This window comes from Aeromonas sp. Prich7-2, assembly GCF_017939255.1.
In the GTDB taxonomy this organism is placed as follows: Bacteria; Pseudomonadota; Gammaproteobacteria; order Enterobacterales; family Aeromonadaceae; genus Aeromonas; species Aeromonas caviae.
Genome location: NZ_JAGKRI010000004.1, coordinates 1 through 103,189 on the forward strand (window position 1 = coordinate 1; position 103,189 = coordinate 103,189).

A 103,189-nucleotide genomic window follows, 5' to 3' on the forward strand; every position below is an offset into this window, starting at 1 on the left:
CCAGGAGTTGCTCCAGATAGTGATTAGCATTAATAATGGTCATAGGCTTCGCGCGTGTTGATTTTGTTTGGCGATAAAATTAGATCACAAACGAAGCCTTTTTTATATCTATTTCAATTGGTTGGCGCTAAAGATCCTGTACATGAGGGTGCAATAAGCGAAGCGAATTGCACCCTACGACCACTCCCTGAGGTTATGGCGGGCACGGTTTTGGTTCCCCCTCTTATTCGCTGAGGCGAGCACGCTTGTCCAGGCCGCGAGACAGGATGTCGAGCGAGCGGCGCCGGGCCATGGATGGCCCGTCGCCGCGTGCCGTCGGACAAGCGGGTGAGCCGAAGGAACCCGACGAAGTCGGGCGAATAAGCGGGGGAGAAGACCTTTGGTGACTTTGGGTCTTTCCAAAGTCACTCGCCCCGGCCCGAAGGGCGGGCGAAACACCTTCGAGGCCAGCGGCCTCGCGTCCTGCACGGCGAAGCCGAGCCGTCTACCATCCCCAAAAAATGCAAAGCGGACGATTACGCCTATCGGCTAATCGACCCTACGATTGCACGGCGCAGCCGTGCCTGCTCGCCACAGGCTAGGAGTCTGGCTGGACGCTGGGATGCCACCGGCAAAGGGGGGCGTGGCCGCCCCTATCGGCCCAAGAAGGGTTCCCAGTCCTTGAACACCGGCTGCAACCCTGCCTGCCGCACGGCGGCGGCCACTTCCCCCACCGGGCGGTCGTCGTGGATGGCGAACTGCTCCAGCTCCTCTTTATCCCCCTCGGCATAGCCACCCGGCTGGGTGCGCGACTCGGCCGACATCTGGGTGATGCCAAGGCGCACCGCGCCGTTGCGAAAGGTGGCCGACTCGCGGGTGGAGAGCGACAAATCCAGCGTGGGCGAGAAGAGGCGCCAGGCGCAGATAAGCTGGGCCAGCTGGCGATCCGACATGACCACTTCAGGTTCCAGCCCACCGGTGCAGGGGCGCAGGCGCGGGAAGGAGAGGGAGTAGCGGCTCTGCCAGTGGTGGCGCTCAAGCCAGGCGAGGTGCTCGGCGACAAAGTAGCTGTCGGCACGCCAGTCCGAGGAGAGACCGATGAGCGCCCCCAGCCCTATCTTGTCGATACCGGCGCGGCCGAGCCGATCCGGCGTGGCGAGGCGCCATGCGATGTCCCGCTTGTTGCCGCGCAGGTGATGGCGGGCGTAGGTGGGGGCGTGGTAGGTCTCCTGATAGACCATGACCGAATCGAGGCCGAGGGTCTTCAGCTCGGCATATTCATCCTGCGAGAGGGGCTGCACCTCCATCCCCACCGTGCTGAAGTGACGGCGGATGATGGGCAACACCTGCCGAAAATAGGCGAGCCCCACCTTGTGCTCGTGCTCGCCGGTCACCAGCAGCACGCTGTCAAAACCGCGCGCCTTGATGGCCAGACACTCGCGCTCAATCTCCTCGCTATTCAAGGTCTTGCGCTTCAAGCGGTTGCTCATGGAGAAGCCGCAGTAGGTGCAGTCGTTGGCACAGAGGTTCGACAGATAGAGCGGCACATAGAAGCCGATGGTGTTGCCAAAGCGCTGGCGGGTCAGCCGCTCGGCCTCGGCCGCCATCTGCGGCAGATACGCCTCGGCGGCCGGGGAGATCAGCGCCATAAAGTCCGCCAGGGTGCGGCGGGAGGTAGTCAGCGCCCGCTCTACATCTGCCGCTGTTTTGGCGCGGATCTGCATGCCGATATCGTCCCACCCCAGCTCGAGCCATCTATCGAGAAAACTCTCCGACTTTCTCTCAACCCCCTCCCGGCCTCCCCCTTCACAAGGGGGAGGTGTTAATCCGCCCCCCCGATCTCCTACTTCACAAGAGGGCGGAGTCGACACTCCCTCCCCTGGCAAGGGGAGGGTCGGGGTGGGGTCATTGGCATGCTGACTCATAACGCCCCCAGAAAATCGGTAAGCGGGCTGGAGGCTTGGGCCTGCAGGGCGCGGGCGCCGAGACCGGCTTCATAGGCACTGCGCCCGGCAGTGCAGGCCAGTGAAAAGGCGCGGCCCATGGCGACCGGGTCGCCACTGACGGCAATGGCGGTGTTGACCAGCACGGCATCGGCCCCCAGCTCAAAGGCGGCGGCGGCATGGCTCGGCGCACCGATCCCCGCATCCACCACCACGGGCACATTGGCCTGCTCGACGATGATGGAGAGAAACTCCCGGGTCACCAGCCCTTGATTGGAACCGATGGGGGCGCCCAGCGGCATCACGGCGGCGCAACCCACCTCTTCGAGCCGCTTGCACAGCACGGGGTCGGCGCCGCAGTAGGGCAGCACCACAAAGCCCTCTTTCACCAGCTGCTCGGCGGCTTTGAGCGTCTCGATGGGATCGGGCAAGAGGTAGCGCGGATCGGGGTGGATCTCGAGCTTGAGCCAGTTCGTCCCCAGCGCCTCGCGGGCGAGGTGGGCGGCAAATACCGCCTCGGCGGCGGTCTTGGCCCCCGAGGTGTTGGGCAGCAGCTTGACCCCGAGTTGCCGAAGGGGCGTGAGGATATCGTCGTGGGCCTTGCCCGGTTCGAGCCGCTTGATGGCCATGGTGACCAGCTGGGAGCCACTCGCCTCGATGGCGGCGGCCATCAGTTCCGGGCGGGCAAACTTGCCGGTGCCGGTAAAGAGGCGCGAAGAGAAGGTGTGATCGGCAATCTTGAGCATGTCAGCCTCCCGCCACTGCGATAAGAAGAGATGAGGCCCCGCCGCAAGGCAGGGCGCGCGAAGATGGGACTGCGAGCATCATGGGTCAGCCTCCGGCAATGGCGGTGAAGAGGTGGAGTTCGTCCCCGTCATTGAGACGGGTCTCGGCCCAGCGGCCACGGGGCAGCACGGCGCCGTTGAGGGCCACCGCTACCCCCTGAGGGGGAATCTCCTGCACCGCCAGCAGCTCAGTCAGGCGCTGGCCGGTGGGCAGCGTCAGCTCGATATCGTTCAATCGGATCTTCATGGTTAATTCTCCAGGGCCGGGTGGGTGCTGCCGCAGACCGGGCAATCGGGATCGGGAGCCAGCGTGAGGGTCTGCCACTGATGGGTCAGGGCATCAAACCGGCGCAATGTGCCCGCCACCGGGCTCGGCATCCCGAGCAGCAGTTTCAGTGCCTCCAGCGCCTGCAAAGAGCCCATCACCCCCACCAGCGGGCCGGTGACGCCGCTGGTCTCGCAGCTTTCCCTGATCTCGGTATCCAGCGGATAGAGGCAGGCGTAGCAGGCGTGCTCACTGCTGGTGCGCGCCATCAGCTGCCCCTGCCAGCCCACTGCGGCGGCACAGACCCAGGGCTTGCCCTGGGCCACGCAGGCGGCGTTGATGGCCTGGCGGGTGGCGAGGTTGTCGCAGCAGTCGACAACCAGATCCACCTCGGTCACAAACTCCGGCAGGCTGGCGGCATCGAGTCGCTGATTGATGGCAATCAGCTCCACCAGCGGGTTGTGGGCGGACAAGCGCTCGCGGGCCAGCTCCGCCTTGGAGTGGTTGACCGCCTCGCTATCGAACAGGATCTGGCGCGGCAGATTGCTGGAGTCCACCGTATCGCCATCGGCCAGCCACAAAGTGCCCACCCCGGCCCCCGCCAGATAGAGGGCGAGCGGCGAGCCGAGCCCGCCGAGGCCCACGATCAGCACAGACTTATCTTTCAGCCGCGCCTGACCGGCTTCCCCCACTTCCGCCAGCATCAGCTGGCGGCCGTATCTCAGATACTCTTTGTCACTAAGAGAAGCGGCATCAGAGCGCATGTTCTGCCTCCCGTATCACGCAGGCCGAGCGCGGTTCATCCCCCGCCCCCACGGCAGCGAGCAGCCGCTCGGTCGCGCCCTGCCAGTCATCGCTCGCCGTGATGGCCGAGACCAGCGCAATGCTGCCGACCCCGCTTGCCTTGACCGCCGCCACCCGCTCCTCGCTGATGCCACCGATGGCCACCGTCGGCCAGTCGCACATCAGGGCGCGGTAGTGGTGCAGCCGCGCCAGCCCCTGGGGGCGCGAAGGCATCGCTTTGGTGTTGGTCGGGAAGATATGGCCCAGCGCGATATAGGAGGGGGCCAGCTCGCGGGCCCGCATCAGCTCGAAGTAGCCGTGGGTGGAGATGCCAAGACGCAGCCCCGCCGCCTGAATGGCGGCGAGATCGGCGGTCTCCATATCCTCCTGCCCCAGATGCACGCCCCAGGCGCCCGCCTCGATGGCTTGCTGCCAGTAGTCGTTGATAAAGAGCCGCGCCCCATGGCGGCGACCGAGCGCTACCGCATCACGAATGGCCGGCGCCACCTCTGTGGCGGGCAGATTCTTGATCCGCAGCTGGATGGTCTTGACCCCGGCCCCCAGCAGGCGTTTGAGCCACTTGACCGAGTCCACCACCGGATAGAGGCCGAGGTTGTGTTCGGTCGGCGCAAAGGGGCCCTGCGGCAGACGGGCGCTGCTCGCTTCATACAATCCAAAGCGGCGATCGAGCGGTGAGCCCGCCAGCACGGCACGGGGGAAGTGGGCAAGATCGGCAGGCCAGCCGAGATGGGCGATGGGCCCCGGGCCTGCCCCCACCCCTTGCGCCGCCGCCAAGCCCTGTTGCAGGTAGGCGCGCGCCAGGGTGATGGCGTCCTCCACCGGATAGTCCTGCGCCACCACGGCGGCGATGGCGCTGGCGTAAGCGCAACCGGTGCCGTGACCGTGGCGGGTATCGAGGCGCGGCGCGGCGAGCCAGAATTCGCGGGTCTCATCCTGGTAGTAGTCGAGGCAGAGATCCCCGCCCCATTCAAGGTGGCCCCCCTTGACCAGCACGGCGCGAGCGCCGAGTTCGCGCAGCCGCCGGGCGGCGAGGCGCACCAGCTCGGGACTGGTGGCGGGCAGGCCGGTCAGGGCTTCCAGCTCGGGACCATTGGGGGTGATCAAGGAGAGGCGCGGCAGCAGGTGCTCGCGCACCGCCACCAGCATGCCGGGCTCCGCCATGGGGGTGCCGGTGCTGGCGATGGCCACCGGGTCGTAGACCACGAAGGGAGCCTCGACGGTCGACAACCTGCGTGCCAGCACCTCCACATGCAGCCGGGTCGGCAGCAGGCCGATCTTGATGGCGGCGGGTGGCAGATCCAGCCCCAGGGCATCGATCTGGGCGGCGAAGGTCTGCATCAGCACGGGGTCGACCATCTTCACCGCCACCGAGTTCTGGGCCGTGATGGCGGAGATGACGGAGCAGCCGTGCACGCCGAGGTCATGCATCGTGTGCAAGTCGGCCTGAATGCCGGCCCCGCCGCCGGAGTCGGACCCGGCGATGGTCCAGACCACGGGGCGGGCCTGCGTCACAGGCGACAGGTCGGCGGGGCTGACAGCCCCGCGCTCGCTGCTCACGCCTCCTCCCCTGCGGCCTGCTTCAGGGTCGCCGCCTGATGGTAGATCTCGCCGCCGGTCTCCTTGAAGGTTTCCGCCATGCGGGCCATGCCGCTCTCCACCTCGGCCACCACCCGCTCCTGCTGGCCGTCCATGCCGACCAGCTTGATCTCCACGGCTTCCAGTTTCGCCGCATAATCGCGCACGTCCTGGGTGATCTTCATGGAGCAGAACTTGGGCCCGCACATGGAGCAGAAGTGGGCCACTTTGCCGGACTCCTGAGGCAGGGTCTCGTCGTGGTAGGCGCGGGCGGTGTCGGGATCCAGGGCCAGGTTGAATTGATCCTCCCAGCGGAACTCGAAGCGCGCCTTGGACATGGCGTTGTCGCGGATCTGGGCGCCCGGGTGGCCCTTGGCAAGGTCAGCCGCGTGGGCGGCGATCTTGTAGGTAATGAGCCCCTGCTTCACGTCCTCCTTGTTGGGCAGGCCCAGGTGTTCCTTGGGAGTCACGTAGCAGAGCATGGCGCAGCCGTACCAGCCGATGAGCGCGGCGCCGATGCCGGAGGTGAAGTGATCGTACCCCGGGGCAATGTCGGTGGTGAGCGGGCCCAGGGTATAGAAGGGCGCCTCGTGGCAGTGCTCCAGCTGCTCGGTCATGTTGCGCTCGATCATGTGCATGGGTACGTGGCCGGGCCCCTCGATCATCACCTGCACGTCGTATTCCCAGGCAATTTTGGTGAGCTCGCCCAGGGTGCGCAGCTCGGCGAACTGGGCCTCGTCGTTGGCGTCATAGACGGAGCCCGGACGCAGACCGTCACCCAGCGACAAGCTCACGTCGTAGGCGGCGCAGATCTCGCAGATCTCGCGGAAGTGCTCGTAGAGGAAGTTCTCCTTGTGGTGCGACAGGCACCACTTGGCCATGATGCTGCCACCGCGCGAAACGATGCCGGTGAGGCGCTTGGCAGTCATGGGCACGAAGCGCAGCAAGACGCCGGCGTGGATGGTGAAGTAGTCCACCCCCTGCTCGGCCTGCTCCAGCAGGGTATCGCGGAACAGCTCCCAGGTGAGGTCTTCGGCGATGCCGTTGGTCTTCTCCAGCGCCTGATAGATGGGCACGGTACCGATGGGCACCGGGCTGTTGCGCAGGATCCACTCGCGGGTCTCGTGGATGTAACGGCCGGTGGAGAGATCCATCACGGTGTCGGCGCCCCAGCGGGTGGACCAGACCAGCTTCTCCACCTCCTCTTCGATGCTGGAGGTGACCGCCGAGTTGCCGATGTTGGCGTTGATCTTCACCAGGAAGTTGCGGCCGATGATCATGGGCTCCGCTTCCGGGTGGTTGATGTTGCTGGGGATGATGGCGCGACCGGCGGCCACTTCATCGCGCACGAACTCGGGGGTGATGTTCTGGGGCAGTCTGGCGCCAAAGCCCTGACCCGGATGCTGGGTGCGCAGGAGCTCGGAGCGCACTCGCTCGCGGCCCATGTTCTCGCGGATGGCGATAAATTCCATCTCGGGGGTGACGATGCCTTGGCGGGCATAGTGCAGCTGGGTGACCCGGCGGCCCGGCTTGGCGCGGCGGGCGCTCGGCAAATGTTCGAAACGCAGGTGATCCAGCCCCTCGTCCGCCAGCCGCTCCTGAGTGAAGGTGGAGCTCAGCCCGTCCAGCGCGTCGGTGTCAGCACGCTCCAGCACCCAGGCTTCGCGCAGGCGCGGCAGACCGCGGCGCACGTCGATGGGGGCGGCCTCTTCCCCATAGGGGCCCGAGGTATCGTAAACCGGCACCGGCTCGTTGGGCTCGAACTGGGGAGCCTCCTTGGTGCCGCCGACGAAGGTGTCGGCCAACTGGATCTCCCGCAGAGGCACACGGATGTCGGGGCGAGAACCCTGGATAAAGATACGGCGGGAATTGGGGTGAGCCATCCCCTTCAGGTTGTCGATAAAGGTCTGGGCGCTGGAGCGCTGCTCGCGGCGGCTGGATTTGGTGGTATCAGAAACATTGGTAGACATAGCAAAACTCACATTAACTGGTTGAAGTTATGGGTGTTTGCTTGTCTGGAGTTCGAGGAGAAGATGAACTTGCGGCGGGGTGTGCTGGGGGGAGTGAGCCGGGCATGGATCTTCCCTGCTCTGCCGTCCCGGTGTTTCCCTAGTCTGGAAACCCGGCGCCCTAAGGACAACCGGACGGGACAACCTCCCCCTGTGCGCCTGTGCCAGCCAGAGGCGGTCTGCCTCTGGCTGGCGGGAAGGTGTGCCTTCCCCGGCGCGGTAACCCGCAAGTTACCCTTGTTTCCCTTCGCAGGTCTTAACCTGATCAGGTTCCACGGATCCCGAATTAACGGTCTCAGCTTAGCGTCGTTCGACGGTCAGCACTCCGACAAGATGTGCGCCAGTATAAGTGGGGAAATTTAAAGTACAAGCCATTAACAAGGGGAAAGGGAGAGAGGTCTCACTCTTCGGCGTCGAGGGGATCCTCGGGGTCAGGAATGAGGATATCGGTGAGGCGGCCCTCTTCATCCCGGCTCAGCACCAGGCGGCGACCCGGTTGCAGATCGGCGGCGCTGCCGTTGATCCAGCGAGTGTCAGCATCAAACACCAGCACACCGAGATCCTGTAGCAGCAATGCCTGCTGATTATGGGTGAGCAGTCGATCCTCCGCCCGCCGCCAGCTGGCCCCGAGCGCCGGATCCGGCGCCCCGTCGAGCACCCGGATCGTCTCGGCGACGCCGTAGCGGCTCTGGATCGCGAGGTGCATACCGGGCACGAGCCCGTCCGGCTGCGCCACGCCGTGCAGTTCGGCACTGCCGAGCTCCAGCTCAGCCCCCTGGAATTGCAGGCGCACCCCGTCGTTGTGCTCCAGCTCCACCAGCCAGAGCTCGGCGTCGTCGGCAAGGGTGCAGAAGGGCAACAGCAGCAGGCAGAGTGCGGTTCGGGTCATGGCAGGCGGTCCGGGGTCACGGGGTGAGGTTTAACTATGGCCCCGGACGGGCAATTTTTCCCGGTCCGCCCTGACCGGTCAGTCATCCTCCCGGCACTGGCTCAGGCGCATGCCGTCAAACTTGCACTCCAGCTCCAGCCAGCGTCCCTCGAACGGGGAGAGGCTCCCATCCGAGGTGACATAGCCCCAGATCCGTCCCCCTTCCACCGGCCCTTCCAGTTCCATCTCGTCCTCCTCTTCCAGCGCCTCCACCTCGCGAACGAGCCGCCGCGCCCCTGCCGCCGTCTCCTGCACGACCCCTTCCAGATCGACCCAGGTCCCGCCGAGATCGTCCTCATCCAGGCCATCCTTGAAGCGGGTGCGCTCATCGATCACGAAGGGAATGCCATTGACCATCAACTGGCCAAGCTGCCAGGTGGTGCGGCCCGTGAGCTTGAACTCGGCCGCCTGCACCAGACCAAAAGGCAATAGAATCAATAACCAGAAGGCGCAGAGAGACTTCTTCATCGGGGATCCTCGGGGTTACACTGGCACACAGGATGACCCATCCGGTGTGAAATGGCCGTGAAATATCGGCACAGACCAGGAGATCAGAGCATGAAAATACTGGTGGTGGAAGACAGTCCCCAGGTGGCGGAGACCATCATGGACTATCTGGCGCTGGCCGGGCACAGGGTGGATTGCGCCTATCATGGCCAGGCCGCGCTGCAACTGCTGGCCCAGGAGCGCTTCGACGTCATCATCATGGACGTCATGATGCCGCGCCTCGACGGCCTGCGTACCGTGGAGCGGCTGCGTGCGGACGGCATCGCGACCCCGGTGCTCTTTCTCACCGCCCGTGACAGCCTGGAGGACAAGCTGGCAGGCTTCAGGGCGGGGGGCGACGACTATCTGGTCAAGCCGTTCGCCATGGAGGAGCTGGAGGTGCGCCTGGAGGCCCTCAGCCTGCGTGGCCCCAGAGGGGACATGGGCGTGCTCTGCTTTGGCGATCTGACGGTGGATCCCGCCAGCGGCCGCGCCACCCGCGCCGGGGTGGAGCTCAAACTCGGCAAGATCCCGTTCCAGATCCTCACCCTGCTGGTGAAGCGCGCGCCCCAGCTGGTGACGCGCCAGGAGGTGCTCGACACCGTCTGGGGCGACGAGGAGCCCGACTCCGACGCCCTGCGCAGCCACATCTATGCCCTGCGCAATGTACTCGACAAGCCCTTCCCCACCCCCATGCTGGAGACCCTGCACGGCCAGGGCTACCGGCTGGTGACCCCATGACGAACCCGACGCCGCCCCTTGCCTCCGGTCTGCCGAGCCTGCGCCGGCGCCTGGTGCTGGCGCTGGGAGGGGCCGGTCTGCTGCTGCTGGTGATCCTGAGCCTGCTGATGGTGGTGGCCGAGAACAAGATGGAGGAGCTGAGCCTGCGCCACTGGCTGGAGGCGGAGGCAACCCGCTATGACGACGACTGGTTGCGCCTCGGCATGGCGGCCCCCGCCCCCAGCCCGCGCCAGTTCTCCAGCTACTGGACAGAGGCGGGCCGCCTGCCCGCCTGGCTCAAGGCCTACCAGAGCCCCGGCTTCTTCGAGCATCAGCTGGGCCGGGAGGACAAGCACTTCCTGGTACGCGCCCACCCCTCGGGTCAGGGGCTGCTCTATCTGGTGTTCAACGACGATGCGGACGACTACCTGGACCCTTACGAAGCCAAGCTGCATCTGGTGACCCGCCTCATCGGCCTGGCTCTGCTGCTGGGGAGCCTCGCCTTCGGCATCTGGCTGGTGCGTCACATCACCAGGCCGCTGGAGCGGCTGCGCCAGCGGGTCGCCCACCTGACCCCGGATCAGGGGGACTTCGTGCCCGATGCCCCCTGGCAGGAGCTGCGAGAGATAGAGCAGGCGCTGCTGGCGGGCAAGCACGAGGTAGCCGCCGTGTTTGCCCGTGAACAGGAGTTCAGCCGCTTTGCCAGCCACGAGCTGCGCACCCCCAACATGGTGATCCAGGGATCCGCGGCCCTGCTCGGCAAGGTGAATGACCTGCCCGCCCCGGCAGCCCGCGCCGTCAGCCGCATCCGCGCCGCCGCCGACGAGATGGCCCTGCTCACCGAAACCTTCCTGCTGCTGGGACGCAAGGAGGCCGTGGAGCGCCCGCCCCAGCAGGTGGCGCTGCTCATTCGCCGGGAGCTGACCCGCCTCGCCCCCCTGCTGCAACGGGAGACGCTGGACATTCGCCTGCAACTGGACGAGGAGAGCGAGGTGCAGGCCCCCCTCTCCCTGCTCGCCATCGCCCTCGGCAACCTCTTGAAAAACGCCCTGAGCTACGCCGAGGGGCACATCGAGATCACCCTGCACGAGCAGGTGCTCACCATCAGCAACCCCACCGCCGCCGCGCCGGATCAGATCCTCGGCTACGGCTGCGGCCTCACCATCATCCAGCGCATCTGCGAGAAGCTGGGCTGGCAGATTGAGACCCACCTGGTGGATGGGGTCTTCAGCGCCCGGCTGGTGATGATTTCCGGCGCTCCCGGGGCGGCATAGCCCCCTCATCCCCGGCCCTTCTCCCCGGCTGTTCAACAGAGTGGGAGAAGGGAGACAGTTCCCGGCAAGCCCGCTGCCTTCCAGCCCACCCGCCAGATAGCAACAAGGCGCCCGAGGGCGCCCTGTGTTTACCTGTCTGACACTCGTTTGGGGCTCATTCCGCCGGCTTGTGCTTGCGGCTCGCCTTGAGCTCGAGGAACTCGATGATCTTGCCCGCCACGTCCTTGCCGGAGGCAGCTTCCACCCCCTGCAGGCCGGGGGAGGAGTTCACCTCCAGCACCAGCGGGCCGCGGGCGCTACGCAGAATATCCACCCCGGCCACGTCCAGCCCCATGATCTTGGCGGCCTGCACGGCGGTGGCACGCTCTTCCGGCGTGATCTTGATGGCTTCGGCGGTGCCGCCCCGGTGCAGGTTGGAGCGAAACTCCCCCGGCTGGGCCTGGCGGCGCATGGCGGCCACCACCTTGCCGTTGACCACCAGGCAGCGGATATCGGCACCGTTGGCCTCGCGGATGTACTCCTGCACCAGGATGTTGTTGTTGGTCTGGATAAAGGCCTCGATGACGCTCTCGGCGGCCTTCTGGGTTTCGCACAGCACCACGCCAATCCCCTGGGTGCCCTCCAGCAGTTTCACCACCAGGGGGGCGCCCCCCACCATGGTGATGAGATCCGGTACGTCGTGGGTGCTGTGGGCATAGCCGGTCACCGGCAGGCCGATGCCGTGACGGGAGAGCAGCTGCATGGCGCGCAGCTTGTCCCGGGAGCGGGAGATGGCCACCGAGCTGTTGAGGGCCATGGTGCTCATCATCTCGAACTGGCGCAGCACGGCGGTGCCATAGAAGGTGATGCTGGCACCGATGCGCGGGATCACGGCGTCATAGCTCTCCAGCTCCCGTCCTTCGTAATGGATGGAGGGGCTGTGGGAGGCGATGTTCATGTAGCAGCGCAGGGTGTCGAGCACCTCGACCTGATGCCCACGGGCCCGGGCCACCTCGACCAGACGGCGGGTGGAGTAGTTGTTGGGCTCACGGGATAAAATGGCAATATTCATGGAAATGGCAGACCTGATAATCGGACTGGAGAGTATAAGGTGCCATGAACGACTGGCAACGCCAATCCTTTCCCCTCACCATGCGCGGTTCTGCAAGAACAGGCAAAAACCGAGAGTGCCGCACTCAAGAACGGACCGTTCTGCAAGACGGCGCCAGCCACCAGCTCTCATGCCGGATGGCGCACAGCGACGTCAATGGGGGCCGCGCAGCCCTTGTTGCAACTCAAGCAGCAGGGCGACCTCCTGCAAACGGCGCGCCGTGGTGCCGGCCCAGCCTCCCAAAGGCACGGGGACCAGCAGGGTCTGGGCGATGCAGTGGCGATAGAGGGGCCCCTCATGTTGCCAGCCCCGCATCCCGTCGACGTCGTGATGGTGCAGCCACTCCAGGTTGCCGCGGCGAAGCAGCTCGATGCGCCGCCCGTCCTTGAGGTGCAGGCAAAGCCCCTTCTTCTCCACCCCGGGACCGGCATACTTGTCGAGCCAGAGGGTCAGGGGCACCCCTGCCGCCTCGCCGCGCAGGCAGGCCCGCCCCTCGGCGGTCTCCAGATCCCCGCGCCGGATGGGCTGCCCCAGCCGGTCGCAGACGCCCTCCGCGATCAGGTGCAGGCGGTCGTCCCCACCCAGGGCCACCAGCAGTTCCCGGATCATCGCCAGCAGATGGGTGCCGATGTCGAGGATCACCCCGTCTGGATGGCGCAGGACCCGCCGATCCGGCTCCCCGGTGGCGAAGTTGAGGGCATAGGGATGCCCCGCCTCGTCCAGGCCACAGGGTTCCAGCAAAAAGCCCTCCACCGCGCTGATATCGGCGAGGGTGGCCAGCCCGACCCCGGCGCCGCCTGGTTCCCGAGGCTGCCAGCCTTCATCCAGTTTTCCGCTCAGCAGCAACTGCTGGACGGCATTGCGGGCCATCCAGTGATCCAGCGCCAGCACCCTGGCTGCCACCTCGGGGGCCGCCAGCAGGGCGTGCAGGCGATCGTGCTGGGCCAGGGTGGCCACCACGGGTTTCTCCACCAGGATGAGGGGAATGGCGCTGGCCAGTGCCTGCTCCAGCACGGACAGATGCAGCAGGGAAGGGGTGGCGATCACCAGCCGATCCAGGGGTTCGGCCAGCAGGGCTTCCAGGGTCGGGGCAGACATGACGCCGGGCAGGGTGATGGCGGGATCAAAACCCCATATCTCGGTATTTTCCGCCAGGGCGGCGAGTGCAGGCAGATAGGCTGTCTGCACCACGGCCCCCAGACCGACAAATCCAATCTTCATGGCAACCTCGATATGGCGTGCGTACCCGGCGCCTGCCCCGCACCGCGTGAGGCGGGGCAGACGGGGCTCAATGCAGGTTGGGCCCCAGCCAGCGTTCGGCCTCTGCCAGGGTCATCCCCTTGCGCTGGGCGTAGTCTTCCACCTGATCCTGCTGGATCTGGGCCACGGCGAAGTATTTGCTCTCGGGGTGGGAGAAGTACCAGCCGGATACCGCCGCCCCCGGCCACATGGCGTAGGACTCGGTGAGCTGCATGCCGATGGCCTGTTCGACGTCCAGCAGCTCCCAGATGCTCCCCTTCTCGGTGTGCTCCGGGCAGGCCGGGTAGCCCGGCGCCGGACGTATCCCCTGGTAATTTTCGCGAATCAGTTCCTCGTTGCTGAGCGCCTCGTCCGGGGCATAGCCCCAGTGCACTTTGCGCACCTGCTCGTGGAGGTATTCGGCAAAGGCCTCAGCGAGGCGATCGCACACCGCCTGAATGAGAATGGCGTTGTAGTCGTCGTGGTCCGCCTTGTAGGCCTTGGCGATGGCCTCCTCGCCGATGCCGCCGGTCACCGCGAAGGCGCCGATCCAGTCGGGCTTGCCGCTCTCTTTCGGCGCCACATAGTCCGCCAGACAGTAGTTGGGAAAGCCCTGCTTCTCGCTCTGCTGGCGCAGGTGGTGCAGCACCTTGCGCACCTGGGTGCGGGTCTCGTCGGTGTAGACCTCGATGCTGTCCCCCACGGCGTTGGCGGGGAACAGGCCGACGATGCCGGCACAGCGCACGCTCTGATCCTTCTCCAACTGGTCCAGCATGGCGTTGGCGTCGGCGTAGAGGCGCGTCGCTTCCTCCCCCACCACCTCATCTTCCAGGATGCGGGGGAACTTGCCCGCCAGCTCCCAGCTCAGGAAAAACGGCGTCCAGTCGATGTAGGGGCGCAGCACAGAGATGGGCACGTTTTCGAAGGTCTGCACGCCGGGCTCCCGGGGCGCCGGGGGCTCATAGCCCACCCAGTCCAGCTGATGGCGGTTGGCACGGGCATGGGCCAGGGAGACCGGCTTGGAGCGCGGCTGCTTGCGGGCATGCTGATCCCGGGCAATCTCGTACTCCTTGTCGATGCGGGCGACGAAGGCGGGCTTGAGCTCCGGGCTCAGCAGGCTCTGGGCCACCCCCACGGCGCGGGAGGCGTTGGAGACATAGACCACGGGCTCGGAGTAGTTCTGCTCTATCTTCACCGCGGTGTGGGCCTTGGAGGTGGTGGCACCGCCGATGAGCAGCGGCAGCTTGAACCCCTGACGCTCCATCTCCTTTGCTACGTGCACCATCTCGTCCAGGGACGGAGTGATGAGGCCCGACAGGCCGATGATGTCGGCGTTTACTTCCCGGGCCGTTTTGAGGATGGTCTCGCAGGAGACCATGACCCCGAGATCCACGATCTCGAAGTTGTTGCACTGGAGCACCACCCCGACGATGTTCTTGCCGATGTCGTGCACGTCGCCCTTGACGGTGGCCAGCACGATTTTGCCGTTGCTGGAACCGCCGGACTTCTCCGCCTCGATGTAGGGTTGCAGGTAGGCCACCGCCCGCTTCATCACCCGGGCCGACTTCACCACCTGGGGCAGGAACATCTTGCCGGCGCCGAACAGATCGCCCACCACATTCATGCCATCCATCAGCGGCCCCTCGATGACGTGCAGCGGCTTCTCGGCCTGGGCGCGCGCCTCCTCGGTATCCTCCTCGATGAAATCAGTGATCCCCTTGACCAGGGCGTGTTCGAGCCGCTTGCCCACCGGCCAGCTGCGCCACTCCTGATCCCGCGGATCCTCCGCCTGGGCACCCGCGCCGCGATACTTCTCTGCGATGGCCAGCAGCGCCTCGGTGGCGTTGTCGTTGAGGTTCAGCACCACCGCCTCGACCTTCTCTTTGAGCTCGGCCGGGATGTCTTCGTAGATGGCAAGCTGGCCCGCGTTGACGATCCCCATGTCCATGCCGTTCCTGATGGCGTGGTAGAGGAAGACAGCGTGGATGGCTTCGCGCACCGGCTCGTTGCCACGGAAGGAGAAGGAGACGTTGGAGACGCCGCCGGAGATCATGGCGTGGGGCAGGTGCGTTTTGATGTCCTTCACCGCCTCGATGAAGTCCACCGCGTAGTTGTTGTGCTCGTCGATGCCGGTCGCCACCGCGAAGATGTTGGGGTCGAAGATGATGTCTTCCGGCGGGAAGCCGACGCGGTCCACCAGAATGCGGTAGGCGCGCTGGCAGATCTCGAACTTGCGGGCCCGGGTATCGGCCTGGCCCACCTCGTCGAACGCCATGACGATGACGGCGGCGCCGTAGCGGCGCAGCAGTTTCGCCTGCTCGATGAATTTGTCCTCCCCCTCCTTCATGGAGATGGAGTTGACCACCGGCTTGCCCTGCACGCACTTGAGGCCCGCCTCCAGCACCTCCCACTTGGAGGAGTCGATCATCACCGGCACCCGGGCGATGTCCGGTTCCCCGGCGATGAGGTTCAGGAAGCGCACCATGGCCGCCTCGGCGTCCAGCATCCCCTCATCCATGTTGATGTCGATGATCTGGGCGCCGTTTTCCACCTGCTGCTTGGCCACGTCCAGGGCCTCGTCGTAGAGCCCTTCTTTTATCAAGCGCTTGAACTTGGCCGAGCCGGTGACGTTGGTCCGCTCACCCACGTTCACGAACATGGAGTCCGCCGTGATGATGAGAGGCTCCAGGCCCGACAACCGGCAGGCCACCGGCAGATCCGGCAGGGCGCGGGGCTTGATGCCCGCCACGGCGTCCGCCATGGCGCGGATGTGGGTCGGGGTGGTGCCGCAGCAGCCGCCCACCAGGTTGAGAAAGCCGCTCGAAGCCCACTCGCGGATATGCTCCGCCATCTCGACCGCGTCCAGATCGTACTCGCCAAACGCATTGGGCAGACCGGCGTTGGGGTGAGCGCTGACATAGGTCTCGCTGATGCGGGACAGCTCCTCCACGTACTGGCGCAGCTCGTCCGGCCCCAGCGCACAGTTGAGGCCGAAGGAGACCGGTTTGACGTGGCGAAGGGAGTGGTAGAAGGCCTCGGTGGTCTGGCCCGAGAGGGTACGACCGGAGGCGTCCGTGATGGTGCCGGAGATCATCACCGGCAGGCTGTAACCCAGCTCCTCGAACACCAGGTCTACCGCGAAGGCGGCCGCCTTGGCGTTGAGGGTGTCGAAGATGGTCTCGATCAGGATGATGTCGGCACCGCCCTCGATCAGGGCGTGGGTCGATTCGGTGTAGGCGGCCACCAGCTCGTCATAGGTGACGTTGCGCTTGCCCGGGTCGTTCACGTCCGGCGAGATGGAGGCGGTACGGTTGGTGGGGCCCAGAACCCCTGCCACAAAGCGCGGTTTCGCCGGGTCCTTGGCGGTCCACTCGTCCGCCACGGCGCGGGCCAGGCGGGCCGCCTCCCGGTTTATCTCGGCCGAGAGCGCTTCCATCTCGTAGTCCGCCATGGCGATGCGGGTGGCGTTGAAGGTGTTGGTCTCGAGGATGTCGGCCCCGGCGGCACAATACTGGTCGTGGATCTCGCGAATGACGGCGGGACGGCTCAACACCAGCAGGTCGTTGTTGCCCTTGATGTCGGTATGCCAGTCGGCAAACCGCTCCCCCCGATAGTCCGCCTCACCGAGTTTGTAACCCTGAATCATGGTGCCCATGGCCCCGTCGATGATCAGGATCCGCTCCTTGAGACAGACTTCCAGCCTGGTTGTGACATCCGCTTTCTTGTTCGACTCTCTGCTCGACACCGCTCGTACCCCTTACATCCATGCAACTGCGTGATGCCCATCCTAGCAGCAATCAAATTAAATGGAAATCTAGCCGTCTATCTGTCCATGACAGCGATTAAATATAACCATAAATAGGTAATGAGCATGATCTAACCCGGGAGTACCCTATGCCCGTCCTCAAGAGGGATACGTGCTTGCTGTTTACCAAAGAGAAAAATAACTATGAGCGTCTACTACACACTCTGCTTCCTGGCAGCGTTGGCGATCTTCATCGCCTTTGCCAACCAGTATGTTGTGAAGATCCAGACCACCATCGCCATCACTGCGGGCTCCATGCTGATCTCCGCGCTGCTGGTGCTGTTTGGCAAACTGGGTTGGTTCAATCTGGAGCCTCTCGCCATCAAGACCATGGAGAGCATCGACTTCCAGAACTTCCTGTTGAAGGGGATCCTGGGCTTCCTGCTGTTCGCCGGCGGCCTTGGCATCAACCTCAAGGCGTTGCGTAGCCAGAAGTGGGAAATCACCATTCTGGCCATAGCCGCCACCCTGCTCTCCACCTTCCTCATCGGCTACGGCTTCTGGTTCATCGCCAAGCTGCTGGGCTGGGATGTGCCGCTGGTCTACTGCATGTTGTTCGGTGCCCTGATCTCCCCCACCGACCCCATCGCCGTACTGGCCATCGTCAAGAAGATGAAGGCGCCACCCCAGATCGCCATCCAGATCGAGGGGGAATCCCTGTTCAACGACGGTGTCGGTCTGGTCATCTTCGCCACCGTGTTTGCCGTGGCCTTTGGCGGCGTGGAGCCCACCTTCGGCAGCGTGGCCGGTCTGTTCCTGCATGAGGCTCTCGGCGGCATCCTGTTCGGGGCCGTGCTGGGTCTCATCGCCCACGTGATGATCAGCGCCACCGACGACGGCTCCCTGGAGCTGCTGCTGACCCTCTGCATCCCGACCGCGGGCTTCGCCTTCGCCAACATGATCGGCGTCTCCGGCGCCCTGGCCATGGTGGTGACCGGCATCATGATCGGCAACTGGACCCGTCATTCCGGCTTCTCCGAGCAGAGCCAGCACCACCTGGATCACTTCTGGGAGTTGATGGATCAGTTCCTCAACGCCCTGCTGTTCCTGCTGATCGGTCTGGCACTGGTGCTGCTGGACCTCGACTGGCGCGACTGGATCCTGCTGGTCATCGCGGTGCCGCTCTGCCTGGCTGCCCGCTTCATCAGCGTCTCCCTGCCCTATGTGACGTTCCGCAAGTTCCGCAGCTACAACACCTTCTCGGTGCGCATCCTCACCTGGGGCGGCCTGCGTGGCGGTCTGGCCATGGCCATGGCCCTGGCACTGCCATCCGGTGTCATGATGATCCCGGAGCACAACGTCGATCTGCGCCAGGTGATCCTGGTGATGACCTACTCGGTGGTGATGTTCTCCATCGTGGTACAGGGCATGACCATTACCCCCATGATCACCGCCGCCAAGAAGGCCTGCGGCGACGCCTGAGCCCGTCCCTGACCGGCAATGAAAAGGGCTCCCTCGGGAGCCCTTTTGCCGTCCCCGTGGCCGTGAAAAACAGGGAATGACTGGGTGAACGCACAAATAGTGTTTGCTTTTTACACATTTCGAGGAGAGAATGCGCGCCGGCTAGTTAATCAGCCCTGATTATGTTCGCAATGCTTCACCTCACGATGAATCCTGCCAGTACCCGCATAACCTTCTTCTGATTTACTCGCCTTGAGAACCGTTCAGGCTGTCTGCCTGCGTTGCCCGGCTCTCACGGTGCAGACCCGATCTGCCCACTCCCAAGTAGCATCATGCATCCGCATGGTCCTTGGCGCCTTCCTTGAAAGTGCAGACGCCCCTGAACCGGGCTGGGTATTCCTGCGCGCTCGTCCGCCATCGTGCTGACCGCGCCCATTGACCTGACATTTGCCAATACAAGGAGCAAACACTTAATTTATATAGAGAAATACCATGATGAAACACGTACAGATCCGCAAACCCCTGCGTCGCAGCAAACCCATCAACCTGCCCGTGCAAGAACACGACGACGATGCGTTCCTGATCCAGTTCAGCACCCGCTTCAGCGGCGGCTTCGCCATCTCCTGTGATGGCATCGCCGGCGAGTTCTCCATCGAAGAGCTCAACTGATCCTGCCTGCCCACCGGCAGCGCCCGATGCAGACAGGCCGCAACTCACGGCGGCCTCCTTGCCTGACGTCATAGTCTGCATGGCCCCACCACCCGAGCGATGACTAGACCCCGCAAGTCTCCTTGTCCGGCGCCTCCAGCAGCAGGCACTCCTCCTCGCCGGCTCCCAGCCTGACCCGTTTGCCCTGACTCAGCCCCAGCTTGGCGAGTAACCGGACCGAGCGCTCATTGCCCGGAGTGACGATGGCGACCACCCGCTCGATGCCGAGCCGTTCGCGGCCATCTGCCATGGCCGCCCGCGCGGCTTCGATGGCATAGCCCTGACCACGCCAGGCGGGCAGGAAGGCATAGCCGATGTCTTCACAGGGCAGGGTATCGCGCTTGATCAGACCGCAGATGCCGAGCCTGGCCCCGTCTTCCCGCCGCACCACCAGATAGAGTCCGTGACCGTGGCGGGCATAACTGACCGCAGGCCCCTGCTGGATGTAGTTTTCGGCATCCGCCAGGGTACGCACCCCGCGATCGCCGATGTAGCGGTGAAAATCGCCATCGTTGAGCAGTTCGAGAATGAATGGGGCATCGACAACGGTCAGTTCGCGCAGTTCCAGGCGCTCGGAGAGGATCATGACATGGGCTCGTTCGGCAGAGAGAGTGTCCAAGACTGCTCCCGCCCCGCCCCCTTGGCAAGTCCCGGACGATATTTTCGCCCCCGGGAGCCGCGTCCCCGCTATACTGCCCACCCCATGGAACAGGCAGGAGAACGGCCATGACCGATACCCCCGAATTTTTTGATGAAGAGACACTTCTGGAGATGGTGGAGAACCAGCTCGCCGACGGCCACCCCCTCCAGGTGAAAGCCACCCTGATGCGCCTGGTGATGAAGGGCACCCCGCGGGAAGAGGCGCTGCAATACATCGCCTGCGCCCTGGGCGCCGAACTCATGGCCATGGAAGCCGAACAGGGCCCCTTCAACCTCGTCCGTTACGGCGAGTTTCTCGACAGCCTGCCCGAGATGCCCTGGGCCGAATGACCCGGGCCGATTAGGCAAGCCCCGGCGCCAGCCATTATCATTACTGCCACCACCAATGACGGGAGTATGGGGATATGCGCTGGCAAGATCGCCGTGAGAGCAACAATGTGGAAGACCGGCGCCAGCAAGGCGGCGGCAACGGGGGTCGCGGCCTGCCCATCGGCGGCAAGGGGCGCCTGATCCTGCTGGTGGTGGTCATGGTGGCGGGGTACTACGGCGTGGACCTCGGCCCCCTGCTGCAGGATCCGGCCCCGCAGAGCCAGCCCCAGCGTCAGAACTCGTCCCAGGCTGCCAACGATCCCCTCGCCCGCTTCACCTCGGTGATGCTCGCCTCCACGGAGGACGCCTGGGGCGAGATGTTCCAGCAAAGCGGTAACCGCTATCAGGCCCCCAGACTGGTGCTCTATCGCGGTGCGACCCGCACCGGCTGCGGCCAGGGGCAGTCGGTGATGGGGCCCTTCTACTGTCCGGCCGACAGCACCGTCTACATCGATCTCTCCTTCTATCAGGACATGCGCGACAAGCTGGGGGCCGACGGCGACTTCGCCCAGGGCTATGTGATCGCCCATGAGGTGGGCCACCACGTGCAGAACCTGCTCGGTATCTCCACCAAGGTGCGCCAGCAGCAACAGGGGCTGAGCCAGGTCGCCCAGAACCGGTTGTCGGTCAAGCTCGAACTGCAGGCGGACTGCTTCGCCGGGGTCTGGGGCCACTACATGGAAAAAGAGCAGGTGCTGGAGCGCGGCGATCTGGAAGAGGCGCTCAACGCCGCCCAGGCCATCGGCGACGACAGGTTGCAGCAGCAGGGTCAGGGCCGGGTCGTTCCCGACAGCTTCACCCACGGCACCTCGGCCCAGCGCCTCACCTGGTTCAAACGCGGTTTTGACAGCGGCAAGCCCGCCAGTTGCGACACCTTCGCCGCCCGCTGAAGGGGGCAAACGCAAAGGGGCCGATTCCTCACGGAGCCGGCCCCTTTCCTTTCTCACCCGAGGGGGTCTTCCCTCATTCGGGATCCTCCGCCAGCAGATCGGTGAAGACGAAGCCGTCCCGCAGCACCGTCTCCCCCACCCGGATGGGCAAGGGATGCAGGAACATGGGGCCGTCCCAGGCCAGGGTGTGAAATTCCCCGTTCTCGCCGCAGGGATCCACCCCGGCGGGCAGGGCAGCCAGCAAGGCCGGACCGAATTCATGACCACCTAACCCGGCGTCCAGCTTGCCCGGATCCAGGGTGCAGACCCTGGCCTTGAGCCCGGCGTCGATCATCGCCTGCGCCAGCTCGGTCGTGTCGCTGCCCCAGAGCGGGAAGAGCGGCGTGATGCCGGTCCCCGCCAGTTGCCGCTCCCGATAGGCGCGCACATCCTCAAGAAAGAGATCCCCGAACGCCATGTGGTGAATGCCCTTGGCCTGCACATCGGCGATGAAGCCCGTCATGATGCGCCCATACTCCTCATTGCTGCAGGGCCAGGGCAGGTCGATGGTGGTCAGCGGCAAGCCCACGCACTCAGCCTGTGCCAGCAGCAACTGCTTGCGCACCCCGTGCATGGCCACCCGCTCGAACGCCTGGTTGAGGGTGGTGAACAGCCCCACCACCTCGATGGCCGGATCCTGGCGCAGGCGATGCAAGGCCCAGGCGCTGTCTTTTCCGCTGCTCCAGGAGAGCAGTACCTTTTTCTTCGTCATGATCTCTCCAGCTACTTGCCGCACCGTGCTGCAAGACAGTGTTGCGAATTGTGCGATTTACATTGCGGGACACAAAAGCATACCCTCGTGGGTGAGCGTATCCCCGCAGCACACCGGGGAGAATAACTAAAAAAACGATGGGAAACATAAGGATATGAGTAAAGTCAGCACATCGCACGACCACGGTCGCCCCCTCAATCGACAGGATTACAAAACCCTGAGCCTGGCGGCGCTGGGCGGCGCCCTCGAATTCTACGACTTCATCATCTTCGTCTTCTTCGCCGTGGTCATCGGCGAGCTCTTCTTCCCGGCCGACATTCCCGAGTGGCTGCGCCAGTTCCAGACCTTCGGCATCTTCGCCGCCGGCTACCTGGCTCGTCCCCTGGGGGGCATCATCATGGCCCACTTTGGCGATCTCATCGGCCGCAAGCGGATGTTCACCCTCAGCATCATCCTGATGGCCTTGCCGACCCTGCTGATCGGCCTGCTGCCCACCTACGCCGTGCTCGGCATCGCCGCCCCCCTGCTGTTGCTGCTGCTGCGGATCCTGCAAGGGGCCGCCATCGGCGGGGAGGTCCCCGGTGCCTGGGTCTTCGTGGCCGAACACGTGCCCGCCCGCCGGGTCGGTGTCGCCTGCGGCACCCTCACCGCGGGGCTGACCGCCGGCATCCTGCTCGGCTCCCTGGTGGCGACCGCCATCAACCGTGGCATGAGCCCGGGGGATGTGAGCGACTGGGGCTGGCGTCTGGCCTTCGTGCTCGGCGGCGTGTTCGGCATCGTCGCCATGTACCTGCGCCGCTGGCTGCACGAGACCCCGGTCTTCGCCGAGATGCAGGCCAACAAGTCCCTGGCCGAGGAGCTGCCCCTCAAGACGGTGCTGCGTGAACACAAGGGCAGCGTCGTCGTTTCCATGCTGCTGACCTGGCTGCTCTCCGCCGGCATAGTAGTGGTGATCCTGATGACCCCGACCTATCTGCAGAAGGTGCACGGCATCAGCCCGGCCGATGCCCTGACCGCCAACTCCCTGGCCATCGTCGCCCTCACCCTGGGCTGCATCGTCTATGGTCGCCTGATCGATGCCATCGGCAGCGGTCCTACCTTCATCCTGGGCTCCCTGCTGCTGGCCGGCGCCACTTATACCTTCTACCACAGCCTGGCGGCCGGCACGGATCAGCTGGTGCCCCTCTACATGCTGGCGGGCTTTGCGGTGGGGATCGTCGGCGCCGTGCCCTACGTCATGGTCAATGCCTTCCCGCCGGTGGTGCGCTTCTCCGGGCTGTCGTTCTCCTACAACGTGGCCTACGCCATCTTCGGCGGCCTCACCCCCATGCTGGTCACCCTCTGGATGAAGGAGGACGTGCTGGCCCCCTCCCACTATGTGGTCAGCCTGGCCGCCCTCGGTTTCGTGCTCGGCATCTGGCTCTGGCTGCGCCAGCGCGGCCAACGCCAGGCCACCCCGCAGGCCGCCTGATCCTTCCCAAGCAAGCCCCGCACTGTCGGGGCTTGTTCTTTGCGGATATCATCGACCGGGTGGCGGTCCGCTGCGGACCTGCCAGCTCACCCCAATCCGTCCACCTGCCCGAGGTTCACTATGTTCTTCCAGGTCATCTTTCTCGCCTTGCTGGCCCTGCTGCCCATGGTCAACCCGCCCACCACGGCCACCCTGCTGCTGGGATTGAGCAAGGGCATGTCCCGCGAGCACATTCGCCGCCAGATCAACATGGCCGCCCTCTATCTATTCGCCACCCTGTGCGTCAGCTTCTTCATCGGATCCTCCATCCTGGATCTGTTCGGGATCTCCATTCCCGGCCTGCGCCTGGCCGGTGGCCTCATCATCGCCTTCATCGGCTTTCGCATGCTGTTCCCCTCGCCAAACCAGTCTGCCGGGGTCGAGGCCAACCAGAATATCGCCTTCGTGCCCCTGACCATGCCCAGCATGTGCGGACCCGGCACCATGGCGCTGGTGATCAGCGGCGCGGCCCAGATCGCCGAGCTGCCGGCCGAGGCCGATCGCGTCGTCATCTATGCCGCCATGGTCACCGCCTTCGCCCTGATGAGCCTGATCAGCTGGGGTGTGCTCAAGCTGGCAGATCCCCTGTGCAAGATCCTGGGAGCCACCGGCATCGACGCCATGACCCGCATCATGGGTTTCCTGCTGGTGTGCATGGGTATGCAGTTCTGCATCAACGGCGTCAAGGAGGTGGCGCAGGATCCCGTCTTCCATGGCCAGGTGATGGAACAACCCGCTGCCGCCTTGCCGACCCATGCCGGATCTACCACCCTCGATCATCTCGCCGTGCCGCGCCAGCCCTGATTGAAAACGGTGTCATTTTTCGTGCGAATCCCTCCTGATCTTGCGCCTGATCATATTGCCTTCATCTTGATGGGGTAGTCTGGTTTTTGTACAGGCAGGGTTCAGAAGGTTGCCGCTAGCGTGGCATGTGCTGACCCCATCACTTGAGGAGATATGCAAATGGAAAAGATGCTGACCGAGATTGGAAGCTACAGCCTGTTTCATGAGTATCTGAACGTGGTCGGTGCCGCCAGCCCCGCGCTGACCCGGATCAAGACAGGATGGGAGTTCAAGCGAAAGGATCGCCTGCTCGCCCAGATAAGGGTGGATGACCACGGCCACGCCCGCTTCTTCATCGACGCCCGCGCCATTTCGGTCAACTGACCCGGCCCCTTTCCCAGCCCCGGCGCCTGCCGGGGCTTTTTATTGCTTGCGCCTTCCAATAAAAACCCCGGCGCCGGGCCGGGGTTTACAAAGGTGTGTGACCTTACTGGGTACCGCCCACGGTGAGCTGATCCAGCTTGAGGGTGGGCTGGCCGACGCCGACCGGCACGCTCTGCCCCTCCTTGCCACAGACCCCGACCCCGCGATCCAGCGCGAGATCACGGCCCACCATGGAAACCTGGCTCATCGCCTCGGGGCCGTTGCCGATCAGGGTCGCCCCCTTGATGGGCGCGGTGATCTTGCCATCCTCGATGAGGTAGGCCTCGGAGGCAGAGAAGACGAACTTGCCGGAGGTGATGTCCACCTGGCCGCCACCGAAGTTGGGGGCGTAAATGCCCTTCTTCACCGAGGCGATGATCTCCGCCGGATCGTACTGACCCGCCAGCATGTAGGTGTTGGTCATGCGCGGCATCGGCAGGGCAGCGTAGGATTCGCGGCGGCCGTTGCCGGTGAGCGGTACCCCCATCAGGCGGGCATTCTGCTTGTCCTGCAGGTAACCCTTGAGGATGCCGTTCTCGATCAGCACGTTGTAGCCCCCCGGCGTCCCCTCGTCGTCGATGGAGACGGAACCGCGCCGACCCGGCAGGGTGCCGTCATCGACGATGGTGCAGTGTTTGGAAGCCACCTGCTCGCCGATGCGCCCGGCAAAGGCGGAGGAGCCCTTGCGGTTGAAGTCCCCTTCCAGACCGTGACCCACCGCCTCGTGCAGCAGCACACCGGGCCAGCCGGCACCGAGCACCACCGGCATGGTGCCGGCCGGGGCGTCGATGGCCTCCAGGTTGACCAGGGCCTGGCGCACCGCTTCGCGCACATAGCCAAACGCCCGGCTCTCGAGCCCGTCCAGCTCGAGGAAATGGTCGTAACCGAAGCGGCCACCGCCCCCCGCGCTGCCGCGCTCACGGCGATCCCCCTTCTCGGCGATGACGGTCACAGACAGCCGCACCAGCGGACGCACGTCGGCGGCCAGGGTGCCATCGGTGGCGGCCACCAGGATCTCTTCATAGACCCCGCTGATGGAGGCCATCACCTGATTGATGGCGGGATCCAGACTTCTGGCGAACTTGTCCATCTGCTCCAGCAGGGCAATTTTCTGCTGCTTGTCGAGGGTCTGCAGGGGATCCAGCGCCGGGTAGAGCAGGTTTGCTTCGGTGCGAGCCCATGCTTTTACCTTGCCGTGAGCACCGGCGGCCGCGATGCCGCGAGCGGCAGTCACCGACTGTTGCAGCGCCAGCAGGCTCAGCTCGTCCGAGTAGGCGAAACCGGTCTTCTCGCCGCTGACGGCGCGCACCCCCACCCCCTGATCGATGTTGTAGCTGCCATCCTTGACGATGCCGTCCTCCAGCATCCAGGACTCGTGCCAGCTGCGCTGGAAATAGAGGTCGCCGAACTCCACCTGATGGCTCATCAGGCTGCCGAGCAGCTGTTGCAGCCGCCCTTCGTCGAGATCGTTCGGGGCCAACAGGGAGGCACTAACCTGGCTCAATAGACTCAAATCTTTCTCTCCACTCTCATGCGAGATGTCGTAACGGTTAAATCCACGGCCGCGGGCTCACAACAGGCGGGCGTGTTGCAGCACCGGCATGGTGCGTTTCAATTCATCGACCAGGGCCCCATCCAGCGGCGCCAGCACAGTGCCCTGCCCCGACGCCCGACAGGCCAGCACCCGGCCCCAGGGGTCGATCACCATGCTGTGGCCCCAGGTCTGGCGCCCCGTCTCGTGGGTGCCCCCCTGGTTGGCGGCCACCACGTAGCACTGGTTCTCGATGGCACGGGCCCGCAGCAGAGGCTCCCAGTGCGCCTCGCCGGTGACGGCGGTAAAGGCGGCAGGCACCAGCAGCACCCGGGCACCGGCCCGGGCCAACTGGCGGTACAGCTCGGGAAAGCGCAGATCATAACAGATAGAGAGGCCGAGGGGACCAAAGGGGGAGTCCACCAGCACAGGCTGATCACCCGGGCTGAAGGTCTCCGACTCCCGGTAGCGGCCGTGATTGTCCGCCACGTCCACGTCAAACAGGTGGATCTTGTGGTAATGCCCCTTGAGCTCGCCGTCGGGATCGAACACCAGGGTACTGGTGTGAATGTGGTCGGCACCGGCGATGGCGGTGGGCATGGCCCCGGCCACCAGCCAGATGCCGTGGGATTTGGCCCAATCAGAGAGTTGCTGCTGGATTGGGCCATTTCCCAATGGCTCTGCCCCGTCCAGATACCCCTGCCGCTCGCCAAAGAGGGCGAAGTTTTCCGGCAGCAGCACCAGCAAGGGGCGCTCCCCGGGCAGACTCGCCAGCTCGGCGGCGATCCGCTCCCGGTTATCCTGCCAGGTACGACCCGAAATCAACTGCATGGCGGCTAGCCACATGACGCGCTCCTTCTGTTGGGCGAGCCGGTGACCGGTGACAGAAGGCCTTCTCGGCTCGCGGGGCAATATCTGCACTATGAGGGGTTTGGCGGCCGGGGGAAAGTCCCCCAGCCCGGCGCTGGCCCTCAGCGCTGACCCGAGCCCTGATGCTTGGGATTGAGCAGGAAGGGGGTAACCTCCTTGTCGGGCAGGCCGGGCGCCACCGCATCCACCGCATCCTTCTGGTGCTGGTTGAGCTTGATGCGGGCGCGATCCCGCCCCGCCTCCACCAGCCTGGGGGCGTCCAGCGGGCCGGAGACCCGAAAATCGATGCGGGTCACCACGTCCACCACGGGCTCCAGCAGCTTGGAGAGGGCCAGCACATAGAGCCCGGTGATGGGGGTCAGGGAGAAGGCCGCCACCACAGGCAGGGTGCCCCCCAGGTTCGGGGAGAAGCTCAGATCAAAGTCGAGCCGCCAGCGCACCAGATCCGCGATGCCCTTGCCTCGCAGGTTGCCCGCCGCCCCTTTCATGTAGAAGTCGTTGTTCTCCACCACCCCCTGATTGACCTTGGCGGAGGCGGACATGGACTCGAAATAGAAGCCCTTGTCGAAGACGTCGCGAAAATCGAGGCGCAGCTTGCGCATCAGGGAGTCGAGGCTCAGCAGGGAGAGCAGTCGGGCCCCCTTGTCGTTGACCTCCCGCAGGGTGCCTCCCTCCAGCTGGTAGTCGGCACTGCCCGCCAGAGTCGGCAGGCTCAGGCGGTAGGGCACGTCACGCCAGTTCAGATCCAGCGCCAGCTTGCCCGGGGCATCCCCGATGGGCGAGGTGTAGCCGAGCCGCTTGAGCAGCAGCTCGCTGTTGCGGGTCTCGAGGTTCACCCTGGCACGGGTCTGCATCTGGCTGCCACGGGCCAGCCACTCGGCGCTGCCGCGCAGGGTGCTGCCCGCCAGGCGCATCTCCAGTCCCTTGAGATCCAGCCGGTTGGCCCCGGGCAGCAGCTCCCCCTTCACCTCCCCCAGGGGCAGCTCGCCGAAGCGGCAATCCACGCAACTGAAGGTGAGCCAGGGAATGGCGTCCATGATGGCCCTGTCCTGGTGCTCATCGGGATCCGGGCTGAGATCGATCCCCTTGCCGGACCAGTAGATGCGGGCAAACTTGGCATCGATGGGACGTCCGTCGGCCACCGGCACCCGCACCACCCCCATCACGTCGGGGCTGTCGATCATCACCTCGGTGGCCTGGTTCACCGGCCCCAGGGTGAAGTGCACCGCCTTGAGGCTGGCACTGCCGATGTCGGCACGGGCCAGCTGGCCATCCACCCACCACTCCTGGGGCAAGAAAGCGGGACCCACCACCGCATTGCCCTGCGTCGCCTGCGCCTTGGCCGGCAGCCACTGCTTGAGACGGGCCAGCCAGCCGGCTACGTCCGCCTGCTGCTGGTTGATGGCGAGCAGCATGGGCTTGTCCTGCATCACCCGCGCCCCGGGCTGGCCGATGTTGACCCGCACCCGGCTGAGGTAGGGCACGCCGTCGCCGTACACCAGGCGGCTCTGCATGTCGATGTCCGCCCCCAGCACGGCGCGGATGTCGGCGCTGCCATCCCGCCCACGGGCCGTCACCTTGAGGGGCAGCCGGGTACCCGCCGCCTTGGTCAGGGGCACGGGCAGATCCAGCCCCATGCCCTGCAGGTTGGAGTCCAGCGCCAGCTGGAAGCTGAACGCCTTGTTCTCGGGCAGGGTCAGCCCCAGGGTACCGGACCAGTTGCTGCGCCCTTGGAGCATCTCGAGGGCCGGTATGTCCCGGCGCTGGCGGCGGCTGTCCCACTGCCCCTGGAACTTGAGGTCGGCCTGATAGCCGTGGGGCAGTTGCCGCCCCTGATAATCCAGGGTCAGCGGCTGGTTCCACAGGCTGGCCTTGAGGTTGTGAATGCGCGTCTGCTCGTTGTCATACTCGAGCGTCCCTGCGACCCCGTCGAGGGGCAGGTCCAGGGAGGCGATCCTCACCTTGTTGTCCTTGAAGCTGGCTTCCCCGCTGGCCTTGACCTCCCCCTCGCCATCCAGCGGTATGTCAAGCTTCACCGTGCCCTTCATGGGGCCGCGGATCTCCACCTCCCGCAGCGCCTGACCGACGGATCCCCCCAGCGGCGAGTCCTGCAAATAGTCGCTGATGGCCTTGCCCTCGCCCTCAACCCTGGCATCCACGTAGAGGTGAGCACCCGGATAGAGGTCCGGGATCCAAGCGTGCACCGAGTCGGAGCTGGCCTTGCCGAGCTGGGTGGCGCGGCTGTTCATGTCGAGGCTGGCGTTCTGGAACAGCAGATCGATCTGCAGGTCGGTCAGCGGCTGCCAGCCCGGGAAAAACTCGTAGGTGGCCTGTTGCAGCGGCACCGCCACCTGGAAGACACCCTTGCCGTTGTCGTAGGGGAAGTCACGGAATTCGCCGTACCAGAGCAAGTCTGCACCCTTGGCCTTGCCCCCCTTGATGGCGCCGCTCAGGTAGCTCACCAGCCCCTCATCCATCACCGCCAGGGGGTAGTAGCGATCCGCATGGGCCGCGTTCTTGACGTCGATGCGCCCGGTCAGGGCGAGGAAGGGGTGCTCGAACAGCTCGAGGCGAAACCGGCTGGCGAGGCGCAGATCCGGGTTGTCCAGGGCAATGTCCTGGCCATAGAGCACCCAGCCTTGGGGCGCCCGCCACCAGTCGAGGGCCGCACTCAGGCTGTCCACCGGGATGGGTTCCTTGAAGTGGCGGGCCGGATCCACCTTGCCCTTGCCCAGGGTCAGGCGGGCACGCCCCCCGTTCGGGGTCAGCCAGAAGTCACCGTCCAGCTTTTGCAGGCCGGGCACATCATGCCAGGCCCGGGTCCCGAAGCCGCGCAGTTGCCCCTGCAAAGAGAGCCCCTGCCAGTCCCCGTCGGCTTGCAGGACCAGCTCCTGCAACTGGCCCCTTGGCCGGGTGCGCTTGAGGGTCTCGGTCAGCTCGGGATAGAGGCCGGAGACCAGCTGGCTCAGGTTGGCAATCTGGTCGAGATCGATGGCGGGCACATAGCCCTGGATGCGTGAGCCGATGCGCTCGAGCTGCAGGCGGCTGTGCAGCCAGGTGGCGCCATCGAGCTTGAAGGTGACGTCGTGGCTGGCGAGCTGCCACGCCTCGCCGTCCCGGCGCAGCTGGATCTTGCCCCCCTGCAGGTCGAGGCGGTGCGGCTCCCCCTTGATCTCGTCTTTCCAGATCAGGTGGTTGTTGCCAAAGGCCAGCAGGGAGTTGCCGAGTCTGCCCTTCTCGAACTCGCTCCAGAGCTGGAAGTCGAGCTGGCCGCTCACCGGCGGCGCGCCGGCGTGGATCCTGGCCAGCATGGGGCTGATGTCGAGCTCGCTGGCCCCCAGATAGAGCTGGCCCTTGAGGCGGTCGAGCCGCACCTCGGGGGCATCCACATCGATGATGAGGTCCAGGGTGCTCTCCCCCACCCCGTTGATGAGATAGGCCTTGCCGACCCCCTGATGCCGCTTGCCGCGGTTCTGCCAGCGCAACTGGGCGATGTCGAGGGCGCGCACCTCCCCCAGTGCCGTGGTGAGGCTCAGGCGAGTGTCGTGAATGTCGAAGGTGGAGAGCTGGGTCAGCAGGAAGCGCAGCAGGGCCTCCTGCTGGTTCGCGCTCTTCCCGCTGACAGGGGTGGCGGGCTGGGTCATGTCCAGCGCGATGTTGCCGTCGCTCAGGATCAACTGGCCAAACACCGGTCTGAGTTCGTTGAGGGAGCGCCAGAAGTCGAGGTGGGCCCACACCTTGCCAAGGCGCAGGGAGAAACGCCCCGAATCGGGGGCGATGGCCAGTCCTTCCAGCCCGATGGCCGGGCCGCGGGGAGTCCACTCCAGCCCGACGTGATCCACGCTCACCTCGAGCTGACTCTCCCCGAGCAGGGTCCCTATCACGGCCGCCCGGTGCTGGTTGAGCAAAGGGCCGCCCAGTCGTACCACGCTGACCAGAACGGCCAGCAGCACGAAGAAGACTCCGAGGGCCAACCAGCCCCGACTCAGCCAGCGATAGACCAATTACATCATCACCACATCGAACTGTTCCTGCCCACAGAGCGGCTCGGAGACCACCCTGACCTGCTTGCCGATGAAGACTTCCAGCTCCGCCAGACTGTGGGACTCTTCCCCCCGCAGGTAATCGGCCACCGAGGGGGCCGCATAGACGGTGAACTGATCCGCGTCGTAGGCGCGGTTGACCCGGATGATCTCCCGCAGGATCTCGAAGCAGACCGACTCCACCGTCTTGACCCGGCCGCGCCCCTTGCACTCGGGGCACTCGGCGCAGAGCACGTGCTCAAGGCTCTCCCGGGTGCGCTTGCGGGTCATCTCCACCAGCCCGAGCTGGGAGAAACCGTTGACGTTGGTCTTGGCCCTGTCCTTGGCCAGCGCCAGCTCCAGGCTGTGCAGCACCCGGCGACGGTGATCCTCGGACTGCATGTCGATGAAGTCGATGATGATGATGCCGCCGAGGTTGCGCAGGCGCAGGTGACGGGCGATAGCGGCGGTGGCCTCGACGTTGGTGTTGAAGATGGTCTCTTCCAGATTGCGATGGCCGACGAAGGCCCCGGTGTTGATGTCCACCGTGGTCATGGCTTCGGTCTGGTCGATGATGAGGTAGCCGCCGGATTTGAGCTCCACCTTGCGCTCCAGGGCCCGCTGGATCTCGTTCTCCACGTCGTAGAGATCGAAGATCGGCGACTCGCCGGTGTAGTACTCCAGCTTGTTGGCAAGCTCGGGCACGTACTCCTCGGTGAAGCGCTTGAGCTGATCGAAGCTCTGGCGCGAGTCGACCCGGATCTTGTCGAGCTCGGCACCGACGAAGTCACGCACCACCCTAAACGCCAGGCTGGGATCCTCATAGAGGATCTTGCAGGGGGGGTACTTCTGCTTGCGCTCGAGGATCTTGCGCCACAGGCGCTTCAAGAAGGCGGCGTCCTGTTCCAGCTCCTGCTCCCCCACCCCTTCGGCGGCGGTGCGGATGATGTAGCCGCCCAGTTCGTCCACATAACCGGCCACGGTGCGCTTGAGGCGCTCGCGCTCCGCCTCGGATTCGATGCGCTGGGAGACCCCCACGTGGGCACTGCCCGGCATGAAGACCAGATAACGGGATGGCAGGGTGATGTCGGTGGTGAGGCGGGCTCCCTTGGTACCGAGCGGGTCTTTGACCACCTGTACCATGATGTCCTGCCCCTGGCGCACCAGTTCGGCGATGTTGCCGGCCTGGAACTGCTCCTTCTCCTTGATCGCCACGCACTCGGTATGGGGGACGATGTCGGAGGCGTGCAGAAAGGCGGCCTTGTCCATCCCGATGTCGACGAAGGCGGCCTGCATGCCGGGCAGCACGCGGCTGATCTTGCCCTTGTAGATGTTGCCCACGATGCCGCGCTTGGCCTGACGCTCCACATGCACTTCCTGCAGCAGACCGTTCTCGACCAGGGCGACCCGGGTTTCGGAGGGGGTGACGTTTACCAGCAGTTCTACCGACATAAGTTACCTTGCCTTTCTAGTTTTGAATTCTGGCACGACGAACAACGGGTAACTCAGCAGCGCACTGCTGACGAGAGGATTACCGGGTCTGCTCGAGGTGCTGCTTGATCAACAGGTCCGTCTCCAGCAGGGGCAGGCCGACCACGGCACTGTAGCTCCCCTCGAGGCGACTGACGAATTTGCCGGCAATGCCCTGGATAGCATAGGCGCCCGCCTTGTCGCACGGCTCGCCGGTGCGCCAGTAGGCTTCGATCTCGGCCTCGTCCAGTTTGCGAAACGCCACGTTGGTGGTGACCAGCCGCACATCGCACCGCTCCGGGGTGGCCAGGGCCACCGCCGTCATCACCTGGTGTACCCGCCCGGAGAGGGCTTCCAGCATGTCCTTGGCGTCCAGCAGGTCGGAGGGTTTCTCCAGCACCCGCTCCCCCAGCACCACTATGGTGTCGGCCCCCAGCACAGGCAGCGCCGTGGGCGCCGCGGCCACACCGGCCATGGCCTTGTCGCGGGCCAGCCGGCAGACGTAATCCTGGGGCTTCTCACCGTCGTTGCGCAGCTCCGGCACATCCAGCTTGAGGACCTCGAAACGGTAGCCCAGGCGGGTCAGAAGCTCATGCCGGCGGGGGGAGCCCGAGGCGAGATAGAGTTGCAGTTCGTTGTGCTTGTTCATACTTCACTCAATGAGACGATGCGCAGTTACAATGCGTTGTTTTTATTCACATTCACTTGATATTGAAGCGACGCCGCACCTTGCGCAAGACCATAAAAATCCAGGGCCATATTAACATCGTCGTCAACGTCGACCAAAAGTAGGCGAAGTTGAGGCTGGCCCGGCTGAACAGATGCTCCGCCCAGAACACGGTGATCTTCCCCACCAGGGAGAGCAGACCGATGATCAGCGCCTGCTGCCAGAGGGAGAAGTTGCGGATCTTCTGGAACTGGAAGGCCGCCAGGTAGGTGGTGATGGCCATGGCCATGGCCCGCACGCCGAGGGTGCTGCCGAGCAGCACGTCCAGCAGCAGGCCCGCCACCCAGGCGGTGCCGACGTTGGTCCGGTGCGGCAGCGCCAGCGCCCAGTAGATGAGCACCATGGCAAGCCAGTCCGGACGGAAGGGTTCGAATTGAAAGGGAAGCGGCAGGATGGAGAGGCACAGGGCCAGCAGGATCGAACACCAGATCCAGATCCTGCCGCTGGCGGGTTGCAGCATCAGCGCGTCGCCCCCGCCGCCGAGGTTGCCGTGGCCGCCGAGGCGCTCGCCGCAGGCTCAAGGGCATCCTTGTCGTGTACTTCCGGTTTCTTGTCGGTCCACAGCAGCAGCAGGTAGCGCAGACGGTCCAGCGCCACCAGGGGCTTGGCCTCGATCTGGGCGAAGGGCTTGCCCTCCACGTAGTCGGAGCGGGTCACGGTCGCCACCGGATAACCTTCCGGGAAGCGGCCGCCCAGGCCCGAGGTGACCAGCAGATCGCCGACCTGGACGTCGGTGTTGCGGGGCAGGTTGCGCAGCTCCAGCTTGTCCAGCTCGCCGCTGCCGGAGGCGATGGCGCGCAAGTCGTTGCGCAGCACCCGCACCGGGATGCCGTGGCTGGAGTCGGTGATGAGCAGGACGCGACTGGTGGTGGAGCCCACGTGGAGCACCTGACCGACCACCCCCTGATCGTTGATCACCGGCTGGCCGTTGTAGACGCCATCCAGCGCCCCCTTGTTGATCAGCACCTGATGGCTGAAGGGGTCGGAATCCACCGACAGCAGCTCGGCCACCATCTTGCGGGACTCCTTGTGTACAGGTGACCCCAGCAGCTCGCGCAGACGCTGGTTCTCGTGCTCCAGCTGATCCATCTTGAGCAGGCGAGAGCGCAGGGTGAACAGTTGCTGCTCCTGCTGCTTGGTCTGCTCGATGAGATCGGCGCGGGTCTGCACCTGGGTCGACATGGTGTCGAGCAGGGTGCCGGGGGCGTTGGCGATGTATTGCAGCGGGCTCACCAGGGAGCTCAGATAAACGCGGACATGGCTGAACACACCGAAGCGGGAATCCGCGACGATGGCAGCGACGGAGATGATGACGGCGAGAAACAACCGTAACTGAAGCGAAGGGCCTCTACCGAAGATGGGTTTCATGAGTCGTCAAAAAAGAGCCGGCGCTCGGCCGGCTTTGGGTCTTATTCGTAGTGGAACAGATCGCCACCGTGCATATCGATCAGCTCCAGCGCCTTGCCACCGCCACGGGCGACACAGGTGAGGGGATCTTCAGCCACGACGACCGGGATGCCGGTCTCTTCCATCAGCAGACGGTCGATGTCCTTGAGCAGGGCACCACCACCGGTCAGCACCATGCCGCGCTCGGAGATGTCGGACGCCAGCTCGGGCGGAGATTGCTCCAGGGCCACCATGACGGCGGAGACGATGCCGGAGAGCGGCTCTTGCAGCGCTTCCAGGATCTCGTTGGAGTTCAGGGTGAAGCTGCGGGGCACACCCTCGGCCAGGTTGCGACCGCGCACTTCGATCTCGCGCACCTCTTCGCCCGGATAGGCGGAGCCGATCTCGTGCTTGATGCGCTCGGCGGTGGCTTCCCCGATCAGGCTGCCGTAGTTGCGACGGACGTAGCTGATGATGGCTTCGTCGAACTTGTCGCCACCGATGCGCACGGACTGGGAGTAGACCACGCCGTTCAGGGAGATGATGGCCACTTCGGTGGTACCGCCACCGATGTCCACCACCATGGAACCGGTCGCTTCGGAGACCGGCAGGCCGGCACCGATGGCGGCAGCCATGGGTTCATCGATCAGGTAAACCTCGCGGGCGCCGGCGCCCAGAGCGGATTCCTTGATGGCGCGACGTTCCACCTGGGTGGAGCCGCAGGGCACGCACACCAGCACGCGCGGGCTGGGGCGGAAATAGTTGTTGTCGTGAACCTGTTTGATGAAGTGCTGCAGCATCTTCTCGGTCACGTAGAAATCGGCGATCACGCCGTCTTTCATCGGGCGAATGGCGGAGATGTTACCCGGGGTACGACCCAGCATCTGCTTGGCGGCATGACCGACAGCAGCGACCGATTTGGCGTTCCCGCGCTCTTGGCGAATGGCGACAACTGAGGGTTCGTTAAGGACGATCCCTTGATCTTTTACATAGATCAGGGTGTTGGCAGTTCCCAAGTCGATCGACAGATCGTTGGAAAAGACGCCTCTGAGCTTTTTGAACATGGCTACGGGAAATCCTAAGAATTTGGAGGTGCAGAAAACCGGCTAACTTTACCAATGCCCACCCCAATGGGCAAGCGCTCAAACTGTCGCCAATCAATCAGGCGCGACAAAAATGCGAGTCATCACTCACCCGCTCAGGCCGACAAACACTACGAAACAAGGAGATAAGACGCCACTGTACAGCAATGCGTCTATCTCCCCGTGTCAGCCCGGGTGTCAGGGCATCACTTCGCGGCGATAAATAATTCTGTCATTACCCCGATCCCGGCCGAAAATGGCCATGCCCTCCAGACTGTCAGGGTCAGACAACCAGAGCGGACGCCGTCCAGGTTGCTGCTCTGACTCCGGTTGCTTGCTCAGATCGATCTTGAACGGAATGCGCACCGCCCTGTCCGGGGCTGCGAACTGTATGGAGATGACACCATCCTTCGCGCTCACCACCATGGCGCCAGGGGCGACCGGGCCAAGACCGAGCCGGATCCGGGTGTTGTCATCCAATATCAGATCGCCACTTCCCTGATCGAAACGCTGGCTGCCATCGGTGAACTCGATGCCCCCATCTTGCAGGGAAAGGCGGGTACATTGATCAGCTCCCATGGCATGCCAGGCGCCCGCCTCGTGATATTGCAGTTGCAGCGGCACCGCCAGCCCGGCCGTTGCCACCCCTTGGCGGGTACCTGCCTGCACCCGGCCGAAGTACGCCTCCATGGGCACGTCATCGATCAGCCTGGCATTGCAGCCAGCGCCACTGCATGACCCCGGCTGCCCGTCGTTGAAGTCGGGATTGGCGATCAGGGTCTGCTCACCATCGTTGTCCTTCATATAAAGGCCAAACGACAGGGCCCGGTAGGGGCCATCTGGCTTGCCATCGGAGCGACGAGCAAACTCGGTCGGCCCGTTGAAGTCGGCCTCCCCTGCCACCCAGGGCAGCGGCCCCAGGCTGCGTAACCGGGCGGAGAGCGACACCCCGTCCTTGTTGTTGGCCGCGCTCAGGTAGGCATCCCCCTTGGCAAACGCCTCCCTGTAGTTCAGGGTGGTCTCGCCAAACTGATTGCGGGCCTGGATCTGCAACTCCGCCAGGAAGGGTTGCCCCATATAGGAAAACGCCTCGCAGGCGGGGACTATGTTGCCACTCACCAGATTGAAATCCACCGGGATGAAACGCCCCACAGGCACGCTGCTGGCGGCGGGTATGGTGTAGCCAAAGTAACCCAAGGTCGGTGGCGTCGCCGTCATCCGGAACACCCCGACCTCGTTGACCGACTGGCCGACGGAGTTGAGGTTGCTGTCCTTCTGGTTGGAGTGGTCGTAGCTGGACGTGCCGACCACCGCCCCTTCCCCTGGTTTGGGCGCCACCAGCTCGCTGCCGAGCGCAATATTGGCCAGCGCGAAGTTGGGGGTCGCCAGGTTGCCGCTGCACAGGTCCTTGTCATCATCCGCTTGCCAAGCCACCCCTTTGATATTCAGCTGGAACGCCTCACCGGTCTTCTTGAACACCGGACAACTGGCATCCCCTGCCGCGCAGGTCCCCTCGGTAGGCGTGATGCAGAGCCCGACCGGGCGGCTGACGAAGAGATCCGACCCTGTCATCACCAGTCCCGCGGTATCACCGCTGCCATCGTGGCGGGCATTAAGCCGCATCTGGCCTGCATCCGGATAGCGAACACTCTTCAACGTCGCCTTGCCTTGACCATCGAAGGTCAAATTGAGGGTTGTCGCCGCTGGCGAGACTACATTGGCGGCATAAGTCGAAATCGTCTTGCCATCTATCGCCATCTGACTCCCGGCAGAATTGTCATTCGGGGTGACATACGTTCCCCAGAAGCCGACCGAACGCTCACCGGTAAAACCGGGGACACACTGCTGGGTCGCATTGTCCTTTTTGACGGCACTGATCACTACATCTTGGGGCCTGTTGGCCAGGGTATCCGGCACATTGAACAGGAAGCCGCTGTCGGCAAAGCTCAAGGTACAGGCGGCGGCGCTCAGGGCACCACTGCCGGCGCGGCACAGGGTGGTGCTCAGGGGTTTGGTGGACGGCGTCGAGCCGCTCACTCCCACTGTGATGGCCGTCGCCAGATTGTTGCGTAGCTGCAAGGTGGTCGTGCCGCCGCTGAAATTGACGGTGGCGGTGTTGCCGTTGTAGCTCACCTGGCTGCCGGCTATCCAGCCGTTGCTGCCATTCTTGAGGGGGGTCAGGATGGCGCTCACCGGGTCCGTGAACAGTTGGCTGCAACTGGCGTTGGCGCAGGCCCGAATGGTCAGAGTCTCGGGGTTGCAGGTCAGGGCCTGACCGGAATGGGAGAGTTCGAAGTGATCGAGCTGGCTTCCCCCCGAGCCGCCGCCGCAGGTGATATCGCCAAAATCGACTTTGTCGACCGCATCTTGTACAAACTGGAAGTTGTTGCTGCCGCCCAGATCGACGCTGCCGCCGGCGGCAACTGCCCCCCTCAGCTCCGAATTATCGGTCATCTTGACGTCGCCCGCTACATAGAGGATGCCATTGATACGGACCTGGCCCACCACGTTGAGCAAACCCTTGACATAGATCAGCAGGTTTTCCGGTGCACCACCCACGTTGAGCTGGGCATTGTTCAAGGTGAGTTCGTTGAAATAGAGCCGTGCCGTCACGCCGGTGGTAACCAGCGCAGCGTCATTTCCGAAGCTGCCTCGATTGAAGTCGTGATCGCCAGGCGCAAAGACGTTGCTGTTATTCGGTGCCCCCGTGCAGGTGGTCACCCCCTTCTTCTCCTCGCAGCTGAGATCGCCGAGCGGCGGCTCCAGTATGCCGGGTGGAGGGGTCATGATGACCCCCCCAGAGGGGGGATCGGTAAAGATGTTTTTGCAGGTGGACGATGGGAGCACTGCATCTCCCTTGTTGATCACGCTATTATCCCTGACTTCCAATGCTCTAGACGTGATCCGGCCAGTCAGGGTCGCTTGGTTGCTCAGGGTCACTTTGCCACCCGCATAGAGGTAACCAACAAAAGAGCCGCTCTGCATGGCGAAGTCGCCGTAGCTGACCCAGATCAGGTTCTGCTTGCCCCCCGCATTGAGCGAGAAATTGTTTTGCAAGGTAGGGGTATTCTTGACGAAGATCCGGGTCAACGCCTGATCCACACTCTGCAACTTGATGGTGGTGCTATCGAGGGAAAGCGTCTCGAAAAAGTGATCTCCCGGTCCCAGGGTCAGGGTGCCACCATTGCTCATGGTAAGGCTCTTGACCTGGTAACCGGGCTGGGCGGTCATCGTCAGCTGACAACCACTGCTGGTGACAGTGCGGTAGTCCTTCTGGCTCAACGCCGCGCTGCCGTTGTTGGTACAGGCGAGATCCGTCGTGGAGCCATTGGTGGGGAAAGCATTGTTCCCTGTCAGGCTGAGCCCAGCAATATCCCGCCCCGTGACGGCGCAGACCTTGTAACCCCCTTGGCCATCGTCACAGTTCTTGGTGTTGTTTTGGTTAGCGCTGATGGAGCAAAACGCCAGCTTGTTGCCGCCGGTACCATTGATTTTTGGCTGATTAACTTCGCTCAACTGAGGATTGGGCACGTTAGTACAGGCCGCTGCCTCCACCCCATGATGCCCCTGCACCACGGCCGGGAAATAGGTGCTGGTATTGATGGCATCAAAGGCGCCACTCATACCGCTAAACAACCCCAACAGGCCGCAGAGGATAGCGCGGACCCAAGCCCGGGCCGTCGCAGACTCCCGAAGACTCAAGGGTGAACCGTCACCAGCACGCTTCTGTCTCAAGGTATGTCTCCATCAAAGGCTTCCGCTTCCACTGTTCGGCTAACAGCAAAATCCGGGTTCGGGCTGTTCAGATCCTGATCGCCGCAACGCCCTTCGCTGCGAAGCCGGTAGCCGGTCTGGGTGGTTCCGGCCGCACTTACGACCACAGTTGTGCAAAACAACCGTGCCTGGCAGTTAATCAGACCTGGATCCGGGGGGAAGGTAATTGGGGTAGGAGGGGGGTTAGTGGCAACACAGCGCAGCTCGCTTCCGCCACTCGCACTGGCATTCCAACTGCCATTGGGATAGAGCCGATAGAGCGCTATCTCCAGTCCGCTCTGGGCCGCCATCAGGGCCCGCACGCCACGCACCTCGACCGTATTCTTCTCGCCGCTGTCCACCAAAAAGCGGCCCATGGCCGCCGCCAGCAAGGCCATGATGACGATGACGAAGAGCGCTATCATGATGGCGCTGCCGCGCTGGGCCCGCCTACTGGTGGGGAGCGGCTTAAGGAACATTGAGCACCTCCAGCTTGTGGTTGAAGCTGACGCTCTCGCCGCGCTGCTCAAACACTAGCCGCAGCCCCACCTCGCTCGGGCTGAAGGCCGCGGGATCCCGATAGAAATAGGATTCGGTGGGCCGAATATGTTCTGCCATCAGGACGGGTGCGGATCCACTGTACCGCATCAAGGCACCTTGGGCGTCAATGCAATAACGCACCTGCTGGTTGGCAAAATAGATGCGTTTGGCGGGAGATTCCCCATCAAATACCCTATCCACCACTACAGTCCCTATCCCGTTCACTGCGTTCGGTGGCGGCACCTTCACAGCCGCCACACAGTCGCCATAGACGCATCCCGTTTCTAAGCCTCCATCTCCTGTGATGGGATACACAACGGCCCAATCTTTATAAGTAGGAAGTTCACTGGCGGATGAAGCCACCAGCGTTAGCTCGAGGCCTTCTGCAACGGGTTTATTGAGGCTCAGATAACGGCTGACGGTGGCAATGGGCCAGAAGCGCAGGCAGGCGCCTTGTCCCCCACTATTAGAAGCCTCCACTTGCACCGAGCCGGGCACCGCATCGCGCAACTCCCGATTTAGCCGCTCCATGGCGAAGCGAGCATCGCTCATCAGTTGCTCGCGGCGGCTGGCATCCCCGTAGATCTGGGTGCCGATGCCGATAAACTGGCTGGAGAAGGTCGCCATCACCCCGAGCAGCAGGATCACCATCACCAGTTCCACCAGGGTGAAGCCCCGCCCCCGCCCAGGTTGGGCGCAGGCTCGATGAGCGAAGCCTGATCGGACGCGGTAACGGGGTGTGGTCACAGCTGCGTCATCGAACGCGGCATCACGGGAGTGCGGCTGGTCCATCAGTAGTTCCCCCGATAGAGGGCAAACGCCAGCTCGCTCTCATCCGGCAGACGCACTGTCAGGGCGACGCGCTTGCCGATAGACTCGGCCCCTGGCCCGGTGCTGCCAAACAGGGTATCCGGGGTGACGGCGATCCTGATCTGATAGTGGCGATACTCCTGGTCGCTGACGCCCTCGGCATCCGTCTGGGTAAACAGGTTGGCGTCCACCCAGTGACCCCCGGTGTCGAAATCGTCCACGTCGTTGAAGGCATAGGGGCGGGTCTCGCCCCCCTCCGGGCCGTAGTCGGCGCTGGCGGTGCAGGGGGGATAGGTCACCGCAGGGGTGCCGACGGTCTCGCCGCAGCGAAAACGGCCGCCGTTGTGATCCGAGTGCTCATCGAAGGATTTTTGCAGCACCTCGCTTAAGATCCGCTGGGCCAGCTGGGCGGCCCGTACCTGCTGCACCGGATCCACCGCCTGGGGTGCCTGATTGATGAGAAGCCCCAGGACGCCGGTCAGGGCGATGGCCAGCAGCACAATGCCGACCACGAACTCGATCAGGGTGAAGCCGCGCCGGGCCTTAAGGGAGGGCATGGATATAACCTTCCGGCTCGATGCGCAGCCGGGCGCTCTCCTGCCCGCTGCTCACCACCAGGTTGCAGCCATTGATGCAGGTTGAGGGTGAGAGCGGACGACCGCTGCGCTTGTCGAAAGAAAAGCTGCCTTGAGGCAGGGAGAGGCCGCCGGAGGCGGTGATGACTCGCCCCCGGCTCTGCTCGTCCGCACTCCAGCCGGAGATGGGCTTGGGGGTACAGCTGCCAAGCAGGGTCAGATGACCGAAGCCGCTCGGCTCCAGTACCAGCTGGGTGCAACGCGCCTCTCCTTCCTGCATGTTCATGGTCTGCACCAGCCGCAACCGGGCCACCAGCTCATCGCGCAGGGTATGGGTTTCAAAGCCGCCTTTGCCCAGCCACTTGGGCACGGCAAAGGCGGCCAGAATCCCGAGCAACAGGATCACTATCACCAGTTCAATCAGCGTAAATCCCTTCTGCATGCATCCTCTTCCATATAAAAAATATGGCGAGGCTAATGCCCCGCCTTACACTCTATTTCTTACCGGTCAGGGCAGGAGGTCACGACATCGAACACCTTACCCTTATCACTTGCTTCGGTGTAGGTAACGGTGCAGCTGTTGGCCTGGGAGGTGTTGGTGAAGACACCAGCGCTGGCACCCATCTCCCAACCACCGTCCAGAGAGACCGCGTTGTTAATGCCACCAGAAGCGGCTGTGGGGTAACCAAATTTGATGGCAACGGTACCGTCAGCCATCGAGACAGTATTACCAGCCGCTGCATCAAGCGTCTCTTTACCGTCGATCACCGCACGGCTATAGACCAGCTGGGCCCCGCTCTTCACGGCCGCCGCTACGCCTTCTGCCGCAGCCTTGTTGGCATCATCCTGCAGATTCAGGAACTTGGGCGCGGCGGTGACCGCCAGAATGCCCAGGATGATGATCACGATGACCAGTTCGATCAGGGTAAAACCCGCTTGCTTTTTCATTACGTTTTCCTCTGTGTATCAATTGATATTGGTGGTGACCTGGCCGGAGGCCGGGCGATAACTGAAACTCATGAACTCATCCGTGCTTCCTTGCGGATCCTGATAGCGTCCATCGCTGCCCTTGTTCAGGCTGTTGACCAGATAGTAACGGCAGACCGAATCCAGTCCGTTGTTGCTCACCGTGGCATAAAACTTCAGGTCATTGCCGCTACCGCGCACCTCGTCGAAGTTCGCAGTCGCCTTGGGCGGGTTCTGCAGCAGCCCCTCCCAGATATTGAGACAGCGCGGGGCCGTCAGGTTGGCCGGGTCCACATCGGGAGCGCCGCTCGCCGCCGTGTCCATGGGATACCCGGGAGAGAGCTCGCCATTGCTGACCTGGCTGTCGGTCGGCGTGGTCAGATAGAAACGCGAGCCGTCATAGAGCACGGTGTTGAGCCCATCCTGCCTGGCGCGCCCCTCGGCTTCCCACTGGGCCCGCACCAGAGAGACCCCGGTGGCGAAGCCGCCCGATACCCCTTCCACGCTGGCCTTCTTCGCCTCGTCGGTCACGTCGAGAAAACGGGGCAAGGCGGTGACGGCCAGGATCCCCAGGATCACGATGACGATCACCAGCTCAATCAGGGAAAAACCGGCCATCTGACCGGGCCCCTGGCCGGGTATCACTCTCTTTGTTGCCATGCAGCCTCCGTAATGTTCCGCATTATTTCATGTGAACAGAAAAAAATCATGCCGCCGAGACGCTAGAACGATACTGTTCAAGATTTGTTCAGCAAACTACCATCGGCGAAACGATAGATCAACCAGTTAGCCTCCCAACCAAATTCGCATCCCTCCCCATCCGGGCTGGCCAGCACCTGCAGGGTGGGCATCGACAGCGCCTCCTGGCCGAGCAAGGCCGACCAGAGCCCGCGGCAGTTCTCGGACGGTGACTGTAGCGGCAACACCGCCAGCGGCCAGCCTCGCCCATCGAACTGCCAGGCCCGCCCCTCTGCATGGAGCACGGCGGGGCGCCGCTCATCGAGCCAGCGCCCGTGCAGCCGCTGGACCCGCTCGGCAAACTGCTCCCCCAGCAGGGTCAGGCTGACCGCCAGCGCCGCTTCCCTGTGGCTGCGATAGCTCAGGGCCAGGGTGGCAAGGATGACCAGCAGCAGGATGCAGGCGATCAACCGCCTGTAGCCTCCCAGCCAACGCTCATCCTGCTCGGACTGTCTGCTCATACCTCTCCCGCATCCTGTTTGGCAGTGAAAATAGCCCAGCTCATCACTGCCCCCGCACCGCTCTCATCATGTCCCCCACCAGGAGGAGTGAAGATACCGTCTATTGACCACGCACGGCCCGCATCATGTCCCACATGGGCGTAAAGATGCCGAGCGCCAGCACCAGCACCATGACGGCCACTATGCCGATCAGGATGGGTTCGATGCGGGCGGTGAGGCTCTTGAGGTCGTAATCCACCTCCCGCTCGTAGTATTCGGCCGCCTCGTGCAGCAGCTCGTCCACCTGGCCGGTCTCTTCCCCCACCGCGATCATCTGCATCACCAATGGGGTGAACAGGCCGCTGGCGCCGGCGGTGCGCAGCAGGCTCTCGCCGCGCTCGATGCCGCCCCGCATGTCGCGGATCTGTCCCGCCATCCAGGCATTGTCCACCGCATCGGCCACCAGGGTCAGCGCCGTGTTGAGCGGCACCCCGGCCTTGAGCATCATGGAGAAGCTGCGGGCGAAGCGGGCCAGCAGGGAGCGCTCTATGATGGTGCCGACGATGGGCAGCCTGAGTTGCCATCTGTGCCAGGTCAGCCTGCCCTTGGCCGTGGCGACCCAGCGCCGCCAGCCGACCACGGACCCTACCAGGAGGGCCAGCAGCAACCACCAGTAGTTGACGAAGAAATGGGAGGTGGCCAGCAGGATCCGGGTCGCGAGCGGCAGCTCCACCCCGAACTTGGCAAACATCCCGGCAAAGACGGGGATCACCATGATGTTGAGGATCACCATGGCGACGGCGATGGCCATCAGCACGAAGGTGGGGTAGCGCATGGCGGTCTTGATCCGCTTGCGGGTCTCCAGCTCCAGATCGAAATAGTTGGCGAGCTGCAGGAAGGCCTCCTCCAGCTGACCCGTGTTCTCCCCCACGTGGATGATGGCCACGAAGAGGCTGCTGAACACCTTCGGGTGCGACTGCATCGCGCTCGACAGCGGCCGGCCGTTGGCCAGATCCTCCCCCAGAGCGTGAAGCGCCCGCTTGAGGGGCTTGCTGTGGGCGCTCTCCTCCAGCCCCGCGATGGCGCGCAGGATAGGGATGCCTGCACGGGTCAGGGCATACATCTGGCGGCTGAAGACCACCAGCTCCTCAAGCTTGACGCTCCCTTCCAGCAGCAGCGACCAGTCGATGCTGGCAGACCTGGCCTTGCCGGCCTTCAGCTCGGTGGGCATCACCCCGCGGCGCATCAGCTGCTCGGCGGCGGCCAGCTCGCTGGCGGCCTCCACCACGCCGCTCACGGCCTGGCCCTGACTGTCGCGTCCCTTGTACGCAAAGGATCCCATGAGTTAGCCCAGATCCTCGGCCAACCTGAGCACCTCGTCCACCGAGGTGATCCCCTCCCGGGCATAGTCGAGCGCCGTCAGTGCCAGGGGCCGGTAGTGTTCGTGTTCGCGCGCCGCCCGGGCGAAGCCCTCGGCGTCGTTGCGGCGCAGGGCATCCATCATGGCCTGATCCAGCTCCAGCAGCTCGTACACCCCGATCCGGCCCGCGTAGCCGGTGAAGTTGCAGCTCTGGCAACCCCGCCCCTTGCGATAGCGATGCTGCCCCGGCGCTTCACCGGAAAGCACGGATAGCCAGGTGGCCTGCCCCTCGTCCGGCGCCGTCTCGCAGGCGCAGTGTTCACACACCCGCCGCACCAGGCGCTGGGCCACCACGGCCCGCAGGGCGCTCGCCACCAGATAGCCGGGCGCCCCCATGTCGATGAGACGCAGGGCGCTGGTCACGGCGTCGTTGGTGTGCAAGGTGGTCAGCACCAGGTGGCCCGTGATGGCGCCGCGCAGGCCGATCTCCACCGTCTCGTTGTCCCGCATCTCCCCCACCAGCAGGATGTCCGGATCCTGGCGCAGGGTGGAGCGCAGCACCTGGGAGAAGGTGAGCCCTATCTTGGGATTGACCTGCACCTGGCTGATGCGGGGCAGGCGGTACTCCACCGGGTCTTCCACCGTGATGATCTTGTGGCTGGCCTGGTTGAGCTCGGAGAGGGCACCGTAGAGCGTCGTGGTCTTGCCGCTACCGGTCGGCCCCGTCACCAGGATCATGCCGTGAGGGCGTTTGAGCTGACGACGGAAGCGGGTCAGGATGGCGGGGGGCATCCCGGTCTCGGCGAGCGACAAGATGCCGGAGGATTGATCCAGCAGCCGCATCACCACGGACTCGCCATACTGCACCGGCATGGTGGACATCCGCACATCCACGTCGCGGCCGCGCACCTTCATGTTGAAACGGCCATCCTGGGGCAGACGCTTCTCGGAGATGTCGAGCCCGGCCACCAGCTTGAGGCGCAGCACCAGCGCCTGGGCGATGCGCACCTCGTTGAGGATGTTCTCGTGCAGCACGCCGTCGATACGCTGGCGAATGCGCAGCACCTTCTCGTCCGGTTCGATATGGATGTCGGAGGCCCCCACCTGTACCGCGTCCTCGAACAGGGAGCGCAGCAGCTTGGCCACCGTCGCCTCCCCCTCGTCGGTTGCGGCATTGAGGCTGCCGGCCCCCAGCTCGAAGCCGGTCTCCTGGTGCTCTTCGTGCAGTTGCACCGCGAAGTTCTCTATCTCCCGGGTGCGGCGATAGAGGCGGTCGAAATACTCCAGCAGCTGGCCTTCACGGGCCACGGCCAGCACCAGCTCCCGCGGGCTGAGCAGGGCAGCGATGGCGTCGAGGGCGCTCAGATCCGCCGGATCCGACATCACCACGGTGACCTTGTCGTCGCTCAGGTTGACGGCCAGCGCCCGGTAGCGGCGCGCCTGCACCTCGGGCAACAGCGCCACGGCCGAGACGTCGATGGTGAGGTTGTTGAGATCGAAGAAGGGCACATCCAGCTGACGGGCGAGGAAGGTCAGCAGTTGCACCTCGCTGATGAAGCCGAGATCGATGAGGGTGGTCCCCAGCTTGCGGCCGGTCTGGCGCTGCTGCTGCAGGGCGAGCTGCAGCTGATCATCCGAGATGATCTGTTCCTGTACCAGCAGGTCGCCTAGGCGCATTTTCAGTCTGGGTTGTGCCATTATTGCTCCGATCTCTGTTGCTTCACGCCCGCTACCTTTTCCGATGGCATGGATTCATCGAACTGCCGTTCTATCAATGGGTCAGTTGGCCAATTCGTTGTTCGAGCCATTGGGTGGAGGCCTCCCCCAGATTGCCGTGCAACTGGGCATTGCGATAGGCATCCAGTGCCCGCTGACGGTGTCCCTGACCATCCTCCGCCACCCCCAGTCCCAGCCACCAGCGCCCCTGATCTGGCTGCTGGCGCAACAGCCTGACGTACATCTCGGACGCCTGGACAGGCTGCCCCAGCTCCTGGGCAAGGCCGGCCCAGGTGGCGTAATAATCCAGATTGCTGGCAATATCGGGCTGATAGCCGGTGAGCCAATCCAGCGCCTTTTGCCGATCCCCGCCGCTGATGGCCACACGGGCCAGCAGCAGACGCAGGTCCGCCTGCGCGGGATCCAGCCTCAGCCCCTCTTCCAGCACCTGGGCGGCCTCGGTCAGCCGTCCGGCGCCATAGAGCAGGCCCGCCAGCTGTTCCCGCGCCCCCTGGTTGTGGGGATCGTGGGCCAGCACTTCGTAGTAGCCATCCTGCGCCTCCTGCATCCGTCCCTTGGCCATGGCCGTGGTCGCCTTGCGCTCGGCCAGGGTGGCCAGCTCGGCGTCGGAGAGTTCCACCGTCTCGATCTTCAGGATCCCGGGTTTGCGCGGCGCGGCGGGTGCAGGCGCCTCTTCGGCGCTCTGCTCCGCGGCCAGCTCGGCATAGAGGTCCGGCTGCAGCTCCTCGTCGCTCGGGATCGTCTCGTCCCCCAGCGCTTCCTCCGGATTGCCCTCATCGGCGAGCACGGCCTCATCGGCCGGAGCCTGCTCGGCTGCGGAGGGGGCCACTCTCGCGGCGGTCGACTCGGCACTGGCGGCGGGCACCTTTGCCACTGGCGCGGCAGAGGAGACCGCCTGCGTGGTGGCCACCACCGCCAGGGGCGCGGATGGCGCCACCGCAGGGGCGGTGCGGGGGGCCTCGACCTGCGCCGCTGGCAGGGAGGCTCGCTGGCTCTGCTGCCAGAAGATCCAGGTGCGCCAGCCGAGGATCCCCAGGGCCAGGGTACACAGCAGGGTCAGCACCAGCATCCACCAGCCTTGCTGGCGCACCGGCGCCACATAGACGGCGGCGCCCTCGGCCTCTTGCTGACGCCTATCCAGATCTTTCAGCATCTGATTGATCACGCTCATGACCAGACTCCATACGCCAGGGCGGTGCCCAGCAACAACAACAGGGGCCACCAGAGGGTGAGACGGCCACGGCGGGCATCATCGGTATCCCGGATGGCGAGCCGTACCAGGGCGCTGTCGATCCGCCGCACACCGCGACCATAGGCCAGCATCAGGCACTTCTGCGCCAGTATGTTGATGAGGCGGGGAATGCCGCGGGATGCGCGCCACAGCCTGCGCAGGGCGAAGCCATCGAACAGGGCGGCCCCGCGATAGCCGGACACCTGCAGCCGGTACTCCAGATAGGCCCGGGTCTCGTCGAGCCGCAGCGGCCGCAGGCGGTAGGAAAAACCGATGCGCTGGCGCAACTGGCGAAGACGGGGCTGCCCGAGCCTGGCATCCAGCTCGGGCTGGCCGAACAGCACGATTTGCAGCAGCTTGCTGGATTCGGTTTCCAGGTTGCCAAACAGCCGGATCGCCTCCAGGGTCTCGTCCGGCAGGGCTTGCGCCTCGTCGATCAGCACCACCACCCGGCTCCCCTGCCGATGCAGGGAGATCAGATGGCGGTGAATGCGATCCGTGAGATCCAGCTCGCTCTCCCCCGCCAGCGTCAACCCCAGCTCCAGGGCCAGGGCCGTGCGCAGCTCCCCCGGAGTGAGATGGGGGTTGGGCAGCCAGGCCAGGCGCACCGGGCAGGCCTCGGAGCCGAGCTCGCTCAGCAGCTTGCGACAGAGCAGGGTCTTGCCGGTGCCGACCTCGCCGGTCACCTTGATGAACCCCTCCCCCTGGGAAAGCGCCCAGTTGAGCACCTGCATGGCCTCCTCGTGGGGGGGCAGGCCGTAATAGAAACCGGTGTTCGGGGTCAGGCCGAAGGGGGCCTCCCGCAGTCCGAAGTGACTCAGATACATGCACCCTCCCGGCCAGAGTCCAGGGCGCGTAGCCGCAGACAGCCCCGGATCAGCGACATGGCGCCTCCGCCGTCGGGCAGGGCAGACTGGCGACAGCCGGGAGGCGCCGCCACATGGGAGAAGGAGTGCTCAACAGGCGTGTCATCCCGGATCAGCCCTTGGGGGGATACCATTTGTCGAGCAGCTCGGAGGAGCGTTGCAGCTCTTTCTGCCAGGTGTCTTTTTCCACCACGGTGGGCTTGAGCAGGATCACCAGCTCCACCTTGCGGTTGCTCTCCCGGCGGTTGGTGAAGGCCTCGCCGACCCAGGGGATGTCACCCAGCAGGGGCACCTTGCTGACAATCTCCTGCCTGTCGGTCTTCATCAGACCACCGATGACGATGATGTCCCCATTGTTGGCCTGCACCACGGTATCGGACTCGCGGATGGAGCTCTTGGCCAGCGGCAACACCAGGGGATCGGCGGTGCCGACGCTGATGGTCTTGCTCTGCTCCTCGGTGTCGATGACGGAGGGGTGGATATGCAGCAATACCTTGCCCTGCTCGTCGATCTGGGGCGTCACGTCCAGGGCTATCCCCGAGAAGAAGGGGGTCAGCTCCACGTTCGGGGTGACGATGGGGGCCGAAGTCCCCGAGGTGGTGGTGGTGGTCGAGGCGTTGGTGACGAAGTATTCGTCCGTCCCCACCTTGATCACCGCTTTCTGGTTGTTGGTGGCCGTCACGCGCGGGCTGGAGAGGGTGTTCACGTCCCCCTGGGTCTTGAGCAGGCTGACCGCGACGTTGAAGTTGCCATCGGAGATGGTGAAACCGGCGCCGCCCCCCAGAGCCCGGAAGATCTGGTTGGGGGTCGAAGCGATGGGGCTGTCCATGAGGGAGCCGCCCCCCGTGATGCCCTTGCCGCCGTCCCAGCTTGCGGAGAGACCGCTCCAGTCCACCCCCTGCTCGTAACCCTCGTTGAGGGACACTTCCAGGATCCGCGCCTCCAGCACCACCTGGCGCTTGAGGTGTTCGCCGGACTGGTCCAGGAACTCGCGCACCGCCTTGAGCTCCTTGGGATAGGCACGCACCGTGACCAGGCCCGCCTGGGGACTGGTGATGACGGCCCGCCCTTCCCCTGTGCCGATCAGGGTCTGCAGAGCATCCCGCAGATCGGTCCAGTAGTCGTTGTTGCTGTCCGTCTCGATGCGGGTGCCGTTGCTGTTGGTGTTGTTGTCACCGCTGGCGGTGTTGCCCTGGCTGTTGTTGTTGCCGCTGTTGTTCAGGCCGTTGTCGAAGTTGTTGTTATTGCCATTGTTGTTGTCGTTGGCCGTCACCCCGCCTGTGCTCACCGAGGTACGGGAAAGACCGCGCCGGGCCATCATCAGGTAGTTGACCGGAATGGTCTCGGTACGCAGACCGGCGGGATAGACGTGGAACACGTTGCCCTTGCGCTGTACGTCGAAGCCGTACATGTCGCCGACGGTCGCCAGCGCCTCCTGCAGGGTCACATCCTTGAGCTCTACCGAAATGGCGCCCGCCACACCGGGATGGACCGCCACGCTGTAGCGGGAGCCCTTGAACAGGGAGCCGAAGAACTCCACCGCGTCCACGTCATGGGCCGCGATGCGCATCCGCTTCTCGGGAATGGTCATCGGCTGCTGGGGACGATTGAGCTGCAACAGCTCGCTCTGCACCGAGGGCGGCAGGGAAGTCAGGGGGGCGGTCGGGCTCTGCTCGCTCATCGCCTGCTTGAGTGCATCTTTGGCCTGTACCGGCTCGGGGTGACGATAGGTAGTGCAACCCGCCACCGCCAGCGCGAGGGGAAGCAGACAAAAAGGGTGTTTTTTCATGTTATTCGTGCACCTGACTCGCTATGAAACTCGACAAACCTGGCCCGCACCATCCCGTGCGACACCCACTTCACATCCGGATCTTGCTGCCAAACAGGGTCAGTGTCTGGCGTTTGCCCGCTTTTTCCAGCACCACGCTGTCGGCGCTGATCCCCACCAGCCGGAATCCGTTGACCTGCTGGCCGACCCGGTAGCTTTGACCGTCGAGCACCGCCAGGGCGGGCCCGCTCCCCAGGATGACGCTCTGCAACCTGGGCAGACCGGCCTCCTTGGCGACACTCGCCGCCGAGCCGGATCCCGCCAGGGGCATGGTGGGATCCTGCAGCACCTCGGCCTGGGCCTGCAGCGCGAGCAGGCTCCCCCACAGGGCCAGCCAGCGCCAGGATGGGAAGGCAAAAATGCGGGATCCCGTCCCGCCGACATGCCGCTTAACCACGGATGAACTCCTTGCTGGTGCTGAGGGTGTAGATCTCCATCGCTACCGCCGCCTTGGGATGCTCGACCACCCGGTAGTCAAAGCCCTTCCAGTAGAAGTGCCGAGGCAGGGCTTCGAGCGCTTTCAGGTACTGGTAGACATCGAAATAGCCGCCCTCCAGCTGAAGCCGGATGCCGTGCCTGAACAGGTTCACCTTCTGCTCCCCGGCCATCAGCGGCTCGGGCTTGAGGGAGGTGAGCGCCAGCATATGCAGGTTGGCGGAGCGGGACAACAGGGCCTCCAGCACCGCGGGCATTTCGTGGGCGGGGATCAGATCCACCGTCTGAGCCAGCAGCTCGGCATCCATCTGGCGCAGGGACGTCTCGACGCCGGCGAGCTGCTCGCGTACCTGGGCATCGGGATCCCGCCCCAGCCTGGCCTGCTTGCCCTGGTTTTCCAGGGTCAGGATCTCCAGATCCCGATGCACCGCAGCCAGGGCCTGCCGATCCTGGCCCAGCCGGGTGTCGGCGTCATCCAGCCAGCCATAGATGCCCATGGCCCCGAGCAGCACGACCCCGGTCAACAGAATGAGGATCCGCTCGCGCAGGCTGAGGGCAGCGATCTGCTGCGCCCATCCCTGCCATTGTGCCTTCATGTCCATCAGGGAGTCTCCCGCGCTATGCCACTGAGCTGGAAGGCAAGCTGGCCCTCCTTGTCCCGACTCAGGGTGAGCTCACCAAACTGCTTGCCCGCCAGGGAGGGGGTCTGCTTGAAGCGGTTCACCCAGGCGGGCACGCCCTGACTGCGTTCGGCCACGCCCGCGAGGTTGATGCGCCCGTCGCTTATCTCGATCCGTTGCAGGGAGAGGCGGGGATCCCGCAGGCGGGCAAGGTCTTCCATCACCCCCGCATAGCCCTGGGATTTTTGCAGGGAGAGGTGGCCAAGCTGCTGCATCAGCGCCTGTTTGGCCCCCAGCTCTTCCCGCTTGTCGGCCAGTTGCCGCTGCAAGTCTGCATTCGCCAGATGGCGCGCCAGCTCCGCATCGAGACGCCTGGCCTCGCCGCGCTGCACCTCGAGCTGTGCCCGCACGCCAGCCAATTCACGATCGAGGCCCTGCTGTTGCCAGCCATAGAAGAGGGTGGCCCCCAGCAGCAGCACCAGGACGCCGCCCCAGACCAACGCCATCTGGGGCAGGCTGGCCCACAGACGTCTTGGCCGGAATTCGGCGCCATAGAGGTTGATATGGTGTTTCATCAGTCGCTCCTGCCCAGGGCCGCGCCATAGGCACTGAGGTATTCGACTCCTGCCAGTACCGCCTTGTTTGCCATGGCCGACACCGGGAAACCGAATGTCTGTTCCAGGTGACGCACCAGTACCCCCATGGCGGAGGAGGCGATGGCCAGTTGCAACTGGCCGGGCTCGGGCAACTTGAGATGGCCGGCCAGATAATCGATGGATCGCTGGATCTCCAGCGCCAGCGCGTCGAGCTGGTCGGCATCTGGCTCATGGCTGCCGGTGAGGCTCGCAAATCCGCGCAACTGGCGGGAGAAACAGAGTCCGCCCCGATGGAAGACCAGCAGTTGCAGCTCCTGCCCCCGCGGTTGCCAGAGCAGCATGCGCACCATCTGGTCCGCCTCGTAGAGGGCCGTCATGGCCAGTTCGTCACTGACGATGGCCTCCAGGGTCGCCGCGCCGTTGACCGCATCCGCCACCTGCTGCACCCGGCTCTTGGGCATGCAGACAACGTTGATGCGCGGACGCCCGGCAGGGGGCGTCGGCAGATCCACATAATCCATGGCGAGCTGCAACACCGGCTCGTTGACGAAATCCTTGATGGCCCAGGGCAGGGCCCCCGCCATCTCGGCATCGGGGACGGCGGGCTTGTCGATCTGGATCTGCTGATAAAGGCTGGCCGCGAGGGCCACCCGCACCTTAGACTTGGCCAGACCGTGCCGGGAAAACAGCTCGGCCAGGGCCTTGGACCAGTCGTGGGGGCCGTTGACAGGCTGGCTGGCAAACACGGGAACGGGGTCCACGCAGGCCAGCAGAATGCGATCGCTGGCCAGCAGGATCCCGACCTGATGGCTGGAGGGAGAACGCCTGAACAGTGACTTCATCTGGATCTTCACCTGGCCGCGTAAAACGGACTAAACCTTAACATAAACAGGCTATCAGCCTCCAACTTTATGACAAACAACGCATCGACGGCCACGCTGGCACCCACGGGATACGATCCCATGGCGCCCCTTCAGCTCCCCTCCCCCCTGCACCGGATCCGGCATCCTCTGCTGGCAGCCCATGACGTCACGCTCTGGTGCAAGCGGGACGATCTGATCCACCCGACCCTCTCCGGCAACAAGTGGCGAAAGCTCAAATACCATCTGCAACAGGCACAGATGCTGGGCAAAGGCCACATCCTCTCCTTTGGCGGCGCCTACTCCAATCACATCCACGCCCTGGCCGCAGCAGGACTCAGACTGGGACTGCGCACCACGGGCATCATACGCGGTGAAGGGGATACCGTCAGCAATCCCACCCTGAAAGCGGCCAAAGGCTGGGGCATGGATCTCGTTTTTGTCGACCGCCAGGACTATCGCCGGCGCCAGGATCCCGAATGGCTTGCCCGGTTCGAGGATGACGACACCCTGCTGGTACCGGAAGGAGGCAGCAGCCCGCTGGCCATCCCCGGGGTGGCCGAGCTGGTCGACGAGGTGCCCTTCTCGCCGGATCTCTGGGTGCTGCCCTGCGCCAGCGGCGGCACCCTGGCGGGACTCATCGCGGGCAAGCGGGGGCAGGAGCAGATCCTGGCCATCGCGGTGCTCAAGGGGGCCGACTTCATCACCGGCGAGGTATGCCGGTTGCATCCGGCGGCGGCCACCACCCCGGGCTGGCGCATTGCGCTGGATCACCACGACGGCGGCTATGCCAGGTTCAGTCCGGCACTCTGGCAATGGGTGCAGGCATTCAGTGCCGAAACCGGCTTGCCGCTGGAACCCATCTACAGTGGCAAGGCGATGTGGGGGCTGTTTCGCGAACTGGCGGCAGGCCGCATTGCGCGCGGCAGCAAGATCATCTTCATCCACACCGGTGGCTTGCAGGGGCTGGCGGGCCTTGAGGAGCAGGGCCGCCTGTCACCCCGGCCGGGATGCTAGTCAGGCTGGTTGAGGGGTTCGGGGTCGGCAAACCAGGGACCTTGACCGGCATGCACGCCCAGGTGTCGCAGCATCTTCCACTCGTCGCCACTCTCCACCCCCACCGCGATGACCCGGGCCTGGGTATTGGCACAGCCTCCCACCAGACTGCGTACCGCCATCTGGTTGACCTGGCGCAGGTGGATCTCCCGCACCAGGCTGGGGTGCAGCTTGAGGAAGTGGATCTCGAACTCCTTGATGTACTGGGTGCTTACCACGTCCTGGCCCGCATGATCGATGGCCAGCCTGCACCCCAGCATGCGCATCGCCCGAAGCGGCCGCTTGAGGGCCTCGTAGTGGCGGGTCACCTGGGACTCCGACAACTGCAGGATCAACCCCTCGTTGGTACTGCGCGGCAACTGGAACAGCTCGAAGAAGAGCTCGCGCTGGAACTCGCGGGTGAGCAGGTTCTGGGCGCACAGAGAGAGGCTGATAGGGCAGCTCGATGCCGGTCGCTGGCGCAGCAGTCGCAAGGCTCGGGCCACCACCAGCCTGTCCAGCGGCAGCAGCAGACCGGCCTTCTCCGCCATGGGCATGAAGACCCCCGCCTGCAGCTCCCGGCCCTGCTCGTCGTGAAGGCGGATGAGCAGCTCCTGCTGCAACACCACCTGATCCCGCTCCTGCTGCACAGGCTGGACGTAGAAGTCGATACCCTGCTCCTCGATGCGACGGCTGATCAGGGTGCGCCAGCGCACCGTTCCCTTGCTGCTCGCCTCCTCGTTGAGGGATTTCTCGAACAGGAACCAGCCACTGTGTCCTTGCAGGCGCGCGCTCTTGAGCGCCAGCTCCGCCTCTTCCTGCACCTTGAGCAGGGAATCCTGTGCCTGATAGCAGACCGCACCGAGATAGACGGCGGTGTCGGCATTGACCGCTTCGGGCCAGTGCAGCCGCTGCAGACTCTTGAGCAACTGGCTGGCGCCGTCCACCATCTCGCTCTCTGACATGTTCGGCAGCAGCACGGCAAAGACCTGACCGGCATAGCGCGCCTGCAGGGCTCCGCTGTGCTTTCGCACGAAGGCGGCGATGGTGGCGCTCGCCTCCATCAGGAGTTCCTGGCTCGGGCGCCCGCTCAGCTCGGGATCCAGCTCCTCCAGACCGGCCAGCTCGATCAGCAGCACGCCGCCGCTGATCACGCTTGCCTCCATGATGGCGCTCTCCAGCCGATTGTCGAAGAAGAGGCGGTTGCCGATGCCCGTCGTCTTGTCGACGAAGGCGTTGCTGCGGATGAAGTTGTCGAAGCGGCTGCGCTCCTTGCGGGCGTCGGCCAGCTCGGTCAGCAGATGGGTGAGGGCCTGACTGGCCGAAACAGGCCACTCCTCGGCAGGGTCATGGGCCAGCTTGGTCAGCTTGCCATCCAGGATCAGCTGGGCACGCTCCGCCAGCAGCTCGGCACCGCGCAACTGCTGACGCAGCCAGCGGATGGAGTACCAGAGCCCGAACACCACGATGAAGATACCCAGAGAGATGCCGAACATCGCCTTCATGGAGTACTCGAACTCCTTGAACGGCCTGTCCAGCTTGAACTCGGCCCGCATCCCGGCCTGATTGGGGATCGCCTCGCTGTAGGCGATCAGCAGGCTCTCGTCCGTCTGCTGCTGCACATCGCGAAACCAGTAGACCCGCTGCTTGTCCTGACGGATCTCCAGCTCCACCACATGGGAGGCCCGCAACAGGGAGGGCAGCCAGCGGGCAAGGGCTTGCTGGTCATCGGTCACCCCCAGTTGCTTGTCGATGATCTCCACCAGGGAGTCGACCCGGTTCTGCTGCAGCTCCATTCCCATCTGGCGGAAACTGAAGACCCCGCCGAGCATCACCATGGCCATGGCCGAGATCACGCACAGCGTAATAAAAGAGACGAGTTGAGTGGTCAGTTTCATGTGCCTTTCCGTAGCCGACAACATCCATAGGGCATCATGGTATCAGCCCAGACCAAACGCCGCCTATGGATGAAGATCCCGCTTCTGCAAATAAGCGGGCGGATGCGTCATGCGGCGCCGTTGTGCGGGCCGCAAAAGAGGCATCAAGGGAGAGAACGAGGGGACACAGGCTGAGGAGCGGACAGAAAAATGGTCCCACAGCGGGGACCAAAAGAAACACTCATATCAAAACTAACACTCTGTGCTACTGACAAAAATAGATACAGGAGTATTGAACACACGGTGAGTCAAACCGCATCGCTACTTTAGCCACTTCAGATAAGCTGGACAATTGTCATTTATGACAGGTCAGCGATTGAATCTTGTTCAGGTGTGTAGCCATATCCTTTATTTATCAATTAATTATCGTTTTTGTTCCAAGTGTGACCAACTTGGCTCAAATCGATGCAGCTAATGCTATGATGCTTGAGTCTCAATCGGGTTGTTTCATTTCAAGGAAGAAGGGTGCCCACCATGTCTGCACGATCTCCGTTATGGATTCCTCTGGGCCTCTTCTGTTTGCCCCCGCTGCTGATGCTGTTGCTCACCCCCCTGTTGAGCGACAAGCTGGCTCACCACCTGTTGCAGACAAAGGAAAGGGCTCTGCTCGACTACCAGCAGGAGCGCAACCAGCTCCTGGATCACGATGTCCCCGCTCAACTCGCCCACTTTGCCTTCGATTGCGGCCCCAAAGACATGGCGCTGCTGCGCTCACCCCAGTATTACAACCGCCATATTCGCCTGGCCGGCCTGCAGCTTGCCAACGGGAGCGGCTGCTCCACCCTGGGCCCCCCCCTGCCCCAGCTTGCCGACGCCGGCATACCGGTCTCCCCCGACTTTCATATTTCCAGCACGGCCCCCATGTTCGATACCGAACGCGAAACCCTGGTCTATGCGAGACGCAACGGCAATCTGGCCTATTGGGTGCTCGACAGCAGCTGGAGCCATGAGCTGCTGCGCACCCCCTGCAACGACTGTTTCTACCTGGAGTTCAACCACAAGCACCCGACCCAGTCCGGGCTCTTTTTCCCCCGTGGCAACAAGCACATTCGAGAAGAGCCACACCCGATGCGGCTGCTCAGTTTCGACCCCCAGCATCAGGTGGAGCAGACCCTCTGGGCTGGCGAGGCACTGAAACGCTACGCCCGCTCACAGATACACCGCGATGGCCTCTGGTCGGCCGGTGCGCTGGGGGCGCTGCTGGCGGCCCTCTACTGGGGCCTTAGAAACTACCGGCGATCCCTCAAAGGATTGCTGCAAAGAGGGCTGGCTCGGCGGGAGTTCATTCCCTTCTATCAGCCCATAGTGGACAGCAGAAACCGAAGGGTGGTGGGATTCGAGGCCTTGCTGCGCTGGCAGCGAGGACGGGATCTGGTGTCGCCAGGCACCTTCATCGCCTATGCGGAAGAGCAGGGGCTGATCCTGCCGATGACGGATCAACTGCTGGAGCGCATCCTGGCGGATCTCCCCGTCCTGGCCCCGCATCAGTGGGTCAGCGTCAATCTGGTGGCGGGCCATATCGAGCAGCCTCGTCTGCGCACCCAGTTGCAGCGCCATGGCTGGCCCTCGCCGGCCCGCCTCACCTTCGAACTCACCGAGCGGGATCCCATCAAGCACATCCAGGGGGCCATGGCGGAGATCGCTGCTCTGCAGGAGAGGGGCTATCACTTCAAGCTGGATGACTTCGGCACCGGCTATGGCGGCTTTGCCTACCTGCAACGGCTCGGCATTCGCCAGATCAAGATCGACAAGATGTTCGTGGATACCATAGGCACGGACGACCTCAAGCGCAGCGTGCTGGATGCCACCATCGCCTTCGGCCTCAAATCGGGCATGGAGATGATCGCCGAAGGGGTCGAAACCCAGGAGCAGGTGGATTATCTGCATCGCCACGGAGTCCACCTGATCCAGGGCTACGTCTATGCCAAGCCCATGCCCCTGAGCAAACTGAAGATCTGGCTGATGGCATGGCAAGAGGGCGAGACAACCAGCCCCTCCGACCCGCACTGAGGCGGTACCTGCCCCGCCTCTCACCCTTTGCAACAAAATGATGCTCCGCATGAGGAGCATCTCCCCTTATCATGGGTCTGTGCACCCTGGGTGCACCAAGTCGCTCCATACCCCGTCGGCCGAGGCCGCCCCGAGATGAGAACCACTGCCTATGAAGTCTTTTATCCGACAAGAGATTGCTCTGCCTGCCGGTCTGCTGACCCTGCTCTTCTTCAAAACCCTGGGGAGCGACCTGCTGGCAGAGACAACCCCCTTTGCGGTCTACCTGCCGGTGTCGCTGGCCCTGCTTGCCATCGTGACCTGGGCCATCTTCTCCGTCGTACGTCACTCTGACGCCCTCGCCATCAAGCTCGGGGAACCCTTCGGTACCCTGATCCTGACCCTCTCGGTCATCTCCCTGGAAGTGGTGATGATCTCCTCCGTCATGCTGACCGGCGATCCCAATCCCACCATGGCCCGTGACACCATGTTCGCGGTGGTGATGCTGGTCACCAACGGTCTGGTGGGCTTCACCCTGCTGTTTGGCGGCTGGCGCTATCACACCCAGAACTTCAATCTGGACGGGGTCAAATCCTATCTGGTGGCCATCATTCCCCTGGCTCTGCTCTGTCTGGTCCTGCCGAACTTCACCCAGGGCGGCACCCTGGGCAGCCTCTCCAAGGCCATGTCATGGATGCTGATCATCATCTCCATCCTGCTCTATGGTGTCTTCCTGCTGATCCAGACCCGCAGCCACAGCCACTTCTTCGTCGACAGCGATCACGAGGATCTCGAGGATCACCACGGCCCGCTGCAGAGCAACGTCTATCACACCCTCTTGCTGCTCGCCTACCTGGTGGTGGTGATCCTGCTGGCCAAGACCCTGGCCATCCCCATCAACTACGGGGTGCACGTGATGGAAGCCCCGATCGCGCTGGGTGGTTTCATCGTCGCCTGTATCGTACTGGCCCCCGAAGCGGTCGGCGCCATCAAGGCGGCCTTCAACAACCAGTTGCAGCGGGCCATGAATCTCTACTTCGGCTCCGTGCTGGCCACCATCGCCCTCACTGTACCCTCCGTGCTCTTCATCGGCTCCCTGATGGGGCAGGAAGTGCGCCTGGGCCTCTCCCCTGCCGACATGGTGCTGCTCATCACCACCCTCATGGTCTGTAAAGTGACCTTCAGCAGCGGCCGCACCCACGCCCTGCACGGCGCCACCCATCTTGTGCTGTTTGTCGTTTACCTGTTCCTGATGTTTGAACACGGATAAGGCTGCCAGCACTCACCCCGTGCTGTTCGTGGTTTATCTGTTCCGGATGTTTGAACACGGATAAGGCCGCCACCACCTGCCTGCTGCCACTCTGCGCAGCGCGCTTCCGATGGCCAAGCACAGGAGCGGCGCCCAAAGCCCAGAAATGAAAAGACCGCCCCATGGGCGCAATGCTGTTCACTTAAGAGAATTTGAGTTCCAGTCCACGTAGTATCAGGACAAAAAATCGAGGGAGGCATGATGCCTCCCTCTTTCTATTGCAAGCCCCGCTGGATAAAGGCTGGAGGAAGATCGACTGGACACAGCCTTGCCCCCTCAACTCAAATCCAATTTATGAATAATCAGTCAAAAAAGTGCTTATCTGAACAGCATTGGCCCCATGGGCGGTCTTATTTATGGTTTGCTCAGACTCGGGGTCAGAGGCTGGGCAGAGTCCCGGCCGGGATCAGGTCGTTGTAGCTGGCACGGCCCAGCAGGGCGGCGGCCGCCTCGATGTCCGGTGCAAAGTACCTGTCCTTGTCATAGAAGCTGACCTCTTCCCGCAGACGGCCCTTGGCCAGCTCGATGAGCTCGGTGGAGCGCAGGGGAGCGCGGAAGTCGAGCCCCTGGGCCGCTGCCAGCAGTTCCACCGCCAGGATGCCACGGGTGTTCTCGGCCATGTCCGCCAGCCGGCGACCGGCGAAGGTGGCCATGGAGACGTGGTCCTCCTGGTTGGCCGAGGTGGGCAGGCTGTCCACCGAGGCCGGGTGGGCCAGGGTCTTGTTCTCGGAGGCCAGGGCCGCCGAAGTGACCTGGGCGATCATGAAACCGGAGTTCACCCCGCCGTTGTTCACCAGGAAGGCCGGCAGGCCGGACATGCGCGAGTCGATGAGTAGCGCCATGCGCCGCTCGGACAGCGACCCGATCTCGGCGATGGCCAGGGCCAGGTTGTCGGCGGCAAAGGCCACGGGTTCTGCGTGGAAGTTGCCGCCGGAGATGATCTCCTCATCCTCGGCAAACACCAGGGGGTTGTCGGAGACCGCGTTCGCCTCGCACACCAGCACCTCGGCGGCCTGACGGATCTGGGTCAGGCAGGCACCCATCACTTGAGGCTGACAGCGCAGGGAGTAAGGATCCTGCACCTTCTCGCAGTTGTGGTGGGACATGCCGATCTCGCTGCCGTCCACCAGCAGGTGGCGGTAGCAGGCGGCCGCATCGATCTGGCCGCGCTGACCGCGCACCTCGTGGATGCGGGCATCGAACGGCCGGCGGCTGCCCAGCGCCGCTTCAACGCTCATGGCACCGATGGTGATGGCGCCGGCGTAGAGATCCTCGGCATGGAACAGCCCTTCCAGCGCGAAGGCGGTGCTCGCCTGGGTGCCGTTGAGCAGGGCCAGCCCCTCTTTCGGCGCCAGGGCGATGGGCTCCAGTCCTGCAATCTTCAGGGCCGTGGCGGCGTCGATCAGCTCACCCTTGTGACGGGCCTTGCCTTCACCGATCAGCAGGCAGCTCATATGAGCCAGGGGCGCCAGATCGCCGGAAGCGCCGACGGAGCCCTTCTTCGGCACCACGGGATAGACCTCGGCGTTGATAAGGGTCATCAGGGCCTCGAGCACCGTCAGCCGGATGCCGGAGAAGCCACGGGCGAGCGAGTTGACCTTGAGCACCATCATCAACCGCACGGTGGCGTCATCCATGTACTCGCCAATCCCTGCCGCATGAGAGAGCACAATGGAGCGTTGCAGCTCGTCCAGCTGCTCCACCGGAATGCGGGTGTTGGCCAGCAGGCCAAAGCCGGTGTTGATGCCGTAGACCACCCGGTTTTGCTCGATCACCTTGGTGACCACGGCGGCGGAGGCGTGGATCCCCGCTAGGGCAGCCGGATCCAGGCTGACGTGTACCGGCTCGCGGCTGACACGGCGCAGGGTGGCGAGGCAGAGTTTGCCCGGTTGCAGATTGAGTTCGAACATCTTATTTCACCCCTTTGCCGGTGGCGTCGATCATCGGCAGATCCAGTTTCGCCTCATGGGCACAGTTGATGGCAATCTCGTAGCCGGCGTCGGCGTGACGCATCACCCCGGTGGCCGGGTCGTTGCGCAGCACGCGGCCGACCCGCTTGGCGGCATCGTCGGTGCCGTCACAGACGATCACCACGCCGGAGTGCTGGGAGAAGCCCATGCCCACACCGCCACCGTGGTGCAGGGAAACCCAGGTCGCACCGCCTGCGGTGTTGAGCAGGGCGTTGAGCAGCGGCCAGTCGGAAACGGCGTCGGAACCATCCATCATGGATTCGGTCTCGCGGTTCGGGCTCGCCACCGAGCCGGAGTCAAGGTGGTCACGGCCGATGACGACCGGAGCCTTCAGCTCGCCATTCTTCACCATCTCGTTGAAGGCCAGGCCCAGGCGCACCCGATCCTTGACACCAACCCAGCAGATCCGCGCCGGCAGGCCCTGGAAGGCGATGCGCTCGCGGGCCATGTCGAGCCAGTTGTGCAGGTGGGGATCGTCCGGGATCAGCTCTTTTACCTTCTGGTCGGTCTTGTAGATGTCTTCCGGGTCGCCGGAGAGCGCCACCCAGCGGAACGGGCCAATGCCCTCGCAGAACAGCGGGCGGATGTAGGCCGGCACGAAGCCCGGGAAGTCGAAGGCATTCTTGACCCCCTCTTCCAGCGCCATCTGGCGGATGTTGTTGCCGTAATCGAGCGTGGCGGCGCCGCGGGATTGCAGGGTCAGCATGGCTTCGACCTGACGGGCCATGGAGCGGCGAGCCGCCACGTTGACCTCGTCCGGTGCGCTCTTTTGCAGATCGCGCCATTGGGCCACGCTCCAGCCCTGGGGCAGGTAGCCGTGTACCGGGTCATGGGCGGAGGTCTGGTCGGTCACCACGTCTGGCGTGATGCCGCGAGCCACCAGCTCGGCGAAGACGTCGGCGGCGTTGCCGAGCAGGCCGACGGAGACGGCGGTGCCGCTGCGTTTGGCCTCCTCGACCATGGCCAGCGCCTCATCCAGGCTGTGGGCCTTCTTGTCGACGTAGCGGGTACGCAGACGGAAATCGATACGGGTCTCGTCGCACTCCACGGCGATCATGGAGAAACCGGCCATGGTGGCGGCCAGAGGCTGGGCACCGCCCATGCCACCCAGGCCCCCGGTCAGGATCCAGCGGCCTTTGGGCTCGCCATTGAAGTGCTGGTTGGCCACCGCGAAGAAGGTCTCGTAGGTGCCCTGCACGATGCCCTGGGTGCCGATGTAGATCCAGGAGCCAGCGGTCATCTGGCCGTACATCATCAGACCCTTTTTATCGAGCTCGTTGAAGTGCTCCCAGTTGGCCCAGTGGGGCACCAGGTTGGAGTTGGCGATGAGCACCCGCGGCGCATCCTTGTGGGTCTGGAACACCCCGACCGGCTTGCCGGATTGCACCAGCAGGGTCTGATCGTCCTCGAGCCGGGTCAGCACCTCGACGATCTTGTCATAGCAGGCCCAGTTGCGGGCGGCGCGGCCGATGCCGCCGTACACCACCAGGGACTGGGGATGCTCGGCAACATCCGGATCCAGGTTGTTCATCAGCATCCGCAGTGGCGCTTCGGTGAGCCAGCTCTTGGCGGTCAGCTGGGTGCCGTGGGGAGCACGGATCACGCGGCTCGGATCGTGGCGGGGATCCTGGTGTTGTACAGACATAGACACTCCTTGTTTAGCGATGCAGTCAGGCGGCGCGGTGCGCCACTACTTGGTCAACTGGTGAACCAGGCGCGCGGCCACGCGGGCACTGCGGTTGTCCTGATCCAGGTTCGGGTTGTACTCAGCCAGATCGGCGAGCCTGAGCTTGCCGCTGGCCCGGATATGGGCGATGAGCGGTTCGATGACCGCCAGCTCCACGCCGCGAGCGGCGGGAGCGCTCACTCCCGGCATCACTGCCGCCGGCAGCACGTCGAGATCGATGGTGAGATAGAGGTGGTCGCAACGGGCGATAAAGGCATCCAGCCCGCCTAGCAAGGCTGGCAGCTCGGTCGGCGTCATCGCCTCGTCCAGCACGTGCCAGACTCCCAGCGCCTCGGCGCGGGCAAAGAGCGCCGCGGTATTGGCGGTTTCGGCCACCCCGAGACAGGCATAGTGAAAGGGGGTGCCCTGGGCAGCGCACTGCTCGGCAATCTGGAAGAAGGGGGTGCCCGAGCTCGCCTGCTCCTGTTTCATGCGCAGATCGAAGTGGGCGTCGAAATTGATGATCCCGACCCGCCCTTCGCCGCCAAGATGACGGTTCAGGCCGCTCCAGCTGCCGAACGCCACCTCGTGGCCGCCTCCCAGCACCAGGGGGAAGTGCCCCTGATCCAGCGCACTCGCGACCCGCTCGGCCACGCGCCCGTGGGCGGCATCGAGATCGCCGTCCTCACAGGCCAGATCCCCGCCGTCATAGACGGGGGCGCCCAGATGCCAGGCCGTGTTGGCCAGCAGCTTGCGCACCGCCAGCGGTGCACCGGCCGCGCCGACCCGCCCCTTGTTGCGGCGCACCCCTTCGTCACAGGCAAAGCCGAGCAGCACCACGCCGGGTTCGCGATTCCCCTGCCAGGGTTGCACCCTATCGTGCCAGCGCAGGGCCAGCTCGCCGTCTTCGGGATCCTGACGCCCCTGCCAGACCGACATGTCGATCCCGTTGAACTTATCCATGAAGGGTTTCCTCCCCGTTGACCACACGGCTCACCAGCTGATCGACGCCGATGAGGTAGCTGAGCTCGGCCGGATGGCCGCAGTTCCAGACAAGGAAATCCGCCAGCATGCCGACCTTGAGCTGCCCCAGCCGTTCCTGCTCGCCGAGCGCCCTGGCGGCGTGGCGGGTCACCCCGGCCATGGCCTCCACCGGGGTCAGGCCAAACAGGGTGCAAGCCATGTTCATGGCCATGCGCAAGGAGACGATGGGGGCCGTGCCCGGGTTGATGTCGGAAGAGACAGCCATGGGTACCCCCGCCTTGCGCAAGGCAGCGATCGGGGGCAGCTTGGTCTCCTTGAGGAAATAGAAAGCGGTGGGCAGCAGGGTGGCGACCACGCCACGGTGGGCCAGCGCCTGGATCCCGTCCTGATCCAGATATTCCAGATGATCCACCGAGAGGGCGCCGAAGTGGGCGGCGAGCGTGCTGCCCCCCAGGTTGGAGAGCTGATCCATGTGCCCTTTCACCGCGAGGTTGTACTGATCCGCCGCCAGATAGACCTGCTCGGTCTGGGCAAGGGAGAAGCCGATGTGCTCGCAGAAGACATCCACCGCATCCGCGAGACCTGCCTCGGCCGCCGCCGGGATGATCTCCTGGCAGATGGTCTCGACCCAGGAGTCGGGATCGTCGCGATACTCCGGCGGCACCGCATGGGCCGCCAGCAGCGTGGTCTTGACCCGGATGGGCTGCGTCTCTCCCAGACGACGGGCCACCCGCAACATCTTGAGCTCGTCTTCCAGGGTGAGGCCGTAGCCGGACTTGATTTCGACTGTGGTGACCCCTTCCCGGATCAGGGACTTGATCCGCGGCAACGCCAGCTCATAGAGCCGCTCCTCGCTGGCTGCCCGGGTGGCGCGCACCGTGCTGATGATGCCACCCCCCTTGCGGGCGATCTCCGCATAGGGGACTCCCTTCTGGCGCAGCTCGAACTCTTCGGCGCGACTGCCGGCGAAGATGAGGTGGGTGTGGCAATCGATGAGACCGGGGGTGACCAGCTTCCCCTTCATGTCCTGCCAGGAGGCGGCATAGGGGCCCTTGAGATCCTGCATGGGGACCAGAGCGTGGATCTTGCCATCCCGCACGCCAAGGGCATGGGGCTCCAGCAGGCCGTAGTCCGCCAGATCGGGGCGCAGGGTGGCGGGTGTCACGTTGAGCCAGACCCGCTCGCAGTTCAACAGTTCCTTGTTCATACCGACCTCTAAATGTATATACAATAATTTATAGCCGATCTCTGAAAAGAAAGGAAGGATCAAGTTCACATCTTGATAACAGCGGCTTTATTAGAGTGTAAACACAAAAAAGCCCACCGAGAGGTGGGCTTTTAAATGCTTAATTTGTATATACAATTATGCGAGACGCGTCTTGGAGCTCAGCTTGTAGCGGGAACCCGGCGACAACAATCTGGCATAGGAGACCAGACAGCCGTCTGACCAGGTGCGCCGGTGCAGCAGCAGGCAGGGGGTGTCGACCCTCACTTGCAGCAGTCCGGCTTCACCAGCACTCGGCAACACGGCTTCTACCACGTGCTCCATCTCGGAGAGGGGGCAGATCTCCATCAGATAGCTGTTTGGCGTCTGCTGGGTGAAATCCTGCTCGCCATAGCCGGGCAGTCGCTCGGCATCGACGAAGCGCTCCTCCAGTTGCAGCGGCTCCCCATCGGCCTGATGGACGATGAGGCTGTGAAAGGTGGGCGCCCCGACCCGCAGGCCCAGACGCACCGCCACTTTCTCGTCGGCGGCCTGACGTTGCAGCCGGATCACCCGCGCGCTGTACTCGCTGCCCCGCTCGGCGATCTCGTCTGCAATATTGCGAATCGCCAGGAGCGGCGACTCGGTACGCCTGTCGGCCACGAAACTGCCGGATCCGGCGGTGCGCACCAGCCAGCCTTCGGCCACCAGCTCACGCAGCGCCTTGTTCACCGTCATGCGGCTCACGGCAAACTGCTCGCACAGGGCGGCCTCGGTCGGGATCCGGTCGCCCGCCTGATAGTGGCGTTCGCGGATCCCGTCCAGGATGTGCTGCTTTATCTGAAGGTAGAGCGCAGGAGCCACCGGATGGTCCTCAGCGGCGACGATGGGGCGGACGCATGTCCGGCCAGGCGCGATAGACGTCAGGGATCTGGTCAGGGCCGCTGATGCAGAGATCGAGATCGTGCAGCAGGCCATCCTTGATGCCGTAGATCCAGCCGTGCACCGCCAGCTCCTGCCCCTTGCGCCAGGCATTCTGGATGATGGTGGTGTGACAGACGTTGGCGACCTGCTCGGCCACGTTCAGCTCGCACAGGTAGTCGAAGCGCTCGTGCTCATCCTCGATGGCTTCGAGCTGTTCGCCGTATTTGAAGTAGACGTCCTTGATGTTGCGCAGCCAGTTGTCGATGAGACCCAGCTCCTGGTTCTGCATCGCAGCCTTGACGCCACCGCAGCCATAGTGGCCGCAGACGATGATGTGCTTCACCTTGAGCACCTCCACCGCGTATTGCAGCACCGAGAGGCAGTTGAAATCGGTGTGCACCACCAGGTTGGCGACGTTGCGGTGGACAAAGACGTCCCCCGGCAAGAGCCCCATCAGCTGGTTGGCGGGAACCCGGCTGTCGGAACAGCCGATCCAGAGGTACTCGGGTGCCTGCTGGGCGGACAGGGTAGCGAAGAAATTGGGATCCTCGGCCTTGATCCGTTCCGCCCACTCGCGGTTGTTGGTAAACAAGTCGTTCAACAGTTTCACTTCTGCTCTCCCTACTGTGGCAGTGGCGGCAACATACCATACACAAGGGTAACCAAGGCAAGGCCGACCAGATCCCCGCAAAACAAAAACAGGGCCATCAGGCCCTGCTTCTTACCGGAGGAGGCCGTCAGGCATCCATGGCATCTTTCAGCTTCTTGAGCGCGTTTTTCTCAAGCTGGCGCACCCGCTCGGCCGAGACGCCGTAAGTATCGGCCAGCTCCTGCAGGGTGGTCTTGCTCTCGTCATCGAGCCAGCGGGCACGAATGATGTGCTGGCTGCGCTCGTCCAGGGTCGCCATGGCCGCACTCAGACGACGGGTGGCATGGCTGTCCCAGTTGTCGTTCTCGATGTTCGCGGCGAGATCGGAAGATTTGTCTTCCAGATAGTGCACCGGCGCGAAGCCACCCTCGTCTTCATCGTCACCGACCAGATCGAAAGCCTGATCGTAATTGCTCATGCGCGCTTCCATCTCGGTGACGTCGGCAGCGGATACCCCGAGGTCGGCAGCCACGGCCTGCACTTCTTCGTGGTTCAGCCAGCCCAGACGCTTCTTGGACTTGCGCAGGTTGAAGAACAGCTTGCGCTGGGCCTTGGTGGTCGCCACCTTGACCATGCGCCAGTTGCGCAACACATATTCGTGGATTTCGGCCTTGATCCAGTGTACGGCGAAGGAGACCAGACGCACGCCCACGCTCGGGTCAAAGCGTTTGACGGCTTTCATCAGGCCGATGTTGCCTTCCTGCACCAGATCGGCCTGAGGCAGGCCATAGCCGGAGTAGCTCTTGGCCACGTGAACGACAAAACGCAGGTGCGACATAACGAGCTGGCGTGCAGCTTCGAGATCACCATCCTGCTGCAGACGCATCGCCAGTTCGCGCTCTTCCTCTGCGCTCAGCACAGGGATCGAGTTGACGGCCTGGATATAGCCTTCCAGACTACCTTGCGGAATCAGAGCCATAGTGCGTTGCAATGAAGTTCCCATGTTCTACCTCTTACTTTTCAATCGAATCAGTCTAACACCCTGAGAAGACGTGTCTACCGACCAGGTATCATTCTGCGTGCTGCATCATACATCACCCCAGCATGAACCCGGCCTATCTTAGGCTGACGGCATGAATCATAAATGAACAGTCAAAAAAAAGGGGTCACAGTAAAGGACCCCTGAAAAGTAGCATGCTAAGTCCATTGTTGCGGAGCTCGCAACCTTCACATGCTTGCCAAGTCAGACGAGCAAGGCATAGGGGCCATACCCGTATTCATTCTGTTGCAGTCAATAGACCATTGATAAATCAAAAGGTTCAGAGGATCCACATATGATCCTCGGCGCAGACACCATTTAGATTACTCTGAGAAAGTGGCCCGTGCCAGAAACGGGCCACTCTTTTACTTGATCCAGTTCGCAAAATCCAGCGCTTTAAAATGCTGATAAATCAATCAGGACGGTTCTATGTCGCGAATATGCCTGTGCACCGAGAACCAGGAGGCGATCAACCCCAGCAGGGCGCCCAGCAGTATGAGATTGAAGCCGTCGAACGCCCCCATCCCCACCAGACGGAAGTTGCTGTTGTAGAGCCCCGCCAGCTCCTTCACCACCCCCTCGCTCCAGATCACCATCACCTCGGTCAGCCACCAGGCCAGCATGCCGCCGATGACCCCGAACCAGATGCCCGTATAGAGGAAGGGACGGTGGATGAAGGCATCGGTCGCGCCCACCAGCTTGAGCACTTCAATCTCGGAACGCTGGTTCAGGATATTCAGGCGCAGGGTGTTGCCCACGATCAGCAACACGGCGGAGAGCAGCAACACCGCGATACCTGTAATGGTGTGGCGCAGCAGGTTCATGATCCCCTGCAACCGGGTCAGCCACTGCAGATCCAGCTTGCCCTGCTCGATACCGGGCTCGTTCTCCAGCTTGGCGAGCAGCTCGGCGGCCCCTTCCGGATTCTGCCAGCGCGGATCCGGGATCACGCTCAGCACCGGCGGCAGCGGGTTGCTGTCCAGATAATCCAGGGCATCACCGAAGCCGGAGATCTCCCGAAATTCCCTGAGCGCCTCGTCACGGTTCATATAAGTGACAGACTCCACCTCCGGATAGAGCAGGATCCGCTGCTTCATGTCGAGGATGCTCTGCTCCGGCAGATCCTTGCGCAAATAGAGGGAGATCTGGGAGCTGGTCTGCCAGCTCCCCTCTACCACTTCGGCATTCTTCAGCAATACGTGGAAACAGGAAGGCAGCGCCAGACTCACGCCAAGTACCGCCAGGGTCATCAGGGAGGCGAGCGGGTTGCGCCACAGCTCACCCAGGCTGGCAAAGGCCTGGCGCACGTGATCCACGCCATACATCATCAAGCGACGCAACGGCGGCTGTTTATGACGAACAATAGCCATCAGCGATCCTCCCCGGACGAATACATGCGACCCGCCTTGAGGGTCAGGGTGCGGTAGCGCATCCGGGCGATCAGCCCCAGATCGTGAGTGGCAATCAGCACGGAGACGCCGAAGCGGTTGAACTCCTCGAACAGGCGCATGATGTCCATGGAAAGCTGGGGATCCAGGTTGCCGGTCGGCTCGTCCGCCAGCAGCAGCGGTGGTTTGTTGACGATGGCGCGGGCGATGCCGACCCGTTGCTGCTCACCACCGGAGAGCATGCGCGGCTGGTAGCGCTCCTTGCCGAGCAGCCCGACCTTGTCCAGCGCCGCCGCCACCCGCTTGTTGATGTCCCCATGGCTGTAGCCATCGATCACCAGGGGCAGGGCGACGTTGTCGAACACGGTACGATCCATCAGCAGGCGGTGATCCTGGAAGATCATGCCGATCTGGCGGCGCACGTAGGGGATCTGGCTGCGCTGGATGTGGCTGACGTCATCGCCGTGGAAGAAGACGCGGCCGTCGGTCGGTCGTTCCATCACGCTGATGAGCTTGAGGAGGGTACTCTTGCCCGCCCCCGAATGGCCGGTCAGGAAGGCCATCTCCCCCTTGCGCAGGTGAAAACTGACCTTTTGCAGCGCTTGATGACCGCCACTGTAGACCTTGCTGACCTTGTCAAAACGAATCATAACGGTTCCCTGAGATTGACAAACCCCGACCGGGATAAAGCATGGGGCGCTCACTCCCCCGTACCGGCACAACACCTGGATGACAACACCGGTCACAACCATGCCGCGTGTCATCCTTGTCCGGATGAGCCATGCCTGCGCCCTCATAGTGACATACCCCGACCGGAGTCGGGGTATGGAACACGTGCTTGTCACGGCCGGGCCGACTCATGTCAGCCGGATTTATTCTTCGCGGCTGAAGAGCGCCTCGATAAAGTCGTTGGCGACGAACGGGCGCAGATCGTCGATCCCCTCGCCCACCCCGATGTAGCGGATCGGGATCTGGAACTTGTCGGCCACCGCGAAGATGACGCCACCCTTGGCGGTGCCGTCCAGCTTGGTGAGGGTGATGCCGGTCAGGCCCACCGCCTCGCTGAACAGCTTGGCCTGGCTCAATGCGTTCTGGCCGGTGCCTGCGTCCAGGGTAAGCATGATCTCGTGGGGCGCCGCATCGTCCAGCTTCTTCATCACCCGCACCACCTTCTTGAGCTCCTCCATCAGGTTGCTCTTGTTCTGCAGGCGGCCAGCGGTATCGGCGATCAGCACGTCAGCCCCGCGGGAGCGGGCAGCCTCGATGGCGTCATAGATGACGGAAGCGGAGTCGGCACCGGTGTGCTGGGCAATCACCGGAATGTTGTTGCGCTGACCCCACACCTGCAGCTGCTCGACGGCGGCAGCACGGAAGGTATCGCCAGCGGCCAGCATCACGCTCTTGCCCTCGGCCTGGAACTGTTTGGCCAGTTTGCCGATGGTGGTGGTCTTGCCGACGCCGTTCACGCCGACCATCAGGATGACGTAAGGCTTCTTGCTGGTGTCGATCACCAGGGGCTGCTCGACCTTGGCCAGCATCTCGCCCATGTCCTGTTTGAGCAGACCGTAGAGCGCCTCGGCGTCCTTGAGCTGCTTGCGGTCCGCGTGCTGTACCAGCCCCTCGATGATGCGGGTGGTGGTGTCGACGCCAAGATCGGCGGTCAGCAGCTGGGTCTCCAGCTCTTCGAACAGATCGTCATCGATCTTCTTGCCGCTGAACAGGCCGAAGAAACCGGAACCGATATTCTCCCTGGTACGCACCAGGCTGCGCTTGAGGCGGGCAAAGAAGCCCTCCCGCTGCGGCTTCTCCTGAGTGTCGTCGTCCACCTTGGCGGCAAGTGGCAGAGCGGCCAGGGCAGCGGCCTCAGCCTCCATCGCGGCGACCAGACGCAAATCTTCCGCTCGCTGGGCCTCTTTGGCGACACGGGCTTCCTCGGCAGCCTGAGCTTCGGCGGCAACACGAGCCTCTTCCGCAGTACGGGCCTCGGCGGCAATACGGGCTTCTTCCGCGGCACGGGCTTCGGCAGCGATGCGAGCCTCTTCCGCAGCGCGGGCTTCGGCGGCAATACGGGCTTCTTCTGCGGCGCGAGCCTCGGCAGCGATGCGAGCCTCTTCCGCAGCGCGGGCCTCGGCAGCAATACGGGCTTCTTCCGCGGCGCGGGCTTCGGCAGCGATGCGGGCCTCGGCGGCAATACGGGCCTCTTCTGCAGCGCGAGCTTCGGCGGCAGTACGGGCTTCTTCTGCGGCGCGAGCTTCGGCGGCAACACGGACCTCTTCTGCGGCGCGGGCTTCGGCGGCAACACGGGCCTCTTCTGCAGCGCGAGCTTCGGCGGCAATACGGGCCTCTTCCAAAGCGCGGGCTTCGGCGGCGACAATGGCTTCTTCTGCGACTTGAGCTTCGGTTGAGATCAAGGCCTCATTGACGATGACGGGCTCAAGCTCGCCCTCCGGCTCTTCCACAACCAGGGGGCCTTCGTCAGGGCCGCTCAGCGGCGCTTCGGGCTTGGCGGCGGGGGCATCAGCCGGGGCAACATCGGCGACAGGCGCGGGAACAGCGGCGGCCTGCGACTCGACTACCGCCGGGGTAGCGTCGGGCGCCTGCGATGGAACGGCCTCAGCCTCTTCTTTCTTGCGGCCGAAACCCAGCCAGGAAAACAAACCTTTTGCCATCTAAAAATACTCACATCAAAGGCTGACTGCTAAGATAGCCGTCCCTCGGCGGGTCGGCATAAAAATGAACCGCCTTATACTATCACTTTATTTTCTGACGACGAAACGCGATGCCCAGAGTGAAATCCAGCCGTAACAGCCCGAGCAAGAGCCCGGCCCCTCAGGGGCGAGCGGGCGTGGTACGAATCATCAGCGGCCAATGGAAGGGGCGCAAACTCCCCGTCAGGGATGTGGAAGGGCTCAGACCCACCACGGATCGCGTCAAGGAGACCATCTTCAACTGGCTGGCTCCCCACGTGCGCGGTACCCGCTGTCTGGATCTGTTCGCCGGCAGCGGCGGGCTGGGGCTGGAAGCCTTGTCCCGCTATGCCGAACAGGTCACCCTGATCGAGATGGACAGAGGCGCCGCCGACCAGCTCAAGAAGAACCTGACGACCCTGGGCAGCAGCCAGGGGCAGGTGATCCAGGCCGATGCCGTGAGCTGGCTGCAAGGCCCGGCCACCCCCTTCGATCTGGTCTTTCTGGACCCACCGTTTCGTCGCGAGCTGCTGCCCCAGGTGTGCGAGCTGCTGGAGCAACGCGGCTGGCTGGCATCCGATGCCCTCATCTATCTGGAGCGGGAAAAAGAGATGGCCGATCTGACGCTGCCCGCCAGCTGGAAACTACTCAAGGACAAGCAGGCTGGTCAGGTCTGCTATCAGCTCTATCTGCGGGACACCAAGCATGACGCTGCGGTTTAAAGGGGGGATGGGCACAGTCCCCTTCTCCGTCAATTTGGACAACGGCTCAAGGACAAGCAGGTCGATCACATCAGGCCTGCTATCAACTCTATGTACGGGAGGTAAACGATGAAGCGGGTGTTTAATCTGTTGGCGATGGGGGTGCTGCTGTTCTTCTGGTTCGGTGTGGCACTCGCCCTGCTGGGCACCCTGCCGGGCAAACTGAACGGCTTTCTGCCGGTGTGCGGCGTCATCGTGATATTGATGCACTGGGTACAGGCCAGCATGATCAAGGCGGCCTGCAAACCCTACTTCGCGGTCACTCGTCTCGAATTCACCCAGGTGCTGATCTTCGGGGTGTTCGGCATGATGGATATCCGCACCAAGCTGCAGGCCATCATAGACGCCAGGAAGCAGGGAGAGATCCCCCCCAGGGCCGACTAGGCCACCCCCGGCCCGACCAGAAGGAGTGATTCGTCACTCCTTCTGCGTTTTTCCGAGGCTGATTCCGAGCTTGATGGAGAGGGCGGCGAGCAGCAGCAGCATGGCAATGAGGGAGAAGAAGTTGCTGCCAAGCTCGGGGTACTGCACCTTGACCAGGGCAGAATGGCCGAACACGCCGATAAAGAAGCAGAGCAGGATGCAGCTGGGTGTGTTGCCCACCATGGGCTCATGGCGATAGTGCTGATAGAGCTGGCTGGCCGCCAGCAACAGGGCGATGAGGGGGTAGAAGGAGAAGGGGACGACCGACTCCGTCAAGGCCGACAGGAAGGCATCGCCACAGATACCGATCAGCAGGGCCAGCACCAGGGGCTTCTTCGGGATCGCGTTCGGTTCATGCATGAGGCTGTCCATCCTTGCGTTATGTGAGAGATTCGTGGCGCTTGCGGTTCTGCACCTCGGCGCCCATGGCAATCATCCGCAACTGGCTGATGGTGCGCTCCGACAGTGCCTTGCACTCTTCCGGGGTCATGTCGAGGGCGTCTGCACCGGCGCTGAAGACGATGGTCACCATGGCCTCGGCCTGGATATAGGCCTCTTCCCGTGGCGCCTGCGTGGTGGCTTCCAGATAATCGGTCAGCTCGGCGATGAAGTGCTGGATCTCCCGGGCCACCGCCTGACGGAATGCAGCCGAGGTACCGGAGCGCTCGCGCAGCAGCAGCCGGAAGATGTTCGGGTTGTTTTCGACGAATTCCATGAAGGTCTGCACCGAGGTGCTGATAACGCTGCCACCACCGGCGATGCGCTGGCGCGCCTGGCGCATCAGTTGGCGCAGGGTCAGCCCTCCCTCGTCCACCAGCGTCAGCCCCAGCTCTTCCATGTCCCGAAAGTGGCGATAGAAGGAGGTCGGCGCTATGCCCGCCTCTCTGGCCACTTCCCGCAGGCTGAGGTTGGAGAAACTGCGGTTGGCGCAGAGTTGACTGAACGCCGCCTCGATCAGCGTACGCCGGGTTTTTTCTTTTTGTTGCGCGCGAATACCCACGAAAACAGTCACCTTGAGATTAGCGAGGCCAGATGATAACCCGAAGGCGGGGCCGGGATCAGGTTTGTCTCCGACTTTTTTACCATTGACCCGCATTCCGGCTCAATGGAGAATAGTGAACAGCTGTTCGCTGAAAGGAGCCGAGTGAAATGGACCGCCCCCCGATCATCATGACCAACACCCTGCTGTTCGCCCTCTCCGGGCTGACGGCACTGATAGCGGTTCCCTGGTATGGACTGAGCCAGGGCTACGACCTCTGGCAGTGGCTCTGCTTCCTGCTGCTGTTCTGCTATTGCGGCATCTCCATCACCGCCGGCTACCACAGGCTCTGGTCCCACAAGGCCTACAAGGCACACCCGGCCCTGCAATGGATCTTCGCCATCGGAGGCGCGCTCGCCCTGCAGAACTCGGCGCTGCACTGGTCCTCGGATCATCGCCGCCACCACCGCCACGTGGATGACAACCAGAAGGATCCCTACAGTGCGGGTCGCGGCTTCTGGTACTCCCACATCGGCTGGATGCTGCGGGAATACCAGCGCGATACCTACCACGACTACAGCAATGTGCGCGACCTGCAAAACAACCCCGTGGTCGCCTTCCAGCACAGGCACTATCTGGCCCTGGCTCTGGTCACCAACATCGGCATTCCGCTGCTGCTCGGCCTCCTGCACGGGGATCTGCTCGGCATGATGCTGCTGGCCGGGGTGCTGCGCATGGTAATGACCCATCACACCACCTTCTTCATCAACTCCCTGGCCCACATCTGGGGCAGCCAGCCGTTCACGGATCGCAACAGCGCCCGGGACAACGGCATCCTGGCCTTCTTCACCTTTGGCGAGGGCTATCACAACTTCCATCACCTGTTCGAGAACGACTACCGCAACGGCATTCAGTGGTGGCAGTTCGACCCCACCAAGTGGCTGATCCGCACCGCCGCCTGGTGCGGGCTCGCCAAAGACCTGAGATCCTGCCCGGAGGAACGCATCGAACAGGCCAGGCTGGAGATGCAGCTCAAGCGCGCCCAGGCCAGAGTGCACAAGCAGGATGACAGGGAACGCTGGCAGGCACTGCTGCAGGAGGAGTACGACAAACTGAGCCTGCAGATCCAGCACTACTATGCCAGCCGCAAGTCACTGCTGGAGCAGCGCAAGCGCACAGCCCTCGCACGCTACGACAGGCTCAGGCTGCAACTGGAGTACCGCACGTTGCGAGACGGTTTCCTCGTTGCCAAGCGCAACTGGAGTCGTCTGCTGGCGGGCCTCGCCTGATCGCCGAGACATCACGCAAAAGACCGCCAGCAGGCGGTCTTTTTAATTGAGCAAACGGACGGCGGCATAAAAAAATGGGGCAACATTCGCATGTCACCCCCTCGCAAATAGCATGTTCCATATTGGGCTCCCGCAACCACGGGGGTCTGTCTGGCATCACGGGTTTCCGCTCCCGATCCGCCTCGCCTGCCGGAGCAATCCGGTTGGCCCATTTCCCCTGTTGCCGTCACCCACACGGCAGACCAGCCGCCGTGTTTGTCCTTGCACTCGAGATACTACGCAGTTAAATAAAATAAAAAACCGTTCTACACGCACCTCTATGCAGTCGAGGAGCCTGGATTGTTACGGCGCCCTTAATATAAATCGATTAAAAACAATACGATGCAATCCAGTCCCGTTTTTGGATGGCAAACGTTATCCTCGAAGGCGCACAAGGCTTTGCGAGATCTCGCACAAGGCGGATCCCACTCACAACCAACGATGCAAAGGTAACCAATCGCTCAATTGCGCCAGCAGGCGCCGCCATGCAGAGGGGGACGCCGCCACCGGGTGCACGGCCTGCTGCAACCAGCCATCAATGAGTTGCTGCAACTCGTCGCACAACCTCGGGCTATGGAGGTGCAGCATCAACTCGGTGTTGAGCATCAGGGAGCGGGGATCCAGGTTGAAACTGCCGAGCAGCGCCTCCTCCTTCCCCATCAGGATCAGCTTGGCATGCAGACTGAACGCCTCCGTCGTCAGCTCGAACAGGGTGACCCCCTGACGCTCGAGCCAGGGGCGGTGACGTCGATAGGCGCCATAGACCAGGGGCACGTCCGTGCTGGCCAGGGAGTTGGTCAGGATCTCGATGTCGCCCCCCTGCCGTCGCTGCCCCTTGAGCCGGCGACGCAGCCCCCGTGTCAGGATCAGGTAAGGGCTCACCAACCTCAGGGCCCCCTGATTGCTAGCCAGCATGCGTCCCAGCAGGGGCGCCGTGGTCGGCCGGGCGACCAGCCCCTTGCCGGGGCGATCGAACCAGCACTGCCCTCGCCCGGGATGCCAGCAAAGGGGAACGGGGCACTCATCAAACAGAGTGGCCGGCAGATCATAGGCGGCCGCCATGGCGGGGTCGGTCAGGGTCAGCAGGAAATCGTTCAGGGCCCGGGTTTCGGCTGGCAGCAAGGGGCGTCTCAACAGGCGACGGACCGGGTGGCTCCAGCGACTGTGCCAGAACAGCGCGAACCCCTGCTCGGCCTGCTGACAGAGGGGGCCGCGGCAGACCAGATCCAGGTCGATGAAGTGAGGCGGCATCCCCAGCCCGAAGTAACGATCACCGATGTTGCGCCCGCCGATCACCGCCTGGCTGCCATCCACCAGCAGCAGCTTGTTGTGCATCCGGTGATTGATGCGGCGAAAGCTCAGCACCCCTTCCAGCAGCAGGGTCAGAGGACGCCAGCCCCGCAACCAGAAGGGGTTGAACAGGCGTACCTCGATGCCCGGTTCCGCCGCCACCGCCTCCAGAAAGCGGTTCTCCCCGCCGTAGAGATCGTCGATGAGCAGTTGCACCACCACTCCGCGCCGGGCCGCCCGCACCAGCTCCGCCAGCAGCAGCTTGCCGCTGCCGTCCTCTTCCCAGCTGTAATACTGGGCGAGGATCCGGTGGCGAGCCTGGCGGATCAACTGGCATCGGGCTTTCAGGGCTGCACCGGGATCGGCGAGCAAGGCAAACTCGGCGGGGATCAAGGGTCATCTCCCTGTCATCTGGTGGTGGCATAACCCAGACAACCGCCCCGATAGCCCACTGTCAAGGAGCCGATGATGGAACTGCGCGACCACCCCTCCCTCAGTCAGAGACCTCATGCCAGCCAACCGGATCCCACCCCGGCCAGGCTGTTGATGCCCTGGTACCAGCAGCACCGGGATCTGGGCTGGGAACCCCTTGCGCAGCATCACGAGGATCCCCTCCCCGGCCAGCATTGACAGGCTCAGGGCTGCACCGCCTCGATGGCCTCTGACTTGCCCTCCAGCTGGGGCAGGCTGAAACGGTAGGCCACGTAGTATTTGTAGATGGTGCCAACGTAGTTGATGGGCCCCTGGCCCACGTCGTTGGCCACCAGCTGCTCCACGTTGCCGAACCAGACGTTCGGATCCAGCCCCTTGTCGGCCGCCTTGGCCTGCAATGCCTGGACACGGTTCGGACCCGCATTGTAGGCGGCCAGGGCGAACAGATGGCGATTGAGCCTGTCCATCCCGGGATCATTGAAGTAGGTGTCCAGGATGAGCCGCATGTAGCGACAGGCCGCCTCCACATTGCCCTCCAGACTGGTGAGTCTGGCGCCGCGGATCCCCACCTCCTTGCCGGTGCTCGGCAGCAATTGCATGATGCCGACGGCCCCCCGGTGAGAGCCGACATTGGGATTGAGCCCCGACTCCTTGTAAGCCAGCGCGGCCAGCATCAGCCAGTCCAGCTGATACTTGTCCGCCTGGGCCTCCAGTACCTTGCGAATGGTCGACAGGCGCCCCAGCGGGTCCGGCGCCAGTATGTTGCTCATGCGGTCGCTCTGCGCCAGCAGGCGGCGCAATGTCATGTCACTGTAGAGGGTCCGCTTGCTCGACTCCGAGATGTAGGCGTTCACCGCCTTGAGCAGCTCCGGGCTGTTGTTGCGCAGGGCCCAGGCGCTGCGCCCCTTGTCCCGCAGCGGTATCAGCCTGTGGGCCTTGAGACCGCCAATCATGTCGAGCCAGATCCGCCCCTTGAAGCTGTCGGTGACCGTCAGCGGAATGATCCCGGCTGACACCATCTCCAGCAGGTCCCCGTCCTGCAGGTATTCGGGAACCGTCTCGATGTAGACCGGGGGCAACCCCAGCTCCCGAAACAGCCAGTTGAGCTGGTGCAGGCTCTCGAAATAACTGGAGCTGGCGCGCACCCAGATCCGCCGGCCGGACAGCTGGGTGATGCGATTGAAGGCAGGGAGCTCCCGCTGGCTCACCACCCACTCCTCGATGGGGGCGATCAGCGGCTGGGAGAAAGTCACCTGCTCGCGCCGGGTGGGGGTGACCGTCAGGTTGGCGGCCACCAGATCCCCGCGCCCCTCGGCCAGATAGTCCAGCAGCTTGTCCTGGCGCACCGGGATATAAATGATCTTGAGCTTGAGCTTCTCCTTGGCCAGGTAGGTCTGGTTCAACCAGCGCTCGAATCCCTGAAGCTGATTGACCAGGATGCCGTACTGGGCTCCCTTGTCGAAAAAGAAAAACCCCCGCTCATAGACCACCAGGGCCCTGAGCTCTTTTTTTTGCAGGATGTGTTCGAGATCACCGGCCTGGGGCAGCAACTGCGGCTTGAGATCCGCCGCCAGCAGAGGGAGAGAGCAGAGAGCCAGCAGGGCCCAGATCCATCGCCGCATCATGATTTAACCACCTCGCTGTGGGCCGGTGCGCACCGTCGGGTCTGTCAGAGAAGGCGCCTGCGCCAAGTCATGGGGCGTCGCGGGATCTTCTGCCGATCGGCGCATGCCGGACGGAAAACGGATCGTCCGTGGGATAACTCACTATACAACGCAAAGGGAGGGAAAAAGCGAGGGGCAGAGCAAGACGGCAGGCAAGCCTGCCGTGTCATCACGATCTCAGAGGGAGCGGGCGCGCATCTCGAAGATCAGCTTCTCGGCGGTGCAGGTGAATTGCAGGCGGGCCTTCAGGATCACGCCATCCGGGCCCCGGCTCAGCTCGCTGCTGCTTTTGGCTTCGGCAGTGACCTGCTTGGCCAGCGCCTCGTAAGCTGCAAATTTCTCGCGGGCGTCGGCTTCGGCCGCGGCCTCGATCACCAGCTCCATGACGTCGTCACCTTCGCCGATGATGGTGCCAATTTCGGCGAAACAGCCGCAACTGTCACAGGTCTCGTTCAGTTCCACTTTCTCGTCTACAGACATACGTTCACTCCTACTTATTCCGGATATTGTCATCGTCGCGCAAGGCGTTGCGAAAATCCCTGATGGCAGTGCCCAGATCCTCACCGGCGCCAGCCAGGCGTTTGCTGCCAAACACCACGACGACGACCACGAGCAGGATCAGCAGATGCCAGATATGAATGCCACCCAGTCCCATAGGGAGACTCCTGACTGTTAGATACCTGGAGGTTGTATCAAAAGAAAGCGTATCGATTGTTGGGCAAAATCAAGGCCGGTGCAAGTTGGCGAAAAAATTGCGCAAAAACGGCGACGAGGCGCAAAAAAATACGGCGACCATGGGCCGCCGTATGAGTCGGTGCTACTTGTCCCCTCAACCGCTACATCCTGTACCAGCCGCCACCAGGGCGAGAGACCCGTCGAGCATAGGATCGCCAAGATATGAAAACAAATGGTATATATTCATCTAGGAATTGAAGAGGATTCATATCATGTTGCTGGAACAGCTTGCACGCATAGACCTTAATCTGTTGATAATCCTGCAAGTCTTGCTGGAAGAGCGCAACGGCAGCCGGGCTGCACGCCGTTTGCACCTGAGCCAGTCCGCCGTCAGCAAGGCCCTTGGACGGTTGCGGGAGACCTTTGACGATCCCCTGTTCGTGCGCTCGGCCTACGGGATGGATCCCACTCCCCGCGCCCTGGATCTCCAGCAGCAACTGCAGCCCATACTGCTCTCCCTGGACAACCTGATCCAGCCGCCGGACTTCGATCCCGCCAGCACGGAGCGGGAGTTCGTCATCGCCAGCATGGACAGCGCCTTCACCCTGTTTGCCCCCCTCTACCTGAGCGAACTGAAGCGTCAGGCCCCTGGCATCCGCCTGCGCTACGAGGAGTGGACCGAACACAGCCTGACCGAGATGAGCCAGGGCCAGGTGGATATCGCCTTCACGGTGCGGGAGAACTGCATCAATTCGGATTTTCGCCTCGACACCCTGCCCAACGCCATCTGCCAGCGGTTGCTCACCATCGACGATCTCACCTGCCTGGTACAGCGGGATCACCCTGCCTTGCAGGAGCCCGAGTGGGATCTCACCCGTTACCTCGCCTACCCCCATGTGCAGACCTACTGCGAAGGGCGGGATCGCTGGATGCTGGATCACAAGCTGGCGGAGCAGGATCTCTATCGCCGGATCGAGGCGACCGTCCCCTCCTTCGAGGCGGCCCTGCGCATGGGCATGCACTCGGACATGATAGTGACCCTCTCCCGCCTCTACGCCCGCCACGCCACCCAGGTCTATCCCCTGGTGCCGCTGCCGCTGCCCATCGCCCTGGACAGCATCTCCCACCTGCTCATCTGGCATCAGCGCCACGAGGAGGATCCGGGCCATCGCTGGCTGCGGGAGACCCTGCTCGCCCTCATCATGGGCAAGCTGGAAACCTCGGCGGATGGCCCGGCCGCTGCCGCCTGACGCGCAAAAAAAACGGGGCTCAAGAAGCCCCGTTTCACGTTGACATCAGCATTCGCCCCGTCAGTTCTGACCCGTCACCGCCAGATAATGGTGCACCCCATCCAGCAGCATCTGCACCGAGATCATCACCAGCAGCATGCCCATCAACCGCTCCACCGCGGTGAGTCCTCGCTCACCCAGCAGCTTGTTGAACAGCTCGTAGAACATCAGGATCACGGCGCTGGCCCCCCAGGCCATCAGCAGGGCCAATGACCAGTCCACCATCCGGGTCGGCTCCTGGTTGGCCAGAAGCAGCAGGGAAGCCAGGATGGAGGGGCCCGCAATCATGGGGATGGCCATGGGCACCAGGAAGGGCTCCTCCCCCGCCGCCAGCCCGGTCACGCCACCGGGGCTCGGGAATATCATCTTGATGGCGATGAGGAAGAGGATGATGCCCCCCGCGATGCTGACCGCCTCCTGACGCAGGTTGAGGAAGCTCAGGATCTGCTGACCGGCGAACAGGAAGCCCATCATGATCACCAGTGAAAACAACAGCTCCCGCAGCATCACCTTGCGTCGACGCTTGGGGTCGACATGGCGCAGGATGGAGAGGAAGACCGGCAGGTTGCCCAGCGGATCCATGATCAGAAACAGCATGACGGCAGCGGAGAATGTGTCCATAGAGCGCCCGAGCAGAACCTTTCAACAAGAGGGGAAGGAGGGCGAAATATAACAAAGGTGGCGGGATTCGGCGAGCGCCCCACCGCGCTCGCCGCTGGCGATCATCCGTGGCTGCAGATCTTGTCGGCGCGGGTCTGGAACCCTGACTCCGAGTCGATGAACTTGCCGCGCCTGGCCAGGAAGTCGATCAGGGCGTCAGCGTCCATCTCGCTGGCGCTGCAGGTGTGGAACCGGGCCTCGGCACCGAAGCGCGAGGCGATCGCCGCCCTGAGGCTGGCCCGGGTAAACGGACTCTCCTGCTCCAGCATCATCTCCATCACTTCGTGACCGTGTATCGATTGGGACATCTCGAACCTCTTTAATCATCATGTCAGATGACAATTAAAGCCCGAAGCCCGGAGAGGGTTCTTGATATAGGCCAACAAAACGCCTTTTTTAACGCCAGCGGGCTGGTCGTGAGCGCCGCTTTGTCGATAATGTGGCAACCTGACGGGGGGATGGCTACACTGTCGCCCCTTTTTGCCACCGCAGACAGAAATAAGGACATTGGCGTCATGCTGTTCCATGGATTGGTCTTCAAACCCTGGCGGATCTGGACCCGTCGCCCGCTCTGGTTGAAGACCCTGCTCGGCATGCTGACCGGGATAGGTCTGGGGCTCTGCTTCAGCGAGCAGGCCCTGCTGCTCAAGCCCATCGGCGTCCTGTTCGTCAACACCATCCAGATGCTGATGGTGCCCCTCATCTTCTGTTCCGTCCTGGCAGGCCTCACCGCCCTGCTCAAGGGCAAGCGGCTCGACCGCATCGCCGGCAAGGCCATCGGCTTCTATCTCTGCTCCACCGCCGTCGCCATCTGCATCGGCCTGATGATGGGCTGGCTGCTGGAACCGGGCATGGGCGCCAACATGGGTCCTTATGAACGGGGCGCCATGGCGCAGCAACCTACCCTGGCCAGCGTGCTGAGCCACCTGGTGCCGCGCAACCCGGTGCAGGCCATGGGCGATGGCAAGATATTGCAGGTGATCGTGTTCGCCGTGGCCCTCGCTCTCGCCCTCAACGCCACCGGACGACGCGGCCGCCCCGCCATCCTGTTCTTTACCTCCCTGGCAGAGGGAATGTTCAAGCTGACCCAGATGGTGATGGCGCTGGCCCCCTATGGCGTCTGCGCCCTGATGGCCTGGATGACCGGCAAGTACGGCGTCAGCCTGCTGTTGCCGCTGCTCAAGGTGATCGGCGCCGTCTACCTCGGCTGCCTGCTCCACGTGCTCGGCGTCTACAGCGGCCTGCTGCTCCTGATGGCGCGCCTCAACCCGTTGCACTACTTCAAGAGCATCGTCGATGCCCAGGCGGTAGCCTTCACCAGCAGTTCAAGCAGCAGCACCCTGCCCATCAGCCTGGCCTGCGCCGAACGCAGGCTCGGGGTCTCCCCCGCCATCACCGCCAAGGTGCTGCCCATCGGTGCCACCATCAACATGGATGGCACCGCCCTCTATCAGGGGGTCACCGCCCTGTTCGTGGCCCAGGCCTTCGGGGTGGATCTGCATCTGGTGGACTACCTGACCATCATCAGCATCGTCACGCTGGCCAGCATCGGCACGGCGGGCACACCCGGTACCGGGCTGATGCTGCTGACCCTGACCCTCACTGCCGTGGGACTGCCGCTGGAAGGGGTGGCACTCATCGCCGGCATAGACCGGATCCTCGACATGGCGCGCACCACGGTCAATGTCTCCGGCGACATCCTGGTCTCCGTGCTCATCGCCCGCAGCGAGAAGGAGCTGGATCTCGCCACCTACCACGATGCCCATGCGGGGGATGACATCGACTTCACCCTGCGCTGAGGGCGCGAGGGGCGTTCAATGATCCTGGGGATCGTGATGGCAGCGCCAGCAGATATCGAAGTTGGCGCCGTTCTCCTCTCCGCACTGGCCGCACAGCCAGCCGTTGCCCTGGCGCTGCTGGTAGCGCTCGATGATCCGGCCCGCCCGCTGACGATCCCGCTCGTTCACCATCAGGGTCACTTGCAGCAGATCCACCGGCAGCTCCCCGAGCGCGCCGGAGAGCCCTTCGCCGCTGAGGCGCACCCTGACTCCCTCTACCTCCAAGGCCCCTTTCAGGGCATGCGCCTCCAGGGAGTGAGAGGCGCGATACAAGTTAATCCACTGATCCATACGTTGTCCTCGAAACCCTTGCCAGTGCCATCATCACCAGCACTACCATCATTCCAGGCCGAGCATCTTCCGGGAGCGAGATGCCCGATACAGATTCATCCACTGATCCATACGTTGTCCTCGAAACCCTTGCCAGTGCCGTCATCACCAGCACTACCATCATTCCAGGGCGAGCATCTTCCGGGAGTGAGATGCCCGATACAGATTCATCCACCGCTCCATACGTTGTCCTCGAAACCCTTACAGCAGCTTGTCGATGCCGTAAGCCGGGCCGTTGGCCACCAGAAAATCGATGAATGCCCTCAGCTTGCGCGGCATCAGGCGCCGCTCGGGAAACAGCAGGTAGATGGGTACCCTGGGTTGCTGCCACTCCGACAGCAAGGAGACAAGCGTCCCGTTCGCCAGCTCATCATGGCACAGCATGGCGGGCAGGGAAGCCAGCCCCAGCCCCGCCTTCGCCGCCTCCCTGGCGCAGGTGATGTTGTTGACCTGGAAGCGGGACGGGGGATCCACCAGCACTTCGCGATCATCCAGCTCGAAACACCAGTGCGAGGCGAGGAACCCCGTGCTGACCGCGATCCGCTCGTGATGCACCAGATCGGCGGGCCTCTGGATCACCGGGTGGCGCGCCAGATAGTCCGGGCTGGCGCACAGCAGCCGCTCGGTGCTCCAGAGACGCCGCGCAGCCAGGTTGGAGTCGCTCATGTCGCCGACCCGCACGATGGCATCCAGCCCCTCGCTGATGGGATCCACGATGCGGTTGGTCAGCTCCAGCTCCACCTTCATGCCCGGATAGGCTTGCAGGAAGTTCGCCACCAGCCTGCCCACCACCAGCTGCCCCGTCTCGATGGGCACCGCCAGCTTGAGGGTCCCCGTCACCTCCTGCTGGCTGGCACTGAGCATCAGCTCGGCCTGGGCCAGCTCCTCCACCGCCTTGCTGCAGCGTAGATAATATTGTTCACCGGCTTCCGTCAGGGTGAGCTGCCGGGTGGAGCGATAGAGCAGCCGCGCGCCGAGACGCTGCTCCAGCTCGGCGATGCGGCGGCTCACCGTCGCCTTGGTCATGCCCAGCTCCTGGGCTGCGGCGGTAAAGGAGCCCTTGTCGACGATACGAACGAGGATTAAGGCAGCATTCAGGTCCATTGTTTCACCAGTGAAACTGTATATCTCATGAATGGATACTAATCGAAACAGTTGCACGATGTTAGCCTGCCCGCCACAGTTCAGGAAAACCAATATCATGAGTCAACACAAGAAGATCCCCCTGCTGGCCGCCCTGGTGCTGGCCCTGCTCGGCCTGCTGTTTGCCGGTTACTGGTATCTGCATGGCCGCTACTTCGAGAGCACCGACAACGCCTACCTGCAAAGCGAGGTGACCGGCATCGGTTCCAAGCTCTCCGGCTACATCAGCGAAGTACTGGTGACCGACAACCAGGCGGTGAAGGCCGGCCAGCTCATCGCCCGGCTCGACGACCGCGAGTACAGGACCAAGGTGGCGGAGGCCGAGGCCGATCTGCACCTCAACCAGGCGACGGCGGATAACCTCGCCGCCACCCGTATCCAGCAGTTGAGCCTCATCCGCCAGGCCGAGGCAAAAGTCAGCTCGGCCAATGCCGAGCAGGTCCGGGCCCAGCAGCAGGTGCGCCGGGTCAGCCAGCTCAATGAGCGTCACTACAGCTCCCAGGACAGCCTGGACGAGGTGCGTGCTGGCTTGCAGGTCAACCAGGCCCAGGCACTGGAGGCCAAAGCCGCCTTGCAGGCCGCCCGCGAGCGGCTGCTGGTGCTGGATGCCGAAGCCAAGCAGAACCAGGCCAGGCTAGCATTGAGCGAGGCCCAGCTCGAACAGGCCAGGCTGGAACTCGGCTACACCGAGCTGCGAGCCCCCGCTGACGGCATCATCGGCAAGCGCAGCCTGCGGGAAGGGCTCTACGTCCAGTCCGGTATGCAGGTGGCCAGCCTGGTGCCCCTGAGCCAGGTGTGGGTCGAGGCCAACTTCAAGGAGACCCAGTTGCAGCACATGCAGCCGGGCCAGAAGGTGGAGGTGATCCTGGATGCCTATCCGGATCAACCGGTCGAGGGGATCATCGACAGCCTCTCTCCGGCCACCGGCGCCAAGTTCGCCCTGCTGCCGCCGGAGAACGCCACCGGCAACTTCACCAAAATCGTGCAGCGGGTGCCGGTCAAGATCAGCATCCCGGATCCGGGCGCCCTGGCGGGCAAGCTGCTGCCCGGCCTCTCCACCGAGGTGATCGTCGACACCCGCACCCCTGATCCCGTGGTGGCCGCCCACTGATGGACGCCATACCACGTCGCAACTGGATCGCGGTCATGGGGGGCCTCATCGGCGCCTTCATGGCCATCCTCGACATCCAGATCACCAACGCCTCCCTGAAAGACATTCAGGGGGCGCTCTCGGCCACCCTGAGCGAGAGCTCCTGGATCTCCACCTCCTATCTGGTGGCGGAGATGATCGCCATTCCGCTGAGCGGCTGGCTGAGCCGGGGACTGAGCGTGCGGCGCTACCTGCTGTGGACCACGGGCGCCTTCATCGTCGCCTCCGTACTCTGCTCGTTCAGCTGGAACCTCACCAGCATGATCGTCTTTCGGGCGCTGCAGGGCTTTACCGGCGGGGCCCTGATCCCCATGGCCTTCTCCCTCATCGTCAGCCTGCTGCCGCTGCACAAGCGAGCCACCGGCATGGCGCTGTTCGGCCTGTGCGCCACCTTCGCCCCCGCCATCGGCCCGACCCTGGGGGGCTGGCTGACGGAGCAGATGTCCTGGCACTACATCTTCTATCTGAACGTGCCGCCCGGCCTGCTGGTGATGGCCATGCTGGCCCACGGGCTGGACAGGAAGCCCGTGGACTGGGAGGTGATCAAGCGGGTGGATCTCATTGGTATCCTCACCATGGCGGTGGGTCTCGGCCTTCTGGAGGTGGTGCTGGAAGAGGGCAACCGGGAGGACTGGTTCGGCTCGAGCTTCATCGTGCGGCTCACCGTCATCTCGGTGGTGGCCCTGGTGTTCTTCGTCATCAGCCAGTTGCTGCGCCGCCACCCCCTGGTCAACCTGCGGCTGCTGCACAACCCGCGCTTCGCGCTGGCCTGCTTCGCCTACCTGGTGCTCGGTATGGGGTTGATGGGCTCCATCTATGTGCTGCCCCTCTACATGACCCAGATCCACAATTACAACGCCCTGGAAATCGGTGAAGTGCTGATGTGGATGGGGTTGCCCCAGTTGCTGGTGCTCCCCCTGGTGCCCAAGCTGACCCACAAGATAGATCCGCGCTATCTGGTGAGCTTCGGCTTTCTGGTCTTCGCCATCAGCTGCTTCATGAACGTGAACATGAATGCCGACTACGCCGGGCCCCAGCTGATCCAGTCCCTCATCGTGCGGGCCCTGGGGCAGCCCTTCATCATGGTGCCCCTCTCTCTGGTGGCGACCGCCAGCCTGACGCCGGACGAGATCCCCTCTTCCTCGACCCTGCTCAACGTGCTGCGCAACCTGGGGGGCGCCTTCGGCATCGCCATCATCGCCACCCTGATCGACAACGACACCCGGACTCATGTCAGCCAGATCGGCAGCACCCTGGCCGCCACCAGCATCGAGGGGCAGGCCTATCTGATGCAGCTGGCCCAGAACATGATGGCCCAGGGAGCCGGGCCGGAGCAGGCCCAGTTGCAGGCCCGGGCCATGCTGTCGAACACCATCAGCCGCGAGGCGGCCATCATGGCCTACAACCAGGTGTTCTACGTGATGGGTATCTTCCTGCTGATCGCCAGCGCCCTGATGCTGCTGCTCAAGCAGCCGGCCCCGAGGGCCCCTGACGCAGAACCGGTCGAGGCGTGAAAGGTGGGGATCACATAGCAAAACGGGCCAGAAGGCCCGTTTTTCATGGCTGCCCGCCGGTCAGCCCGCCAGGGAGGCGGCGATCAGGAACTGTGCCGCGAAGTAGCTGCTCATGATCCAGGCCGTGGCATGGGGGAAGGGGCGGCGGAATCTGTCCAGCGCCAGCATGCTGTCGGAGAAGAGGAACATCAGCGCCCCCACCAGGGCGGCGGCGCTGCCGGCAGTGAGAGAGGCATGCCAGGCACCGGCGGCCACCCAGGCCATGGCGATGATCACCAGCATGTAGCAGAAGACGGGGATCCTCATCTCGCCGAGCTGGCCCCACAAGAGCCCGAACACCATGCCGGCCACCAGCAACAGCAGCAGGCCGTCCACCAGCTTGAGCACCAGGGGCCCCTGGGCGAAACCGACGATGTAGCAGAGGTGAGCGACAAGAAATGCCGCCAGCCCCTGGATGAAGCGATCCCGTGGCAGCATCAGCAGCACGTCCCCCGCCAGCGACAGGCAGAGACCGAGCAGGATCCAGGCGTGGGAGCCGTTGTGATCGTCGCTCTGGTAGCCAAACGCCAGGGCGATGATGAACAGCATGGTCAGGGGTTTGCTGATGTAGAACTGACGGGAGTCTGAGCCGTAAGCCGCGCGGATGTGCCACCAGCCCGATGCGATGATCAAGAAACTCAATAACATGCCCTGCTCCTCACCGGCTGCTCACCCTGGGGCGGCAACCTCTTTAGTGCCCGCAAGAGTAGCAAATTCCCCCGGCCAGTGGCAGAGGCTGAAGCAGATGGCACCCTACACCTAAAGTCTAATTGCCCCCATCCCCGCCCTCGGGCATAAGAGACAGTTCTGGAGGATCACCATGGAAGACGCTATGACCAACTACCTGCCCGCTATCGACATCATGATGTGCCATCTTGGCATCAGCTTTGAACAGGCCTGCGAGCAGCTTGGCCTCAGCCCGCAGGAGCAGCAGACCCTCGACCAACTGCAAAAACAGAAGCAGACCCAGTCCAACTGATGCCCTGGACTGATGGCCCGAAGCGGCCGGCATCACAGCCCAGCATAAAAAACGGCGCCCGAAGGCGCCGTTTTTTATTGGGTGATGATCAGGGTCGAGCGACCCGGCGGCGTTGCAGCCAGACCACGGCCCCGAACAGCAGGAAGCCCGGCAGCCACATCAGCTCCTTGGGCCAGCGCTCGGTGGGCGCCTTGACGCTCAGGATCTGCTGATCCATCTCCAGCCCCAAATCGGCGGCCTGGCTGCCGAAGGTGACGGTGTCGATCAGGATCTTGCCGTCCTGCTCATAGGTCTGGATCCCCAGCTTGGCCAGACGCTCCTCACCACTGACGCCCGAAGGCACCGGCAGCAGCACGGTGAAGCGGCGCAACTTGCCCACCGCATCTTCCCCTTCCATACGCAGGCGCAGGGTGCTTTCAGCCTCCACCTGCCCCATGGTCTGGACCAGCTCGGCCGGGGCGGTGTCGCGATACGGGTCGTGCAGCAGATCCATCCAAAAGCCTGGACGGAACAGGGTGAAGGCCACCAGCAGCAGCAGCACGCTCTCGTACCAGCGGCTCTTCACCAGGAAGAAGCCCTGGGTGGCGGCAGCGAAGATCAGCATGGCGATGGTGGCCACGATGAAGATCAGCACGCCATGGGCGAAGTCCACGTTGATGAGCAGCAGATCGGTGTTGAAGATGAACAGGAACGGCAGCGCTGCGGTACGCAGGCTGTAGTAGAACGCCGTGATCCCTGTCTTGATGGGGTCGCCCTTGGAGACGGCGGCCGCGGCGAACGAGGCCAGCCCCACCGGCGGGGTCACGTCCGCCATGATGCCGAAGTAGAAGACGAACAGGTGCACCGCGATGAGCGGCACGATGAGGCCGTTCTGCTGACCCAGGGTGACGATCACCGGCGCCAGCAGGCTCGATACCACGATGTAGTTGGCGGTGGTCGGCAGCCCCATGCCGAGGATGAGGCTCAGCAGCGCGGTGAGGATCAGCATGAGCAGCAGGTTGCCCATGGAGAGGAACTCCACCAGATCCGCCAGTACCAGGCCGACGCCGGTCTGGGAGACGGCCCCGACGATGATGCCGGCAGTGGCGGTGGCAATGCCGATGCCGATCATGTTGCGGGCACCGGCAATCAGCCCCTCGCGCAGGTCCACCACGCCATCGGTGAAGGAGCCGTAGTCATGCTTGCCGTCGGTGCGCAGCCAGTTCAGCAGCGGTCGCTGGGTCAGCAGGATGATGATGAGCATCACCGAACCCCAGAAGGCCGACAGGCCGGGGGAGAGGCGCTCCACCATCAGACACCACACCAGCACCACCACGGGCAGCAGGAAGTGCAGGCCGGAGAGCAGCACGGCGCGGGTCTCGGGCAGCTCGTCCAGCGGCTTGTCCGGGTCTTCCGCCGGCAGCGGCGCGTTGCTCGCGGCGATCTTCAGCAGTCCGAGATAGGCGACGGCCAGCAGCACGCTGATCCCCGGCAGGGCATAGTCACCCAGTACCGGCTTGAGCCAGCCCAGACCGTAGTAGACCGCCATGGAGAGGCCGCTGATGAGGGCGGCACCGAAGGCGAAGCCGGTCAGGCGACGCAGCCAGGGGCGCGGCTGACGGTTGCCGATGGGCTGCATCCCGAGCTTGAGCGCCTCGAGGTGCACGATGTAGAGCAGGGCGATGTAGGAGATGGCCGCCGGCAGGAAGGCGTGCTTGATGATCTCCACATAGGGGATGCCCACGTACTCCACCATCAGGAAGGCCGCAGCCCCCATGACCGGCGGCATGATCTGGCCGTTGACCGAAGAGGCCACTTCCACCGCGCCGGCCTTCTCCTTGGAGAAACCGACCCGTTTCATCATGGGGATGGTGAAGGTGCCCGTGGTCACCACGTTGGCGATGGAGGAGCCGGAGATGACGCCGGTCAGGGCCGAGGCGACCACAGCCGCCTTGGCCGGGCCGCCGCGCAGGTGACCCAGCAGGCTGAAGGCGAGCTGGATGAAGTAATGGCCCGCACCGGCGCGCTCGAGCAGGGCGCCAAACAGCACGAACAGGAAGACGAAGCTGGTGGAGACCCCAAGGGCGATGCCGAACACCCCTTCGGTGGTGATCCACTGGTGGTTGGCCAGCGCATGCAGGCTCACCCCGCGGTGGGCCAGCAGGAAAGGCATCCAGGGACCGGCCAGGCTGTAGGCCAGGAAGACGATGGCGATGACCGCCAGGGCCGGGCCCAGGGCGCGGCGGGCCGCTTCCAGCAGGAGCGGGATGCCGACGCAGGCCACCGCGAAGTCCATGGTGGTCAGGTTGCCGGGACGCTGGGCAAGCTCCTGGTACATCACGAACAGATAGCTGGCGACGGCGGCACCGACGAGGCCGAGGGCGATGTCGGCAAGGGGAACCCTGTCTCGCGGTGAGCTGCGCATGGCGGGGAACACCAGGTAGGCGAGCAGGATGGCGAAGGCCAGGTGAATCGAGCGTGTTTCAGTGTCGTTGAGGACGCCGATGCCAAGGGAGAAGGGCAGCGGCGAGGCAATCCAGAGCTGGAACAGGGACCAGATCAGCGCAAGACCCGCGATGATCCAGCTCATGGGGCCGACGGGCAGCCTGGCGCCGACGTCCTGGGCGATCAGCTCCTCGGCCGAGAACGCCTCTTGTTGTTGTGTTTGCTGCATAGTGTGACTCTGTAGGTACTGCAATAAATGAGACTCGCTCCCCCGAAGGAGGAGCGAGTCCGGGGCACATCCGAAGACGCAGCCGGATTACATCCAGCCACGTTCCTTGTAGTAACGCACAGCGCCTTCATGCAGCGGAGCGGAGAGACCCACCTTGATCATGTCGGCTTCCTTCAGATCCGCGAAGGCCGGGTGCAGGCGCTTGAAACGGTCCAGGTTGTCGAACACGGACTTGACCAGCTGGTAGACCACTTCCGGGTCAGCCTTGGCGCTGGTGGAGAGCACCGCCTTGCCACCGATGGACGGAGTCGGGTTCGGGCTGCCCTTGTAGAGACCACCCGGGATCTCGGCCTTGCTGTAGTAGCTCTTCTCGGCCAGCAGCTTGTCGATTTCGGGGCCGGTGACCGGCACCAGCACGGTGTCCGTGGTGGTGGAGGCTTCCTGGATGGCGCCGTTCGGGTGGCCGACGAAGTAGCTCATGGCATCGATGTTGTTGTCACCCAGGGCAGAGGCCTGCTCGGCGGGTTTCAGTTCGGAAACCAGGCTGAAGGCGGATTTGTCCCAGCCCTTCACGGCCATGATCTCTTCAAAGGTGTCACGCTGACCGGAACCCGGGTTGCCGATGTTGACACGCTTGCCCTTCAGGTCGTCGAAGCTGGCTACCTTGGCGTCCTTGCGGGCCAGGATGGTGAACACTTCGCTCTGCAGGGAGAAGACGGCGCGGATGTCATCCATCGGACCTTCGGCCTTGAACGGCTCGACGCCCTTCATCGCCTTGTACTGGTGGTCGGACTGCATGATGCCGAAGTTGAATTCGCCGGAGCGGATGCCGTTGACGTTGGCAACACCGCCGCCACTGGCCGGGGCGTTGCACTTGATCTGGTGATCGGCGGCGCCGCGGTTGAGGAAGCGGCAGATGGACTGGCCCGCCACGTAGTAGACGCCGGTCTGACCGCCGGTGCCTATGGTCACGAAGCGCTCCTGCGCTTGCACCGGACCACCAAACGACACACCGACCAGAGCCGCCGACAAGGCGCACGCCAAGGATAATCCTTTCATGTTCTTCATCCTTTTCATTGATTTATTTCACCCGTTTCCCGGGAGAATATGAGACAGACCCGCATCAAGACTGGGTTCGCCTATACGACCTCGTACGAGGAAATGGTCGAGCGGCACGCGCCCTTCCAGAAGCCACCATCATCCTGCGGTGAGATAATCAGCGTCATGCCGATCGGAGGTGATCTGACCAGAAACGGGTCAGTTCAAAAGCATTAACGCTCCGATTAAGCACATAACACCAACATAAATCAAACAAAACAGCAAAATGGCGGATTTAAATAGCGAGAAGTTTGAAGCGGATCATTCATTTCTCAAGGGCTGATTAATTACATGAACTATCAAAGGGAAGCAATAAAAAACACGCCCAGATTCTTTCGCAACCCTTGACTGGCAAGGATTAGAAACCTGGTCCGTTATATTGCGAAATGCATACTGAACAGCATAAACACGACGTTAATGACGTTTTTGTCGCCAAGATGCAAAAACCCCGATCCGGGGCTGCCGGAACGGGGTTTGGTAACAAGCTGATTTCATTTGGGCCCGGCCATCACGCCTTGCTGCCAGCCAGCTCCAGAATGAAGGCGAACTCCAGGGCGATGTCCTCATAGGCCTTGAAACGGCCCGACTTGCCGCCATGACCGGCCTCCATGTCGGTGCTGAGCAGCAACTGGTTGTCGTCCGTCTTCAGCTCACGCAGCTTGGCCACCCACTTGGCCGGCTCCCAGTACTGCACCTGGGAGTCGTGCAGCCCCGTGGTCACCAGCAGATTCGGGTAGGCCTGGGCCTTGACCTGATCGTAGGGGCTGTAGGCCTTCATGTAGTCGTAGTAGCGCTTCTTGTTCGGGTTGCCCCACTCGTCATACTCCCCTGTGGTGAGGGGAATGGACTCGTCCAGCATGGTGGTGACCACGTCGACGAAGGGCACCTGGGCCACCACGCCGCGATAGAGCTGGGGCGCCTGGTTGATGACGGCCCCCATCAGCAGACCGCCGGCGCTGCCCCCCATGGCATAGACCTGATCCCTGGCGCCGTAGCCTTGCGCCACCAACGCCTCGGTCACGTCGATGAAGTCGTTGAAGGTGTTCTGCTTCTTGAGCAGCTTGCCCTCTTCATACCAGGTGCGGCCCAGCTCCTCGCCACCCCGGATATGGGCGATGGCGTAGACGAAGCCCCGGTCCAGCAGGCTCAGGCGTGAGCTGCTGAAGTCCGGGTCCATGCTGGCGCCGTAGGAGCCATAGCCGTAGACCAGCAGGGGATTGGTGCCTGCCCCCCCCCCTGCCTTCTTGAACTTGTCCTTGCGATAGACCAGCGACACCGGCACGGCTACGCCGTCACGGGCGGTGATCCAGAGCCGCTCGCTGGCATATTGCGCAGGCACGAAGCCCGCCACCGGCTGCTGCTTGAGCAGAGTCCGCTTGCCGCTGTCCATGTCGAGCTCATAGGTGGAGGACGGCGTGGTCATGGAGGAGTAGCCATAGCGCAGGGCGCTGGTGTCCGGCTCCGGGTTGTAGGCAAGCCAGGTGACATAGGCGGGATCGTCGAAGGCGATCTCCTTCTGTTCGCCGCTCTGCCAGTTGACCTGACGCAACCGGGTCAACCCCTGGCTGCGCTCCTCCAGCACCAGCCAGTCCCTGAACAGGGCATAGCTCTCCAGCAGCACGTCCGGATTGGGGGCGATCACCGCCTTCCAGCGATCCACCGGGCTCTCCTTGGTCTCGTAGAGGCCGAAGTTCTTGCCGTCCTTGTTGGAGCGCACATAGAAGCGACCGCGGTAGTGATCCAGGCTGTATTCGTGATCCACCTGGCGGGGCAGGAACAGGCGTGGCGTCTGGCCCGGCACATTGGCATCAATGAGGCGCGCCTCGCTGGTGGTGGTGCTGGAGAGGGAGATGACGATGAAATCTTCCGAGGTGGTGGCGTAGAGGCTCACATAGAAGGAGTCGTCCTTCTCCTCGTAGACCAGGATATCCTTCGCGGGGTCCGTGCCCAGCTCGTGGCGATAGACCTGGTAGGGCAGCAGGGTCTTGGGGTGCTTGCGCACGTAGAAGACCGTCTTGCTGTCGTTGGCCCACACCAGGTTGCCGGAGGTGTTCTCGAGGGTGTCGGCGGCCCAGGCGCCGCTCTCCAGATCGAGGAACTGGATCCTGTATTGACGGCGGGAGAGATAATCTTCCGCCACCGCCAGCCAGCGGTTGTTGCGGCTCACCTCGAGCGCCCCCAGGGCATAGAACTCGTGGCCTTCGGCGCGCTGGTTGCCATCCAGCAGCAGGGTGGGCGCCCCGTCCCCTTCCACCTTGCTGCGGGAGTAGATGGCGTACTCCTTGCCCGGCTCGTAACGGGTCTGATAGCGGTAGCCGTTCTTCACATAGGGGACAGACTCGTCCTGCTGGGGAATACGGGCCACCATCTCCTTGTAGAGCTGCTCGCGCAGCGGCTTGATCGGTGCGAGCATGGCCTCGGTGTAGGCATTCTCGGCCTTGAGATAGTCCAGCACCTCGGGCTTCTGCCGCTCGTCATCGCGCAGCCAATAGTAGTTGTCGACGCGCGTGTCCCCGTGTTTTTTCAGGGTATGGGGGTGCTTGGCAGCCACCGGGGGGACAATGACAGGCTGGGTGGAAGTATCGCTTGTAGGCATGGCGGACTCTTCGTTGGCATGGGAACAGGGCGCAGCAAGCAGGCAAGCCAGCAGCAACCCCCGGGAAAAGGTGAACATGTCGCATCCTTTGCGCTGTCACAGGGCCGCCCCTCCCGCTGGTGCTGCACGCATCCAGACTGCACACCGGCAGGCAGTGGGAAAAGCGTCCCTGAGAAAATAAAAATTGGCGATCAATCTGCCCCTTGTCGCCCGGGGTTGCAAGGGCTCCCCGGACATTACCCCCCAAATCGACGAAAAAGGGCCGCCATCTCGCGATGGCGGCCCTCCTCCCTGACCGTGGGCGACACGGGTTCGCTCAGGTGTGCCTCACATGATGGAAGTGTGTCTGCTCACGGTCAGCATCCATCAGCCGGGGTAGCTCGACCAGACTTTGGTCGCGCCCTCGTCACTGATGCTCAGCACCTGATAGGGCTGGCCCGGAATATCCATGCCCGGCGCACTCTGGGGCATCCCCGGAATGGTCAGACCGCGGATCGCCGGTTTTTCCTTGAGCAGCTTCTGCACGTCGGCAGCGGGCACATGCCCCTCCACCACATAGCCGTTCACCACCCCGGTGTGGCAGGAGGCCAGCTGCGGGGTGATGCCATGCTGCTGCTTGATCGGGTCAAGCTGCTCGGTTTCCACGACCTTGACCTCAAAGCCGTTCTCTTCCATGTGCTTGATCCAGGTCTTGCAGCAACCGCAATACTGGGACTTGTAGACGGTCATCTGCCCGGTTGCCAGAGCAGAAAAACTGACGGTACCGGCCAGCACGGCCAGTAACAGGGACTTGTACATATCTCACCTCGGTTAAGAAGAAATGCCCGGAAAGGGAAACTCGACTCAGCCGTGGTGACGGGGCGGACGCTCGAGACGCTCCAGGGGCGCCTCCGGCATGAACAGAGAGGGAGAGAGGTACGTCGGCCTGTCGGGCTCAAGCCGGGCAACCGTCAGGCTGTCGCTGGTGAGCACCGTCATGGAGAGCGCCGAGGTGAAGCTGCCGCAGGGCATGGCTTTTTCCAGGGTACGCTCGCTCTGGCTGCAATGGGGCGTCAGGGTACAGAGATCGGTGGCCGCACGGCTGCCAAACGACATCAGCACCAGCACCAGACTCCACAGGGGGAGCCAGCGGCGGGCGCGAGCGAGTTGGCGACGGGTCAGGACCATGAGACGACTCAATGACGAAAGAGGGCCTATGGTAACCCTTGGCCCAGGGGGAGGGTCAACCCCTCCCCCGTCTGCATCAGGGTTGCTGGCGGGTGGCCGCCAGCACGATCTCCCGCACGCAGACGTTGGCCGGCTGGTGCCAGACGTAGAGCACGGCGTCGGCGATCACCTCGGGTGCAATGACGCCTCCCATCTGTTCCTTCCAGTCGTGATAGCCCGCCTTGATGCTCTCGTCCGTGGTGTGACTGAGCAGCTCGGTCTCCACCGCGCCCGGAGCGATGGTCACCATCCGCACGCCGACATCGGCCACCTCTTCCCGGATATTCTCGGTCAGGGCGTGGACGGCGAACTTGGTGGCGCAGTAAGCGGCATGGTTCGGGAAGGTCTTGCGACCGGCGATGGAGCTGATGTTGATGATGGTGCCGCTGCGGCGGGCCTTCATGCCGGCCAGTACCGCATGCACGCCATTCAAAACCCCCATCACGTTGATGTTGAGCATCTGCTGCCACTCGGCGGGATCCTGCACGTCGGCCTGTCCCAGCAGCATGACGCCGGCATTGTTGACCAGACATCCCACCGGGCCGAATTGCGCCTCCGCCTGCGCCACGGCGGCCTTCATGGCGGCGGTGTCGGTGACATCGACCCCGATGCAGAGGGTATCAGGCAGGTTCAGCGCCTGCATGGGCTCGACCCGGCGGGCCAGCAACAGCAGCGGATGGCCGGCGGCGGAGAAGGCGCGGGCAATGGCGGCACCGATCCCGGCGGACGCGCCGGTGATCACCACGAGGGACTTGGACATGGAGTTTTCCTTCTGATGCGTTGAAATGGGCGTCAAACAAGGGCTGGCCAGCACGGGACCCAGTCACTATAGTCGCTACATCCATCGGCGATAAATATAGTTTTCCGCTGGTTATCATCTGAATTAACTATGGTATCCCCATGCTGGACCTGAGATTGCTGCGCTTCTTCATCGCCATCTATGAAGAGAAGAACATCACGGCGGCGGCAGCCCGCTGCCACGTGAGCCAACCCTCCCTCTCCGCCGGCCTTCGCCAGCTTGAAGAGAGCCTGGGGGACAGCCTCTTCATCCGGGGCAAGAAGGGGGTGGAAGCGAAGGATCCGGCCCACTATCTCTATCCCCACGCCGTCAAGCTGGTGGAAGAGGCGCGTCGCCTGCCGACCCTGTTTCGCCAGAAGGCGACGCGTGCGAGACTCAACATGGCCATCATGCCCGACCTCAGCCGCCGTCGGCTGGCGGGATTGCTTCGGCGGGTGCAGGGGGTGCTGCCCGAGCTGGATCTCACCCTCTCCGATTACGGCACCCCGGCCGACTGCCGGCTGACCCTGGATGCCCTGCGCCGGGAGGACGAGATCTTCCTGCCGCTCTGGGAAGAGGAGTACGTGCTGTGCGTTCCCAGGGGACACCCTCTTGCGGGCAGGGCGCGTATCGAGCTGGCTGAGTTGCAACACCATGATTTCATTGAGTGTCCCCCCTGCGAAGCCCATCAGCAAACCATAGGCCTGCTGGCCTGTGACCGGCTCACCCTCAATCTGGTGGCCAAGGCCGAGAGCAAGGGGCTAGTGATGGCGCTGGTGCTGGCCGGAGTGGGCATCAGCTTCCTGCCCGACGGGCTGGTGGAGGACGAAGCGGGCCTGTGCACCCTGCCCGTGAGCGGCCCCCGGATGTTCCGCCGCATCGGCCTCTGCTACCCCGCCCACCAGACCCTGAATCCGGCGCTGCGCGCACTGATCCCGGAACTGGCGGGCCAGGGAGCTTCTTGATAACGTTTCAGCTCACAGTCTGTCGCATGTGCCGGCAGCAGACCCTCTTCAGGAATCCCATGAAACGCATTCTGGTCATCTTTTCACACCCGGCGCTGCAGAGTTCCCGGGCCAACAAACAACTGCTGCACGCCATCGAGGGGCTGGAGGGGATCACCCTGCACGATCTCTGCCAGCGCTATCCGGACATGTTCATCAACGTGAAACGGGAACAGGCCCTGCTGGCGGAGCACGACATCATCGTCTTCCAGCACCCCTTCTACTGGTACTCCTGCCCGGCCATCATGAAAGAGTGGATGGACCTGGTGCTGGAGTACGGCTATGCCTACGGCCCCGAGGCCCATGCCCTCAACGGCAAGCAGTGGCTCAGCGCCATCACCACGGGGGGCGGCCCCGAATCCTACTGCCGCGCCGGCTACAACCAGCGCCCGCTGCTCGACTTCCTGCTCCCCTTCCAGCAGACCGCACAGCTGTGCGGCATGCGCTGGCTGCCCCCTTTCGTGCTGCACTCCTTCCACAAACTCGAGGATCCCGAGGCGCTGCGCCGCTGCGGCCAGGACTATCGCCAACTGCTGTGCGCCCTGCGTGACGAACAGCTGACCCCGGCCCAGCTGGCCGAGAGCCCCTATCTGCGCGATCTGCTGGGGGTACTCCCATGACACACACTCGATCCGGGCGCAGGCCCGGCCAGCCCTCACCGGCATTCATCATGTTAAGGAGGAGCCGCTGATGGGACATGGATTGCTGTTTGATGCCCTGATCTACCTCTCGGCGGCGGTGATCGCCGTCCCGCTGGCCAAGCTGTGGGGGCTGGGCTCCGTCCTTGGCTACCTGCTGGCGGGGATCATCATAGGTCCCTTCCTGCTTGGTCTGGTGGGCGAGCAGAAAGACGTGATGCACTTCGCCGAGTTCGGGGTGGTGCTGATGCTGTTTCTGGTCGGTCTGGAGCTGCGCCCGGCCCTGTTGTGGCAACTGAAAGGGCCCATCCTCGGCACCGGTGGTCTGCAGGTGCTGCTCACCAGTGTCGCCCTGACCGGGGTGGGTTATCTTTTGGGTCTGCCCTGGCAGCAGGGGCTCGCCATCGGTCTTATTCTTGCGCTCTCCTCCACCGCCATCGTGCTGCAGAGCCTGCAGGAGCGCAAACTGATGCAGAGCGAAAGCGGCCGCTCCGCTTTCGCCGTGCTGCTGTTCCAGGACATCGCCGTCATCCCCATCCTGGCGATCCTGCCGCTGCTGGCCATCGCGCCGGTCGCCAGCAGCGGCAGCTCAGAGCTGGCAGGCTGGCAGCACGGCCTGCTGGTGGTGGCCGCCATCGCCGGCATCGTGCTGGGTGGTCATTACCTGATGCGGCCGGTGTTTCGCGCCATCGCCCAGTCCCACATGCGGGAGATCTTCGTCGCTGCCGCCCTGCTGCTGGTGATCGCCATCGCCGTGCTGATGGAATCCGTCGGTCTCTCCCCCGCCCTCGGCTCCTTCCTCGCCGGCGTGGTGCTGGCGGACAGCGAATACCGCCACGAGCTGGAAGCAGACATAGAGCCGTTCAAGGGGCTGCTGCTCGGCCTCTTCTTCATGTCGGTGGGTGCCGGCATCGACTTCAGCCTCTTTGCCGCCCATCCCCTGTTGATCCCGGCACTGGTGATCGGTCTGATGGTGCTCAAGTGGCTGGTGCTGATGGGGCTCGGCTTTGTCATTCGCCTCTCCCCGAACCAGCGCTGGACCTTCGCCCTGGCCCTGGCCCAGGGCGGGGAGTTCGCCTTCGTGCTGTTCTCGTTCGCCGCCCAGAACAAGGTACTGCCGGGCAGCACCATCTCACTGCTGACTCTGGTCGTCGCCCTCTCCATGGCGCTGACACCGCTGCTGCTTATCCTCAACGATCGGGTGATCCAGCCCTGGTTCGACTACCGCAACCAGAGTGACACCCCCGAACATGAACAGCCCGAGCTGGTGGAACACCCGGTCATCATCGCCGGCTTCGGTCGCTTCGGTCAGATAGTGGGGCGCCTGCTCCACGGCCATGGTATTGGCACCACCATCCTGGAGCAGGATGCCAGCCAGATAGAGATGCTGAGAAAGTACGGCTACCAGGTGTTTTATGGGGATGCCAGCCGACTCGACCTGCTGCACGCGGCCGGCGCCCACAAGGCCAAACTGCTGGTGCTCTCCCTCAATGACCCGGCCACCTCCCTCGAAGTGATCGAGATGGTGAAAAAGCACTTCCCGCACCTCAGAATACTGGCCCGTGCCCAGGACAGACCCCATGCCCACGAGATCCTGCGCCACGGGATAGACAGCGTGCACCGCGAAACCCTGGGGTCGGCCGTGGATCTTGGGGTAGAAGCACTCACCCTCTTGGGATTCAGGGCCAATCAGGCCTGGCGTGCGGGGCAGATGTTCAAGCAGTATGACAACCGGCTGCTGCGGGAACAGGTCAACTACCTGGACGACGAGCACACCTATATCAACAAGAGCCTGCAATACCGCGACATCCTCTCCGACCTGCTGCAAGACGATCAGGAAGGACAGGAGCGTACCCACGCCCATCAATGGAACAGCGGTCTGCCCGACAACGACAAGGAAGCAACATGATTGCCTATTACCCCATGCTCAAACACCTTCACATGACCCTGGCCCTGGTCAGCCTGCTGCTCTTCCTCTACCGCTGGAGCCTGGCGCTGGCGGGCAGCGGGCGGCTGCAACAGAAATGGTTGAAGGTGCTGCCCCACATCAACGACACCTTCCTGCTGCTGTTTGGCGTGCTGCTGGCGGTGACCCTGCAGATGAGCCCTAGCCAGCAGCCCTGGTTGATGGCCAAGCTGATTGCCCTGGTGATCTACATCGGCCTGGGCGTCATGGCGCTCAAGCGCCCTGCCCGCGGTCAGAAGCTGGTGGCCGGAGTGGCCGCTCTCGCAGTATTCGGCTACATGGTGGGCGCAGCCATCACCAAATCAGCCTGGTCCTGGCTGACATAACGACGTGTCGAGGTGGGGGCCCGTCCCCCACCTCCTTCCCACCTTCCCCCTCCTTACTGCTTCCATTTCCTTCCTGTCACCCTGGTCGCGAGCATCCTCGCAAGACTTGTTTTCAATAAAAAAAGGCTCAAACAACCCCTTTTCATTGCTATTTTGTTTTATTTATCAATGCCTTGTTTCTTCATGTATGAAAATGGCGACAGTTGTCGCAGCAAAACTTGCGACATAGACTGTCGCAGGCCATGGCTAGGATACACTCAACGCTAAACCAGTGAAGGCATGCACCATGAGTAAGAAGCTGTTACGACAACTGACCTTGGCGCGTTGCATCCCGCACCGCCCTTACAAGCTGACCGCCAGCCAACTCCAGGTAAAACTGGAAGAGGAAGGCATTCACGTCAGTCTCCGTACCGTGCAACGGGACCTGGAAGAGATGTCCGGCATGGGACTGTTCGACCTCACCTCCGATGAGCGCAGCAAGCCTCATGGCTGGTGCTTCGAGCGCCATGGTCTCAATGACTTTGCCAACATCATGCCGCTCTCGCTGGCAGTGGCCCTGAAAACCTGGAGCGACCAGGCAAGCCAACTGTTGCCGGCAAGCGTGCTGACCGAATTGAACCCGCTGATCGACAAGGCTGGTCAGGTGATCCGCGACAGCCAGAGCGAACTGGCCGAGCGCTGGCTGGAGAGCGTGCACCAGTCACCTCGCCCCTTCGCCGGCAATCCGGAGATCCGCCGCAGCACCCTGATCCGCGACGCCCTCTGGCGTGGCCGCAAGTTCAGCGCCGAGATCCAGCGTGTCATCAAGGAGCGTACTGTCTGGCTCTGCTATGACCGCATCAATCCCCTCGGCATCCTGAACCAGCCCGATGGCCCCATCCTGCTCTGTACCCTCTCCGAGCTGGATCCCAAGGTCTACGGCATTCCGTTCGATCACATCAAGAACGTGGAGTTGACCAACTTCAGCGCGACCCAGCCGAAGGACTTCAATATCCAGAAGCTAATCCGCGACCAGGGTTATCAGGACGTCAGCGGTCCGATCCGCTTCGTCGGGCGCATCGATGCCAACTGCCCGACCCTGATCGATGGACAAATCCCGGGACATAACCCGCGTATGACCCGTTACGACAAGCGCAGCGTGGTGGTGGAGACCGAAGTGCAAGATACGCCCGAGTTCCGCTCCTGGCTGAACAACATGAGCGGCAACCTGGAGGTACTTGCACCCGAATCACTGCGCAAGGCCTACCCGACTCCTGGGACAAGGGTCAGCTAAAGAAACCAGCAGACAATACAAAGCCGAGATTTATCTCGGCTTTTGTCTACTTTTAAAGCATAAGTATTCAATTAATTTTGAACTCTTACACCCCTGATTGAAGCGGCTGCACCATCGTTTTCCTACCGATTTCTGCTTGTAAGAGATCTGCCATTCCCCCTGTAAGACCCCTCAGTGTTGAACCGTACGTGAAGCCATCCCGCACTGGGTATGCTTTCCATGGAAACTATCTAAGTAACTGATAAACGTAGATAATATTCCACACAAGCCCATTTCTGCACCGGATGTCACGGAATCCAAGCCGAATGCACACCTTGTTCGAGCCCGTAATTGCCTTAGTATGGGTCTCACAAGGACGAGCTGATTCGGCAGGATGCAGAAACAGCGCATAAACAAGGAATAGCCTGCAGGATGTGGGCAAGGAACACCTCGGGATGGGGTTGATAGCCAGGATGGTTATCACAAGGATCGACAGGACAACCGCAGGATGCGGTAGTTGGATACCTCAGGATGAGGTTGAGTGGCACGGATTGTCGCTCATCAAGGATGAAAGGACACCGCAAGACGCGGTCAGGAACAGCTTCAAGATGAAGCGTGATAGCCAGGATGGTTATCAGTCAGGATGACGCAGGAACACCACGGGATGTGGTAATGGACACCTCCAGGAAGGAGAGGGTGAAGCAATCAGGACAGATTGCCAGGCTAGGAAGGCCACAGGACACCCCAACGGATTGGGAAGGGGAATTTCCAAAGGAAAGGATAGCGTCAAGGATTGCAGGGAGCATGGCAGTTCAGGGAATGGACGAAATGACTTGAGGGGACAGCATCTGCTGTCCCCTTTTCTTTTGTGCACCCCATGCCCGCGACACAACAGAAAATGGAATCAGCCTGAGCGATCCTGCCTACATCACGCCATCTGCATCACTGATAACCTGTTTGTATACCCACCAGAGGCAGCCACAGTAGCGCTCCTTGCCTTTCCTCCGCCCTCCCTCATCTATACTCAGCGATATCCACTAGGCCCTCAGAGCGCAGCAGATCAGCCGCGGCCAACCAGCCAGAGTGCTCCTGGCGACTGATTCCAGGTAACAATGGCCACTGGCTTCTGCTCCGCCAGGCAGATTGTTGAGTCATCCCTGAACTGTCTATATGTGTGACCACGAATGAAGCGTGGATGCCATTCGGCGGAGATGGTCGTGTAGGGAGGTGAGGATAACCCGGCCAAGCCACCTGGCACTGAGGATGAGGGGTTGGGTAAATGTCAGAAAGCAAAAAGGCCTTCCCGTCAGGGAAGGCCTTTCAATTTAGTGGCGGAGCGGACGGGACTCGAACCCGCGACCCCCGGCGTGACAGGCCGGTATTCTAACCAACTGAACTACCGCTCCGCATTCGGTTAGCTTTCGCTAAATCTTTTGCTGCTTGTTTGTGAGGTGTCATCCTCGCAGCCAGCCATGTGATTCTTCACATCACCGTTTAATTGGGTGCCTGGCAGTGTCCTACTCTCGCATGGCGAATGCCACACTACCATCGGCGCTACAGCGTTTCACTTCTGAGTTCGGCATGGGGTCAGGTGGTTCCACTGCGCTATTGCCGCCA

Annotated in this window: 92 protein-coding genes, 1 tRNA gene, 1 rRNA gene and 1 riboswitch; of the genes, 26 read left to right on the forward strand and 68 right to left on the reverse strand. The window is 63.3% G+C overall.

What is annotated here, in order from left to right:
• Window positions 1-632: 632 nt before the first annotated feature.
• The 8 genes from thiH to J9892_RS00620 form a co-directional block, all read right to left on the reverse strand.
• Window positions 633-1,904 carry a 2-iminoacetate synthase ThiH gene (thiH, locus tag J9892_RS00585; RefSeq protein ID WP_113978251.1) on the reverse strand — a complete coding sequence of 424 codons (1,272 nt, stop codon included), beginning with the start codon at window positions 1,902-1,904 and terminating at the stop codon, window positions 633-635.
• Window positions 1,901-2,668 carry a thiazole synthase gene (locus J9892_RS00590; RefSeq protein ID WP_113978250.1) on the reverse strand — a complete coding sequence of 256 codons (768 nt, stop codon included), beginning with the start codon at window positions 2,666-2,668 and terminating at the stop codon, window positions 1,901-1,903. The genes thiH and J9892_RS00590 overlap by 4 nt, the downstream gene beginning before the upstream one ends.
• A gap of 85 nt (window positions 2,669-2,753) precedes the next feature.
• The gene (gene thiS, locus J9892_RS00595; RefSeq protein ID WP_039040452.1) at window positions 2,754-2,954 is read right to left on the reverse strand and encodes a sulfur carrier protein ThiS; all 201 of its coding nucleotides are present in this window, start codon (window positions 2,952-2,954) and stop codon (window positions 2,754-2,756) included.
• Between the two features lie 2 nt (window positions 2,955-2,956).
• Complete coding sequence (locus J9892_RS00600) at window positions 2,957-3,736, reverse strand: HesA/MoeB/ThiF family protein (RefSeq protein WP_201872587.1); 780 nt, start codon at window positions 3,734-3,736, stop codon at window positions 2,957-2,959.
• Window positions 3,726-5,333: a thiamine phosphate synthase gene (gene thiE, locus J9892_RS00605; protein WP_201872586.1), complete on the reverse strand. Its 1,608-nt coding sequence runs from the start codon at window positions 5,331-5,333 to the stop codon at window positions 3,726-3,728. The genes J9892_RS00600 and thiE overlap by 11 nt, the downstream gene beginning before the upstream one ends.
• Window positions 5,330-7,321: a phosphomethylpyrimidine synthase ThiC gene (gene thiC, locus J9892_RS00610; protein WP_069785503.1), complete on the reverse strand. Its 1,992-nt coding sequence runs from the start codon at window positions 7,319-7,321 to the stop codon at window positions 5,330-5,332. Before thiC ends, thiE begins: the two co-directional genes overlap by 4 nt.
• A gap of 263 nt (window positions 7,322-7,584) precedes the next feature.
• A riboswitch (TPP riboswitch) is annotated at window positions 7,585-7,698 on the reverse strand.
• Between the two features lie 62 nt (window positions 7,699-7,760).
• Window positions 7,761-8,249, reverse strand: a complete 489-nt coding sequence (locus J9892_RS00615) for a hypothetical protein (RefSeq protein ID WP_039040448.1) — start codon at window positions 8,247-8,249, stop codon at window positions 7,761-7,763.
• 78 nt (window positions 8,250-8,327) lie between these two features.
• A complete protein-coding gene (locus J9892_RS00620; RefSeq protein WP_029313554.1) occupies window positions 8,328-8,756 on the reverse strand; it encodes a hypothetical protein in 429 nt (142 codons plus the stop codon).
• 90 nt (window positions 8,757-8,846) lie between these two features.
• Between J9892_RS00620 and J9892_RS00625 the strand changes: the two genes are divergently transcribed.
• Both J9892_RS00625 and J9892_RS00630 read left to right on the forward strand, forming a co-directional pair.
• Entirely contained in the window at window positions 8,847-9,515 is a 669-nt protein-coding gene (locus tag J9892_RS00625; protein WP_039040446.1) for a response regulator transcription factor, read from the forward strand.
• Window positions 9,512-10,768 carry a HAMP domain-containing sensor histidine kinase gene (locus J9892_RS00630; protein ID WP_161653041.1) on the forward strand — a complete coding sequence of 419 codons (1,257 nt, stop codon included), beginning with the start codon at window positions 9,512-9,514 and terminating at the stop codon, window positions 10,766-10,768. The genes J9892_RS00625 and J9892_RS00630 overlap by 4 nt, the downstream gene beginning before the upstream one ends.
• A 154-nt stretch (window positions 10,769-10,922) precedes the next feature.
• Here J9892_RS00630 and rimK read toward each other — a convergent pair whose 3' ends face one another.
• The 3 genes from rimK to metH all read right to left on the reverse strand — a co-directional run bounded on the left by rimK (window position 10,923) and on the right by metH (window position 16,842).
• Window positions 10,923-11,819, reverse strand: a complete 897-nt coding sequence (rimK, locus tag J9892_RS00635; protein WP_010672657.1) for a 30S ribosomal protein S6--L-glutamate ligase — start codon at window positions 11,817-11,819, stop codon at window positions 10,923-10,925.
• Window positions 11,820-12,011: 192 nt separating this feature from the next.
• Complete coding sequence (locus J9892_RS00640; protein ID WP_161653040.1) at window positions 12,012-13,079, reverse strand: Gfo/Idh/MocA family oxidoreductase; 1,068 nt, start codon at window positions 13,077-13,079, stop codon at window positions 12,012-12,014.
• 67 nt (window positions 13,080-13,146) lie between these two features.
• Entirely contained in the window at window positions 13,147-16,842 is a 3,696-nt protein-coding gene (metH, locus tag J9892_RS00645; protein ID WP_210537844.1) for a methionine synthase, read from the reverse strand.
• Between the two features lie 204 nt (window positions 16,843-17,046).
• On the opposite strand from metH, the gene J9892_RS00650 reads away from it, so the two are divergent.
• The gene (locus tag J9892_RS00650; RefSeq protein ID WP_041214319.1) at window positions 17,047-18,324 is read left to right on the forward strand and encodes a sodium:proton antiporter; all 1,278 of its coding nucleotides are present in this window, start codon (window positions 17,047-17,049) and stop codon (window positions 18,322-18,324) included.
• 471 nt (window positions 18,325-18,795) lie between these two features.
• Window positions 18,796-18,972: a hypothetical protein gene (locus J9892_RS00655; RefSeq protein ID WP_010672653.1), complete on the forward strand. Its 177-nt coding sequence runs from the start codon at window positions 18,796-18,798 to the stop codon at window positions 18,970-18,972.
• Between the two features lie 103 nt (window positions 18,973-19,075).
• Here the strand turns inward: J9892_RS00655 and J9892_RS00660 are convergent, their stop codons facing one another.
• Window positions 19,076-19,597: a GNAT family N-acetyltransferase gene (locus J9892_RS00660; protein ID WP_049637292.1), complete on the reverse strand. Its 522-nt coding sequence runs from the start codon at window positions 19,595-19,597 to the stop codon at window positions 19,076-19,078.
• Between the two features lie 140 nt (window positions 19,598-19,737).
• On the opposite strand from J9892_RS00660, the gene J9892_RS00665 reads away from it, so the two are divergent.
• A complete protein-coding gene (locus J9892_RS00665; protein WP_039040440.1) occupies window positions 19,738-20,001 on the forward strand; it encodes a hypothetical protein in 264 nt (87 codons plus the stop codon).
• Between the two features lie 74 nt (window positions 20,002-20,075).
• The gene (locus J9892_RS00670) at window positions 20,076-20,930 is read left to right on the forward strand and encodes a neutral zinc metallopeptidase (protein WP_161469778.1); all 855 of its coding nucleotides are present in this window, start codon (window positions 20,076-20,078) and stop codon (window positions 20,928-20,930) included.
• A gap of 73 nt (window positions 20,931-21,003) precedes the next feature.
• On the opposite strand, the gene J9892_RS00675 is transcribed toward J9892_RS00670, so the two are convergent.
• Complete coding sequence (locus J9892_RS00675; protein WP_210537847.1) at window positions 21,004-21,681, reverse strand: adenine nucleotide alpha hydrolase; 678 nt, start codon at window positions 21,679-21,681, stop codon at window positions 21,004-21,006.
• A 154-nt stretch (window positions 21,682-21,835) separates the two neighbouring features.
• Here J9892_RS00675 and J9892_RS00680 point away from each other — a divergent pair, with 154 nt between their 5' ends.
• From J9892_RS00680 to J9892_RS00690, 3 genes are all read left to right on the forward strand, one after another.
• Complete coding sequence (locus J9892_RS00680) at window positions 21,836-23,152, forward strand: MFS transporter (protein ID WP_039040437.1); 1,317 nt, start codon at window positions 21,836-21,838, stop codon at window positions 23,150-23,152.
• A 120-nt stretch (window positions 23,153-23,272) separates the two neighbouring features.
• On the forward strand, window positions 23,273-23,995 hold the full coding sequence (locus J9892_RS00685; RefSeq protein ID WP_210537849.1) for a MarC family NAAT transporter: 723 nt from the start codon (window positions 23,273-23,275) through the stop codon (window positions 23,993-23,995).
• A gap of 159 nt (window positions 23,996-24,154) precedes the next feature.
• Window positions 24,155-24,358: a hypothetical protein gene (locus J9892_RS00690; RefSeq protein ID WP_041212219.1), complete on the forward strand. Its 204-nt coding sequence runs from the start codon at window positions 24,155-24,157 to the stop codon at window positions 24,356-24,358.
• A 103-nt stretch (window positions 24,359-24,461) separates the two neighbouring features.
• On the opposite strand, the gene tldD is transcribed toward J9892_RS00690, so the two are convergent.
• The 25 genes from tldD to J9892_RS00815 form a co-directional block, all read right to left on the reverse strand.
• A complete protein-coding gene (gene tldD / locus J9892_RS00695) occupies window positions 24,462-25,910 on the reverse strand; it encodes a metalloprotease TldD (RefSeq protein WP_161469776.1) in 1,449 nt (482 codons plus the stop codon).
• A gap of 57 nt (window positions 25,911-25,967) precedes the next feature.
• Window positions 25,968-26,774, reverse strand: coding sequence for a carbon-nitrogen hydrolase family protein (locus J9892_RS00700; protein WP_043154366.1), 807 nt, complete (start codon window positions 26,772-26,774; stop codon window positions 25,968-25,970).
• Between the two features lie 125 nt (window positions 26,775-26,899).
• On the reverse strand, window positions 26,900-30,802 hold the full coding sequence (locus J9892_RS00705; protein ID WP_210537851.1) for a YhdP family protein: 3,903 nt from the start codon (window positions 30,800-30,802) through the stop codon (window positions 26,900-26,902).
• Window positions 30,803-32,272, reverse strand: coding sequence for a ribonuclease G (gene rng, locus J9892_RS00710; RefSeq protein WP_010672637.1), 1,470 nt, complete (start codon window positions 32,270-32,272; stop codon window positions 30,803-30,805). It abuts the gene before it with no gap.
• A 79-nt stretch (window positions 32,273-32,351) separates the two neighbouring features.
• The gene (locus J9892_RS00715; RefSeq protein WP_010672636.1) at window positions 32,352-32,939 is read right to left on the reverse strand and encodes a Maf family protein; all 588 of its coding nucleotides are present in this window, start codon (window positions 32,937-32,939) and stop codon (window positions 32,352-32,354) included.
• A gap of 52 nt (window positions 32,940-32,991) precedes the next feature.
• Window positions 32,992-33,477: a rod shape-determining protein MreD gene (gene mreD, locus J9892_RS00720; RefSeq protein WP_010672635.1), complete on the reverse strand. Its 486-nt coding sequence runs from the start codon at window positions 33,475-33,477 to the stop codon at window positions 32,992-32,994.
• Entirely contained in the window at window positions 33,477-34,385 is a 909-nt protein-coding gene (gene mreC, locus J9892_RS00725) for a rod shape-determining protein MreC (protein ID WP_029313545.1), read from the reverse strand. The genes mreD and mreC overlap by 1 nt, the downstream gene beginning before the upstream one ends.
• A gap of 41 nt (window positions 34,386-34,426) precedes the next feature.
• The gene (locus J9892_RS00730) at window positions 34,427-35,467 is read right to left on the reverse strand and encodes a rod shape-determining protein (RefSeq protein ID WP_005308111.1); all 1,041 of its coding nucleotides are present in this window, start codon (window positions 35,465-35,467) and stop codon (window positions 34,427-34,429) included.
• A gap of 216 nt (window positions 35,468-35,683) precedes the next feature.
• Complete coding sequence (locus J9892_RS00735; protein ID WP_210537853.1) at window positions 35,684-39,109, reverse strand: DUF6701 domain-containing protein; 3,426 nt, start codon at window positions 39,107-39,109, stop codon at window positions 35,684-35,686.
• Window positions 39,110-39,216: 107 nt separating this feature from the next.
• Entirely contained in the window at window positions 39,217-39,663 is a 447-nt protein-coding gene (locus tag J9892_RS00740) for an MSHA biogenesis protein MshP (protein WP_113978268.1), read from the reverse strand.
• A gap of 43 nt (window positions 39,664-39,706) precedes the next feature.
• The gene (locus tag J9892_RS00745) at window positions 39,707-40,570 is read right to left on the reverse strand and encodes a type II secretion system protein (protein WP_113978235.1); all 864 of its coding nucleotides are present in this window, start codon (window positions 40,568-40,570) and stop codon (window positions 39,707-39,709) included.
• The gene (locus tag J9892_RS00750; protein ID WP_134997121.1) at window positions 40,570-41,145 is read right to left on the reverse strand and encodes a prepilin-type N-terminal cleavage/methylation domain-containing protein; all 576 of its coding nucleotides are present in this window, start codon (window positions 41,143-41,145) and stop codon (window positions 40,570-40,572) included. The genes J9892_RS00745 and J9892_RS00750 overlap by 1 nt, the downstream gene beginning before the upstream one ends.
• Window positions 41,132-41,605: a prepilin-type N-terminal cleavage/methylation domain-containing protein gene (locus J9892_RS00755; protein ID WP_202211752.1), complete on the reverse strand. Its 474-nt coding sequence runs from the start codon at window positions 41,603-41,605 to the stop codon at window positions 41,132-41,134. Before J9892_RS00755 ends, J9892_RS00750 begins: the two co-directional genes overlap by 14 nt.
• Window positions 41,606-41,664: 59 nt before the next feature.
• A complete protein-coding gene (locus J9892_RS00760) occupies window positions 41,665-42,111 on the reverse strand; it encodes a prepilin-type N-terminal cleavage/methylation domain-containing protein (protein WP_210537855.1) in 447 nt (148 codons plus the stop codon).
• Between the two features lie 18 nt (window positions 42,112-42,129).
• Complete coding sequence (locus tag J9892_RS00765; protein WP_202211750.1) at window positions 42,130-42,789, reverse strand: prepilin-type N-terminal cleavage/methylation domain-containing protein; 660 nt, start codon at window positions 42,787-42,789, stop codon at window positions 42,130-42,132.
• A 77-nt stretch (window positions 42,790-42,866) separates the two neighbouring features.
• Window positions 42,867-43,328: a hypothetical protein gene (locus J9892_RS00770; RefSeq protein WP_039040424.1), complete on the reverse strand. Its 462-nt coding sequence runs from the start codon at window positions 43,326-43,328 to the stop codon at window positions 42,867-42,869.
• 100 nt (window positions 43,329-43,428) lie between these two features.
• On the reverse strand, window positions 43,429-44,649 hold the full coding sequence (locus J9892_RS00775; protein WP_210537864.1) for a type II secretion system F family protein: 1,221 nt from the start codon (window positions 44,647-44,649) through the stop codon (window positions 43,429-43,431).
• 3 nt (window positions 44,650-44,652) lie between these two features.
• Window positions 44,653-46,365 carry an MSHA fimbrial ATPase MshE gene (gene mshE, locus J9892_RS00780; RefSeq protein WP_210537867.1) on the reverse strand — a complete coding sequence of 571 codons (1,713 nt, stop codon included), beginning with the start codon at window positions 46,363-46,365 and terminating at the stop codon, window positions 44,653-44,655.
• A gap of 73 nt (window positions 46,366-46,438) precedes the next feature.
• Complete coding sequence (locus J9892_RS00785) at window positions 46,439-47,575, reverse strand: tetratricopeptide repeat protein (RefSeq protein WP_102949026.1); 1,137 nt, start codon at window positions 47,573-47,575, stop codon at window positions 46,439-46,441.
• Window positions 47,572-48,462, reverse strand: a complete 891-nt coding sequence (locus J9892_RS00790) for an AAA family ATPase (protein ID WP_102949025.1) — start codon at window positions 48,460-48,462, stop codon at window positions 47,572-47,574. Before J9892_RS00790 ends, J9892_RS00785 begins: the two co-directional genes overlap by 4 nt.
• Window positions 48,463-48,613: 151 nt before the next feature.
• A complete protein-coding gene (mshL, locus tag J9892_RS00795) occupies window positions 48,614-50,290 on the reverse strand; it encodes a pilus (MSHA type) biogenesis protein MshL (RefSeq protein WP_210537869.1) in 1,677 nt (558 codons plus the stop codon).
• A 70-nt stretch (window positions 50,291-50,360) separates the two neighbouring features.
• Window positions 50,361-50,663 (reverse strand): MSHA biogenesis protein MshK, encoded by a 303-nt coding sequence (locus J9892_RS00800; RefSeq protein ID WP_029313533.1) that lies wholly within the window; start codon window positions 50,661-50,663, stop codon window positions 50,361-50,363.
• Between the two features lie 55 nt (window positions 50,664-50,718).
• On the reverse strand, window positions 50,719-51,366 hold the full coding sequence (locus J9892_RS00805; RefSeq protein WP_210537872.1) for an MSHA biogenesis protein MshJ: 648 nt from the start codon (window positions 51,364-51,366) through the stop codon (window positions 50,719-50,721).
• Window positions 51,366-51,959 (reverse strand): PilN domain-containing protein, encoded by a 594-nt coding sequence (locus J9892_RS00810; RefSeq protein WP_210537874.1) that lies wholly within the window; start codon window positions 51,957-51,959, stop codon window positions 51,366-51,368. The genes J9892_RS00805 and J9892_RS00810 overlap by 1 nt, the downstream gene beginning before the upstream one ends.
• Window positions 51,959-52,822, reverse strand: coding sequence for a hypothetical protein (locus J9892_RS00815; RefSeq protein WP_041214302.1), 864 nt, complete (start codon window positions 52,820-52,822; stop codon window positions 51,959-51,961). The genes J9892_RS00810 and J9892_RS00815 overlap by 1 nt, the downstream gene beginning before the upstream one ends.
• 120 nt (window positions 52,823-52,942) lie before the next feature.
• Here J9892_RS00815 and J9892_RS00820 point away from each other — a divergent pair, with 120 nt between their 5' ends.
• The gene (locus J9892_RS00820) at window positions 52,943-53,857 is read left to right on the forward strand and encodes a pyridoxal-phosphate dependent enzyme (RefSeq protein ID WP_210537876.1); all 915 of its coding nucleotides are present in this window, start codon (window positions 52,943-52,945) and stop codon (window positions 53,855-53,857) included.
• On the opposite strand, the gene J9892_RS00825 is transcribed toward J9892_RS00820, so the two are convergent.
• The gene (locus tag J9892_RS00825; protein ID WP_210537878.1) at window positions 53,854-55,773 is read right to left on the reverse strand and encodes an EAL domain-containing protein; all 1,920 of its coding nucleotides are present in this window, start codon (window positions 55,771-55,773) and stop codon (window positions 53,854-53,856) included. The genes J9892_RS00820 and J9892_RS00825 overlap by 4 nt on opposite strands.
• Before the next feature lie 513 nt (window positions 55,774-56,286).
• Between J9892_RS00825 and J9892_RS00830 the strand changes: the two genes are divergently transcribed.
• Both J9892_RS00830 and J9892_RS00835 read left to right on the forward strand, forming a co-directional pair.
• Entirely contained in the window at window positions 56,287-57,822 is a 1,536-nt protein-coding gene (locus J9892_RS00830) for an EAL domain-containing protein (protein WP_128296308.1), read from the forward strand.
• Between the two features lie 151 nt (window positions 57,823-57,973).
• Window positions 57,974-59,071, forward strand: coding sequence for a calcium:proton antiporter (locus J9892_RS00835; protein ID WP_210537888.1), 1,098 nt, complete (start codon window positions 57,974-57,976; stop codon window positions 59,069-59,071).
• A gap of 416 nt (window positions 59,072-59,487) precedes the next feature.
• Here J9892_RS00835 and hutH read toward each other — a convergent pair whose 3' ends face one another.
• From hutH to ftsY, 10 genes are all read right to left on the reverse strand, one after another.
• Complete coding sequence (gene hutH / locus J9892_RS00840) at window positions 59,488-61,020, reverse strand: histidine ammonia-lyase (protein ID WP_010672611.1); 1,533 nt, start codon at window positions 61,018-61,020, stop codon at window positions 59,488-59,490.
• A 1-nt stretch (window position 61,021) separates the two neighbouring features.
• A complete protein-coding gene (hutU, locus tag J9892_RS00845; RefSeq protein ID WP_104455120.1) occupies window positions 61,022-62,725 on the reverse strand; it encodes a urocanate hydratase in 1,704 nt (567 codons plus the stop codon).
• A gap of 45 nt (window positions 62,726-62,770) precedes the next feature.
• Window positions 62,771-63,709, reverse strand: a complete 939-nt coding sequence (gene hutG, locus J9892_RS00850) for a formimidoylglutamase (RefSeq protein WP_128312912.1) — start codon at window positions 63,707-63,709, stop codon at window positions 62,771-62,773.
• A complete protein-coding gene (gene hutI, locus J9892_RS00855; protein WP_010672608.1) occupies window positions 63,702-64,937 on the reverse strand; it encodes an imidazolonepropionase in 1,236 nt (411 codons plus the stop codon). Before hutI ends, hutG begins: the two co-directional genes overlap by 8 nt.
• A gap of 156 nt (window positions 64,938-65,093) precedes the next feature.
• A complete protein-coding gene (gene hutC / locus J9892_RS00860) occupies window positions 65,094-65,798 on the reverse strand; it encodes a histidine utilization repressor (RefSeq protein ID WP_041212197.1) in 705 nt (234 codons plus the stop codon).
• A 10-nt stretch (window positions 65,799-65,808) separates the two neighbouring features.
• A complete protein-coding gene (gene can, locus J9892_RS00865; protein WP_010672606.1) occupies window positions 65,809-66,468 on the reverse strand; it encodes a carbonate dehydratase in 660 nt (219 codons plus the stop codon).
• Window positions 66,469-66,595: 127 nt separating this feature from the next.
• Window positions 66,596-67,450 carry an RNA polymerase sigma factor RpoH gene (gene rpoH / locus J9892_RS00870; protein WP_029313526.1) on the reverse strand — a complete coding sequence of 285 codons (855 nt, stop codon included), beginning with the start codon at window positions 67,448-67,450 and terminating at the stop codon, window positions 66,596-66,598.
• A 452-nt stretch (window positions 67,451-67,902) separates the two neighbouring features.
• Window positions 67,903-68,856: a permease-like cell division protein FtsX gene (ftsX, locus tag J9892_RS00875; protein ID WP_029313524.1), complete on the reverse strand. Its 954-nt coding sequence runs from the start codon at window positions 68,854-68,856 to the stop codon at window positions 67,903-67,905.
• Complete coding sequence (gene ftsE / locus J9892_RS00880; RefSeq protein ID WP_010672603.1) at window positions 68,856-69,524, reverse strand: cell division ATP-binding protein FtsE; 669 nt, start codon at window positions 69,522-69,524, stop codon at window positions 68,856-68,858. The genes ftsX and ftsE overlap by 1 nt, the downstream gene beginning before the upstream one ends.
• Before the next feature lie 222 nt (window positions 69,525-69,746).
• Window positions 69,747-71,543, reverse strand: coding sequence for a signal recognition particle-docking protein FtsY (gene ftsY, locus J9892_RS00885; RefSeq protein ID WP_210537891.1), 1,797 nt, complete (start codon window positions 71,541-71,543; stop codon window positions 69,747-69,749).
• Between the two features lie 110 nt (window positions 71,544-71,653).
• On the opposite strand from ftsY, the gene rsmD reads away from it, so the two are divergent.
• Window positions 71,654-72,283, forward strand: a complete 630-nt coding sequence (gene rsmD, locus J9892_RS00890) for a 16S rRNA (guanine(966)-N(2))-methyltransferase RsmD (protein ID WP_201887946.1) — start codon at window positions 71,654-71,656, stop codon at window positions 72,281-72,283.
• A 108-nt stretch (window positions 72,284-72,391) separates the two neighbouring features.
• Window positions 72,392-72,706 carry a DUF1145 domain-containing protein gene (locus J9892_RS00895; protein ID WP_202044502.1) on the forward strand — a complete coding sequence of 105 codons (315 nt, stop codon included), beginning with the start codon at window positions 72,392-72,394 and terminating at the stop codon, window positions 72,704-72,706.
• Window positions 72,707-72,739: 33 nt separating this feature from the next.
• Here the strand turns inward: J9892_RS00895 and J9892_RS00900 are convergent, their stop codons facing one another.
• A complete protein-coding gene (locus J9892_RS00900) occupies window positions 72,740-73,105 on the reverse strand; it encodes a YijD family membrane protein (protein ID WP_010672599.1) in 366 nt (121 codons plus the stop codon).
• 19 nt (window positions 73,106-73,124) lie between these two features.
• Window positions 73,125-73,745, reverse strand: a complete 621-nt coding sequence (gene fabR, locus J9892_RS00905; RefSeq protein WP_010672598.1) for an HTH-type transcriptional repressor FabR — start codon at window positions 73,743-73,745, stop codon at window positions 73,125-73,127.
• 149 nt (window positions 73,746-73,894) lie between these two features.
• On the opposite strand from fabR, the gene J9892_RS00910 reads away from it, so the two are divergent.
• On the forward strand, window positions 73,895-75,013 hold the full coding sequence (locus J9892_RS00910) for a fatty acid desaturase (protein WP_039040410.1): 1,119 nt from the start codon (window positions 73,895-73,897) through the stop codon (window positions 75,011-75,013).
• A 468-nt stretch (window positions 75,014-75,481) separates the two neighbouring features.
• On the opposite strand, the gene J9892_RS00915 is transcribed toward J9892_RS00910, so the two are convergent.
• Window positions 75,482-76,735, reverse strand: coding sequence for a phospholipase D family protein (locus J9892_RS00915; protein WP_069785475.1), 1,254 nt, complete (start codon window positions 76,733-76,735; stop codon window positions 75,482-75,484).
• A gap of 75 nt (window positions 76,736-76,810) precedes the next feature.
• Between J9892_RS00915 and J9892_RS00920 the strand changes: the two genes are divergently transcribed.
• The gene (locus tag J9892_RS00920) at window positions 76,811-76,972 is read left to right on the forward strand and encodes a hypothetical protein (RefSeq protein WP_010672595.1); all 162 of its coding nucleotides are present in this window, start codon (window positions 76,811-76,813) and stop codon (window positions 76,970-76,972) included.
• A 5-nt stretch (window positions 76,973-76,977) separates the two neighbouring features.
• On the opposite strand, the gene J9892_RS00925 is transcribed toward J9892_RS00920, so the two are convergent.
• The 3 genes from J9892_RS00925 to tatA all read right to left on the reverse strand — a co-directional run bounded on the left by J9892_RS00925 (window position 76,978) and on the right by tatA (window position 79,093).
• Window positions 76,978-78,399, reverse strand: a complete 1,422-nt coding sequence (locus J9892_RS00925; RefSeq protein ID WP_010672594.1) for a lytic transglycosylase F — start codon at window positions 78,397-78,399, stop codon at window positions 76,978-76,980.
• A 216-nt stretch (window positions 78,400-78,615) separates the two neighbouring features.
• Complete coding sequence (locus J9892_RS00930) at window positions 78,616-78,918, reverse strand: YfcZ/YiiS family protein (RefSeq protein WP_010672593.1); 303 nt, start codon at window positions 78,916-78,918, stop codon at window positions 78,616-78,618.
• 10 nt (window positions 78,919-78,928) lie between these two features.
• Complete coding sequence (tatA, locus tag J9892_RS00935; protein WP_010672592.1) at window positions 78,929-79,093, reverse strand: twin-arginine translocase TatA/TatE family subunit; 165 nt, start codon at window positions 79,091-79,093, stop codon at window positions 78,929-78,931.
• Window positions 79,094-79,385: 292 nt separating this feature from the next.
• Between tatA and J9892_RS00940 the strand changes: the two genes are divergently transcribed.
• On the forward strand, window positions 79,386-80,363 hold the full coding sequence (locus J9892_RS00940; protein WP_069785474.1) for a LysR substrate-binding domain-containing protein: 978 nt from the start codon (window positions 79,386-79,388) through the stop codon (window positions 80,361-80,363).
• Between the two features lie 60 nt (window positions 80,364-80,423).
• On the opposite strand, the gene J9892_RS00945 is transcribed toward J9892_RS00940, so the two are convergent.
• Both J9892_RS00945 and J9892_RS00950 read right to left on the reverse strand, forming a co-directional pair.
• Window positions 80,424-81,023 carry a YhgN family NAAT transporter gene (locus J9892_RS00945; protein ID WP_010672590.1) on the reverse strand — a complete coding sequence of 200 codons (600 nt, stop codon included), beginning with the start codon at window positions 81,021-81,023 and terminating at the stop codon, window positions 80,424-80,426.
• Window positions 81,024-81,124: 101 nt separating this feature from the next.
• Complete coding sequence (locus J9892_RS00950) at window positions 81,125-81,370, reverse strand: YecH family metal-binding protein (RefSeq protein ID WP_069785473.1); 246 nt, start codon at window positions 81,368-81,370, stop codon at window positions 81,125-81,127.
• 207 nt (window positions 81,371-81,577) lie between these two features.
• Between J9892_RS00950 and J9892_RS00955 the strand changes: the two genes are divergently transcribed.
• Window positions 81,578-82,861 carry a dicarboxylate/amino acid:cation symporter gene (locus tag J9892_RS00955; RefSeq protein WP_128271424.1) on the forward strand — a complete coding sequence of 428 codons (1,284 nt, stop codon included), beginning with the start codon at window positions 81,578-81,580 and terminating at the stop codon, window positions 82,859-82,861.
• 15 nt (window positions 82,862-82,876) lie between these two features.
• Here the strand turns inward: J9892_RS00955 and J9892_RS00960 are convergent, their stop codons facing one another.
• Both J9892_RS00960 and J9892_RS00965 read right to left on the reverse strand, forming a co-directional pair.
• On the reverse strand, window positions 82,877-83,191 hold the full coding sequence (locus tag J9892_RS00960; protein WP_010672587.1) for a DUF2007 domain-containing protein: 315 nt from the start codon (window positions 83,189-83,191) through the stop codon (window positions 82,877-82,879).
• Window positions 83,192-83,431: 240 nt separating this feature from the next.
• Window positions 83,432-84,334 carry a LysR family transcriptional regulator gene (locus J9892_RS00965; RefSeq protein WP_210537900.1) on the reverse strand — a complete coding sequence of 301 codons (903 nt, stop codon included), beginning with the start codon at window positions 84,332-84,334 and terminating at the stop codon, window positions 83,432-83,434.
• A 97-nt stretch (window positions 84,335-84,431) separates the two neighbouring features.
• Here J9892_RS00965 and J9892_RS00970 point away from each other — a divergent pair, with 97 nt between their 5' ends.
• A complete protein-coding gene (locus J9892_RS00970; RefSeq protein ID WP_045522985.1) occupies window positions 84,432-85,484 on the forward strand; it encodes an HlyD family secretion protein in 1,053 nt (350 codons plus the stop codon).
• Window positions 85,484-87,037, forward strand: coding sequence for a DHA2 family efflux MFS transporter permease subunit (locus tag J9892_RS00975; RefSeq protein ID WP_010672584.1), 1,554 nt, complete (start codon window positions 85,484-85,486; stop codon window positions 87,035-87,037). The genes J9892_RS00970 and J9892_RS00975 overlap by 1 nt, the downstream gene beginning before the upstream one ends.
• Before the next feature lie 60 nt (window positions 87,038-87,097).
• On the opposite strand, the gene J9892_RS00980 is transcribed toward J9892_RS00975, so the two are convergent.
• On the reverse strand, window positions 87,098-87,724 hold the full coding sequence (locus tag J9892_RS00980; protein ID WP_042864577.1) for a lysoplasmalogenase: 627 nt from the start codon (window positions 87,722-87,724) through the stop codon (window positions 87,098-87,100).
• Window positions 87,725-87,896: 172 nt separating this feature from the next.
• On the opposite strand from J9892_RS00980, the gene J9892_RS00985 reads away from it, so the two are divergent.
• The gene (locus J9892_RS00985; protein WP_005332188.1) at window positions 87,897-88,055 is read left to right on the forward strand and encodes a hypothetical protein; all 159 of its coding nucleotides are present in this window, start codon (window positions 87,897-87,899) and stop codon (window positions 88,053-88,055) included.
• Between the two features lie 88 nt (window positions 88,056-88,143).
• On the opposite strand, the gene J9892_RS00990 is transcribed toward J9892_RS00985, so the two are convergent.
• The 6 genes from J9892_RS00990 to J9892_RS01015 form a co-directional block, all read right to left on the reverse strand.
• Complete coding sequence (locus tag J9892_RS00990) at window positions 88,144-90,708, reverse strand: TRAP transporter permease (protein WP_210537902.1); 2,565 nt, start codon at window positions 90,706-90,708, stop codon at window positions 88,144-88,146.
• A gap of 87 nt (window positions 90,709-90,795) precedes the next feature.
• The gene (locus J9892_RS00995; protein ID WP_045523000.1) at window positions 90,796-91,767 is read right to left on the reverse strand and encodes a TAXI family TRAP transporter solute-binding subunit; all 972 of its coding nucleotides are present in this window, start codon (window positions 91,765-91,767) and stop codon (window positions 90,796-90,798) included.
• A 547-nt stretch (window positions 91,768-92,314) separates the two neighbouring features.
• Window positions 92,315-94,480 carry an oligopeptidase B gene (locus J9892_RS01000; protein WP_053288048.1) on the reverse strand — a complete coding sequence of 722 codons (2,166 nt, stop codon included), beginning with the start codon at window positions 94,478-94,480 and terminating at the stop codon, window positions 92,315-92,317.
• A gap of 288 nt (window positions 94,481-94,768) precedes the next feature.
• Window positions 94,769-95,200, reverse strand: a complete 432-nt coding sequence (locus J9892_RS01005) for a DUF411 domain-containing protein (RefSeq protein WP_010672577.1) — start codon at window positions 95,198-95,200, stop codon at window positions 94,769-94,771.
• A 45-nt stretch (window positions 95,201-95,245) separates the two neighbouring features.
• A complete protein-coding gene (locus J9892_RS01010) occupies window positions 95,246-95,569 on the reverse strand; it encodes a hypothetical protein (RefSeq protein ID WP_210537904.1) in 324 nt (107 codons plus the stop codon).
• A 76-nt stretch (window positions 95,570-95,645) separates the two neighbouring features.
• Window positions 95,646-96,368 carry an SDR family oxidoreductase gene (locus J9892_RS01015; RefSeq protein ID WP_210537906.1) on the reverse strand — a complete coding sequence of 241 codons (723 nt, stop codon included), beginning with the start codon at window positions 96,366-96,368 and terminating at the stop codon, window positions 95,646-95,648.
• Between the two features lie 140 nt (window positions 96,369-96,508).
• Here J9892_RS01015 and J9892_RS01020 point away from each other — a divergent pair, with 140 nt between their 5' ends.
• The 5 genes from J9892_RS01020 to J9892_RS01040 all read left to right on the forward strand — a co-directional run bounded on the left by J9892_RS01020 (window position 96,509) and on the right by J9892_RS01040 (window position 101,593).
• Entirely contained in the window at window positions 96,509-97,351 is an 843-nt protein-coding gene (locus J9892_RS01020; RefSeq protein ID WP_041212185.1) for a LysR family transcriptional regulator, read from the forward strand.
• Between the two features lie 59 nt (window positions 97,352-97,410).
• The gene (locus J9892_RS01025) at window positions 97,411-98,010 is read left to right on the forward strand and encodes an NAD(P)H-dependent oxidoreductase (protein WP_041212184.1); all 600 of its coding nucleotides are present in this window, start codon (window positions 97,411-97,413) and stop codon (window positions 98,008-98,010) included.
• A gap of 70 nt (window positions 98,011-98,080) precedes the next feature.
• Window positions 98,081-99,937, forward strand: coding sequence for a monovalent cation:proton antiporter-2 (CPA2) family protein (locus J9892_RS01030; protein WP_210537908.1), 1,857 nt, complete (start codon window positions 98,081-98,083; stop codon window positions 99,935-99,937).
• Window positions 99,934-100,320, forward strand: coding sequence for a SirB2 family protein (locus J9892_RS01035; RefSeq protein ID WP_201957131.1), 387 nt, complete (start codon window positions 99,934-99,936; stop codon window positions 100,318-100,320). The genes J9892_RS01030 and J9892_RS01035 overlap by 4 nt, the downstream gene beginning before the upstream one ends.
• Window positions 100,321-100,606: 286 nt before the next feature.
• A complete protein-coding gene (locus J9892_RS01040) occupies window positions 100,607-101,593 on the forward strand; it encodes a WYL domain-containing protein (RefSeq protein WP_029313511.1) in 987 nt (328 codons plus the stop codon).
• Window positions 101,594-102,901: 1,308 nt separating this feature from the next.
• Here J9892_RS01040 and J9892_RS01045 read toward each other — a convergent pair.
• Window positions 102,902-102,978 (reverse strand) — tRNA-Asp (locus tag J9892_RS01045).
• A 98-nt stretch (window positions 102,979-103,076) separates the two neighbouring features.
• Window positions 103,077-103,189 (reverse strand): 5S ribosomal RNA (gene rrf, locus J9892_RS01050); the annotation flags it as partial.

Excerpts from the sequence above, each read along its gene's own strand:
- J9892_RS00955 (WP_128271424.1), top strand. The coding sequence starts at position 81,578 with ATGCTGTTCCATGGATTGGTCTTCAAACCCTGGCGGATCTGGACCCGT.
- J9892_RS00910 (WP_039040410.1), top strand. The coding sequence starts at position 73,895 with ATGGACCGCCCCCCGATCATCATGACCAACACCCTGCTGTTCGCCCTC.
- J9892_RS00660 (WP_049637292.1), bottom strand. The coding sequence starts at position 19,597 with ATGATCCTCTCCGAGCGCCTGGAACTGCGCGAACTGACCGTTGTCGAT.
- J9892_RS01030 (WP_210537908.1), top strand. The coding sequence starts at position 98,081 with ATGGGACATGGATTGCTGTTTGATGCCCTGATCTACCTCTCGGCGGCG.
- rsmD (WP_201887946.1), top strand. The coding sequence starts at position 71,654 with ATGCCCAGAGTGAAATCCAGCCGTAACAGCCCGAGCAAGAGCCCGGCC.
- J9892_RS00980 (WP_042864577.1), bottom strand. The coding sequence starts at position 87,724 with ATGTTATTGAGTTTCTTGATCATCGCATCGGGCTGGTGGCACATCCGC.
- J9892_RS00745 (WP_113978235.1), bottom strand. The coding sequence starts at position 40,570 with ATGGACCAGCCGCACTCCCGTGATGCCGCGTTCGATGACGCAGCTGTG.
- J9892_RS01035 (WP_201957131.1), top strand. The coding sequence starts at position 99,934 with ATGATTGCCTATTACCCCATGCTCAAACACCTTCACATGACCCTGGCC.
- J9892_RS00625 (WP_039040446.1), top strand. The coding sequence starts at position 8,847 with ATGAAAATACTGGTGGTGGAAGACAGTCCCCAGGTGGCGGAGACCATC.
- J9892_RS01020 (WP_041212185.1), top strand. The coding sequence starts at position 96,509 with ATGCTGGACCTGAGATTGCTGCGCTTCTTCATCGCCATCTATGAAGAG.
- J9892_RS00960 (WP_010672587.1), bottom strand. The coding sequence starts at position 83,191 with ATGGATCAGTGGATTAACTTGTATCGCGCCTCTCACTCCCTGGAGGCG.
- J9892_RS00675 (WP_210537847.1), bottom strand. The coding sequence starts at position 21,681 with ATGACGAAGAAAAAGGTACTGCTCTCCTGGAGCAGCGGAAAAGACAGC.
- J9892_RS00925 (WP_010672594.1), bottom strand. The coding sequence starts at position 78,399 with ATGATGCGGCGATGGATCTGGGCCCTGCTGGCTCTCTGCTCTCTCCCT.
- J9892_RS00755 (WP_202211752.1), bottom strand. The coding sequence starts at position 41,605 with ATGCAGAAGGGATTTACGCTGATTGAACTGGTGATAGTGATCCTGTTG.
- hutG (WP_128312912.1), bottom strand. The coding sequence starts at position 63,709 with ATGGATAAGTTCAACGGGATCGACATGTCGGTCTGGCAGGGGCGTCAG.
- J9892_RS00665 (WP_039040440.1), top strand. The coding sequence starts at position 19,738 with ATGACCGATACCCCCGAATTTTTTGATGAAGAGACACTTCTGGAGATG.
- J9892_RS00630 (WP_161653041.1), top strand. The coding sequence starts at position 9,512 with ATGACGAACCCGACGCCGCCCCTTGCCTCCGGTCTGCCGAGCCTGCGC.
- thiH (WP_113978251.1), bottom strand. The coding sequence starts at position 1,904 with ATGAGTCAGCATGCCAATGACCCCACCCCGACCCTCCCCTTGCCAGGG.
- J9892_RS00990 (WP_210537902.1), bottom strand. The coding sequence starts at position 90,708 with ATGCAGCAAACACAACAACAAGAGGCGTTCTCGGCCGAGGAGCTGATC.
- J9892_RS00975 (WP_010672584.1), top strand. The coding sequence starts at position 85,484 with ATGGACGCCATACCACGTCGCAACTGGATCGCGGTCATGGGGGGCCTC.
- J9892_RS00590 (WP_113978250.1), bottom strand. The coding sequence starts at position 2,668 with ATGCTCAAGATTGCCGATCACACCTTCTCTTCGCGCCTCTTTACCGGC.
- J9892_RS00945 (WP_010672590.1), bottom strand. The coding sequence starts at position 81,023 with ATGGACACATTCTCCGCTGCCGTCATGCTGTTTCTGATCATGGATCCG.
- rng (WP_010672637.1), bottom strand. The coding sequence starts at position 32,272 with ATGTCGGTAGAACTGCTGGTAAACGTCACCCCCTCCGAAACCCGGGTC.
- mreD (WP_010672635.1), bottom strand. The coding sequence starts at position 33,477 with ATGCTGCAACCCGCCAGCGGCAGGATCTGGATCTGGTGTTCGATCCTG.
- rimK (WP_010672657.1), bottom strand. The coding sequence starts at position 11,819 with ATGAATATTGCCATTTTATCCCGTGAGCCCAACAACTACTCCACCCGC.
- J9892_RS00685 (WP_210537849.1), top strand. The coding sequence starts at position 23,273 with ATGTTCTTCCAGGTCATCTTTCTCGCCTTGCTGGCCCTGCTGCCCATG.
- J9892_RS00600 (WP_201872587.1), bottom strand. The coding sequence starts at position 3,736 with ATGCGCTCTGATGCCGCTTCTCTTAGTGACAAAGAGTATCTGAGATAC.
- J9892_RS00730 (WP_005308111.1), bottom strand. The coding sequence starts at position 35,467 with ATGTTCAAAAAGCTCAGAGGCGTCTTTTCCAACGATCTGTCGATCGAC.
- J9892_RS00650 (WP_041214319.1), top strand. The coding sequence starts at position 17,047 with ATGAGCGTCTACTACACACTCTGCTTCCTGGCAGCGTTGGCGATCTTC.
- mshE (WP_210537867.1), bottom strand. The coding sequence starts at position 46,365 with ATGGCACAACCCAGACTGAAAATGCGCCTAGGCGACCTGCTGGTACAG.
- J9892_RS00765 (WP_202211750.1), bottom strand. The coding sequence starts at position 42,789 with ATGGCAACAAAGAGAGTGATACCCGGCCAGGGGCCCGGTCAGATGGCC.
- thiC (WP_069785503.1), bottom strand. The coding sequence starts at position 7,321 with ATGTCTACCAATGTTTCTGATACCACCAAATCCAGCCGCCGCGAGCAG.
- J9892_RS00615 (WP_039040448.1), bottom strand. The coding sequence starts at position 8,249 with ATGACCCGAACCGCACTCTGCCTGCTGCTGTTGCCCTTCTGCACCCTT.
- mshL (WP_210537869.1), bottom strand. The coding sequence starts at position 50,290 with ATGAAAAAACACCCTTTTTGTCTGCTTCCCCTCGCGCTGGCGGTGGCG.
- J9892_RS00900 (WP_010672599.1), bottom strand. The coding sequence starts at position 73,105 with ATGCATGAACCGAACGCGATCCCGAAGAAGCCCCTGGTGCTGGCCCTG.
- J9892_RS00655 (WP_010672653.1), top strand. The coding sequence starts at position 18,796 with ATGATGAAACACGTACAGATCCGCAAACCCCTGCGTCGCAGCAAACCC.
- J9892_RS00810 (WP_210537874.1), bottom strand. The coding sequence starts at position 51,959 with ATGAAACACCATATCAACCTCTATGGCGCCGAATTCCGGCCAAGACGT.
- J9892_RS00735 (WP_210537853.1), bottom strand. The coding sequence starts at position 39,109 with ATGAGTGGCGCCTTTGATGCCATCAATACCAGCACCTATTTCCCGGCC.
- J9892_RS00995 (WP_045523000.1), bottom strand. The coding sequence starts at position 91,767 with ATGAAAGGATTATCCTTGGCGTGCGCCTTGTCGGCGGCTCTGGTCGGT.
- J9892_RS00950 (WP_069785473.1), bottom strand. The coding sequence starts at position 81,370 with ATGTCCCAATCGATACACGGTCACGAAGTGATGGAGATGATGCTGGAG.
- J9892_RS00895 (WP_202044502.1), top strand. The coding sequence starts at position 72,392 with ATGAAGCGGGTGTTTAATCTGTTGGCGATGGGGGTGCTGCTGTTCTTC.
- J9892_RS00760 (WP_210537855.1), bottom strand. The coding sequence starts at position 42,111 with ATGAAAAAGCAAGCGGGTTTTACCCTGATCGAACTGGTCATCGTGATC.
- J9892_RS01025 (WP_041212184.1), top strand. The coding sequence starts at position 97,411 with ATGAAACGCATTCTGGTCATCTTTTCACACCCGGCGCTGCAGAGTTCC.
- J9892_RS00690 (WP_041212219.1), top strand. The coding sequence starts at position 24,155 with ATGGAAAAGATGCTGACCGAGATTGGAAGCTACAGCCTGTTTCATGAG.
- J9892_RS01015 (WP_210537906.1), bottom strand. The coding sequence starts at position 96,368 with ATGTCCAAGTCCCTCGTGGTGATCACCGGCGCGTCCGCCGGGATCGGT.
- rpoH (WP_029313526.1), bottom strand. The coding sequence starts at position 67,450 with ATGGGAACTTCATTGCAACGCACTATGGCTCTGATTCCGCAAGGTAGT.
- hutU (WP_104455120.1), bottom strand. The coding sequence starts at position 62,725 with ATGTCTGTACAACACCAGGATCCCCGCCACGATCCGAGCCGCGTGATC.
- J9892_RS00965 (WP_210537900.1), bottom strand. The coding sequence starts at position 84,334 with ATGGACCTGAATGCTGCCTTAATCCTCGTTCGTATCGTCGACAAGGGC.
- J9892_RS00790 (WP_102949025.1), bottom strand. The coding sequence starts at position 48,462 with ATGTATCTGAGTCACTTCGGACTGCGGGAGGCCCCCTTCGGCCTGACC.
- J9892_RS01010 (WP_210537904.1), bottom strand. The coding sequence starts at position 95,569 with ATGGTCCTGACCCGTCGCCAACTCGCTCGCGCCCGCCGCTGGCTCCCC.
- J9892_RS00750 (WP_134997121.1), bottom strand. The coding sequence starts at position 41,145 with ATGCCCTCCCTTAAGGCCCGGCGCGGCTTCACCCTGATCGAGTTCGTG.
- J9892_RS00785 (WP_102949026.1), bottom strand. The coding sequence starts at position 47,575 with ATGAGCGTGATCAATCAGATGCTGAAAGATCTGGATAGGCGTCAGCAA.
- J9892_RS00815 (WP_041214302.1), bottom strand. The coding sequence starts at position 52,822 with ATGAAGTCACTGTTCAGGCGTTCTCCCTCCAGCCATCAGGTCGGGATC.
- J9892_RS00985 (WP_005332188.1), top strand. The coding sequence starts at position 87,897 with ATGGAAGACGCTATGACCAACTACCTGCCCGCTATCGACATCATGATG.
- J9892_RS01040 (WP_029313511.1), top strand. The coding sequence starts at position 100,607 with ATGAGTAAGAAGCTGTTACGACAACTGACCTTGGCGCGTTGCATCCCG.
- J9892_RS00620 (WP_029313554.1), bottom strand. The coding sequence starts at position 8,756 with ATGAAGAAGTCTCTCTGCGCCTTCTGGTTATTGATTCTATTGCCTTTT.
- J9892_RS01000 (WP_053288048.1), bottom strand. The coding sequence starts at position 94,480 with ATGTTCACCTTTTCCCGGGGGTTGCTGCTGGCTTGCCTGCTTGCTGCG.
- J9892_RS00670 (WP_161469778.1), top strand. The coding sequence starts at position 20,076 with ATGCGCTGGCAAGATCGCCGTGAGAGCAACAATGTGGAAGACCGGCGC.
- J9892_RS01005 (WP_010672577.1), bottom strand. The coding sequence starts at position 95,200 with ATGTACAAGTCCCTGTTACTGGCCGTGCTGGCCGGTACCGTCAGTTTT.
- ftsX (WP_029313524.1), bottom strand. The coding sequence starts at position 68,856 with ATGGCTATTGTTCGTCATAAACAGCCGCCGTTGCGTCGCTTGATGATG.
- J9892_RS00830 (WP_128296308.1), top strand. The coding sequence starts at position 56,287 with ATGTCTGCACGATCTCCGTTATGGATTCCTCTGGGCCTCTTCTGTTTG.
- J9892_RS00805 (WP_210537872.1), bottom strand. The coding sequence starts at position 51,366 with ATGGACATGAAGGCACAATGGCAGGGATGGGCGCAGCAGATCGCTGCC.
- mreC (WP_029313545.1), bottom strand. The coding sequence starts at position 34,385 with ATGAAACCCATCTTCGGTAGAGGCCCTTCGCTTCAGTTACGGTTGTTT.
- thiS (WP_039040452.1), bottom strand. The coding sequence starts at position 2,954 with ATGAAGATCCGATTGAACGATATCGAGCTGACGCTGCCCACCGGCCAG.
- J9892_RS00715 (WP_010672636.1), bottom strand. The coding sequence starts at position 32,939 with ATGAACAAGCACAACGAACTGCAACTCTATCTCGCCTCGGGCTCCCCC.
- hutI (WP_010672608.1), bottom strand. The coding sequence starts at position 64,937 with ATGAACAAGGAACTGTTGAACTGCGAGCGGGTCTGGCTCAACGTGACA.
- J9892_RS00930 (WP_010672593.1), bottom strand. The coding sequence starts at position 78,918 with ATGTCTGTAGACGAGAAAGTGGAACTGAACGAGACCTGTGACAGTTGC.
- J9892_RS00920 (WP_010672595.1), top strand. The coding sequence starts at position 76,811 with ATGGAACTGCGCGACCACCCCTCCCTCAGTCAGAGACCTCATGCCAGC.
- J9892_RS00970 (WP_045522985.1), top strand. The coding sequence starts at position 84,432 with ATGAGTCAACACAAGAAGATCCCCCTGCTGGCCGCCCTGGTGCTGGCC.
- J9892_RS00640 (WP_161653040.1), bottom strand. The coding sequence starts at position 13,079 with ATGAAGATTGGATTTGTCGGTCTGGGGGCCGTGGTGCAGACAGCCTAT.
- J9892_RS00700 (WP_043154366.1), bottom strand. The coding sequence starts at position 26,774 with ATGTGGCTAGCCGCCATGCAGTTGATTTCGGGTCGTACCTGGCAGGAT.
- J9892_RS00825 (WP_210537878.1), bottom strand. The coding sequence starts at position 55,773 with ATGAAACTGACCACTCAACTCGTCTCTTTTATTACGCTGTGCGTGATC.
- J9892_RS00770 (WP_039040424.1), bottom strand. The coding sequence starts at position 43,328 with ATGAGCAGACAGTCCGAGCAGGATGAGCGTTGGCTGGGAGGCTACAGG.
- J9892_RS00820 (WP_210537876.1), top strand. The coding sequence starts at position 52,943 with ATGGCGCCCCTTCAGCTCCCCTCCCCCCTGCACCGGATCCGGCATCCT.
- hutH (WP_010672611.1), bottom strand. The coding sequence starts at position 61,020 with ATGTTCGAACTCAATCTGCAACCGGGCAAACTCTGCCTCGCCACCCTG.
- ftsE (WP_010672603.1), bottom strand. The coding sequence starts at position 69,524 with ATGATTCGTTTTGACAAGGTCAGCAAGGTCTACAGTGGCGGTCATCAA.
- ftsY (WP_210537891.1), bottom strand. The coding sequence starts at position 71,543 with ATGGCAAAAGGTTTGTTTTCCTGGCTGGGTTTCGGCCGCAAGAAAGAA.
- J9892_RS00940 (WP_069785474.1), top strand. The coding sequence starts at position 79,386 with ATGTTGCTGGAACAGCTTGCACGCATAGACCTTAATCTGTTGATAATC.
- tatA (WP_010672592.1), bottom strand. The coding sequence starts at position 79,093 with ATGGGACTGGGTGGCATTCATATCTGGCATCTGCTGATCCTGCTCGTG.
- J9892_RS00680 (WP_039040437.1), top strand. The coding sequence starts at position 21,836 with ATGAGTAAAGTCAGCACATCGCACGACCACGGTCGCCCCCTCAATCGA.
- J9892_RS00775 (WP_210537864.1), bottom strand. The coding sequence starts at position 44,649 with ATGGGATCCTTTGCGTACAAGGGACGCGACAGTCAGGGCCAGGCCGTG.
- J9892_RS00740 (WP_113978268.1), bottom strand. The coding sequence starts at position 39,663 with ATGATAGCGCTCTTCGTCATCGTCATCATGGCCTTGCTGGCGGCGGCC.
- J9892_RS00835 (WP_210537888.1), top strand. The coding sequence starts at position 57,974 with ATGAAGTCTTTTATCCGACAAGAGATTGCTCTGCCTGCCGGTCTGCTG.